Consider the following 114,396-nt stretch of genomic DNA (forward strand, 5'->3'; position numbering starts at 1 on the left):
GGGGCCATAGATGTCGGCATCGAGAATACCCACCCGGGCGCCTTCACGGGCCAGGGCCAGGGCCAGGTTGGCGGCAGTGGTGGACTTGCCGACTCCACCCTTGCCCGATGCCACGGCCACTACATTCTTGACGTTGGCCAGGCCGGGAATCTGCGCCTGAGCCTTGTGCGCCTGCACCACACAGTCGATCTGCACATGGGCGCGATCGACCCCTTCTATGTTTTCGATGGCCGTCTGCAGTACCTGGGCCCAGCCATTCTTGAACAGGCCGGCGGCGTACCCCAGTTGCAAGCGTACCTGCACCTGCGCGCCATCGATATCGATGGCTTGCACGCATCCGGCGCTGACCGGATCCTGGTTCATGTAGGGGTCGGTGTACTGGCGAAGGACGGCTTCCACCGCTGCACGATTCACGGTGCTCATGGCTACTCCCGATCAAAGACTGAGCAAAACAGGCGGCTATCCTAACGCGTCTGCCCGGACACCGGCAGATTGGATTTGCGCGCCCGCCAGGGCCGGTCTGAGGCTTCGGCGCGCCGCGCCCAGATTATTCAGCATACCTTTGGCCCTGCGCCCCCCAATCCGTTAGAATCAGCGCCTTTTCAAAAGCGGGAGACAGGCAGCATGGCGCAGCAGTATCAACCGGGGCAACGCTGGATCAGCGACAGCGAAGCGGAACTCGGCCTGGGCACCGTCCTGGCCCAGGACGGTCGCTTGCTCACCGTGCTCTACCCGGCCACCGGCGAAACCCGCCAGTACGCATTGCGCAATGCTCCGTTGACGCGCGTGCGCTTTTCTCCAGGCGATGTGATCACTCACTTCGAAGGTTGGAAACTGACCGTGCGCGAGGTCGACGATGCCGACGGCCTGCTGGTCTATCACGGCCTCAATGCACAGAACGAGCAACGCACGCTGCCTGAAACCCAGCTGTCCAACTTCATCCAGTTCCGTTTGGCCAGCGACCGCCTGTTCGCCGGCCAGATCGACCCGCTGCCGTGGTTTTCGCTGCGCTACAACACCCTGGAACACACCAGCAAGCAGTTGCAGTCCTCGCTGTGGGGCCTGGGCGGCGTGCGCGCGCAACCCATCGCGCACCAGCTGCACATCGCCCGCGAGGTCGCCGACCGCATCGCACCGCGCGTATTGCTGGCCGACGAAGTAGGCCTGGGCAAGACCATCGAAGCCGGCCTGGTGATTCATCGCCAACTGCTCTCGGGGCGAGCCAGCCGCGTGCTGATCCTGGTCCCGGAAAACCTGCAGCACCAGTGGCTGGTGGAAATGCGTCGGCGCTTCAACCTGCAGATGGCCCTGTTCGATGCCGAGCGCTTCATCGAAAGCGATGCCAGCAACCCCTTCGAGGACGCGCAACTGGCGCTGGTCTCGCTGGAATGGCTGACCGAAGATGAAAAGGCCCAGGATGCGTTGTTCGCCGCCGGCTGGGACCTGCTGGTGGTCGACGAGGCCCATCACCTGGTGTGGCACGAGGAGAAGGCCAGCCCGCAGTACTCGCTGGTCGAGCAACTGGCCGAAGTCATCCCCGGCGTTCTGCTGCTCACCGCTACCCCGGAGCAACTGGGCCAGGACAGCCACTTCGCACGCCTGCGCCTGCTCGATCCGAACCGCTTCCACGACCTGGCGGCCTTCCGCGCCGAAAGCGAAAACTATCGCCCGGTTGCCGAAGCCGTGCAGGAACTGCTCGACAAGGGCAGCTTGTCGAGCACCGCGCAACAGACTATCCACGGATTGCTCGGCACGCAGGGCGACGCGCTGGTCGCCGCAGTCAATGCAGGTGACGAAGAAGCCGGCCCACGCCTGATCCGCGAATTGCTCGATCGTCACGGCACCGGTCGCGTGCTGTTCCGCAACACCCGCGCCGCCGTGCAGGGCTTCCCCGAACGCAAGCTGCACCCCTACCCGCTGCCGTGTCCGGACGCCTACCTGGAGCTGCCGCTGGGCGAACACGCCGAGCTGTACCCGGAAGTCGGCTTCCAGGCCCACGCCGAGGACAGTGACGCCGAGCGCTGGTGGCGCTTCGACCCGCGGGTGGAATGGCTGATCGACACGCTCAAAATGCTCAAGCGCACCAAGGTGCTGGTCATCTGCGCCCACGCCGAAACCGCAATGGACCTGGAAGACGCCTTGCGCGTGCGCTCCGGCACGCTCGCCACGGTGTTCCACGAAGGCATGAGCATCCTGGAGCGAGACCGCGCAGCGGCCTATTTCGCCGATGAAGAATTCGGCGCGCAGGTACTGATCTGTTCGGAGATCGGCAGTGAGGGGCGCAACTTCCAGTTCGCTCACCATCTGGTGCTGTTCGACCTGCCCGCCCACCCCGACCTGCTCGAGCAGCGCATCGGCCGTCTCGATCGAATCGGGCAGAAGCACATCATCGAGCTACATGTACCGTACCTGGAAAACAGCCCGCAGGAGCGTCTGTTCCAGTGGTACCACAACGCGCTCAACGCCTTTCTCAACACCTGCCCTACCGGTAACGCGTTGCAGCACCAGTTCGGTCCGCGCCTGCTGCCGATGCTGGAAAACGCCGACGACGGCGAGTGGCAAGCGCTGATCGATGAGGCACGCAGCCGCCGCGAGTCACTGGAAAGCGAGCTGCATACCGGGCGTGACCGGCTGCTGGAGCTCAACTCCGGCGGCGACGGCGAAGGTCAGGCCCTGGTGGCTGCCATCGAAGAGCAGGACGATCAATTCGCCCTGCCGATCTACATGGAAACCCTCTTCGACGCCTTCGGCATCGACAGCGAAGACCATTCCGACAATGCGCTGATCCTGCGCCCCAGCGAAAAGATGCTCGATGCCAGCTTTCCGCTCGGCGACGACGAAGGCGTGACCATCACCTACGACCGCGAGCAGGCCTTGTCGCGCGAGGACATGCAGTTCATTACCTGGGAGCATCCCATGGTGCAGGGCGGCATGGATCTGGTCCTGGCGGGCTCGATGGGCAACACCGCCGTGGCGCTGATCAAGAACAAGGCGCTCAAGCCGGGCACCGTGCTGCTGGAGCTGCTCTACGTCAGCGAAGTGGTGGCGCCGCGTTCGCTGCAGCTGGGGCGTTACCTGCCGCCCGCCGCGCTGCGCTGCCTGCTCGACACCAACGGCAACGACCTGGCCTCGAGGGTGTCGTTCGAAACCCTCAACGACCAGCTCGAAAGCGTCCCCAAGGCCAGCGCCAACAAGTTCATCCAGGCTCAGCGCGATGTGCTTGCACCGCGCATCACCGCCGGCGAAAGCAAGATCGCGCCACGGCATGCCGAACGCGTTGCACAGGCACAACATCGCCTGGCGGCCGAAACGGAAGAAGAGTTGGCACGCTTGACGGCGCTGCAGGCGGTCAACCCGACCGTGCGCGACAGCGAACTGGTTGCTCTGCGCAAACAGCGTGAAGACGGTCTGGCCATGCTCGACAAGGCCGCACTGCGCCTGGAAGCCATTCGGGTACTGGTAGCCGGCTGACGGTTGCCTTCCCGCGCGTGCCAACGCTGCGCGGGAAGGCGTTACGGATTGACCCTGACTGTTACTGACCGTGTCGCCGACGCAAGCTCGAACACCGGTCTTTATCCTCGAAAGCCATCGGTGCCTGGGCGCCATTGCGCCTCACTGATCGATCTTGCACCACTGCAGTGCGCAAATCAGCTCGATGCCCGTTCCTGGATCACTACCCACGGCGACACCACCACTGCCCACAGCGTCGGATCGCGTTCGCACAAATCTAAGGCCCGCGGCGCAGACAGCTTCTCGACCTTTCCCTCGGCCAGCCATCGGGCTACCTCGGCGTGAGCGTCTTCGGCCAGTGCCTGCCCTACCGTGATCAAATCCAGCGCAGGATCGACCCACAACAGGGCACCCTTGGCGAAGAAGGGTTGCAACGACTGCCATTCGATAATCGCGGTCTCGCCAAGCAATTTGGCATAGAGGGTGCTAGCTTTTTCAGTCATGGGTTTCACCGTCAGGAAAAAATCGGCGCCATGATACCGGTCCGAGTTGCCTGGAAAAACCTGGTTGCAATATAAAGGGCAGCGTTTCGCCCCGGCAAACCGGCATTTCTCGTCTGGCCCGACACCGGCATGTACTTGAATCTATAACTTTATGTCGATTTAGCGACAACCGATTGCTTTCGCTGCAAACGCCAGCTTTCCAACGGGCAAACCGGCGCTCTACACTGTACCGGTACAGTTGTCGGGTGCAGATTCGGATGTCGTCTGCCATGGCTCGCCGAAGGGGTAAAGCGGTGAGTGTGGCCCAGATTCGGTCCGTCGCCTGTTCGGCCAGGACTATAAAAACTACAACGCAAAAATGGAGCACTAATGAATAAGCAGATTTCCAAACTGTTTGCCGCTCTGGTTCTGGCCGGCGTCGCCAGCCATTCGATGGCAGCCGACACCATCAAGATCGGCATTGCCGGCCCCAAGACCGGCCCGGTCGCCGAATACGGCGTCATGCAGTTCAACGGCGCGAAGATGGCCATCGAGCAGATCAACGCCAAGGGCGGCGTCGACGGCAAGCAGCTCGTAGCCGTCGAATACGACGACGCCTGCGATCCCAAGCAGGCCGTTGCGGTGGCCAACAAGGTGGTCAATGACGGCGTCAAGTTCGTCGTTGGTCACCTGTGCTCCAGTTCCGCTCAGCCGGCATCCGATGTCTACGAAGACGAAGGCATCATCATGGTGACCCCGGCGGCCACTAGCCCCGACATCACTGCCAAGGGCAAGAAGCTGGTATTCCGGACCATCGGCCTGGACAGCGCCCAGGGCCCTGCCGCCGGCAACTATATCGCCGATGTAGTCAAACCCAAGATCGTTGCCGTCGTCCACGACAAGCAGCAGTACGGCGAAGGCATTGCCACCGCGGTCAAGACCACGCTTGAAGGCAAGGGCGTGAAAGTCGCCGTGTTCGAAGGCATCAACGCCGGAGACAAGGATTTTTCATCGCTGATCGCCAAGCTCAAGCAGGCCAACGTCGACTTCGTCTACTACGGCGGCTACCACCCCGAGCTGGGTCAGATCCTGCGCCAGTCCAAGGAGAAAGGCCTGAACGCCAAGTTCATGGGCCCTGAGGGCGTGGGCAACGATTCCATCTCGCAGATCGCAGGCGAAGCTTCCGAAGGCCTGCTGGTCACCTTGCCCAAGTCTTTCGACAAGGATCCTGAAAACATCGCGCTGACCAAGGCATTCCAGGACAAGAAGCAAGACCCGAGCGGTCCGTTCGTCTACCCGTCGTACTCGGCTGTGCAAGTGATTGCCGACGGCATCACCGCCGCCAAGAGCGAAGACACCGACAAAGTGGCCGAGGCCATCCACGCCGGTACCTTCAAGACCCCAATGGGCGAACTGAGCTATGACGCCAAGGGCGACCTGAAGAACTTCCAGTTCGTGGTCTACGAGTGGCATTTCGGCAAACCCAAGACCGAAGCCGCCCAGTAAGCCTGGCAATACCCCCACAAAGCCCACTGCATTGCAGTGGGCTTTGTTTTACGAGTGACGGGTACGGCCGGTGCGAACCATCGGCTGGCCCCCTGAAAATCTTGAAACCGTGACCAGCGGTTCACCTGCCCTGCCCGGCAACACTGCGCCAAGGAGAGCGCTCGGGACATGGCCGGAGAAATGCGAACAGGTTTTTAGGAGCGCGGTAAATGCCTGAATTATTCCATTACATGCAGCAGTTGGTGAATGGCCTGACCATCGGCAGCACCTATGCATTGATAGCCATCGGCTACACCATGGTGTACGGCATCATCGGCATGATCAACTTCGCCCATGGCGAGGTGTACATGATCGGTTCGTATGTCACTTTCATCGTCCTGGCTGGCCTGGCCATGCTGGGCATCCACAGTCTTCCGGTACTGATGATCGCCGGCTTCGCCGCCGCCATCCTGGTCACCAGTGCCTATGGCTACAGCATCGAACGGGTCGCCTATCGACCGCTGCGCAACAGCAACCGGTTGATTCCGCTGATTTCGGCGATCGGCATGTCGATCTTCCTGCAGAATTCGGTGCAGCTGTCTCAGGGTTCCGGCAACTTCGCCATTCCCAATCTGCTCCCCGGCAGCCTGACCTTCGGCCCCGGTGGTGCCGAGGAAGTACAGATTTCCTACATGCAGATTCTGGTATTCCTGGTCACGCTGGGCGCGATGTACGGCCTGACCCTGTTCATTTCCCGCTCGCGCATGGGGCGTGCCTGCCGCGCCTGCGCCGAGGACATGAAAATGGCCAACCTGCTGGGTATCAACACCAACGCGATCATCGCCCTCACCTTCGTGATAGGCGCGGCGCTGGCCGCAGTCGCGGCCGTGCTGTTGAGCATGCAGTATGGCGTGATCAACCCCAGCGCCGGCTTCCTGGTCGGGCTCAAGGCCTTCACCGCAGCCGTATTGGGCGGTATCGGCAGCATTCCAGGGGCCATGCTGGGCGGCCTGGTACTGGGCGTGGCCGAAGCGTTCGGCGCGGATATCTTTGGTGATCAGTACAAGGACGTCGTTTCGTTCGGCCTGCTGGTCCTGGTTCTATTGTTCCGTCCGACCGGCATCCTGGGCCGTCCGGAGGTTGAGAAAGTATGAGCAAGTCTCTTAGATCCGCGCTGTTCAGCGCCGCATTGGTGTGGGCCGTGGCCTATCCGGTACTGGGCCTGAAACTGGCCTTCTCCGGCGTCACCCTGGTGGTGCAGAACGCCAGTACCGGTACCCTGCTGACCATCGCCGGCTGTTCGGTGCTGATGTTCCTGCGGGTGCTGTTCGCCGAACGCATAGGCGGCCTGCGCCGCGATTCGAGCCGCCCATTGATACCGGCCAAGGCCTCGAACTTCCTGACCCTGCCCAGCACTCAGCGCTGGTTCATCCTGGCCCTGGTAGTACTGGCGTTCATCTGGCCATTCTTCGGTTCGCGTGGCGCGGTGGACATCGCAACCCTGATCCTGATCTACGTGATGCTCGGCCTGGGGCTGAACATCGTGGTCGGCCTGGCGGGTCTGCTCGACCTGGGTTACGTGGGTTTCTATGCGGTCGGGGCCTACGGCTATGCCCTGCTCTCGCATTATTTCGGCCTGAGCTTCTGGGAATGCCTGCCACTGGCCGGTCTGCTGGCGGCCACGTTCGGTTTCCTCCTGGGTTTCCCGGTGTTGCGCCTGCGGGGTGATTACCTGGCCATCGTGACCTTGGGCTTCGGGGAAATCATCCGGATATTCCTGCGCAACCTTACCGACATCACCGGCGGCCCGAACGGCATCAGCAACATCGAGAAACCGACTTTTTTCGGCCTGTCGTTCGAGCGTCGCGCCGCCGAAGGCAGCCAGACCTTCTACCAATTCTTCGGCCTGGAATACAGCCCGATCGGCAAGGTCATCTTTCTCTACCTGATTGCCCTGCTGATGGCCCTGGCGGCGCTGTTCGTCATCAACCGCTTGCTGCGCATGCCCATCGGACGAGCCTGGGAGGCGTTGCGCGAAGACGAGATCGCCTGCCGCGCGCTGGGCCTCAACCCGACCGTGATCAAGCTCTCCGCGTTCACCCTGGGCGCGGCATTCGCAGGCTTCGCCGGCAGTTTCTTCGCAGCACGGCAAGGCCTGGTCACCCCGGAATCGTTCACCTTCATCGAGTCGGCGATCATTCTTGCCATCGTTGTACTGGGTGGCATGGGCTCGCAACTGGGGGTAATTCTCGCTGCCATCGTGATGATTCTGCTGCCTGAATTGATGCGTGAGTTCAGTGACTATCGCATGTTGATGTTCGGCGCCTTGATGGTGCTGATGATGATCTGGCGTCCGCAAGGCTTGCTTCCGATGCAGCGTCCCCACCTGGAGCTGCGCAAATGAGCCAGAACATTCTGCAAGTCACCGACCTGAGTATGCGCTTCGGCGGCCTGCTGGCGGTCAACGGCGTGGCCCTGAGCGTGAAGGAAAAGCAGGTGGTCGCCCTCATCGGCCCCAACGGCGCCGGCAAGACCACGGTGTTCAATTGCCTGACCGGCTTCTACAAGCCCAGCGGCGGTACCATCCTGCTCGACGGCCAGCCGATCCAGGGCCTACCCGGCCATCAGATCGCTCGCAAGGGCGTGGTGCGCACCTTCCAGAACGTGCGGCTGTTCAAGGAAATGACCGCACTGGAAAACCTGCTGATCGCCCAGCATCGGCACTTGAACACCAACTTTTTTGCCGGGTTGTTCAAGACGCCGAACTTCCGCAAAAGCGAAAGGGATGCCATGGAGTACGCCGAGTATTGGCTGGAAAAGGTCAACCTCAAGGAGTTCGCCAACCGTACTGCAGGGACGCTCGCCTACGGGCAGCAGCGCCGCCTGGAAATTGCCCGCTGCATGATGACCCGGCCGCGCATGCTGATGCTCGACGAGCCTGCGGCCGGTCTCAACCCGCGTGAAACCGACGACCTCAAGGCGCTGATCGGGATTCTGCGTGAAGAGCACAACGCAACCGTCCTGCTGATCGAACACGACATGAAACTGGTCATGAGCATTTCCGACCACATCGTCGTGATCAATCAGGGCACACCCTTGGCCGATGGCACGCCGGAACAGATCCGCGACAATCCTGACGTCATCAAAGCCTACCTGGGGGAAGCGTAAATGCTGCAGTTCGAAAACGTTTCTACCTTCTACGGCAAGATCCAGGCGCTGCACGGGGTCAATGTGGAGGTTCGCCAGGGCGAGATCGTCACCCTGATTGGTGCCAACGGCGCGGGCAAGTCAACCCTGCTGATGACCCTGTGCGGCGCGCCGCGGGCGCACTCGGGCAGCATTCGCTACATGGGCGAAGAGCTGGTGGGCAAGGAGTCGGCGGAAATCATGCGCAAGAGCATTGCCGTGGTGCCCGAAGGCCGCCGGGTGTTCGCGCGCCTGACTGTCGAGGAGAACCTGGCCATGGGTGGGTTCTTCACTGAAAAGGGCGATTTTCAAGAGCAGATGGACAAGGTCCTGGCCTTGTTTCCGCGGCTCAAGGAACGCTTCAGCCAGCGCGGGGGCACCATGTCGGGCGGTGAGCAGCAGATGCTCGCGATCGGCCGTGCGCTGATGAGCAAACCCAAGCTGCTGTTGCTCGATGAACCCTCCCTGGGGCTGGCACCAATCATCATCCAGCAGATCTTCGACATCATCGAGCAGTTGCGCCGTGATGGTGTGACCGTGTTCCTGGTCGAGCAGAACGCCAACCAGGCCCTGAAGATCGCCGACCGTGCCTATGTGCTGGAAAACGGCCGGGTGGTCATGCAAGGCAGCGGCGAAACCCTGCTCACCGACCCCAAGGTGCGCGAAGCCTACCTGGGCGGTTGAGCGGGCCGCCAGGCTTGTGCGCCCCGCTACCTGTAGGAGCGGTCCGCGGCCGCGAAGGCATCACCGCGGCTCGACTGACAGACCGCGGTAAGGCCTTCGCGGCCGCGGACCGCTCCTACGGCAGACCGAGAGGCGGAGCGGACGTCGTAGTCCCGTCATCCCCGTGAACACGTTTTTCACGCCCCTTGTGCTACCGTGCCTCCATCGTTCAGGAGACCCACGATGCACCTGCCCCGCTCCCTCGCCATGCTCGCCCTGCTGCCGCTGCTCGCCAGTTGCCAGTCCTTCTTCAACCGCGCTCCAGACGCCCCTTCCACCGCAGGCCTGACCCGCATGCAAGGCGCGCTGCAGGGCGACAACGGTCGGCTGTTCTTCCAACCCTGTGGTGACGCGCGCCGCTATGCGGTAACCGACAGCAATGGCACCGGCGTACTGCAGGAAGCCTCGCAACTGGCTGGCAATCGCCCTGTGGTGTATGCCGACCTGCGCGGACGTTTCGACGCCAGCACCAACGGCAGTACCGATGGCCAACTGCGCCTGCAGCAGCTGTATCGACTCGATCGCTCGCTGACCGCCTGCAAGGACCCGGACTTCAAACTGTCCAGCCTGAGCGCTGGTGGCGAGTCCCCGCGCTGGCAGGTCAGGGTCACCGGCCAGGGCATGATCGTGGATCGCGAAGGTCAGGCTCCCTTGGCCCTGCCCTATGTCGAGGAACAGGTCGGCGGTGGCCGCTTCAACCTGTCCACCGAGGCCAACGGCCAGCGCATCGAGCTGTGGGTGGCACCGCAGCGCTGCGTCGATACGCGCAACCAGGGCGTGCAGTTCCTCGCCGCCGAACTGCGCGTCAACGGCGAGGTGCAGCGCGGCTGCGCAACCTTCGGCGGCGCACGCAACCAGTAAGCTGCACCGTCCAGCGTTTTTTACCTGACGACGGGCAGCGCATCGCGTTTATAATGCCGGGTTCTGTTATGCCCCCGGGGCGCGCCCGGATTTTTGGACCTGTCATGCTACGAATCACCGAACTCAAGTTGCCCCTGGACCATTCCGACGACGCCCTGCGCCCTGCCATCGTGCAGCGCCTGGGCATCGCCGACGCCGACCTGCTCGACTTCACCCTGTTCAAGCGCAGCTACGATGCGCGCAAGAAGAACAGCGAACTGCAGTTCATCTATACCGTCGATCTGCAAGTTCGCGACGAAGCCGGCGTGCTCGAGCGTTTTGCCGATGACCACAACGTCAACGTCGCGCCGGATGTCAGCTACAAGGTGGTCGGGCACGCGCCAGGGGACTATGCCCAGCGGCCTCTGGTCGTCGGCTTCGGACCCTGCGGGATCTTCGCCGCCCTGCTGCTGGCGCAGATGGGCTTCAAGCCGATCGTGCTCGAGCGTGGCAAGGAGGTGCGCCAGCGCACCAAGGACACGTGGGGCCTGTGGCGCAAGAACGTGCTGAACGCCGAGTCCAATGTGCAATTCGGCGAGGGCGGCGCCGGCACCTTTTCCGATGGCAAGCTCTACAGCCAGATCAAGGACCCGCAGCATCACGGCCGCAAGGTCCTGCACGAGTTCGTCAAGGCTGGAGCGCCCGAGGAAATCCTCTACGTCAGCAAACCGCACATCGGCACGTTCCGGCTGACCGGCATGGTCGAGAACATGCGCCAGCAGATCATCGCGCTGGGCGGCGAGATCCGTTTCGAGCAGAAAGTCACCGACCTGCTGGTCGATGGCGAGCGCCTGCAGGGTGTGGTTCTGGAAAGCGGCGAGCAGTTGCTCTCCAACCATGTGGTCATGGCCTTGGGACACAGCGCCCGGGATACCTTTCGCATGCTGCACGCGCGCAATGTGTTCATGGAAGCCAAGCCTTTCTCCATCGGGTTCCGCGTGGAGCACCCGCAGGGCATCATCGACCGCGCCCGCTTGGGTAAATACGCCGGTCACCCGAAGCTGGGTGCGGCTGACTACAAACTGGTCCACCACGCCAAGAATGGCCGCTCGGTGTACAGCTTCTGCATGTGCCCAGGCGGTACCGTGGTGGCGGCCACGTCCGAGCCAGGTCGCGTGGTTACCAACGGCATGAGCCAGTACTCGCGCAACGAGCGCAATGCCAACTCCGGTATCGTCGTCGGCATCACCCCGGAACAGGATTATCCCGGCGGCCCGCTGGCTGGCATCGAACTGCAGGAACAGCTCGAGTCCACGGCCTACCTGCTGGGCGGCAGCAACTACCAGGCGCCGGCGCAATTGCTGGGCGATTTCGTTGCCGGCAAGCCCTCTACCGTGTTGGGCAGCGTCGAGCCTTCGTACAAACCGGGGGTCACCCTGGGCGACCTGGCGCTGTCGCTGCCGGCTTTTGCCATCGAAGCGATCCGCGAAGCCCTACCAGCATTCGAACGCCAGATTAAAGGCTTCTCGATGCATGACGCCGTGCTGACCGGCATCGAGACACGCACCTCCTCGCCCCTGCGCATTACTCGTGGCGCCGACTACCAGAGCCTGAACCTCAAGGGTCTGTTCCCGGCCGGTGAAGGCGCTGGCTATGCGGGCGGTATCCTTTCCGCCGGCGTGGACGGCGTACGCATCGCCGAAGCCGTGGCGCGGGATATTCTGGGGCTGCACTGACCCTTCGCCACTGCGTATTGGCATTGCCTGGAAAACGCATGTTGCTTACGCCCGAAGCGCGCGCAAAAAAACCGGCCTAGGCCGGTTTTTTCATCGACGAGTTCGCTTAGTGCGAAACGCGGCTGGTGCCGTCTACCGTCATGATGCGTACACGCTCGCCGACACGGAACACTTCGTTCTCCTGTACGGCCTGAACGTAGGCACGCATGCTGCCGTCGTCCTCGCGCACGGTGATTTCCACGCCTTGGGTGCGGGTAAACCCTTCCTCGGTTGCCGAGCCCAGCAAACCGCCAGCCACGGCGCCGATCACGGCCGCGACGATACTGCCGCGGCCGCCACCGACTGCACTGCCGGCAACACCACCCACCACGGCACCCGCGCCACCACCGATCGGCGTCTTGGTGCCTTCGATCTTGACCGGACGCAGCGACTCGATGGTGCCCATGCGCACGGTTTGCACACGGCGCGCCTCGTCGCGCGAGTAGGAGTCGCCCGACAGGTTGGAGGCACATCCGCCCAGCAGCAGGGACATTGTGGTGAAGCAGGCAACTAGCAGAACTGACTTGCGCATTTTGGCAGGACTCCATGGGACATGTGTACATTAGACGCCGCAGGCCAACGGCTGTCACGACACGGTCTATAAAAATTTACGTCAGAGGTGCGTCAAAGGATGCAGACGCGGGCCTGGATGCTCGACGAGCCACTGAACGTCTGGACAACGGCCAGTGGCAAAAGGTCAAGGCAGCTTCAGGGAGCCAGACGTTCGCGAGTCCACGAACTGGCATGCAGGCGATAGTTGAGGCGATCGTGCAGGCGACTGGGACGCCCCTGCCAGAACTCGATTCGATCAGCCACCAGGCGATAACCACCCCAGTGCGCGGGGCACTCGGGCTCGGCAGCGCTGAAGCGCTGCTCGGTTGCCTGCAGCAGCGCTTGCAGCTCGCTGCGATCGGCGATGACCTGGCTCTGCGGTGACGCCCAGGCACCCAGGCGACTGCCAAGGGGACGGACCCGATAGTAGGCGTCGGACTCGGCCGCGCTGACCTTGCTCACCCGCCCTTCTATTCGCACTTGTCGCTCGAGGGTAGGCCAGAAGAAGGTCATGGCCGCAAACGGCCGATCTGCCAGCTGCTGGCCCTTGGCGCTGTCGTAGTTGCTGAAGAAGGTGAAACCCTGATCATCCAGGCCCTTGAGCAGCAACACGCGACAATGTGGACGGCCTTCGGCGTCGACGGTAGCCAGCGTCATGGCATTGGCTTCCACCGGCGCCTGCTCGGTATCGACTGCCTCGCCGAACCACTGGCGAAACAGCGCGAAGGGCTCGGACGGTGCCTGCGCCTCGTCCAGCCCATCGCGGGTGTAGCTGCGGCGCATGTCGGCCAGCGCTTGCGTCATGGCAGCAATCCTTGCATCAGTGCGCCTTGGCCTGGTCGTTGCTCACGGCTTTCTTGGCGACGGCTTTCTTGGCCTCGGTTTTCTTGGCAGCCGGGGCGGCTTTCTTGGCCACGGCTGGCTTGGCTGCGGTTTTCTTCGCGGTTGCAGCCTTGGCCGGCGCCTTGGCGGCGGGCTTGGCCACTGGTGCAGGTACAGCCTTGACGTCCTGGGTGGCAAGCATTTCAGCGGCGGTGAAGGTCGGCTGGTTGTACTTGGCCAGCAGGGCGAGCATGGTGTTCTGCGGGGTCAGAAGAATCTCCACGCGACGATTGAGCGAGCGACCTTCGACACTGTCGTTGGCGGCACGCGGCATCACCGAACCCATGCCGCGCAGCATCAGGCGGTCACGCTGCAGACCGCTGAGGCGGAAGATCGAGGCGATCGACTGCGCACGCTCCTGGCTCAGTTTCTGGTTCAACGGCCCAGGGCCGCTGGTGTCGGCATGGCCCAGGACCAGCACGGCTGTCTTGTGATCGGCGTCGATGGCCTTGGCCACGCGGGTGATCGGGCCGAGGCTGATCGGCAGCAGCATCGACGGCCGATCAGGGTTGAACGAGGAGTCGACCGGCGCGGTGATCACCAGCAGGTCTTCGCGGCGCTCGAGCTCGAACTTGCTGTCCTTGATGGCTTCGCGCAGCTTCGGCTCGTAGGCGTCGAGCCAGGCCTGGGTGACCTTGGGGTCGACCTTCGGCACTTCGGCAACCTTGGCCTGAGCCGGCGTGCTGCTGGCACCGAACGGCCACCACCAGCGGCTTTCGCTGTCGGACTTGGAATCGGCTTTCGCCACCTTGTCGGTGATGGCCTGCTCGACTTCCTTGTCAGCCGCCTTGCTGGCGACTGCGTCACGGCCAAATGGCCACCAGGCATGCCCGCCCTGGGCCGAGGAATCCTGGGGAGTTTGAGCACAACCGGTAGCGGCCAGGCACAAGGCAAACGCGATGGATTTATTCGGTGACATGGTGCATTCCACAAGGTGTTGGTAAATACAAACCGGTTTAACAAACCGGCCTAAATTATTGATTGATAGAGTAGAGCAGTCATAGCCCAATGGGCGACCGCTGGTCGATTTGTGATCAATCGCTTTAGAGACAACCGCGCAGAACGCGCACCAGATGCTGTGCCCGCGGGTCCATCAGTATATAGGGGCCCAGTGTGTTCACGGCAAAACCAAAGGCAACATCATGTTCCGGATCGGCGAAACCTACCGACCCTCCTGCCCCAGGATGGCCGAAGGCACCGCCCCCCAGGCCGAAGGTGGCGTTCGCCACCTGCGGCTGGTCGAGCATGCAGCCCAGGCCGAATCGCGTAGGCGTCATCAGGGTCTTGTCCATGCCCAGGCTGTGCTCGCGAGTAAGCTCGGCGAGCATTTCGGATTCGAGCAGGCTGCCATCGAGCAGACCGGCGTAGAAACCAGCCAGGCTGCGGGCATTGCCATGCCCGTTCGCTGCAGGCTGCTGCATGCGTCGCCACTCCGGCTTGTTGGTACTGGTCAGCACCGACGGCGGATTGGTGAAGGCACGCGTGGCCATGGCCGCGGGTTCGCGCATGGTCACCTGCAACAGACGCTGGGCCGCTTCGTCGCCGACATTGCCCTTGCCGCGGGCAATATGCGCGACACGGTGGAATTCCTCATCCGCGAGCCCTACATGGAAATCCAGCCCCAGGGGTTTGGCCACCCGCGCCACGATGGATTCGCCCGGCCCGCGGTTGTCGGCCCGCCGCAGCAGTTCGCCGACCAGCCAGCCGTAGGTGATGGCCGCATAGCCATGCCCGGTACCCGGTTGCCACCATGGCGTTTCCGCCGCCAGCGCGGCAGTCATCCGTGGCCAATCGTAGAGCGCTTCGGGCGGCAGCATGTCGCGCAAGGCTGGCAGGCCGGCCTGATGGCAGAGCAGATGGCGCAAGGTGATCGACTGTTTGCCGGCGGCGGCGAATTCCGGCCAGTAGCGGGCCACCGGAACGTCCAGCGCCAGCTTGCCCTCGGCCACCAGTTGCAGGGCGGTCACGGCAGTGAAGGTCTTGGTGCAGGAGAACAGGTTGAGGATGGTGTCGCTGTGCCAGGCCTGGGCGCCATCCTTGTCGGCGGTACCGGCCCAGAGGTCGACCACCGTTTCACCACCGACCTGAATGCACAGCGCGGCGCCGCGCTCCTGGGGGTTGTCGAACAATGCCGCGAACGCTTCACGCACGGCCTCGAACTGCAATTCGAAGTGACCTTGTATCTGCACCCTGACTCCCAACGACCACGCCGCGAAAAATGAAGCGCATTGTTTCAGCGATTCGGCGCTTTGTGAACCGCCCTGCACCCGATAATCGTTGCAGCGGGTGCGTACAGGCCGTCAGGAAATCTCGCGACGGAATGGCGGCAACGCGTTGAGGATCGCCTTGCCGTAGCGCTGGGTAACCAGGCGCCGATCGAGCAGCGTGATGGTGCCGCGATCCTGCTCGGTCCGCAGCAACCGCCCGCAGGCCTGGATCAGGCGCAGCGAGGCATCGGGCACGGCGATCTCCATGAACGGGTTGCCGCCGCGCGCCTCGATCCATTCGGCCAGCGCCGCTTCGACCGGATCGTCAGGCACTGCAAAGGGGATCTTGGCAATGATCACATGCTCGCAATAGGCACCGGGCAGGTCGACGCCCTCGGCGAAACTGGCGAGACCGAACAGCACGCTGGAATCACCGCCATCGACGCGCGCCTTGTGCTTGTTCAAGGTTTCCTGCTTGGACAGGTTGCCCTGGATGAACACCTGCTTGCGCCAGTCGCGATCCAGGCCATCGAACACGTCCTGCATCTGTTTGCGCGAGGAAAAAAGCACCAGGGTGCCTCGATAGCCTTCCACCAGATCCGGCAGGTCGCGGATGATCGCGGCGGTATGCGCCGCTGCATCGCGGGGATCGGCTCGCAGGTCGGGAACGCGCAGCACCCCTGCCTGTTCATGGTGAAAGGGGCTGGGCACGATGGCGGTTACCGAGGCCTTGGGAATTCCGGCGCGCATGCGGAACCGGTCGAACTTGCCCAACGCGGTCAGGGTAGCCGAGGTCACCAAGGCACCGTAGGCGACGTTCCACAGATTGCGGCGCAGCATTTCCGCCGCCAGGATCGGGCTGGCATTGACCTCGATATCGTACAGCGCACCACCGTCGGACAGGGTCAGCCAGCGCGCCATGGGCGGACTGTCTTCTGGGTCTTCGGCGGTGAACGCCGTCCACAATTCCCAACTGCCCTGGGCGCGAGCCAGCAGACTGCCGAACAGCGGGTACCACTCCTCGGCCTGATGGCTGGCAATGCCCACGTTTTTCTCGCCGTCCATGCCTTCCTTGAGCAGCTCGCTCAAGCGGGTGAACAGGTCGGTCAGTTTGGAAAAGCCTTTCTTCAGCTCGATGCCCATTTCCCGCATATGCTCGGGCACCACGCCTCCGACGAAGCGATGGCGTGGGCGCTCGCGGCCCTCCATGTCTTCGCCCGGCTTGAAGTCCGCCAGTTGCTCGCAGGCGCTGAACATGAACTGCTGCTGGGTCTTGATCTCACGGGCCAGCTCCGGCACTTGCTCGATCAACCGGCCCAGGTCGCCGGGCAACGGGTGCTGGGCGAGCAGCTTGGTCAGGTTCTTGGCCGTGGTCTCCAGCCAGTCGGCTGTGGAACGCAGCCGGCTGTAGTGAGCGAAATGGCCGATCGCCTTGTCAGGCAGGTGATGGCCTTCATCGAATACATACAGCGTGTCGCGCGGATCGGGCAGAACGGCCCCGCCGCCCAACGCCAGGTCGGCCAGCACCATGTCATGGTTGGTGACGATCACATCGACCTTGCCCATGCCTTCGCGGGCCTTGTAGAAGGTGCACTGGGCAAAGTTCGGGCAGTGGCGGCTGGTGCACTGGCTGTGGTCGGTGGTCAGGCGCGACCATTGTTGATCTTCCAGGGCCACCGGCCAGCTGTCGCGGTCACCGTCCCATTTGTTGCCGGCCAGTTTCTCGATCATGCTGGTGAACAGTTTCTGGCTCGCCTCGTCGACCTCGATCTTGAAACCTTCCTCTTCGAACAACTGCGCAGTCGCGCTTTGCGCATGTCCTTCCTGCAGCAGCACGTCGAGCTTGGACAGGCACAGGTAGCGCCCGCGGCCTTTGGCCAGCGAGAAGGTGAAGTTCAGCCCGCTGTTGCGCATCAGGTCGGGGAGATCCTTGAACACGATCTGTTCCTGCAGCGCCACCGTGGCCGTGGCAATGACCAGGCGCTTGCCGGCCGCCTTGGCCACCGGAATCGCGGCCAGGCTGTAGGCAACCGTCTTGCCGGTACCCGTGCCCGCCTCCACGGCCACCACCGCCGGATCGCCCGTACGCCGGCCTTCTTCATCGCACGCGATGTCGCCCAGTACCTTGGCGATTTCGGCGATCATCAGGCGCTGGCCATAGCGCGGCTTGAGGCTCTTGGCTTCGAGAAAACGCGTGTAGGCGCCCTGGATCGTGGTTTTGAGTTCGTTACTGATCATCGACTGGTCATGGCGAAAGGCTGGATATATTTTCAGTGGTTCTCATCGGGTCGCTATCATACCCTGCTCGACTTCGATGTGCTGGCTGGAGATACCCATGAGCGCCGACAGCGTGTTTCAAACCTTGCACGGGCTCGCTGCGCTGATGTGGTTGGGCGGCATGCTCGCCAGCTGGAAGATCCTGCGCCGGGCCGGGCTGGCAACGCGTTCGCAGGCTCAGCGCCTGCAGCGTCTGGTGGATATTTTCCCACGGCTGTTCGGCTGGGTCTGGGCCGCTGTGCTGATTCTTCCGATCAGCGGCGTCGCCCTGCTGCGCCTGCGCTTCACGGGTTTCGAGACGGCGCCGCGTGACGTACAGGTGATGATGGGCCTGTACGTGGTCATGGTCGCGCTGTTCTTGCGTATGCAGGGTCTGCAGCTGCCGACGCTGCGCAAGGCCGTAGCAGCCCAGGCGTGGACGGACGGCGCGATTGCCGTGAAGCAGCTGCGTCGCCTGGCGGTGGGTGGCCTGCTGCTGGGCCTGGCGACCGTGGTGCTGGGTATGGCCAGACAGTTCTGAACCAACCTGGTCAGAAGCGCTGGATGCTCAACGTCCCTGCGGTGCCCGCCTCGCCTGCTCTTCCCGGCAAGCCCTCGCGGCCCGACTTGCCGCCTTCGGCGCGGTACACCACGCAGCCCTTGGATTTACCTCCGGCGCCCGGACGTCCGGGAGCACCGGCAGCGCCGCCCTGGCCGCCGTCGGTGCGCACCTTGATCGCTTCGCTGGCGAAGGTCGCCGGCAGACGCAGGCGTACGTTGGCGCCCGGCGCGCCAGGCAGGCCGTCGCCGCCATTGTCGCCGTTGCCACCGCGCCCAGCCGAGCCCCAGGTACAACCGGGCGCCTGACCATTGCCACCATCAAGGCCGGCATAGCCATCCGCACCTGCGCCGCCGCGCGCGTCGATGTTCACTTGCGCAGCGTCGAGCGACTGCAGCTGTACGTCAAGATTGCGCCCTGCGCGAGCCGCCTTCTGATGGGTACCGGGCGCGCCACGGGCGAGAATCTGGCTGCCGCTGCCAAGTTCTGCATGCTGCGCGCGCAGGCGCAACTCCTGCTCGCCCGGCACTATCGCAATGCGGGCCTCATGCCCCAGGCGCAATTGCTCGACACTGAGTTCGGTCAGGTTGGCGGGAATCAGCAAGGTGCCGTAATCCGCCACGTCCAGGCGCTGCAACTGCAGCACGCTGGAGCTGGCCGGCAGGCGCAACAGCGAATGGGGTTCGACACTGACCGACTCGGCCAATGCCAGCGGCGCAAACAGTACTGCCAACAAACCCAGCTTACGCATGGCTAGCCTCGGTATCGGACGGTGCGGGAATGGACTGGATGTGAAAGATCCCGGCCAGCAGGATCTGGACTCGGTCAAGCCACGGATGGCTGCGCCCGCGCAGGCGCTTGTTGAAGGCGATCGCTTCGATCAAGTGCAGGAACAGCAAGGTGCCGCCGGCCAGGTTGATCAATGCATGGAACGGTTTGACCATCGGCATGAACAGGTTGAGCAGCACCACCCACCAGAACAGCAAGGTCAGACATTTACCCAGAATCAGAAATCCTTTCATGTGCCCCCCACGGCATCGGCTAGGCGCACATTAACGGCTGGAAGGTAGCGATGACCAGAGGCCGGCAGGAAAAACCTGCCGGCCCGCACCCATCAATGGCTCAGATGGATTTCCACGCGACGGTTCTTGGCGCGTCCGGCATCGGTGTCGTTGCTGTCGACCGGCTCGCTTTCGCCACGGCCCTCGCTGCTCAGCTCGTCTGCCGCAACGCCTTGACCCAGCAGGAACGAGACGACACTGGCGGCACGTTGCTCGGACAGCTTCTGGTTGAAGCCATCGCTGCCGATGCTGTCGGTATGACCGACGATCTTGACCGTGGCCACTTGGGCCGTCTTCATCCGCGCTGCCAGGGACGTCAGCTCGGTACGGGCGCTTGAGGTCAGTTCGGCACTGCCGAATTCGAACGGTACATCGCCTGCATCGCTCAAGGTAACGACTTCGGGGATGTCGGCCACCGGCGGCTCAGGCGCCTTGGTCACGGCGGGATAGACCGGCAATGGGCAGCCGTTGTGCTTGACGGGTGTATTGGCCGGGGTATCGGGGCAACGATCGCGTCGATCGAATACGCCGTCCTCGTCCTTGTCGCCATCCTGGGCATAGCAGACCAGACCGCTCACCACCGCGCCGGCCAAGCCACCGCCAGCAGCCCACGCACCACTTTCGATGGCACCCAGCCCGCCACCGGCGAGGCCACCCAGCACGCTGCAGACAGGCCAGGTGCGCGAGTTGAGTGGGGATGTCCCTTCAGGGGAGGTGGTACAGCCGCTCAGCACACCGGCGACCAGCAGAGCGGGAAGTACGGTCCGCGATAGATCTTTCAGCTTCATTCAAGGCTCCTGAGTCGCCGGCGGACGCCGGCAACTGAGAAGTAAAGCGTGCCGCCGGTCGTTGTACAAGGGGACTGGCGGCTGACGCTAAAGGTTCAACGCTGGATGAGAATCTCGGTACGGCGGTTCATGGCGCGACCGTCCGCGGTGTTGTTGTCGGCGACCGGCTGGGCTTCGCCGACACCCTTGACAGAAACCACGCTGGCACGCGGTACGCCGCTGCTGACCAGGTAGTCAGTCACTGCCTTGGCGCGCTGCTCGGACAACCGTTGGTTGTAGGCGTCCTTGCCGACACTGTCGGTATGACCGCTGACGCTCAAGCGCGCCGTGGTCGCTTCGGTCTTCAGGCGGGTGGCGACGGTATCGAGCTGCGCCCGGTCGGCGGCAGTGAGGGTGGCCTTGTCGAATTCGAAATGCACGTTGCGGATGACGATCGTCTCCTCCTTGGGCATCGGTGCCGGCTCGGCAGCGACTGGCATCGGCGCCGGGGCAGGCGGCGGGCAACCATTGGCGTCCACCGGCGTGCCCTTGGGAGTGCCAGGGCACTTGTCGCGGCTGTCCGGTACGCCATCACCGTCTTCGTCGCCATCGCCATGCACCCAGCAATAGGCTGCGCCGACACCGGCTGCTGCCGCGCCCACACCGGCTGCCAGCGACCCGCTTTCGATGGCACCCAGCGCCGCACCGGTCACACCGCCCACGGCCGCGCACATCGGCCAGTCGGTTTTCTGCAAGCCTGCGCAACCCGTCAACACGCTGCTGACCAATATCAAGGGTAATGCCGTCCGAACTATGCTCATCTAGTTTCTCCTCAGGGAATCGGCAGCAGGGGCCGACGTTCTGGGAGTAAAGACCGTGGTTGGCATATGCGCCAGCAATAAGCCATAGGGCGCGCCATCCAATCAATGCTGGGCCATCGGGTCGGGGCCCTATAATGTGGTGGCCACGACCGAGGAGCTTCAATGACCGACGCAGTATCTTCCCGTACCCCGCAGCAGGCTCTGGCGGCCTTGCTCGAACGTCACGCGCCGCAGCGCCTGCTGCTGATCGGCGCGAGTGCATTCCCTGCCCTGGCGGCGTTCGAGGCTGCGCATCCCGAAACCCGTGTATCCAGAGCCGCGCCCGGCCCCCTGCCCGCGGACCTGGCCGGGCAGCGTTTCGACCTGGCGCTGGCGGTGGATTGCCTGGAGCATCTGAACAAGGTCGAAGGCACGCGTCTGCTGGCCGGCATCCGCAACCTCAATGCGAGCTGCATCGCCGTGCTGGCCGACCCGGTCGCCAGCGGCTGGAGCGACACCGACTTCTACGCCCTGGCCCTGCAGGCCAGCGAACGCTTCGCCCGCGACCAGCAGGTGCTCAAGCTGTACACCTATGATGTGCGCGAATACAAACAAGTCCCGGACTGGCTCAACGCCAAGTTCTGGGCCAACCCGGAAAACTTCGGCAAGTATTGGTGGTGATATGAGCGTTTCGATCTGTCCGTGCGCAAGTGGCAACCTGCTGCCGGCCTGTTGTGGTCGCTATCACGAAGGCCAGCCGGCGCCCGATGCGCAGAGCCTGATGCGTTCGCGCTACAGTGCCTACGTGCTGGGCCTGGTGGACTATCTGGTGAACACTACCCTGCACGCCCAGCAGGCCGGCCTGGACCGCCAGGCCATTGCCCAGTGGAGTTCGCAGAGCACCTGGCTGGGCCTGGAGGTGGTCGCGGCAGAAGTCTTCGGCGGCCAGCCGGAACACGCGTTCGTGACCTTCACTGCGCGCTGGCACGACAGCACCGGCGAGCACTGCCACCGCGAGCGGTCGGCGTTTGTGCAGCACGACGGCCGCTGGTATTTCATCGACCCCACCGTCCCGCTCAAGGCCAGCCGCAACGACAGCTGCCCCTGCGCCAGTGGGTTGAAGTTCAAGAAGTGTTGCTACAATTACCTACTATAAAGATTTAAGTACGCGGCGCCATGGGGAAGGTCTTCAGCTACATTCGCTTCAGCAGCGAACGCCAATCAGCAGGCGATAGTTACGCAAGGCAAGTGAAAGCTGCGAAGAAGTTTTGCGATGAGAACGACCTTGAGTTGGCCGATCCTCGTAAATACCTTTTCTTTGATGCAGGCCGTTCGGCATTTCAAGGGCGATTTCCAGCATGTGCAACCAAAAATCAATGTGGTGTTCGGCCCCATCGCACTCCATTACCCTTCGGGCCCGCTCTATCAGCTCCTGCTTGGTTACATCTGTCACACGCTGTTCATACGGTATTGCTAAGACCTTGCGAACCCAAGTGTCGTGGGTTTGCGCATCATAGACTTCCTGAAAGTCGATGAATTCAAACTCGGTCATGGCTTCTCGATTGAACGCGACCAACTGCTCCCGAGTTTGGTCGGGATGTCCACAATCAATTTGTTCAGAAAGGTTCGTCAGCCGAGCGACCAAAGATTCATCCAGCATCGGCGGCATTAAATCAGGGCGAAGCTCCATATGTACTCTCATAAGATTATTCTTTGAACCCCAGCAAGCCTTGAGCGGTACGCCATTCCTTCACAATCTGCATCACGTCCTTAGGGGAGCTATCCGCTCCTGGCTCTGGGTAGTAGATCAAGTCTGATCCTGCTGGATGCTCGCTTACCTTCTCGAAGTGCAACAAGAGCAAGTCTGTACGATCATCGTTTCGGCTTCTTCGTCTTCCTTGGCGAGTTCCTCCAGCAGCTTGATAAATTCGGCTTCGGTGTACTCCGATAAGCTGTTTTTCAGTAGCGTGTCCGTCATGTTCGGAAAATATCGCCCCTCGGTCACTCGTCTTTGAATCCCGGCAAGCCCTCAGCAGCACGCCATTCCTTCACCGTCTTGGTGACACCTTCGGCAGAGTTGTCCGCACCGGGTTCTGGGTGGAAAATCAAATCGTAGCCGTCGGGATGGCCTGCAAGCTGACTGAATTTCTCAAGCAACTCGCCAAGCTCTTCATCTGAGCCGCCTTTGTTGACGACACGTATGTTCTTGATGAAAGCGATGAATTCGGCTTCGGTGAAATCAGAAATGTTTTCCATGCTGTGCCTACTGTTTCTTGTGAAGGTCAATGTGGTTTCGAGGGGTATTCACCCTTAGGTTGCCCGCGTCGTACACCGCCCCCCCATCTTTAATTAGCTCGACGTGGTGTATTTCATAGGTGACCCGTTTGCCTACCGAGTCTCTGAATCGAACAGTAGGGGCGTTCCCAGTTAGCACACGCGCCTGATCGTCCTCATTCAGTTGGCTAAATAGCTCAGTATCGTTGCTTACTGCCTTCCAGAATGCCGCCCTGAAAGCATCGAAGCTCTTAAATTCTCGCCCCCGTAATACGTCCGCTATCCGGGTAGGGATTGGAGCGCCTAACCCTGTGCCAGCTCCGGCAAGCCAGATGCCGAACACATCTTCACCCCGTCCTGTTGCGATTCCCGGTGAATACCGGGCGCTGATAACGATGTACAACGGCTGCACACCAGAATCAGCCGGGAACACCAAAATAAAATCTTTGTAAGCGTCCGGGTAGATCGGGCTGACGATGATGTTATCAGCCTGTTCGGTGGGCGGATAAATCCAAACCTGTGGCGCCTGTGGTGCGCCTTCTAACGCTGGAATTCCTAACGTGCTGGACGGGTCAGCGGCTGGTGTCCATATCAGGGTTACGCCATCACCAAAGTCAGCCACTTGCTGGGAGCCTTGAGCAACGAACTGCACTACGGGAATCATTTCCCAGTCACGGCGCTTTTGGGTGTTGTACCCGTACCCCTTCAAGGTGCCATCGGCCTGCTGCTCAACGGTTAATCGGACACGTGTACGTCCTTCTTTAAGCGACTGGAGCTGTTCTCCTGTATAAAGGCTACTATCGCCCAAGCTGGATGGCCACAGCAACGCAACCACTCCCGTCAACGCGCCAGCAACAACACCAGACGTAACCCCAGAAGCCACAGCGCCAGCCGTACACAAACCACCACAAGACACACCGCCAGCGGTGGCAGTAGCAGCGCCGCCCAATAGAAGTGTTCCCAGTGACGAGGGTACGGAGCCGCTGATTTTCTTAAGGGGAATGTTTCCTTGTGCATCCGTTTCACGACCACCCAGCAAGGCAAACTCGCCATATTGGCTAATCAGTTCAGTAGGAATGTATCCACCAGAGTTGTGGTCGATCACACCGTCAGGGAGGTTACAGCTCTTGGCGAAAACGCTGCCGACTGGTCTGATTTCCTCCGGCTTCTTGATCGCCTTTCTACGTGCGTCAGCTTCCCGTTCGTTCCGAGCGTTCGCGGCCACAGTCCTGTCCCACGCTGCCTGTGCTGCCTCTGTCGCCTCGGCATGTCGCCTGTTACCGTCTATCCCATTACATCCCTTATAGCTCGGGAAAAGGTTTTCAACCGCCATGATGCCTCCTGTCATTGACTCGATCCTTGGGACCAGACATGCCCTGAAGTACAATCCTACATACTTGGCCGGATGGACAAGAATAATCGTTTCGCCTGAAGAGAGAGGGAATAGTGGCGATCAGCCGCGATACGACAGACGGGAACATTGCGAGGGCGTTCCCACACGCTAAGATAAATCCTAGAAGCTATGGCCCGACCGGAAAACGCACCAATGGTAGTTTTTTGTAGCAGAAAATGAAGAAGTGTTGCGCGGGCTACGTCAGCCAATGATTTTCAGATGGGAAATGTCCGGCACCTGAATGGATTGCTCGTGCCGCAACTGGCCCATGTCGCTGCCAGCAGGCGCCAGGCTGAACTGCGGCAGGTTCAGCTTCGCCGAGCGCTGTGCGGGACGTTCATCCTGCAGATCGGCGCCCACCTCGGCGATGGCGAAGTCCGGCGCATCCACAGCCACGAACGCTGCCATGTACGCATCACGCGGCACGACCTCGGCGCGGCGGGCCACGGCCATGGGTTTCTGGCCGAAGTCGCCTGCCGCCGCCGGCGCGGTCATGATGATTTCTTCGATGTCCTGAGCCATTTCGTCGATGCTGGCCACCGCCCCTGCGCGCGCCAGCGCGGCGCGGTATTTTTCCGCCGCCTGGGCGTCGAGATTGTTCTTGAGGACCAGCCGGCGTCCGGAAAACAGCAGCTCGATTCGCTGCGCGTCGGCCTGGAACAGTTTTGCCAGGTTGCTCTTGACCTGGTCCAGCGCCGCGCCGGGCACGCATTGGCCGCTGAAGACGATCTCGTAGAAACGCATGTCAACTCTCCTGGCATGGCACCGTTGCGGGCGATAGGCGTCCGCACAGATGCCGAAAAGCCAGCACCGTAACAGTGATTATGGACCACGATGTTTCGGCGCAACAAGCACACCCTTGTCATGCCCGTGCGCCTTGTTAGACTCAAGGCAAATCCGGAGGTCCCTGCCATGTCCGCTTGCACTCTCGTTCTGCGCAGCATCGGCTTGCTGTCACTGCTGGGACTCACGGGCTGCGCCACCTGGTTCACCGGCAACTACCAGGATCCTCAGGTGCATCTGGTCAAGGTCGAAGTGGTCAAGGCCAACATGCTGCAACAGCGCCTGATCCTGCGTTTCCGCATCGACAACCCCAACGGCCGCAGCCTGCCGGTGCGCGGCATGAGCTACAGCGTGCGCCTGGAAGACATGCTGCTGACCGAAGGCGACGTCAGCGACTGGTTCAGCGTGGCCGCCAACAGTGGCGAATACTACGAGCTGCCGGTGCGCACCAATCTCTGGCAACACGCGCGCGAGCTGTCACGCCTGCTCAAGCACCCCGAGCGAGCGATCCGCTACGAGTTGCGCGGCGAATTGCGCACCGGGGTGCTGTTCGGCCACGACGTGGTGCTCAACCACACCGGGGTAATCGACGCGCGCGGCTTGTCCGGTCGCTGAGACGTCGCAAAGATTTTTCCCGCAGCGCTGCTATTCCGAACCCAGGGTGAGATAATTCCGGCCAATTTCAACTGCGGAGTACTCTCGATGTCCCAGCAACCCCATGTGCACGGCCCTGACTGCAACCATGACCATGACCATGATCACCATCATGATCACCATCATGAGCACGACCACGGTCACGTGCATGGCCCGCACTGCAACCACGCCCCACAGGAACCGGTGCGCAATGCACTCAAAGATGTAGGCCGCAACGATCCCTGCCCCTGCGGCAGCGACAAGAAATTCAAGAAGTGCCACGGCGCCTGAGCCGCGGCGATGCCCGAGGGTGCTGCGTGCTGGCACCCCTCCCTTGACCCCAAACCCACCACTATGCGCTGTGCCCGCGAGCGGCCCGGGCAAGAAGAAAATATCCCCCGCCTGACGCTTGCGCGTCGCCCCCGCCCTCTCTAACGTAGCGCCTTTTACGCCAGCCCCCGCAGGAGCTTCGCCATGGCCTCGCCCGCCCGTTTCTTCTTCACGCCCACGTTCGGCTGCGCCGCCGTGGTCACCGGCATGCTCACCCTGACCGGCTGCCAACAATGGCTGGGCGGCTCCGCCGAGCAAAACCTGCCGCCAAGCGTGGGTGTACAGCCGCTCAAGGGCCTGGCGCAGAATGTCTCGGTCAGACGTAACGGGCTGGGCATGCCGCTTATCGAAAGCAATACCTTCCACGATGCCCTGTTTGCCCAAGGCTACGTGGCCGCCAGCGACCGCATCACCCAGATGGTCCGTCTGCGGCTGCTGGCCCAGGGACGCCTGGCCGAACTGGACGGCGTCGAAGCGCTGGACAGCGACCGCCTGCTGCGCAGGGTCAACCTGAAGAAAAGCGCCGACCAGTTGTATGCCGCCGCGTCACCTCGTCTGAAGCGTTTTTTCGATGTCTATGCACGGGGCGTCAACGCCTACCTGTTTCGCTACCGCGGCAAGCTCCCCGCGCAGTTGGCTGGCTACGCCCCCGAATACTGGAAGGCCGAAGACTCCGCGCTGATGTTTGCGCTGTGGTCGTTCAGCCAGTCGCTCAACCTGCAGGAAGAGCTGGGTTCGCTGGCACTGGCGCAGAAAGTGGGCACCGACAAACTGGCCTGGCTGCTGCCGGTCTATCCGGATGAAACCCTGCCTTTCAGCGAGGCCGACAAGCTCAAGGGCGTGTCGTTGGGCAACTCGATGGCCAGCCTGGCGGGCCTGACCACGATGAATCGCGAACTCGAGCGGCTTGGCGCGCCAAGCTCCAGCAACTGGGCCATCGCCCCGCAACGCACGCGGGCCGGAAAGAGCCTGTTCTCCAACGATATTCATGTGGCAACCAGCGTCCCGTCGGCGTGGAGCTTCGTGCAGCTGCGCGCGCCGCGCTTTCAGGCAGCAGGTGTCGCCCTGGCCGGTATGCCGGGCGTGGTGGCTGGCTTCAATGGTCAAGTCGCCTGGGGCATGGCGGCAGTGATGGGCGACAATCAGGATGTTTTTCTGGAGAAGGTCCGCAGCGAAGGCGGCCGCGTGCTGTATCAATCCAACGGCAAGTGGCAGCCGGCCCGCGTGCGTCAGGAGACCTACCTGGCCAAGGGGCAGCGTCCGCTGCGCGAAGCTGTCTACGAAACCGGCCACGGCCCGCTGCTCAACGACGTCAGCGGAATGCCGGCAAGCGGCGGCTACGGCCTGGCCCTGCAACTGCCGGATTTGACCGAAGACAAGAGCCTGGATGCGCTGTTCGATCTGTCGCGGGCCAGCAATGTCGAGAAGGCTTCGGATGCCAGCCGGCAGATACGCGCGGTGGCCACCAATCTGCTGTTCGCCGATGCCAGCAGCATTGGCTGGCAGGTCACCGGCCGCTTTCCCAACCGTCTCGAAGGCAAGGGCATGCTGCCCTCGCCCGGCTGGGATGGTAGACATGACTGGGACGGCTTCGCCGACCCCATGCTTCACCCCTACGACCAAGACCCGCCGCAGGGTTGGCTGGGTACCGCCAACCAGCGCATCGTCCCGCCCGGCTATGGCATCCAGCTGTCCAACGCCTGGTACTACCCCGAGCGCAGCGAGCGCCTGGCCGAACTGGCCGGCAGCGGCAAGCACGACACACGCAGCATGATTGCCATGCAGTCCGATCAGACCACGCCCTTCGCCGCCAAACTGAAAAAGATGTTTCTTGCGCCCGGCATGGCACAACCGCTGAAAAGCGCCATCGATGCGCTGCCGGAGGGCGAGCGAACCAAGGCCCGCGAAGCCTACACCCGCCTCATGGCCTTCGATGGCCGCCTCGCCGCGCAATCCGCCGATGCCGCGCTGTACGAGTTGTTCCTGCAGCAAAGCGCGCAGCGCACCTTCCTCGACGAGCTGGGCCCGCTCGACAGCGCCAGCTGGAAGGCCTTCGTAGCCCAGGGCATGTCTTCCTACTCGGCTCAGGCCGATCATCTGCTGGGTCGTGACGACAGCCCGTTCTGGGACGACCTGAGCACCGCGCAGAAGGAAGACAAGCCGGCCATCCTGGCGCGCAGCCTGGCCGCCGCGGTCAGCGCCGGCGAGGCGCAGATGGGCAGTGATCGAAGCACTTGGCAGTGGGGGCGTCTGCATCGCACCACCTGGACCGACACGGGCGGGCCCGATGCCGGCGCACCCGTGCTACGCGGCCCGGTTGCCACCGGCGGCGATCACACCACCTTGAACGCTGCGCCCTACCGCTGGGGCGACAGCTTCGACACCGCGTCGATACCGGCGCTGCGCATCGTGGTCGACTTCGCCCAGGCCGAGCCGATGATCGGCCTTGGCAGCAGCGGGCAGTCGGGTAATCCGGCCAGTGCCAACTACACCGACGGCATCGATGCGTGGCTCAAGGGTCAATACGTCAGCTTCCCGATGCAGCCGCAGCATTTCGACAAGGCCTACGGGACCAAGCGACTGACGTTGACGCCGCAGAAATAACCGTTTGAATCCACTGCCAAAAACGCAAGAAAGCCCCCGTTACTCGAAACGGGGGCCTGATTACTGCGCCGGATCCTGCCCTATCGGGAAGAACACCCCGCCACTCCACACCCCCAGCCAACCGTCACGCACCACGGCCAGCTCGACCAGCCGATAGAACACGTTGCGGTGAATGCGTGCTTCCAGATTGTTGCGCACCAACACGTAGGGTGACGGTTGCTGAGTGCACGGGTCGATGTCGACCCGCAGCGGGTGCTGTGCGTCGGCATCGACGCAGTCCTCGACATTGCTTGTGAAGCGCAGCGACTGCTGCTCGCCTTCCCCCGACACCTGCATGTCGATAGCCACGAACGGTGCGTCATCGACGACGATGCCGACTTTTTCCACGGGCGTCACCAATACGTACTCGTCGCCATCGCGGCGCAGGATCCCGGCGAACAACTTGACCATCGCCGATCGGCCAATCGGGGTGCCCTGATAGAACCAGGTACCGTCACGGGCAATGCGCATGTCGATGTGCCCGCAGAAATCGGGATTCCACAGGTGCACGGGCGGCAAGCCCTTCTTGGCGGTAGGAATGTGCGCCAGCAAATCGTCGGCCCTGCCCGTCATGCTCGTCTCCTCAGCGGCTTACGCCCAACAAGCTGCGAGCGTAGTCCTCAAGGGGTGGACCAAGCAAATCTTCCGGTTTGTTGTCGCGCATCGTCAACAGCCCGCCACGGCTGCGGATGGTCGCGGTGTCGATGAGATAGCGGGTGCTGGTTTCGATGAGCATAATCTGAATCACGCTGCTGTCGACCCCGAGCCGGTCCAGAGCCTCCTGGTCGGCCCATTCGTCAGCATTGCCGATACGGTCGTCGGCACGCGCGAAACGGGTGTAGAGCAGGTAATGCGCGCCGGCATTGCGCGCCTCGCCCAAGGCCTGTTCCAGGCCCAGCGGTGCCGGGGCGCGGCGTACCAGGGGAAAGTACTCGACGAACGCTTCGAACGCCTGTTCAGCCACCACGTTGGGCCGCGGGTAGGCGCCGCCGGGCGGCACGAACGCGCCTTGGCCAATATAGATGAACGAGTCAGGCTGCACGCGCAGGTTGTTGAACCGGCGAGTTTCACTGTGGTTCAACACACCCGCATCGCTCAAGTGATAGCGAGCGCCTTCGCCCAGATCACTGACCTTCATGCAACCGCTCAACGCCAACAGCGCCAGCAGCACGACCAGGTTACGCATGCATCCTCCAGAGCCGGCGACAAGATCCCGGCGATCAGCGACATGATGCAGCTTCTGCGCCAGTTTGCAGGGCTCGGGATGGCTTGGGAGGTCAGGCTTCTTTGGGTGCGGGTATTTCCGGATCGCGTTTGCGCTTGTTGCCCATGCGCACGCCGATGTCCATGAGGAACTGGAAAAAGCCTTCCTGATCTTCCAGTACGTTGCTCCAGAACGGCGAGTGATACAGCGCCACCGCGCCATGTACCAGCGCCCAGGCAGCGCAATAGTGGAAATACGGCGGAACGTCTTCCAGCTTGCCCTCGCTGATTCGCCCCTCGATGAGGAACGTCAACCGTTCGAAATTGGAGGCGCGGATCTTGTGCAGTTGCTCGACGAGCTCGGGCACCTGGTTGCCCTTGACCACCTTCTCTTCGAGCCGATCGAACAGCCGATAGCGCTGCGGATCGCGCATGCGGAACTCGAAGTAGGCGCGGGACAGGGCTTCCTTGTCTCGATCGATGTCGGCCGAATGCAGCAGCGAGTTCAGGTCGCGCTCGTAGTCGAGCATCAGACGCAGGTAGATCTCGGCCTTGGATTTGAAGTGTTTGTAGATGGTGCCTTTGCCGATACCCACGGTGTCGGCGATCAGCTCGACCGTAACGCTGTCTTCGCCTTGCTCGAGAAACAGCGCCAGCGCGGTGTCGAGGATTTCCTGCTCGCGGCGGCGAAATTCACGGACCTTACGAGGTTCTTTTTGCATAGGAAGGACTGGATCGAAAGCGGAGGCAGTCATTATGCCTGTATGAGGTCAAAATGCACGGATCATCCGAATTCTCTGGCTTTATGGCGCATATGCCACGCAACCCTGCAATCCGTGCTGAGCAGCGGCGCGTGTATTCCAAATACGTTTAAGAAACCCCCGGGCGGCACTGGCGCCCCGGACCCATTCGACAATACTTGACCTGTCGGCGCGACATACTCCCCCAAGTGAAGCGTCGGCGAGGCGTCGATGGACCACGCGCCTGTTGTGACTCCTAATGGTCTTGACCCGGGATTCTCCCCCCAGAGCCCGGGTTTTTTTTGCCCGCGCAGGCTCAGGCCTGGCGACGGACCCGCGCCAGGGGGAACAGCCGGCAGAAATTGTCGGTGGTGCGCTCGGCCAGGCTGTCGAACGTCTCGCCGCGGACCGTGGCGATACACTGCGCGACTTCGCGGACATACTGCGGCAGATTGGACTTGCCACGGTAGGGAATGGGCGCCAGGTAGGGCGAGTCGGTTTCGACCAGCAAGCGATCGGCAGGTACCTGCCGCGCAACTTCACGCAGGGCATCGGCATTGCGGAAGGTCACGATGCCCGACAGCGAAATGTAGAACCCCAGGTCGAGGGCAGCCTTGGCCATCGCCCAGTCTTCGGTGAAGCAATGCAGCACGCCGCCCTGGGGCAATTGCGCCTCGCGCAACAGCGCCAAGGTATCGGCGCGAGCGCCTCGGGTATGCACGATCACCGGTTTGCCGGTCAAATTGGCCGCCTGCAGGTGCAGTCGAAACGACTCCTGCTGCAGCTGCGCCGCCTCGGGTTCGTAGTGGTAGTCCAGGCCGGTTTCACCAATCGCCACCACGCATGGCGCGTCGAGCTCGGCCATCAGCCAATCCAGCGCGGGCGGCTTGCCGGGAGCAAGGTCGAGGGGATGAATGCCGACCGAGCAATCGACGTCGTCGTAGCGACCGGCCAGGGCCTTGACCGTGGCGGCGTTCTCGGCGCTGACGCCGATGCACAGGAAATGCCCGACACCGCAGGCACGCGCAGCGTCCAAGGCGGTATCCAGGCAGCCGTTGTGTTCGGCAAGGTCGAGGCGATCCAGGTGACAGTGGGAATCTACGAGCATGAGGGTATGGGAACTACATCGTGTGAGTGGGACGGTCGGACTTCAAGGCGCCGGCCAGATAGGTTTCGATCTTGTTGCGCGCAGTATTGTCGCCGTCGTTGAACTGTACGCCCACGCCCGCAGCGCGGTTACCCTGGGCGCCTTTGGGGGTGATCCAGGCGACGCGACCGGCCACGGGAATCTTTTCCGGTTCATCCATCAGGTTGAGCAGCATGAACAGCTCATCGCCCAGCTTGTAGCTCTTGCTGGTCGGAATGAACAAGCCGCCGTTCTTGATGAACGGCATGTAGGCAGCGTACAGGACGGCCTTGTCCTTGATGGTCAGGGACAGAATACCGTTGCGCGGTCCGGGACTGACGGGTTGATTCATTCGTGCTCCGTTACTGATAGTGAATTTTCGCAGCAGTCAAACCACGTCCGCCGCCGACGCGGCTTGCGCCGCTGCTACAAGCAGCGCATGCCGCATCCGGCGTCACCGCGTCGCACCGACCAAACCGCGTCTGCCGCCGGCGCGGCTTGCGCCGCTGCTACAACCGGCGCATGCCGCATCCGGCGTCACCGCGTCGCACCGACTAATCAGCGTCCGCCTCCGACGCGGCTTGCGCCGCTGCTACAACCGGCGCATTCCTGTAGCAGCGGCGCGAGCCGCGTCCGGTATCACCACGGTACATCAGACAAACCGCAGCCAACATCGGCAGCGTTCGATCACAATGCACCCATCACGTCTGCCCCGGCAAGGCCATCCAGGACACCAGCAGCGCCTCGATGAGCAATACCCGGTTCAGGTTGGCCTTGCCCAGCACCTTCTGGCGCTGCATCAACACCCAATCCTGAATGGCCAGCACCTTGCTCTGGGTACTCTTGTCAGCCAGATATTGCAGCACCTTGCGCATGTCACTCAAGCCCAGACCCTGCTCGTCCGTCGTCAGCCGATAGCGCAGCAACAGGTTCGACCACTCGCAGAACCAGTCGAACAGCAACAGCAACGGCACGGCGTTCCAGGCTTCCGCCAACTGGCTGGGCGTCTGCTGCCCCTTCAGCAGCTTCTTCACCCCTTCGACCACCAGCGCCCGCTGCTCGACGATCCCGGCGGCCTGCAACCTGACCGCCGCAAGGGGCGAGCCGGCGGCCAACGCGAGCAGATCGGTGCGCGCAGCCTCGTCGAGTTCAGGCAGCGCCATTGCCAGCCACTGCAGGCTGACGGCCTGGCTGGGCAACGGGCAGGCCTGCTGCACGCAACGACTCTTGACCGTGGGCAGTAGTCGACTGGGCTGATGGCTGACCAACAGCAAGACGGTATTGCCCGAAGGCTCCTCGAGGCTTTTCAGCAGCGCGTTGGCCGCATTGACGTTCATGGCTTCGGCAGGCTCGATGAGCACCACCTTGCGCCCACCCATTTGCGCGGTTTGCACCACGAACGCGACCAACTCGCGCACCTGGTCGACCTTGATCGCCTTGTCCGCTTCCTCGGGTTCGAGGATGAAATTGTCCGGGTGGCTGCCGGCCTGCAGCAACAGACACGACTTGCAGGAACCACAGGCGTGCTGCGCGGCCGGACGCTGGCACAGCAACAGTGCCATCAGGCGCTCAGCGAGGGCACGCTTGCCGATGCCTTGCGGGCCGTGCAGCAGATAGGCATGGGCATGCTGGGTGCGTCCGGCCAGCTTCTGCCACAGGTCGTCCTGCCAGGGGTAGGCATCAGCCACGCGGCAAACCTCGCAGCTCGGGCAGCAGCGCGTCCAGCGCCTGCTGGACCTGCGCCAGGCTCTGCCCGGCATCGACCACCCGGTAGCGCGAAGGCGCTGCAGCGGCGCGGGCAAGGTAGGCGCCGCGCACCGCCTCGAAGAACGCCCGGCCTTCCTGTTCGAAACGATCAAGACGACCCCGCGCGCTGGCACGCGCCAGACCGACTTCCACGGGCAGGTCGAACACCAGCGTCAGGTCCGGGCGCAACGTGCCCTGGACAAAGGTTTCCAGCTGGGCGATGCGTTCCTGGGATAACCCACGGCCGCCGCCCTGATAGGCGTAGGTGGCATCGGTGAACCGATCGCACAACACCACCGCGCCACGCGCCAGCGCCGGGCGAATCACCTGGGCCAGGTGTTGTGCCCGCGCGGCGAACATCAGCAGCAGTTCGGTATCCACGCACATGGTTTCATCGCTGGGTGCCAGCAGCAGTTCGCGGATACGTTCGGCCAGGGGCGTGCCGCCCGGCTCACGGGTCAGCACCACATCCAGGCCGTCGGCACGCAGACGCTCGGCCAGGTATTCGCGATTGGTGCTCTTGCCCGCGCCTTCCGGCCCTTCCAGAGTGATGAATAAACCGGTCACAGGGTGTCCTTGCAAAGTCATGGAGCAGGCGCCTCGGCGGCGTCCGGCTTCTCTTGTGGCTCGCGCGTGCCGGTCTCTATCGGCGCCGTGGCAGGCGCGGGGCTCGAGCGATAATCGGCGCGGCGTTTGAGTTGATACTCGCGCACGGCATTGTTGTGGGCTTCCAGATCGTCGGAAAAGACATGGCTGCCGTCGCCGCGCGCGACAAAATACAGGCTACTGCCGGCAACCGGGTTGAGTGCGGCATGAATCGCCTCGCGGCCTACCATGGCAATGGGCGTGGGCGGCATTCCGGCAATCACATAGGTGTTGTAGGCCGTCGGCTCACGCAGGTCGGCGCGGGTCAGCTTGCCGTTGTAGCGCTCGCCCATGCCGTAGATGACGGTCGGGTCGGTCTGCAACAACATGCCCGCCTTGAGGCGACGCACGAAGACCCCGGCGATCTCGCCGCGCTCCTGGGGCACCCCGGTTTCCTTTTCCACCAGCGAGGCCATGATCAACGCTTGATAAGGCTCGCTGTAGGGAGCGCTGGCCGCGCGCTCGGCCCATTCACTGGCCAGCACTTCTTCAAGACGGGCGTAGGCCTGTTGCAGTAGCTCGACATCGCTCATGCCACGCACGTACTTATAGGTATCGGGAAAAAACCGGCCTTCAGGAAATACCTTGGCGTGACCGAGGCGCGCCATCACGTCACTGTCGCTCAGCCCGCCCAAGGTCTGCTCGAGCTTTTCCTGACGCGCCAGCGCGGCGCGCACCTGGCGGAAATTCCAGCCTTCGACCAGGGTCAGGCTGTACTGCACAACCTCGCCGCGCTGCCAGACGTCGAACAGGTCGTTGACGGTCATGCCGGGCGTCATGCGGTATTCGCCGGTGTGCAGGGGCTGTCCGGCACGGTTGAAGCGCCAGTACAGGCGCAACCAGAATGCATCGCGCAAGGTACCTGCCGCCTGCATGCGCAGGATCGTGCCGCCGGGGGTTGCCCGGTTGGGCACGTCGAGCAGCTGTTCTTGAGCCACGGCCAGGGGCTGGTTCAAGGCACTGTCGACTTTCCAGGCCACCACGCCCGTCGCCAGTGCGGCAACAACGATGAGCGTTTCCAGCAACAGCAGAAATTTACGCTTCACAAATCAGGCATCCAATAGCGCGTGGGCAATGCCTTGCAGTTTACGGGTGAGCGGTCCCGCCGACCACCTCAGTGACGTGAAAGCGCGCACCGGCCACACGCCGTAGACACTGTTGCAGACGAATACTTCGTCGGCCCGAGCCAGGTCCGCAGGCCACAGGTCACCCACGGCCACCTGCAGCCCCAGCGTCGCGGCCTGCTCCAGCAGTTCGGCGCGCATCACGCCGGCCACGCCGCAGCGGTGCAGCGCGGGCGTGTGCAACGCCCCGTCGATCACCAGGAACAGATTGCTGTAGACGCCTTCGACGAGGCGCCCGGACACGTCCAGCATCAAGCCCTCGGCAAAAGCCGGATCGCTCCATTCGGCGCGGGCCAGTACCTGCTCCAGACGATTGAGGTGCTTGAGTCCGGCCAGCAGGGGTTGCTCGGCGAGCCGAGTGCTGCAAGGGTAGAGTTCCACACCCTGCGCGCGGTGCGCCGGCGGATAGGCAGCGATGGGAGAACCTTGCAGAATGCGCCGCGCGCCAGCCTGCGGATCAGCGGCATAACCGCGCGCGCTGTCACCGCGGGTCACTATCAGCTTGAGCACACCCTGCCCCAGCGCCGCCGCATAGCGCACGACCTCGTCGCGCACCACCGCCAGGTCGGCGACGATGGCCAGACGCTGGCAGCCTAGCGCAAGACGCGTCAGGTGACGGTCCAGCAGCACCGCCTGGCCATTGCGTACGGCAATGGTTTCGAACACCCCGTCACCGTAGGCCAGGCCCCGACTCTTCAGGCCCAGCGCATCGCCTGGCTGCCCGTCGAGCCAGGCTTGCATCACGCGGGGAAGCGCCGGAACACCAGGGAACCGTTGGTTCCACCGAAACCGAACGAGTTGCTCAGCACCACGTCGATCGGCATGCTGCGCGCGGTGTGCGGCACGAAGTCCAGATCGCAGCCTTCGTCCGGCTCGTCCAGGTTGATGGTCGGCGGCGCCATCTGGCTGTTGATGGCCAGCACACTGAAGATGGCTTCGACGGCACCGGCAGCACCCAGCAGGTGCCCGGTCATCGACTTGGTGGAGCTCACCGCCAGCTTGTAGGCATGGTCGCCGAACACCGTCTTGATGGCGCTGACTTCGGCCAGATCGCCGGCCGAGGTGGAGGTGCCATGGGCATTGATGTATTGCACCTGGTCGGGCGTGATGCCGGCATCGCGCAGGGCGTTGGTCATGCAGCGCGCCGCGCCGGCACCGTCTTCGGGCGGCGACGTCATGTGGAACGCATCGCCGCTGGTGCCGAAACCGATCAGCTCGGCATAGATGGTCGCACCACGCGCCTGGGCGTGCTCGAGTTCTTCGAGTACCAGCGCACCCGCACCGTCGGACAGCACGAAACCATCACGGCCCTTGTCCCAGGGACGGCTGGCACGGGTCGGCTCGTCGTTGCGCGTGGACAAGGCACGCGCCGCGCCGAAGCCGCCCATGCCCAGCCCGCAGGCGGCCATTTCCGCACCGCCGGCGATCATTACGTCAGCCTCGCCATAGACGATGTTGCGCGCGGCCATGCCAATGCAATGGGTGCCGGTGGTGCACGCGGTGGCGATCGCGTAGTTGGGCCCCTGCGCGCCGAGGTGAATCGACAGGAAACCGGAAATCATGTTGATGATGGAGCCAGGCACGAAGAACGGCGATATCCGCCGTGGCCCGCTGTCGTGCAGGATGCGGCAGGTTTCTTCGATATTGGTCAGGCCACCGATGCCCGAGCCCATGGCCACGCCGATGCGCTCGCGATTGGCGTCGGTGACTTCAAGCCCCGCGTTGCGTACCGCCTGGAAGCCGGCAGCCAGGCCGTACTGAATGAACAAGTCGAGCTTGCGTGCCTCCTTGACCGAGAGGTATTGCTCGACATCGAACCCCTTCACCGAGCCGCCGAAACGGGTCGAATAGGCCGACAGATCCGTATGTTCGATGGGACCTATGCCACTGCGGCCGGCCAGGATGCCCTGCCAGCTGCTCGGCACGTCAGTGCCCAGCGGTGACAGCATGCCCATACCTGTGACCACGACGCGTCTACGCGACACAGCACTCTCCTTATTCTGGAAACATCACCGCGCGGCCGTCTAAAGAAAAAACCGCACGCCAACGAAGGCAGTGCGGTTTTCCATGACAAGCAACGGCGATTACAAAACGTTACGCCTGGTGGGCGGTGACGTAATCGATGGCAGCTTGAACAGTGGTGATTTTCTCGGCTTCTTCGTCAGGAATCTCGGTTTCGAATTCCTCTTCCAGAGCCATCACCAGCTCAACGGTGTCCAGGGAATCGGCACCCAGATCTTCAACGAAGGAAGAAGTGTTGTTGACCTCCTCCGCTTTGACGCCCAGTTGCTCGGCGACGATCTTCTTGACGCGTTCTTCGATGGTGCTCATACCTTGTTTTCACTCCTAATGGACATATGTCAGGCGGCTGGCCGGTACGTAAGTTTATAGAAGAAGCTCGGCTTTTCAAACTGAAAGCGTCACTGCGACCCCACGTAAGCCCGCCACCTAGAATTCGGATGCAGCTTTATAACGGATTTTGGATGCCGGGTAAGACATTTTTTTGAAGCAATCCGTCACATTTTCATTTACATGTACATGCCGCCGTTCACCGGAATTGTAGCCCCTGTGACGTAGGCTGCACCGTCGGAGGCCAGAAAACCGACCACTTTGGCGATTTCGTCGGCCTGACCCAGACGGCCCAGTGGAATCTGGCCCTGCAGCGCTTCACGCTGTGCTTCGGGCAATTCGCGGGTCATGTCGGTGTCGATGAAACCGGGCGCCACCGAGTTCACGGTGATTGCGCGCGAGCCGACTTCACGAGCCAGGGCACGACTGAAACCTTCCAGACCGGCCTTGGCCGCGGCGTAGTTTACTTGGCCGACGTTGCCCATTGCACCTACAACCGAACCGATGCTGATGATCCGGCCCCAACGCGCCTTGGTCATGCCACGCAATACGGCCTTGGACAGGCGGAACAAGCTGTTGAGATTGGTATCGACGACATCGTGCCATTCGTCGTCTTTCATGCGCAGCATCAGGTTGTCGCGGGTGATACCGGCGTTATTGACCAGGATCGCCGGAGCGCCGAACTGCTCCTGGATCTTGGCCAGGGTGGCAGCCACCGACTCGTCGCTGCACACGTTGAGTTCCAGGCCGGTGCCTTCGATGCCGTGCTCCTTGAGCGTGGCGGCAATGCGCGCGGCACCGCTTTCGGAGGTGGCGGTACCGATGACGGTGGCGCCCATGCGCCCCAGTTCCAGGGCGATCGCCTGGCCAATGCCACGGCTTGCGCCAGTGACCAGTGCAACTTTACCTTGCAGGCTCATGCAAGTTCTCCTTGATCAGGCTTGCGCCGCGCGAGCGGCGGCGAAGGCTTCGGGGGTGTTCAGGTTGTCGGTGCTCACGCCATCGGCGCAGCGCTTGTTGAGGCCGGCGAGGACCTTGCTCGGTCCGCATTCCACGAGACGCGGTGCGCCCTGGGCGGCCAGGTACTGCACGGTTTCAACCCAGCGCACCGGCTTGTACAACTGCTCGAGCAGGTCGCGCTTGAGGGTTTCGAGATCGGCCGGCACAGCGGCGCTCACATTCTGCACGACCGGGATTTGCGGCGACTGCCAGTCGATGGCATTGACCGACTCGGCGAAACGCTCGGCAGCCGGTTGCATCAAGGCACAGTGCGACGGCACGCTGACCGGCAACGGCAGGGCGCGCTTGGCGCCCTTGTTCTTGCACAGTTCGATGGCACGCGCGACGGCTTGCGTTGTGCCGGCGATCACCACCTGGCCCGGCGAGTTGAAATTGACCGCGCTGACCACATCGCCCTGGGCCGCATCGGCGCAGGCTGCCAGCACATCGGCGTCTTCCAGGCCAAGAATCGCCGCCATGGCACCCTGCCCGGCGGGAACGGCTTCCTGCATCAATTGGCCGCGACGCTCCACCAGTTTCACCGCATCGGCCAGGGACAGGCAGCCGGCGGCCACCAGCGCACTGTATTCGCCCAGGCTATGGCCGGCGACATAGGCCGGATGCTCGCCGCCCTCGGCCAACCACAGGCGCCACAGCGCGATGGAAGCGGCGAGAATGGCGGGTTGCGTCTTGTCGGTCTGATTGAGGCTTTCGACCGGGCCCTGCTGAACCAGCGCCCAGAGGTCATAGCCCAAGGCGTCGGACGCCTCCTTGAAGGTGTCCATGACCAGAGGGTACTGCGCACCCAGTTCGGCCAGCATGCCGAGCGACTGGGAGCCTTGCCCCGGGAAAACGAATGCGAGGGATGCAGACATTGAACAAGCCCTTGTATGATCTTGTTGCCGGAAAATTCGACGCCGGAAGCGTGTCCGGCGCACTGAACTGACAGTTGGATAACGTACATCTGCCAGTGGTCACATTTAAGCACCTCTGGCCGCGCACGCCTAAAGCAGCATCTGCGCCAGCTGCCCATGCAGGCGCTGCGGCAGGTTTTCGCGAATCTCGTCCCGCGCCCGGTCTATCGCACACTGCAACCCTTCCACACCAGCGGCGCCATGGCTCTTGACCACGATGCCTTGCAGGCCGAGCAGGCTCGCGCCGTTGTAGCGCGCAGGCGCCAGGTCAGCCTGCAGGCGCTTGAGCAGCGGCATGGCCAGCACGCCCGCAGCGCGCGCCATCAGGCTGCTGCGAAACAACGCCTGCACGCGCTCGGCGAACATGCCGGCCAGTCCTTCGTTGGATTTGAGCAGGATATTGCCGACGAAGCCGTCGCACACCACCACATCGGCCTCGCCTCGAAACACGCCGTCGCCTTCGATGTAGCCGGTGTAGTTCAGGCCCTGCGCTTTGCGCAACAGGCTGGCTGCCAGCTTGACCTGCTGGTTGCCCTTGATGTCCTCGGTGCCCACGTTGAGCAGCGCGACTCGCGGCCGCTCGACACCCAGCGCCTGAGCCGCAACCGAGCCCATGACGGCGAACTGATACAAGTGCTCGGCACTGCAGTCGACATTGGCGCCCAGATCCAGCAGCTGGCAATAGCCTCCCCGTGTCGGGATGGCGGCCATCATGGCTGGGCGGTCGATGCCCGGCAGGGTCTTGAGCAGGTGCCTGGACAACGCCATCAAGGCCCCGGTATTGCCGGCGCTGACCACCGCCTGGACCTGTTCGTCGCGCAGCAGCTGGAGCGCCACACGCATCGACGAATCCGGCTTGCCGCGCAGCGCTTGCGACGGACGCTCGTCCATGCCGACCACTTCACCGGCGGCAGCGATGTGCAGGCGTGAGCGATCCACTGCCGGCTGGCTGGCAATCAGTTCTTCGAGAAGTTGAGGGTGACCGACGAGGGTCAGGTGCAGCGAGGGCGTAGCAGACAGGCAGGCAAGGCTGGCCTGAACAATGCTGCGGGGACCGAAGTCCCCGCCCATTGCATCAATCGCGATGGACTGAGCGGACAAGATTTACTCGTCAGCGCCCTTGTCGATCACTTTACGGCCACGGTATACGCCTTCTGGCGATACGTGGTGACGCAGGTGCACTTCACCGGTGGTCTTTTCGACCGACAGGGTGCTTGCCTCGAGTGCGTCGTGCGAACGGCGCATGTCACGGGCAGAGCGGGATTTTTTGTTCTGCTGAACAGCCATAATTGATTAACTCCTAAACGTTTGGGTCACGCTTTAACTGCGCCAATACACTGAACGGGTTGGACCGCGTTACCTCGTCCTCGCTCGGATCGGGATCATCTGCTCCCGCCGGCTGCTGGCATTCTTCCGGATGATGAGCAGGCACGATAGGCAAGGCGAGCAACAGCTCCTCCTCGACCAGCGCCTGCAGATCCAATGGATCTTCGCCCAGTTCCAGCACGTCATAACCTTTCGGTAACGACTGGGTGTTCGCACCCTCCTTCACCACGGCATAACTGCATTCGCTGTGGATCGGCAGGGGTACCAGCTCAAGACAACGCTGGCAAACCATCTTGACTTCGACGTCCAGGCAGCTGTGGATGACCACGGCCTTGCGTTCGTCTCGCTCGAAAATGAATTTGGCCTGCACCGTACCGACGTTGTCGGAAAGCGGGTCGCAGAGTCTCTCCAAATCGGCCAAGAGCAGCGAACCTTCTAGGGTTACGCCACGATCTGCCAATTTGCGCGGGTCAACGTGAGGTGGAATCGGGTCATTCAACATAGGCGCAGCATTCTAGGGACGACCCCCTCACCTGTCAAAGGAAATTCAGGCCCAAGTGCATGATAGAGTGGCCGTTCATCCACAGGAGCCTGCCATGCCTGCCCTGCTACTCGCTTCCAGCTCCCCCTACCGCCGTGAACTGCTGGCGCGGCTGCGCCTGCCGTTCACCTGCGCATCGCCCGACATCGACGAAAGTCACCTGCCGGACGAGCCGGCGTGCGCCCTGGTCAAACGCCTCGCCGAACAGAAAGCCCGGGCGCTGGCCGCGTTGCATCCCGGGCATTTGATCATTGGTTCGGACCAGGTGGCCGTGCTCGCAGATCGGATTCTGGGCAAGCCTGGCGACTTCGCCCAGGCACGCGAACAATTGCTGGCTGCCAGTGGCCGGTCCGTCACATTCCTGACCGGACTGGCGCTATTGAATGTCGCCAGCGGCGAGTGTCAGGTCGATGTGGTGCCGTTCACGGTGCACATGCGCCCGCTATCGGCCGCTGCCATCGAGCGCTACCTGCTGGCAGAGCAGCCTTATGACTGCGCCGGCAGCTTCAAGGCCGAAGGGCTGGGCGTGACCCTGTTCCAAAGCACCGAAGGTCCGGACGCCACCAGCCTGGTGGGCCTGCCGCTGATTCGTCTGGTGGACATGTTGCTTGCAGAGGGTGTGCAACTGCCTTGAGCCTTGCGGGGGTGATTACCGCCGCTTTCGCGGGCAGAGCCCGCTCCCACAAGCGCAGGAGCGGCCTTCTGCGGGAGCGGGCTCTGCCCGCGAAAAGGCCATCGACAGCGCTACAACGACTCAGCGCAGGCTCGGCCCCTGGAAGCCCATCCACATGGCGATCTGATCGGCGACGCTGGCACCGAACTTCTTCGAGAAGCGGTCGAGCGGTGATTCCTTCACGGTGAAGTCGACCATATCCTTGGCGCCGATCACGTCACGGGCCACCATGCTGCTGCTGCCCAGCGCGTCGACCAGACCCAGTTGCAGTGCCTGCTCGCCCGACCAGATCAGCCCGGAAAACAATTCGGGATGCTCTTTGTCTTTGAGTCGGTCGCCACGCCCGGCCTTTACGCTGTCGATGAACTGCCGATGAGTGGTTGCCAGCACGCCCTTCCAGAACTCGGTTTCATCGGCACGCTGCGGCTGGAACGGATCCAGGAATGCCTTGTGCTCGCCCGAGGTATAGGCACGGCGTTCGACGCCCAGCTTTTCCATGGTACCGACAAAGCCGTAGCCGGCCGCCGTCACGCCAATGGAACCGACCAGACTGGATTTGTCGGCGTAGATCTGATCCGCGGCGCTGGCGATGTAATAGGCGCCGGACGCGCCCAGGTCGGCGATGACCGCGTAGACCTTGATGTCCGGGTGCTCGCCGCGCAAGCGACGGATCTCGTCGAAGACGTAGCCAGACTGCACCGGACTGCCGCCAGGGCTGTTGATGCGCAAGATCACGCCCTTGACCTTGGTGTCTTCGAATGCGCTGCGCAGGCTGCCGACGATATTGTCCGCGCTGGCGGCTTCCTTGTCGGCAATCACACCGCGCACGTCGATCACCGCGGTGTATCCGGACGCACTGCCGCTCGTGGCCTTTTCCATGTCCAGCAGCGGCGAGAAGAGGAAGATCGCGCCGAACAGGTAGATAAAGGTCAGCAGCTTGAAGAAGATGCCCCAGCGGCGCGCCCGGCGCTGTTCCTGCACACTGGCCAGCAAGGTTTTTTCGAGCAATCGCCAGCTTTTTTCGTCGCCCACAGGGGCGCTGTCATCTTCACTGCGTGGAGCTTTCCATTGATCGGACATTCTCTACCCCTTGGTCAGGCTGATACGCGACGACTGTCGAGCCACGCGGGCAATTGATCGAACGATTCGATGCACATCTGCGGTTCGTATTGGCGCAGCACATGCAGCGGCAGTGCCCCGTAACCGACGGCCACGCTGTGCATGCCGGCATTGCGCGCCATCAATAGATCGAACGAGGCATCGCCAACCATCAGCGAGCGCTCGGCCCCCACTGCGCAGTGGCTCATGATCTGCTCGAGCATCAGAGGATGGGGCTTGCCGCGGGTTTCATCGGCAGCACGGGTGATGTCGAAAAAGTCTTCCCAGCCATGCGCCTTGAGCACGCGATCCAGCCCACGGCGCGCCTTGCCGGTTGCCACGGCAAGGCGGTAGCCCTGTTCGCGAAACCCGAGCAAGGCTTCGCGCACACCGGGAAACAGCGCAGACGGCGTGGCGTCCAGGGCCATGTAGGCATCGGCGTAATGCGCGCGCATGGTCAACACCTGGGCCTCGTCAAGCTGGGGATACAGCACGCCGATGGCTTCGGACAGGGCCAGACCGATGATGCCCTTGACCGCCTCGTCACTGCATGGCGGATAGCCCGACAGTGTCGCCGCGGCGTGCATGGCCTCGACGATCCGGCCAATGGAATCGCACAGGGTGCCGTCCCAATCGAAGATCAGCAGCGAGTAGTCAGCTTGCACTCAGGCGCTCCACGGTCCGGGCCCAGACCTCATCGACCGGCGCCTCGACCTTCAACTCGCCGCCATCGGGCAGCGGCACGGTCAGCGCGTAGGCGTGCAGGAACAGACGCTTGCCGCCCAGCTCGCGAATCTCTTTGGAGAAGTTTTCGTCACCGTACTTGGTGTCGCCGGCGATCTCGTGCCCGGCATGCAGGGCGTGCACGCGAATCTGATGGGTGCGCCCGGTGATCGGGCGTGCCTCGACGATGGTCGCGAAGTCGCCGAAGCGGCGCAGCACCTTGAACAGGGTCAGCGCTTCCTTGCCTTCTTCGTTGATCTCGACCATGCGCTCGCCCGAGCGCAGGTTGCTCTTGAGCAGGGGCGCATTGACCTGCTTCTTGGCGGTCGCCCAATGTCCACGCACCAGCGCCATGTAGCGCTTGTCGACACCGTCGCCACGCAGCGCCGCGTGCAGGTGGCGCAGCATGGAGCGTTTCTTGGCGATCATCAGCAGCCCGGACGTGTCGCGATCCAGCCGATGCACCAGCTCGAGCTCCTTGGTGTCAGGGCGCAACTGGCGAAAGGCTTCGATCACGCCGAAGCTCAGGCCGCTGCCGCCATGCACGGCAATACCCGCCGGCTTGTTCAGCACGATCAAGGCCTTGTCCTCGTAGACGATGGCGTCTTCGAGCCGTTGCAGCAGCCCCTGGGCAACCGGCACGGGCGCGTCGCGCTCGGGCAGGCGCACCGGCGGCACGCGCACGATGTCGCCGGCCTGCAGCTTGTATTCCGGCTTGATGCGCCCTTTGTTCACCCGCACTTCGCCCTTGCGCAGGATGCGATAGATCAAGGTTTTAGGCACGCCCTTGAGCGCCGTGATGAGAAAGTTGTCTATGCGTTGGCCGGCAAGTTCCGGCGCAACCTCGATCAGCTGAACGCCGGAGGTTGGGGGAGTAGTAGTCGTCATGGCCGCGATCATAACAATTTTTTATGGATTTGAAGCACTTAATGATTGCTGCTATAGTCGCGAACGCCGCCATAAGCGGCTGGGCAGCGGACAAGCGGTTATGAACCGGCCCTGACCAACGCAATTCTCGAGGACGCGAGGCCGTCCTACGGGGCTTTTGCCAGTTACGGAGTGTTTGAGGGCAACGCCGCGCAGGTGCGAGAAAACCGATGAAAGCCCAGGAACCCCGGCATACCGGACACCTTCCTGCCTTTCGTTCGACGCCACTTACGCTTTGCAGTCGTCCTTACCCAGTTCAGGTACAAGCTTCGGAAACCCAATGCCTTAGTCATACAGGGCGAACTTTACGAATTGAAGTTCGCGATATTGCCAACCCGTTGCGGATTCAGCGCGCGGCAGCACCCGAATTATCAGGGATACGTGTAGGGTGGAGATGCACAACCGTCGGACCGTGTAGCACCGCGTCACGGCAGGAAGCAGCCTCAGGCACTTCTGCCATGCCGGTCTTTAACAAGACGCTCAAGGGCGTCCACGCCAGACGATTGATTCCTCCTCCTGACTGAGTGCTTTTGACACCACAGCAAGCAGGACGCGTCGTCGCGGTTCCGCCCCTGTTGGGCAGAAATCGCTGGACACTGCAGTGGCCTAGGCCCTGTTGACGCACCTGACACCGACCGTGAGAAGTCGTGTGTGCCGAACGCCGTTTCCGGCAGCCCGGAAACCGACGGTACTACATGAAAAGAATGCTGATCAACGCGACTCAACCCGAAGAGTTGCGTGTTGCCCTTGTAGACGGCCAGCGCCTCTACGACCTGGACATCGAGTCGGGCGCCCGCGAGCAGAAGAAGGCCAACATCTATAAAGGCCGCATCACTCGCATCGAACCCAGCCTTGAAGCCGCCTTCGTCGACTTCGGCTCGGAACGCCACGGCTTCCTGCCCCTCAAGGAAATCTCCCGCGAGTACTTCAAGAAAAACCCCGAAGGCCGCGTCAACATCAAGGAAGTCCTGAGCGAAGGCCAGGAAGTCATCGTCCAGGTCGAAAAGGAAGAGCGCGGCAACAAGGGCGCCGCCCTGACCACGTTCATCAGCCTTGCCGGTCGTTATCTGGTACTGATGCCGAACAATCCGCGTGCTGGCGGCATTTCCCGTCGCATCGAGGGTGAAGAGCGCAACGAATTGCGCGAAGCACTCAATGGCCTGGTCGCCCCTGCCGACATGGGCCTGATCGTTCGCACCGCCGGCCTTGGCCGCAGCAGCGAAGAGATGCAGTGGGACCTGGACTACCTGCTGCAACTGTGGACCGCGATCAAGGAAGCCTCGCTGGACCGCTCCGCACCTTTCCTTATCTACCAGGAAAGCAACGTCATCATCCGTGCGATCCGCGACTACCTGCGCCAGGACATCGGCGAAGTGCTGATCGACAGCGTCGAAGCCCAGGATGAAGCCCTGACCTTCATCCGCCAGGTAATGCCGCAGTACGCCAGCAAGATCAAGCTGTACGAAGACAGCGTGCCACTGTTCAACCGCTTCCAGATCGAAAGCCAGATCGAAACCGCTTTCCAGCGCGTGGTCGAGTTGCCTTCCGGCGGTTCGATCGTCATCGATCCGACCGAGGCACTGGTGTCCATCGACATCAACTCGGCGCGCGCCACCAAAGGCAGCGACATCGAAGAAACCGCCCTGCAGACCAACCTCGAGGCCGCTGAAGAGATCGCGCGCCAGCTGCGTCTGCGCGACATCGGCGGCCTGATCGTCATCGACTTCATCGACATGACGCCGGCCAAGAACCAGCGCGCCGTGGAAGACAAGGTCCGTGAGTCGCTGGAAGCCGACCGCGCTCGCGTACAAGTGGGCCGCATCTCCCGTTTCGGTCTGCTGGAAATGTCCCGTCAGCGCCTGCGCCCCTCGCTGGGCGAAAGCAGCGGCATCGTCTGCCCGCGCTGCAGCGGCACCGGCATCATTCGCGACGTCGAATCGCTGTCGCTGGCCATCCTGCGCCTGATCGAAGAAGAAGCTCTGAAGGACCGCACCGCCGAGGTCCGCGCCCAGGTGCCGATTCCGGTCGCAGCGTTCCTGCTCAACGAAAAACGCAACTCCATCACCAAGATCGAACTGCGCACGCGTGCCCGCATCGTGATCCTGCCGAACGATCACCTGGAAACGCCGCATTTCGAAGTGCAGCGCCTGCGTGACGACAGCCCGGAAGCGCAGAACAGCCTATCCAGCTACGAAATCGCCGCTGCCGAAGTGGAAGAAGTGCTGCCGGTTGCCGCCACGCGCACCTTGGTTCGTCAGGAAGCCGCGGTGAAAACCGCGCCGACCCGCGCCGCCGCGCCGGTCGTAGCTGAAGAACCTGCCCCTGTGGCAGCGGCAGCGCCTGCCCCCACCCCTGCTCCACAGATCGCCGAACCCAGCCTGTTCAAGGGCCTGGTCAAGTCGCTGGTGAGCCTATTCGCCACCAAGGAAGCGCCTGCTGCACCTGTGGTCGTCGAGAAACCCGCTGCCACTGCCACCGAGCGCCCGGCGCGCGAAGAGCGTCGCAACGGCCGCCAGCAGAGCCGCAACCGCAGCAGCGGTCGCCGCGACGAAGAACGCAAGCCACGCGAGGATCGCGCACCGCGTGAAGATCGCGCTGCCCGCGAAGATGCACCTGCCGCCCGTGAAGAACGCCCTGCCCGCGCACCGCGCGAGGAGCGCCAACCGCGCGCGCCGCGTGAAGACCGTCGCCCACGCAATGGTGGCGATGACGCTCCACGGGTCCGTGAACTGCGTGAACCGCTGGACGCTCCAAGCGCACGCGAAGAGCGCCCGGCCCGCGAAGAGCGCGCCCCGCGTGAAGAACGTGTCGTTCGCGAAGAGCGTGCTCCTCGTGAAGAACGCGCCCCTCGCGAAGAGCGCCCTGCTCGCGAAGAACGTGCACCGCGCGAAGAGCGTCCGGCCCGTGAAGAGCGTCAGCCCCGTGCTGCACGCGAGGAACGTGTCGAGCATTCGGAAAACCCGGTCGAGACAGAAGTCGACAATGCCGAAGAAGTACTGACCAGCGAAGAACTGCTGCAGGACGACAGCCAGGACAGCAACGACGGCGATCGTCCGCGTCGCCGGTCCCGTGGTCAGCGTCGTCGCAGCAACCGTCGCGAACGTCAACGCGATGCCAACGGCGACGTAATCGAGGGCTCGGAAGAGTCGAACGAGTCGACTGCAGAAGGCGAGTCGAACGGTGCCGCCCTGGCTGCCGGCGTTGCCGTCACCGCAGCGGTAGCGGAAGGCGCCATCAGTGCCTCTGCCGAAGCCCAGGCCCATGAGCAGGCCGAACAGGCCAATCGCAGCGTGCAGCCTGCTACCGTCGAAGACACTGCCGCCGCCGAAAGCGAAAGCCTGGCCGCGCCGGAGATCGTCGCCACCGCGCCGACCGCAGAGGCGGCCGTTGAGGTGCCGGTAGATACGGCAGCAGTTGCTCCTGCCCAGACCCACAGCGAGCCTGAAGTCGAACGTCCCGCCACGGTCTCGGCGCCCGACACCTGGGCTGCTCCTGCCAACGAAAGCGCCGCACCGGTGGTCGAGCAACAGCCCGCCATCGAAGCAGCCAAGCCTGTCGAGGTCGCCGAACCTGTGCAAGAGCACGTCGCCGAGCCGGTGGAAGTGACGCCTCCGTTCGACGCCACACCAGCGCCGGTCAGCCAACCTGGCGCCGATGTCGAAGTGGACGCGCCGGTGGTGGTCGATCCTGCGCAGCTCAGCGAGCCGACGCCTCAGCCTCGCGCTGCCGAGCCTGCTGCAGACGCTCCGTGGTTGCCTGCCGAGCCTGCCTTGCACCACATCAGCGAACCGGCTGGCGCGGAACCTGTGGCAACCGAGCCTGTGGTAGTCGAACCGACTGCTTTCCTCCCCGTCGCCGAGCCCGTGCAGGCAAGCGAGCCCGCAGCGGTCGTGGAGCCAGAGCCTGTTCAGGAAGCCGAACCGGCGCCGGCGCTGCCAAGCAACGGTCGTGCACCCAACGACCCACGCGAAGTGCGTCGTCGCAAGCGCGAAGCCGAGGAAGCGGCGAAAGTCGCTGCCTCGAAGCCCGACACTGAGGTATCCAGCGCCGCTGTCGCGCAAGATACCCAGGACGAGCCCAAGCCGCTGGTGTAATCAGCCCGTGTGAATCAGCCCCCGCCGCGCAAGCGCCGGGGGCTTTTTCTTGCCATTGGTGCAGGTATCTCACCTGTTTCGAACCTTAATGCATTTTAAGCGTTGACAGCCTTTCAACTATCTGTAGAATGCGCCTCCACAGACGCGGGATGGAGCAGTCTGGTAGCTCGTCGGGCTCATAACCCGAAGGTCGTCGGTTCAAATCCGGCTCCCGCAACCAAACATCGGAAGGGCCACTCTATAAACGGGTGGCCTTTTTCGTATGCGCTCGAAAAAGCCCTCTGCCACGGCAACACGCCCTGCACACCTGCAATGTGAAAGTTGCTTTACAGTTGGCCACGCGTCGGTCACCGGTCGTGCGCAGGCGCTAGAATGGCGCGAATTATTTTTTCCACAGGGATTGGTACTTTGACGGGATCCCGGCATCCTGTTGCGCACAATCCAAGAGGTGATTGATGCGCTCTGACTTGCCCGATTCAACCGCTGTGGAACTCCCCCCCGCCGCTGCCGCTGCCGGCCCGATCAAGCCTGCGCGTGCACGCTGGCTCGATCTGCTGAGCCGTTATCGGCAACCGGTAGGGCTGGCCGTCACCCTGTTGCTGTTCGCCATCGCGCTATTGGCCTGTCGGCATCTGCTCAGCGAGCTGGACATCTACGCCTTGCACGACTCGGTCCTGGCTACCCCGCCTGCCGCTTTGGGCGGGGCGCTGCTGGCCATGGTCTGCGGATTCATCATCCTGCTGGGCTACGAATGGTCGGCCAGCCGCTATGCCAACGTCACCCTCCCGGCACGCACCCTGGCCTTGGGGGGGTTCACCTCGTTCGCCATCGGCAACGCGATTGGCCTGTCGATGCTGTCCGGCGGTTCGGTGCGTTATCGGTTGTACTCTCGACTGGGCGTAGGCGCAGGCGAAGTCGCGCGCATGACCCTGTTCGCCAGCCTTTCACTGGGTTGCGCCCTGCCGCCGCTCGCTGCGGTGGCCACGCTCAGCAGCCTGCCGGCCGCGTCGACGGCCCTCGGGCTGTCGCAAGGGCTGCTGGGGATGATTGCCGCGGTCGTGCTGGTACTGACCGCGTTGCTGGTACTGGGCGTCTATCGACGTCGCCTGGCCGAGCAGCCGCTGCCTGACAATCTGTTGGTGCAAGCCGGACGCCGCACGCTGCGACTGCCCAGCGCACGCCTGACATTGCTGCAACTGGTCATCACCGCGCTGGACGTGGTGGCCGCAGCCACCGTGCTGTATCTGTTGCTGCCCGAAGCGCCGCCGTTCGGCGCTTTCGTGCTGATCTACCTGCTGGCGCTCGCGGCAGGCGTACTCAGCCACGTACCCGGTGGGGTCGGCGTGTTCGAAGCGATCCTGCTGGCGGCGTTCGCCGATACCCTGGGCGCCGCGCCGCTGGCCGCTGCCCTGCTGCTGTATCGCCTGATCTATGTGGTGTTGCCGATGCTGGTGGCGTGCGTTGTGCTGCTGGCCAACGAAGCGCGCCGCCTGTTTTTCGCCCAGCAGGCGATACGCGTGGCTTCCGGGCTGGCTGCGCCGATATTGGCGGTGCTGGTATTCCTGTCCGGCGTGGTGCTGCTGTTTTCCGGTGCCACGCCTGAGATCGACACCCGCCTGCAGGACCTCGGCTTCCTCATTCCCCATCGCCTCATCGACGCCTCGCACTTGGGCGCGAGCCTGGTGGGCGTACTCTGCCTGCTGCTGGCGCAAGGTTTGCGACGCCGCCTGTCGGCTGCCTGGGTATTGACCATGGTGCTGCTGCTGGCGGGCGCCGTGCTGTCGCTGCTCAAGGGCTTCGACTGGGAAGAAGCGTCGCTGCTGTGCATGACCGCACTGCTGCTCGCGGTGTTCAAGCGCTCGTTCTACCGCCCCAGTCGCCTGCTGGAGCTGCCGTTTTCGCCGCTGTACCTGATCGCCAGCGTGTGCGTGGTGGGCGCATCGATCTGGTTGCTGTTCTTCGCCTACCAGGATGTGCCCTACAGCACCAAGCTGTGGTGGCAGTTCGCACTGGATGCCGATGCTCCCCGCGGCCTTCGCTCGGCCCTGGGCAGTGCGGTGCTGTTGATCGTGGTCGCGCTGACCTGGCTGCTGCGTACCGCACGCCCGGTGATTCACCTGCCCACGCCTGAAGAGCTGCAGCGCGCCGCGACCATCCTCAAGGCGTCGCACCAGCCCGATGGTGGCCTGGCCCTGACCGGCGACAAGGCGCTGCTGTTTCACCCCAAGGACGAAGCATTTCTGATGTACGCCCGCCGCGGGCGCAGCCTGGTCGCGTTGTACGACCCTATCGGCCCGACCCAGCCGCGTGCCGAAATGATCTGGCAGTTTCGCGACCTGTGCGACTTCCATCACGCCCGCCCGGTGTTCTATCAGGTCAGGGCGGAGAACCTGCCGTTCTACATGGACATCGGCCTGACCGCGATCAAGCTCGGCGAAGAGGCTCGGGTCGACTTGCACGCTTTCGATCTGGAAGCCAAGGGCAAGGAGATGAAGGACCTGCGCTACACCTGGAACCGCGGCGGCCGCGACGGCCTGTCGCTGGAGATCTACGAGCCCGGTCAGGCGCCGCTGGATGAGCTCAAGGTCATTTCCGACGCCTGGCTCAGTGGCAAGAACGTACGCGAGAAGGGTTTTTCGCTGGGCCGTTTCAGCCCGGAATACCTGAACCATTTCCGTATAGCCATCGTCCATTTCGAGGGCAAGCCGGTGGCGTTCGCCAACCTGCTGGAAACCGACAGCAGGGAGCTGGCCAGCCTGGACCTGATGCGTGCGCATCCCCAGGCGCCCAAATTGACCATGGAATTCATGATGGTAGGCTTGATCCAGCACTACAAGAAGCACGGCTACGCTCGCTTCAGCCTGGGCATGGTGCCGCTGTCGGGCCTGCAGCCGCGGCGCGGTGCACCCCTGACCCAGCGGCTGGGCTCGATGGTTTTCAACCGTGGCGAGCAGCTGTACAACTTCCAGGGCTTGCGTCGCTTCAAGGACAAGTTCCAGCCCACCTGGGAGCCTCGTTACATGGCCGTGCCGGCGGGCCTCGACCCGCTGGTGGCACTGGCTGATACCGCCGCCCTCATTGCAGGTGGCCTGACAGGATTGGTGAAACGCTGATGATTCGACGTAACTGGCGCAAGTTGTTCGCCTTGATTGTGGTACTGCTGCTGGCGATTGCGGGTTATTACTGGTGGGCCACGCGCCCTGTTCCTGCAGCGCAGCTCAGCGCCCAGCGCCTGAGCAACGGCAGCGAGGCCCGCGAAGCGGTCCCCGGCACCCGGACCAAGTCGCGGGTGGCGATTGCCCTACCTGCCGCCGAAGCCTTGACCGACAAGCAGTTGCTGGACCTGAGCCGGGATGCCTCGGCGCACATCGTCCAGGTGATCCTGCCGGAAACCGACTGCGGCCTGCAGCAGGCTGCCCTGGACGCTGCCATCAAGCGTCTCGACGGCGCACCGGACCTGGTGGCTGGCATAGGTCCGGGTGCGTCACTGGCCTGGCGCTGGTTGGCCACCCAGGACAATGACAAGGCTCAGGCAGTGTCCGTGGACCTGAGCGTGGAGAAACCGGACGGCTGTCTGCCGGAGCTACCGAAGAAGGCCGAGCATGGCCAGTGGATGGTTGCCTGGAATGACAACCCCGACGATGCCAGTGCGGCGTTCGTGCGTGACCAGCCCAATGCGCAGACTGTCATCAGCGACTACGACGTGAAGCTGCCGCAGGTGCTGAAGAACCAGATCACCGCAATCCTGGTCGGCACCGAAGGCACCCATCTGGCCATCCCGGTGGTCGAGGTGCCCGCCGCGCAGAGCAACGAGACCGTCAGCCTGTTCCTGTCGGGAGACGGCGGCTGGCGCGACCTCGACAAGGCGGTTGCCGGCGACATGGCAACGATGGGCTACCCGACCGTGGGTATCGATACCCTGCGCTACTACTGGGAGCATAAGACGCCGGAGCAGAGCGCCGACGACCTGGTCGAGCTGATGCATTTCTACCGGCAGAAATGGGGTGCGAAACGCTTCGTGCTGACCGGTTATTCGTTCGGGGCCGACGTGCTTCCGGCCATCTATAATCGCCTGCCCGCCGAGGCACAGGACAGTGTCAGCGCTATCATCCTGTTGGCGTTCGCCCGCAGTGGCAGCTTCGAGATCGAAGTCGAGGGGTGGCTCGGCAACGCGGGCAAGGAGGCCCCCACCGGACCGGAAATGGCCAAGCTGCCGGCTGCCAAGGTGGTGTGCGTGTATGGCGAAGAAGAGGCCGACGAAAGCGGCTGCACCGAGGCTACTGCAGTGGGCGAGAAGCTCAAGCTGCCGGGTGGCCACCATTTCGACGAGAATTACCCGGCGCTGGCCAAGCGCCTGGTGCTGCAGATCGACAAGCGTACCGGCTCGAACTGACCCTGCTGTAAAAGCAAAGCCCCGGACCTGCGCAGGTGCCGGGGCTTTTTTATGCGGCCTGCACCGAACCTACATCTCCACCTGCGTACCCAGCTCGATCACTCGGTTCACCGGCAGCTTGAAGAAACGCAGGTTGCCATTGGCATTCTTCAGCATGAAGGCGAACAACTGCTCGCGCCAACGCGCCATGCCGGCCAGCTTGGAGGCGATCACCGTCTCGCGGCTGAGGAAATAGGTGGTGCGCATCGGGCTGAAGTCCAGCTCCGGCAGATCGCACAGGGCCAGGGCGCCGGGCACGTCCGGTTCGTCCATGAAGCCGTAGTGCAGAATGACCCGGAAGAACCCTTCGCCATAGCTCTGCACCTCGAACCGCCGTGCCAACGGCACCCTCGGCGTGTCTTCGTTGACCACCGTCAACAGCACCACTTGCTCATGCAACACCTGGTTATGCAGCAGGTTGTGCAACAACGCGTGCGGCACGGCGTCGGAACGTGCGGTCAGAAACACTGCCGTACCCTGAACCCGATGTGGCGGCTGTACGCTGATGCTGCCGATGAAGATCGGCAGCGGCAACCCGCCCTCGTCGATCCGTTCGACCAGCAGCTGCTTGCCGCGCTTCCAGGTAGTCATGAGGATGAACAGCACGGTCCCTGCAAGCACCGGGAACGCACCGCCCTGAATGATCTTCGGCACGTTGGCGGCGAAGAACAGGCCATCGACCAGAAGGCAACCCAGCAGAACCGGCACGGCCAGCACCGGTGGCCACTTCCACAGCAGCAGCATCACGGCCGACACCAGGATGGTGGTCATCAACATGGTTCCGGTGACCGCCACGCCATAGGCCGACGCCAGCGCACCGGAGGATTCGAAACCGATCACCAGCAGCACCACGCCAACCATCAATGCCCAGTTCACCGCACCGATATAGATCTGCCCCTGCTCGCTGCTCGAGGTGTGCTGGATATGCATGCGCGGAATGTAGCCCAGCTGGATGGCTTGCTGGGTCAGGGAAAAGGCGCCGGAAATCACCGCCTGCGAAGCGATCACGGTGGCCAGGGTGGACAATGCCACCAACGGCACCAGGGCCCAGCCTGGCGCCAGCAGGAAGAACGGATTGCGCGCCGCCTCGGGGTTTTCCAGCAACAGGCCGCCCTGCCCGAAGTAGTTGAGCACCAGGGCAGGCAGGACCAGGATGAACCAGGCGCGGGCAATCGGCTTGCGGCCAAAATGCCCCATGTCGGCATACAGCGCCTCGGCGCCGGTCAGTGCCAGCACCACGGCACCGAGGATCGCCACGCCCATGCCGGGGTGAACGATGAAGAAGCGCACCGCCCATACCGGGTTGAACGCCTTGAGCACCTCGGGATGCTGGTACACCCCGTAGGCGCCCAGCAGCCCCAGCACCAGAAACCACACCACCATCACCGGCCCGAACAGCTTGCCGATGCGCTGCGTGCCATGCTTCTGGATCAGGAACAGCGCCACCAGTACCACCAGTGCCATCGGCACTACCCAGCGCTCCAGGCCATCGAACGCCAGCTCCATGCCTTCGATGGCCGAAAGCACCGACACCGCCGGGGTGATCATGCTGTCACCGTAGAACAGCGCGGCACCGGCCAGTCCGCACACCACCATCAAGGCCCGCAGCTTGGGCAGCGAGGCGGTGGCGCGCGTCGCCAACGCCGTCAGGGCCATGATGCCGCCTTCGCCCTGGTTGTCGGCGCGCAGCACGAACAGCATGTACTTGATCGAGACGACCCAGATCAGCGACCAGAAGATCAAGGACAGGATGCCCAGCACCCCGTCGTGGGAAATGGGCACGCCATAGCCCCCGGAAAAGACCTCCTTGAGCGTATACAACGGACTGGTGCCGATGTCGCCATAAACGACACCGACCGCTGCCACCAGCATGCCGATCGGTCGGGCCGCCGAATGTCCGCCATTGCCGTTACTGCTTGCCTGAACCATCGACCACTCCCGCACCCGTGATTTGTAACGCCATGTGGCGAGATGCGGCGAAGCATAGCGCAGCACTCGTCGCAATTCCTCGCATAATGCTGGTCAAGCGACCCCGCCATCGCTAGAATTGCGCACTTTTTGATCAGAGGCGTGCCCAGCGCCCACCCAAGTGGCCCACGAGGCCCTATCGATACCGAGGTTAGCCATGTCCACCACTCCTTCGTCGGCCGCTCCAAAGGTCGGCTTCGTCTCGCTGGGTTGCCCCAAGGCCCTGGTCGATTCCGAGCGAATCCTGACCCAGTTGCGCATGGAAGGTTACCAGGTGGTATCCACCTACGAAGACGCCGACGTGGTGGTCGTCAACACCTGTGGTTTCATCGACACCGCCAAGGCCGAGTCCCTGGAAGTGATTGGCGAAGCGCTCAAGGAGAATGGCAAGGTCATCGTTACCGGCTGCATGGGCGTGGAAGAGAATGCCATTCGCAAGGTGCACCCCAGCGTGCTGTCGGTCACCGGCCCACAGCAGTACGAGCAGGTGGTCAACGCGGTGCACCAGGTGGTGCCGCCTCGGCATGACCACAACCCGCTGATCGACCTGGTACCGCCACAGGGCATCAAGCTGACGCCGCGTCACTACGCCTACCTGAAGATTTCCGAAGGCTGCAACCACAGCTGCAGCTTCTGCATCATCCCCTCGATGCGCGGCAAGCTGGTCAGCCGTCCGGTGGGCGATGTGCTGAGCGAGGCCGAGCGCCTGGTCAAGGCCGGGGTCAAGGAAGTGCTGGTCATCTCCCAGGACACCAGCGCCTACGGGGTGGACGTCAAGTACAAGACCGACTTCTGGAACGGTCGCCCGGTCAAGACGCGCATGCTCGAATTGTGCGAAGCCCTGAGCACCCTGGGCGTCTGGGTGCGCCTGCACTATGTGTACCCCTACCCCAACGTCGATGACATCATCCCGCTGATGGCGGCCGGCAAGATCCTGCCGTACCTGGACATCCCCTTCCAGCACGCCAGCCCAAAAGTGCTCAAGGCCATGAAACGCCCGGCCTTCGAAGACAAGACCCTGGCGCGCATCAAGAAGTGGCGCGAGCAGTGCCCGGACCTGATCATCCGTTCGACCTTCATCGTCGGCTTCCCCGGCGAGACCGAAGAAGACTTCCAGTACTTGCTGGACTGGCTGAGCGAGGCGCAACTGGACCGCGTTGGCTGCTTCCAGTATTCGCCGGTCGAGGGCGCGCCTGCCAACCTGCTGGGCGCGGCCATCGTCCCCGACGACGTGAAGCAGGACCGTTGGGACCGCTTCATGGCGCACCAGCAGGCCATCAGTGCCGCGCGCCTGCAGATGCGCATCGGCAAGCGCGTGGAAGTGCTGATCGACGAGGTCGAAGAACAGGGTGCGGTGGGCCGTTGCTTCTTCGATGCCCCGGAAATCGACGGCAACGTGTTCATCGACGATGCCACCCATCTCAAGCCGGGCGACAAGGTCTGGTGCACCATCGTCGATGCCGACGAATACGATCTGTGGGCCGAACTGGCCTGATTCGAGCTGCCCTGGCTCGACATGCATGACGGCGGCGACCGGCCCGGTTCGCCGTCACACCTGCCACCGGCGCCAGACGCCGGGCAATCTGCGCGGGCTTAACCGCCTCCAGGCAGTTACACTAGCGCCCTTTCCTTGCTACGGCCGCAGTCATGTCTGAACCCACTCGTCTTTCCAAACGCCTCATCGAACTGGTCGGGTGTTCCCGCCGCGAGGCCGAACTCTTCATCGAAGGCGGCTGGGTGTCCGTTGACGGCGTGGTGGTCGACGAACCGCAGTTCAAAGTGGACGCACAGAAAGTCGAGCTCGATTCCCAGGCCAAGGCCGAAGCACCGGAGCCGGTGACCCTGTTGCTGCACCAGGCACCGGGACAGAGCGCCGAAGACGCGCTGGCCACGCTGAACGCTCAGACCTTGTCCAGCGAGCACGGCTTCGGCAAGCGCCCGCTCAAGGGCCACTTCCTGCGCCTGAGCTGCGCGGCCGAGCTGCCTGCCAATGCCAGCGGCCTGCAGATCTTCACCCAGGACTGGAAGATTCTGCGCAAGCTGACCGCCGATGCGGCCAAGATCGAACAGGAATACGTGGTGGAGATCACCGGTGAGATGAGCCCACACGGCCTCAACCGCCTCAATCATGGCGCGATGTACAAGGGCAAGGCACTGCCGGCGGTGAAAGCCAGCTGGCAGAACGAGACACGCCTGCGCTTCGCCATGAAGAACCCGGCACCCGGTGTGCTGCAGCAACTGTGCGCCAGTGTCGGCCTGACGATCGTCTCGATCCGCCGCATTCGCGTGGGTGGCGTGTCGATGGGCAAGCTGCCGCTGGGCCAGTGGCGCTACCTGACGGCCAAGGAAAAATTCTGAACCCTCTCTTTTTCCGGCGCTGCCTGGGCAGTGTCGTTCAACCAGGACTCACACCATGATTCACAACGATGTACTGCGCAGCGTGCGCTACATGCTCGACATCAGTGACGGCAAGGTTGCCGACATCACTGCCTTGGGCGGACTGGAAATCAGCAAGGCCGACGTCATCAGCTACACCAAGAAGGACGAAGAAGAAGGCTTCGTGCACTGTCCGGACGCCGTCCTGGCGCATTTTCTCGATGGCCTGGTGATCTACCGCCGCGGTCGCGACGAGAGTCGCCCCGCCCAGGCGGTCGAGCTGCCGGTCACCAACAACATCGTCTTGAAAAAACTGCGCGTGGCCTTCGAGCTCAAGGAAGACGACATGCACGCCGTGCTCAAGTCGGTCGACTTTCCGGTGTCCAAGCCGGAACTGAGCGCCTTGTTCCGCAAGTTCGGCCACAACAACTACCGTCCGTGTGGCGACCAGTTGCTGCGCAACTTCCTCAAGGGCCTGACCGTGCGAGTCCGTGGTTAAGCCCCATGGCCTACAGCGTCGAACCCATCGGTTTTGTCCGCTCCTGCTTCAAGGAAAAGTTCGCCATCCCGCGCCAGCCCCAACTGGCGCCGGCCGCGCGCGGCGTGCTGGAGCTGCTGCCACCGTTCGATCAGGGTGAGGCCGTGCAGGGCCTGGAACAGGTCAGCCATGTGTGGCTGCTGTTCCTGTTCCATGAGGCACTGGAAGACAAGCCGCGTCTGAAGGTCCGTCCGCCGCGTCTGGGCGGTAACAAGTCGATCGGCGTTTTTGCCACGCGGGCCACCCATCGGCCCAATGGCATCGGTCAATCGGTGGTCCGCCTGGACAAGGTCGAGGGCGCGCGCCTGCATCTTTCCGGCATCGATTTGCTCGACGGCACGCCAGTGCTGGACATCAAACCCTACGTGCCCTATGCGGACAACGTCCCTGCTGCCGTCAACGCGATCGCCAGCGCTGCGCCCAAGCCCATTGCCGTGCAGTGGCTGGACGCGGGGCTGGCGCAAGCCAGGGCGCACGCCATGCGCCTGGGCGAGCCCTTGGTGGAGTTGATCGAGCAATGCCTGGCACAGGATCCGCGTCCGGCTTATCAAAAGCCAGCACCTGAGCGCGAATACGGCGCCCGGTTCTGGGATGTGGACGTGCGCTGGCATTACCCGAGCCCCGACCGCATTTGCGTGCTGGAAGTGGTGCCCTCCTGAGCGTGCGCGTCGCCCACAAAAAAACCGCCCAAGGGCGGTTTTTTTCATGGTGCCGGCCAGCCGCTCACTTCTCGACGAAGGCGCGCTCGATCAGGTAGTCACCCGGCTCGCGCATGCGCGGCGAGACGGTCAGGCCGAAGCTGTTGAGCACTTCGCTGGTTTCGTCGAGCATGCTCGGGCTGCCGCACAGCATGGCACGGTCATCCTGCGGGTTGATCGGTGGCAGACCGATATCGCTGAACAGCTTGCCGCTGCGCATCAGATCAGTCAGGCGACCTTCGTTCTCGAACGGCTCGCGCGTCACGGTGGGGTAGTAGATCAGCTTGTCGCGCAGTGCCTCGCCGAAGAACTCGTTCTGCGGCAGGTGCTCGGTGATGAACTCGCGGTAGGCGACCTCGTTCACGTAGCGCACGCCATGGCAAAGAATGACCTTTTCGAAACGCTCGTAGGTTTCCGGGTCCTGGATGACGCTCATGAACGGCGCCAGGCCGGTGCCGGTGCTCAGCAGGTACAGGTGCTTGCCCGGCTTGAGGTCATCGAGAACCAGCGTGCCGGTGGGCTTCTTGCTGATGATGATCTCGTCGCCTTCCTTGAGGTGCTGCAACTGCGAGGTCAGCGGGCCATCGGGGACCTTGATGCTGAAGAACTCCAGATGCTCTTCCCAGTTAGGGCTGGCGATCGAATAGGCGCGCATAAGCGGGCGGCCAGTGGGCTGTTGCAGGCCGATCATCACGAACTGCCCGTTCTCGAAGCGCAGGCCCGGATCGCGGGTGCACTTGAAGCTGAACAGGGTGTCGTTCCAGTGATGAACACTGAGTACACGTTCGTGGTTCATGTTGCTCATGTACGGGGCTCCTAGAAAAAGCGTACGCCTGACAGGGGCGCGATTGCGCAGTAGTTTACGGGGCTCAACAATATCTGTTAAATGGATTATTGAGATATGGGTAATCGGTTATATAGATATGCGATTCACACTTCGCCAGTTGCAAGTCTTCGTCGCCGTGGCCCAGCAGGAAAGCGTGTCACGCGCCGCCAACCTGCTGTCGCTGTCGCAGTCGGCGACCAGTACCTCCATTACCGAGCTCGAGCGGCAATCGAGCTGTCAGTTGTTCGATCGTGCCGGCAAGCGCCTGAGCCTCAACGCCCTGGGTCATCAACTGCTGCCCCAGGCCGTGGCCCTGCTCGATCAGGCCAAGGAAATCGAAGACCTGCTCAACGGCAAGTCCGGATTCGGTTCACTCGCCGTGGGCGCGACATTGACCATTGGCAACTATCTGGCCACCTTGCTGATCGGCCGTTTCATGCAGGTGCACCCCGAAAGCCAGGTCAAGCTGCATGTCCAGAACACCGCGAACATCGTCCAGCAGGTGGCGCATTATGAAATCGACCTGGGGCTGATCGAGGGCGATTGCAGCCACCCTGACATCGAGGTGCAACCCTGGGTCGAAGACGAGTTGGTGGTGTTCTGTGCGCCACGGCATCCATTGGCTTCGGTGCCCAGTGCCAGTCTGGCGTTGCTGACCCAGGAGGCATGGATTCTGCGCGAACAGGGCTCGGGCACGCGCCTGACATTCGACCAAGCCATGCGTCATCATCGCCTAGCGCTAAATATCCGCCTCGAACTGGAACACACCGAAGCGATCAAGCGCGCCGTGGAGTCCGGGCTGGGCATTGGGTGCATCTCCCGGCTGGCACTGCGCGATGCCTTTCGGCGCGGCAGCCTGGTGCCGGTGCACACGCCCGAGCTGGATCTGGCGCGGCAGTTCTATTTCATTTGGCACAAACGCAAGTACCAGACCTCGGCCATGCGCGAGTTTCTCGACTTGTGCCGCGCCTTCACCGCCGGCGCGCAGCGCAGTGACGAGATCGTCCTGCCCGACATCGCCTGAGCCAGGCATCGGTCAAAGCAGAATCACCGCCCATACCAGCACGATCATGCTCAAGGCAACGAACTGAGCCGCGCTGCCCATGTCCTTGGCATTCTTCGACAAGGGGTGACGCTCCAGCGAGATGCGATCGATAGCCGCCTCGATCGCCGAGTTGAGCAATTCAACGATCAACGCCAGCAGGCACACCGCGATGAGCACGGCGCGCTCCACGCGGCTGACCTGCAACACAAAGCTCAGCGGCACCAGCACGACGTTGAGCAGCACCAACTGGCGAAACGCTGCTTCGCCCGTGAAGGCTGCACGCAGACCATCGAAGGAGTAACCCGTAGCATTGAGAATACGTTTGAGGCCGGTCTGGCCCTTGAAAGGTGACATGCGCGACGATCCAGGAAAGGAAGACGGCCGACGATGAAACGTTCGGCGTGAAAAAGGCGTGACGGTGAAGCTCAGTTGGCGGAGGTCGACTCCAGTTGTTGCAACAGCAGGGCAGCCTGGGTGCGGGTCCGCACGCCGAGCTTGCGGAAGATCGCTGTGACATGGGCCTTGATGGTGGCTTCCGACACGCTCAGCTCGTAGGCGATCTGCTTGTTCAACAAACCCTCGCACACCATGGTCAGTACCCTGAACTGTTGGGGCGTCAGGCTGGCCAGCCCCTCGCTGGCGGCCTTGGCTTCCGCCGAAACGCTGACCGCCTCGAATGCCTGCGGTGGCCACCAGACTTCTCCATCCAGCACATCGCGTACGGCCGCCTGAATGGTCTCGAGCGAACTGGACTTGGGAATGAAGCCACTGGCGCCGAATTCACGCGAGCGCACCATGACCCAGGCGTCTTCCTGCGCCGAGACCATCACCACGGGTATCTGCGGATACTGGCCGCGCAGCAATACCAAGCCTGAAAATCCGTAGGCGCCGGGCATATTCAGGTCCAGCAGCACCAGGTCCCAGTCGCCCTTTTCATCGAGGCGCACTTCGAGTTCGGCAATGCTCGCCACCTCGACCAGACGCACTTCTGCGCCCAGGCCCATGGTCAAGGCTTGACGCAGCGCGCTGCGAAACAGCGGATGGTCATCGGCGATCAGGATTTCGTAAGTGGCCATCGATCACAGGATTCCAGGAAATGAAGCCGCTCGGACAGTACCCGCCCGATTCGGCGCCAAGAATGCCGACCCCGGCCATGGTGGTCAAGCGACTCCATGGCCAGAGCCCGCGTCACCACCCTGATTATAGATAGTCGGCCAGAAACCGATGCGCCGCATCCGTCTCGTCCACTGGCTCCTGGAATTTCGCTGCCAAGTAATGCGCACTGAACACATCGAGGTAGGCATCCAGTACGCGCGCTGCCCGCTCGTCACCGGCCAGCTCCAGACACAGCGCCGCCACCTCGGCGGTGCAGAAGTGATCGTCACGCTTGGAGCGGCGCAAGGTATAGCGCGACAGTTGCTCGGGGGCCAGGCTCAACACCGGCAGCGAAGCCAGGTACGGACTCTTGCGGAACATCTTTCGCGCTTCGGTCCAGGTGGCGTCCAATAGTATGAACAAGGGACGTCGACCGGGCTGCGGCGCGACGCTGCTGGTCACCCGCTGCGGCTCGACGAACTCTCCGGGAAAGACCAGGTAGGGCTGCCACTGCGGATCCGCCAAGAGTGCCAGCAACCGCGGGTCGACGGCTACCCGCGACCACATGAAGGCGTGGGTGTCGGCGATCACGTCGGCAATCAGCCAGCCGGTGTTGCTCGGCTTCATGGGTTCCACATCATGCATCAGCAGGCACATGGCCGACCGTGCGTCGACGTTGGGACGCCATGCACACAGGCAGTATTGCGGAATGACTCGGCAACGCGGGCATCGAGTCGCGCGTGAACCGCGTGCGGTGAATGGCTGGGTACTGCGCGCCAGGCGGTCGGTGCGCAGAAGGGAAACGGCATGGCTCATTGCGGATCACGGTAGGGTCTGGGGGCGCGGATTCTAACAGAGCTGACCATTACAGCGATGTCGATGGTGAGCCGACGTGCCGCGCCGTATAATCGGCTACCCTCAGAGGTGGGTGAACGCCTGCGCCATCGGCGGGTCATACGCCCACTTGTCTTGCCCGGCTTTTTGCCCAGGAGTGTTTCATGCTGCGCTTTATCGCCCCGTCCCTCGCCTTGCTGCTCGCCTTGCCGCTGGTCGCTCACGCTGCATCGTTGAAGGAAATGGAGCTGTCGAAAAACCTGCAGAAAGTGGCTCAGCAAAGCAGCGTCGGTACACCGCGTGCAATCAACGAAGACATCCTCGATCAGGGTTTCACCGTCGAAGGCAACCAACTGGTCAACCACTTGAGCGTTCGCGAAAGCCAAGCCGAAGAAATGCGCCGCGATCCCAAAACCGTGTACATGCAACTGGGCGCAAGCGTGTGTCGCAACAAGGGTTTTCGTAATCTGATGGCACAGGGCGCCGTAATGCGCTATGACTTCACCGAATACAAGACCAATCGCGCCATCGGCAGTCAGTCCTACACTGCCAAGGACTGCGGCAAGTAATACTCCAGGAAATGTAGCGGTGCTACTCGACGAACACCGCTGCCTCACCGGCAGAGAGGATCAGTCCAGATCCTTGCCGTTGAGCAGACGAGAAATCAGCTCCATCGGGTAGCCCCGATAGGCCAGAAAACGCGTCTGCTGGGCGCGCTCCTTGAGTTCAACGGGAAGCCTGGCAGCGAACTTGCGCTCCCAGAGCTCGCGTAGCTGCACCCCCCAGTCGAATCCGCTTTGACGAAGTGCCTGCTCGACATCGGCGCGCTGCAAACCGCGCTGAGTCAGGTCTTCGCGTATTCGCGCAGGCCCGTAGCCGGAGTTGGCTCGATAGCGAATGAAGCTTTCCAGGTAGCGCGCTTCCGACAACAAGCCTTCGTCGGTCAGACGATCAAGCTCGGTATCGATCATTTCAGGAGAAGCGCCGCGCTGACGCAATTTGCGCGTCAGCTCGACTCGACCATGCTCGCGACGTGCGAGCAGGTCCATGGCAGACCGTCGCACGGCGACGGGTGTATCCAGTACGACAGGTGGCATGGGCTAATCAGAAGTCAGCTTCTGCTTCAGCCGTGTCGGCAGCGGGTGCAGTCGCGGCAGATGCCTTGTCTGCTGCCGCCTTATCGGTACCACCGGTCAGCAGTTTGTCGCGGATCTGCTTCTCGAGAGTGGCCTTGATTTCAGGGTTGTCTTGCAGGAACTTGGCCGAGTTGGCCTTGCCCTGACCGATCTTGCTGCCTTGGTAGCTGTACCAGGCGCCCGACTTCTCCAACAGGCCGTTGGCCACACCCAGGTCGACGATTTCGCCGTTGAGGTAAATGCCCTTGCCGTACAGGATCTGGAACTCAGCCTGACGGAATGGTGGTGCCACCTTGTTCTTGACGACCTTGACGCGAGTTTCGCTGCCCACTACTTCGTCGCCTTCCTTGACTGCGCCAGTGCGGCGGATGTCCAGGCGAACCGAGGCATAGAACTTCAGCGCGTTACCACCAGTGGTGGTTTCCGGGCTGCCGAACATTACGCCGATCTTCATGCGGATCTGGTTGATGAAGATGACCAGGCAGTTGGCATTCTTGATGTTACCGGTGATCTTGCGCAATGCCTGCGACATCAGGCGCGCCTGCAGACCCACGTGCATGTCGCCCATCTCGCCTTCGATCTCGGCCTTGGGTACCAGTGCAGCGACGGAGTCGACGATGATGACGTCAACCGCATTGGAGCGCACCAGCATGTCGGTGATTTCCAGCGCCTGCTCACCGGTGTCCGGCTGCGATACCAGCAGGTCATCGACATTGACGCCCAGCTTGCCGGCGTACTCAGGATCCAGCGCGTGCTCGGCGTCGACGAAGGCGCAGGTTGCACCGGCCTTCTGGGCCTGGGCGATGACCGACAGCGTCAACGTGGTTTTACCCGACGATTCCGGGCCATAGATCTCGACGATCCGGCCTTTTGGCAGACCACCGATACCCAGCGCGATATCCAGGCCGAGCGAACCGGTAGAGATGGCCGGGATCGCTTGGCGCTCGTGGTCACCCATGCGCATGACAGCGCCTTTACCGAATTGACGTTCGATCTGACCCAGGGCCGCAGCCAAGGCACGCTTCTTGTTGTCGTCCATTGAAGTCCTCACGTAATCAATAAGGCCTGACGGCCATAACACCTGTATAAGTAGCCAGTATTATTTCACACACCATGCCCCTCGCCTACCCCTGAAATGGTTTTTCTCCAGTGGCAAGGTGTAACAAACCCTGCAGGGCAGCCACGACGGTTTGCCGGCGCACGGCTTCGCGGTCGCCGGCAAACTGCTCGCGTCGACAAAACGTCTGCGCACCGTCGGCCCAGGCCAGCCATACCGTGCCGACCGGCTTTTCAGCCGAGCCGCCGCCGGGGCCGGCAACGCCACTGACCGCCACCGCAAAGCGCGCTTTGCTGTGGCGCTGAGCACCCTGCGCCATCGCTTCGACCACTTCGCGGCTGACCGCACCGACCTGTTCGAACAGCTCGCTCGGAACCTGCAACTGAGCGGTTTTCTGCGCGTTGGAATAAGTGACGTAGCCGGCCTCGAACCAGGCCGAACTGCCGGCGATGCGAGTGATGGCTTCGGCGATACCGCCGCCCGTGCAGGACTCCGCCGTGGTGACTTGGGCGCCCAGGGCAAGCAGGTGCTCGCCGAGGTCGGCAGAGAGTGAGGTCGAGGCGTCCATAACAGCTCCTTGATCAGGCGGCCGATGAGGCTACGCCCTCCCGCCATGCAGGTCAAAAGTCGCCATGGCGTGCCTGCGTATGACCGGCCTGCAGGACAATCGTGCGACCGCGTGACCGGTGCCAACGTCCTACATCGTGAAAAAAATCCCTGTACTATTGGCGCCTGCCTTACGTCCCCAAGACACCCGCGAGCTAAGTCCTTGAATGTCCGATTTTTCTAACCACACCCCGATGATGCAGCAGTACTGGAAGCTGAAGAACCAGCATCCCGACCAGTTGATGTTCTACCGCATGGGCGACTTCTACGAAATCTTCTACGAGGATGCGAAGAAGGCTGCCAAGTTGCTCGACATCACCTTGACCGCCCGTGGACAGTCGGCGGGGCAGTCGATCCCCATGTGCGGTATTCCCTACCATGCGGCCGAGGGCTACCTGGCCAAGCTGGTCAAGCTGGGCGAATCGGTGGTGATCTGCGAGCAGATCGGCGACCCGGCCACCAGCAAGGGGCCGGTCGATCGGCAGGTGGTACGGATCATCACGCCCGGCACGGTCAGCGACGAAGCGCTGCTCGACGAGCGCCGCGACAACCTGATCGCGGCCGTGCTGGGCGACGAGCGTTTGTTCGGCCTGGCGGTGCTGGACATCACCAGTGGCAGCTTCATGGTCATGGAGCTTTCGGGATGGGAAAACCTGCTGGCTGAGCTCGAGCGGATCAACCCGGTAGAACTGCTGATTCCCGATGACTGGCCGCAAGGGTTGCCGGCGGAAAAGCGCAAGGGCTCGCGCCGCCGTGCGCCTTGGGACTTCGAGCGGGACACTGCGCACAAGAGCCTGTGCCAGCAGTTCGCAACCCAGGACCTCAAGGGTTTCGGCTGCGAGAAGCTGACCCTGGCCATCGGCGCCGCCGGCTGCTTGCTCGGCTACGCTAAGGAAACCCAGCGCACCGCCCTGCCGCATCTGCGCAGCCTGCGTCACGAACGCCTGGACGATACGGTAGTGCTGGACGGCGCTACTCGCCGCAACCTGGAGCTGGACACCAACCTGGCCGGCGGACGCGACAACACCCTACAGTCGGTCATCGACCGCTGCCAGACCGCCATGGGCAGCCGCCTGCTGACCCGCTGGCTCAATCGACCCCTGCGTGACCTCAAGGTGTTGCAGGCGCGTCAGGGCTCCATCGGCTGCCTGCTCGAAGGCTACCGCTTCGAAAGCCTGCAACCGCAGCTCAAGGAAATTGGCGACATCGAGCGGATTCTCGCGCGAATCGGCCTGCGCAACGCCCGACCGCGGGACCTGGCGCGCCTGCGCGATGCGCTCGCCGCCCTGCCCGAACTGCAAGTAGCGATGGCCGAACTCGAAGCGCCGCACCTGGCGCAACTGGCGGCCATTACCGGGACCTACCCGGAACTGGCCGACCTGCTGGCCAAGGCCATCGTCGACAATCCGCCTGCGGTCATCCGCGACGGCGGCGTATTGAAAACCGGCTACGACAGCGAGCTGGACGAACTGCTGTCGCTGAGCGAGAACGCCGGCCAGTTCCTGATCGACCTGGAAGCCCGGGAAAAAGCCCGTACCGGCCTGTCCCACCTGAAAGTGGGTTACAACCGCGTCCACGGCTACTTCATCGAGCTGCCCAGCAAACAGGCCGAGCAAGCCCCGGCGGATTACATCCGCCGGCAAACGCTCAAAGGCGCCGAGCGCTTCATCACCCCTGAACTCAAGGCTTTCGAAGACAAGGCGCTGTCGGCCAAAAGCCGTGCCCTGGCCCGTGAAAAGTCATTGTACGAAGCGTTGCTGGAAAACCTCATCGGCCATCTGCCGCCACTGCAGGACACCGCCGCGGCGCTGGCTGAACTGGACGTGCTGAGCAACCTCGCCGAGCGAGCGCTGAACCTGGACCTGAACTGCCCCCGCTTCGTCGACGAGCCGTGCCTGCGTATCAACCAGGGTCGCCACCCGGTGGTGGAACAAGTGCTCACCACACCCTTCGTGGCCAACGACCTGAGCCTGGACGACAGCACCCGCATGCTGGTGATCACCGGCCCGAACATGGGCGGTAAATCCACTTACATGCGCCAGACTGCCTTGATCGTGTTGCTGGCACACATCGGCAGCTTCGTACCGGCGGCCGGTTGCGAGTTATCACTGGTGGACCGTATTTTCACCCGGATCGGCTCCAGTGACGACCTGGCTGGCGGCCGATCGACGTTCATGGTGGAGATGAGCGAAACCGCGAATATCCTGCACAATGCCACCGATCGAAGCCTGGTGCTGATGGATGAAGTGGGCCGCGGCACCAGCACGTTCGATGGCCTGTCGCTGGCCTGGGCGGCAGCCGAATGCCTGGCCGGACTGCGCGCCTACACGCTGTTCGCCACCCACTACTTCGAGCTGACTGTGCTCCCGGAAAGCCAGCCCCTGGTGGCCAACGTGCACCTAAGCGCCACTGAGCACAACGAGCGCATCGTTTTCCTGCACCATGTACTGGCCGGCCCCGCCAGCCAGAGCTACGGGTTGGCGGTCGCGCAATTGGCCGGGGTACCGGCCGCAGTCATCCTGCGCGCTAAGGAACACCTGAGCCGTCTGGAAACCACCAGCCTGCCCCACGAGACGCCCACACCAATGCCCGGCAAGACAGCGAAGCCCCATCAGGCCGACCTGTTTGCCAGCCTGCCGCACCCGGTGCTGGAACAGATTGCCAAGACCGACATCGATGGGCTGACCCCGCGACAAGCGATCGAATTGCTCTATGCACTGAAGAACCGGGTCTAACGCTTATTCCTACAAGCTGATAGAATCCCGCGCGGTTTGGGAATGCCAAAGGCTTCTAGCCTGGTCTGCGGCTGACCTGCCCAAACCAAGCGGCCCTGTGAAGGGCTTCGCTGCCGCCGCCTGAGGAGAGAAATAGAAATGACCTTCGTCGTCACCGACAACTGCATCAAGTGCAAATACACCGACTGCGTGGAAGTCTGTCCGGTGGACTGCTTCTACGAAGGCCCGAACTTCCTGGTGATTCACCCGGATGAGTGCATCGACTGCGCACTGTGCGAGCCTGAGTGCCCGGCCCAAGCCATTTTCTCCGAAGATGAAGTGCCCGAGGACATGCAGGAGTTCATCCAGCTGAACGTGGACTTGGCCGAAGTCTGGCCGAACATTACCGAGAAGAAGGATGCGTTGCCCGAAGCTGAAGCATTCGATGGGGTCAAAGGCAAGATCAAGGATCTGGAGCGCTGAGCCGCACCTGACCTGCCCCGAGACAACCCGGTTCGCTCGCGACGTCTGCCACTGAGGTGACGTCCGCTCGAAAGGCTGGTCGCTCGCTCTGCCCCTCAAAAAAAAGTCAAAAAAAAGGGGCGGTAATGAGCCGCCCACCTTTCCCTGTCCCTTTTATCCCTGTCATCGTCCTGATGAATCGCGTCACTGCGATATCCCTTTTAGGCGCTCGATCCTGAACACCTGTGTCGTCCCTGAACACGCCTTGATATTAACGCATCCTGCGCGCAGGACAACCGCGAATAATTCCCATAATAAACTGACTTGGATGTCAGCTTATTCGATAATGTGTTCAAGAACGTGCAGTTAGATACACGAGAGTTTCAACTTACAAAACTTTGACTCGATAAATAGCCAAAGGCTTACACATCATCACAGTGAATACTGACAACAGCGAACTGCAGCGAAGCCAATAACGAAAACGCCCCTTGCAAAAGGGGCGTTGATTCGCACGGACAAAGCGTCTACTGGAACAACGACTCGCTGGACAGCCCATTCTTCTCAAGTATTTCGCGCAGCCGCTTGAGGCCTTCCACTTGGATCTGCCGCACGCGCTCGCGGGTCAGGCCTATTTCCAGACCAACGTCTTCCAGGGTGCTGCTTTCGTGGCCACGCAGGCCGAAGCGGCGTACCACCACCTCGCGCTGCTTGTCTGTCAGCTCGGACAGCCACTGGTCGATGCTCTGCGAGAGGTCGTCGTCCTGCAGTAGCTGCAAGGGGTCGGTGGGTCGGTCATCGGTCAGGGTGTCGAGTAAGGTCTTGTCCGAATCCGGCCCGAGCGAGACATCCACCGAGGATACGCGCTCATTGAGCCCAAGCATGCGCTTGACCTCGCCCACGGGCTTCTCGAGCAGATTGGCGATTTCTTCTGGGGACGGTTCGTGATCGAGCTTTTGGGTCAGTTCGCGCGCGGCACGCAGGTAGACGTTGAGCTCCTTGACCACGTGAATCGGCAGGCGGATGGTCCGGGTCTGATTCATGATCGCCCGCTCGATGGTCTGCCGGATCCACCAAGTGGCATAGGTCGAGAACCGGAAACCGCGCTCGGGGTCGAATTTCTCGACCGCGCGAATCAGCCCCAGGTTGCCCTCCTCGATGAGATCGAGCAATGACAGGCCACGATTGACATACCGGCGGGCGATCTTGACCACCAGGCGCAGGTTGCTTTCGATCATGCGCTTGCGACCGGCCGGGCAGCCGCTCTGGGAAAGTCGTGCGAAGTGCACCTCTTCTTCGGGAGAAAGCAGAGGCGAAAAACCGATTTCATTCAAATACAGCTGGGTCGCATCGAGCGCCCGGGTGTAGTCGATGTATTTATGCTGTTTGAGCGATGTGGAATTGCGTGCCTTGGTGCGAACCGCAGGTGCAGCAGGTTCTTCGTTTGACATCACATCCAATACGACGCCGGGTTCCATAAGGAGCACCTCATCGTCGATGTCAAACTCCGGCGCTTCTTTGCTGAGAGCCATTGTTATAGTCCTTTGCTGAGTTCGACCTCAAGCTCCAGCGGCGCCAATCTCCATGGCAGCGCGTGAGCCCGTCCCCACTACGTGGAGGAACAGGCTGGTAGTGCAAATCAACGACGTGGCAGGAATTGCAGCGGATCTACGGGCTTGCCTTGGCGGCGAATCTCAAAATGCAGCTTCACCCGGTCCGTCCCCGTTGAACCCATTTCGGCAATTGTCTGACCGACCTTGACCTGCTGACCCTCCCGAACCAACAACCTGCGGTTATGACCGTAGGCACTGACGTAGGTATCGCTGTGTTTGATGATGACCAATTCGCCGTAGCCCCTCAAACCACTCCCGGCGTAGACCACCGCACCATCAGACGCAGCAAAAACAGGCTGTCCCAAATCACCGGCGATATCAATTCCTTTATTCAAACTGCCGTTTGAAGCGAATTTTCCGATCAAAACACCGTTTGCCGGCCACGCCCAGCCGCCCTGGGTGCGCTCGCCGGCAGGTACCGGAGTGGGCGAAGGCACGGGAATGGCAACGCTGCTGGTGGCAGCCGGGGTCGGCGTGAGCGGACGGCGGGTGACGGTAGTGCGGCTCGAAGAAGACGCCGAAGCGCCGCTCTGGGTAGTCACCACGGTGGTGGCTGGCGCGCCCGAGTTGCCGTCGAAGCGGATGACCTGGCCTGGGCGGATGGTATAGGGCACGGGAATGTTGTTGCGCGCAGCCAAGGCCTTGTAGTCCCAGCCGTAGCGAAAGGCGATGGAAAACAGCGTATCGCCTCGCCTGACTGCGTATTGGCCTGTGGTCACGGGCTGTCGCTGCGCCGCTTTGGCCGCGTTGTTGCGATCGACCACGCTGACCTGGCTGGAGGTGCTGGAACAGCCGGACAGAAAGGCTGCGACCGCAACCCCGAGCATCAGGAGCTTGACGCTCGAACTACCTGCACGCTGCCCAATGATTGTGAGGCTCACCCGCCGCTCCTTTGTTGTGGTGACAAGAAAATATCCAACTTCACTACTCGACTACAAGGCGCATGGGTGCAAGCTGTGGCCATACCTGCGCCATGACCCGCTGTCAGACAGACGGCGCCGCGCAGAATTCACTGCAGGAGCCCGTGCCGGTCACGCCAGCGGACCATTGAGCAACGGCACGAACCGCACGGCTTCCAGAACATGCCGGGAGAACCCGTGCTCTTCGCGCACGATCAACATCAGTTGCTGAACGTCGCCAGAGCCAACCGGGATCACCAGCCGGCCACCGGGCGCAAGCTGATCGAGCAGGGCCTGGGGCACATCGGTCGCCACTGCGGTAACGATGATGCCGTTGTACGGTGCCAGGGCCGGCCAGCCTTCCCAGCCATCGCCCCAGCGAAAGACCACGTTGCGTCGCTCGAGCGTCTGCAGGCGCTCCTTGGCGCGATCCTGCAGGACCTTGATCCGTTCGACCGAGAACACCCGCTCGACCAGTTGCGACAGCACGGCGGTCTGGTAGCCCGAGCCGGTGCCGATCTCCATGACCTTGTCCAATGGGCCCGCCGCCAGCAACAGCTCGCTCATGCGCGCGACCATGTAGGGTTGGGAAATGGTCTGGTTGTGGCCGATGGGCAGTGCGGTGTCTTCGTAGGCGCGGTGGGCCAGGGCTTCGTCGACGAACAGGTGGCGTGGCGTGCGACGCAGTACCTCGAGAACCTGGGTGTTGGCCAGGCCTTCGTCGCACAGGCGCTGGATCAGGCGTTCACGCGTGCGCTGCGAAGTCATGCCGATACCGTGGTGCTGATTGTCTCTGTGGCGCATCAGCCGAGTCCCTCCAGCCAGCCTTGAACGTGGCCGAAGGCCTCGTTGAAGGTGCGATCCAGTTGCAGTGGCGTCACCGACACGTAGCCCTGCATGACCGCATGGAAATCGGTGCCCGGGCCGCCATCCTCGGCGTCACCGGCCACCGCGATCCAGTAGCCCGGCTTGCCCCGTGGGTCGACCATGCGGATCGGCGCCGCGGCCCTGGCCCGATGGCCAAGGCGGGTCAGGACCATACCGCGGATCCGCTCGATCGGCAGGTTGGGAATGTTCACGTTGAGCACGGTGCGAGGCGGCAGGTTCAACTGGTCACGGGCCTCGATCAGCTTGCGTGCGTAGTACGCCGCCGTCGGCAGGTGTTCGGGCTGACGGGACAGCAACGAGAAAGCGAACGAGGTATGCCCCAGGAAACGCCCTTCGAGGGCAGCGGCTACCGTGCCCGAATACAGCACGTCGTCGCCCAGATTGGCCCCTAGATTGATACCCGAAACCACCAGGTCGGGCTCGAAGGGCAGCAGTCCGTTGAGGCCCAGGTGCACGCAGTCGGTGGGTGTGCCGTTGACGCTGATGAAGCCATTGGGCAAGGTCTGCGGATGCAGTGGCCGGTCCAGCGTGAGCGAACTGCTGGCGCCGCTACGGTCCTGGTCGGGGGCAATCACCGTGCACTGGGCGTAGTCATGCAACACGTCGTAAAGCGCGGCCAGGCCGGGGGCCGTGACCCCATCATCGTTCGAAATCAGAATACGCATGGACTTTCCGTCTGCCCTGTCGGCACCAGATCGACGAGTTCGCGCACCACGACAGTGGCGAAGCAACCGGCCGGCAGGACGAAGTGCAACTGCAGGATGTCAGGCTCGGGATAATGCCACGTCAGCTCGCCGATGGGCAGCCGCAGAATGCGTCGCTCCTGCGCCAGACCCGCTCTGGCGAGCCAGGCACACAGCGCCGGGTGCTGGCCGGCGATGGTGTTTTCCAGCTCGGCACAGTGGCCGTCGGCCGCCGAAGCGCCTTCACCCCACAGCGCACCGGTGGGATGCAGATCGAGGATGTCCAGTCGCGGGTCGCTGCATTCGGCTGCACCGGCCGGAAAGAAACTGCGGCTATCGGTGAACGCCAGCAGATCACCGACCTGCGCGCGATTCCAGGTACCGTCGGCGACGCGCGCGGCGAGTATCTGGTTGAACAGAAAACTGCGCGCCGTGGAGAGCAGTCGCGAACGCACGTTGCGCTGCTCGGGCAGCGCCTGGCGTTCGGCATACTGCTGGGCGTCGAACAGATTGCCGCCTTGGAAACCGAAGCGCTGGGTACCGAAATAATTTGGTACGCCGGTCTGCTTGATTGCTTCAAGGCGCGCATCGAGCGCGCTCCGATCGGCCTTGAGCGCGGTCAAACGCACGGTAAAGCCGTTGGCCGAGTGCGCACCGCGTTGCAGTTTTCGCGAGTGCCGAGCCTGTTTGAGGATGGCCAGGGTGTCGCTTTGCGCTGCGCTCAGGTCCGGGTCAGCCTTGCCTGGCAGATGCAGACTGAACCACTGCCGGGTAAGCGCCTGACGGTCCTTGAGGCCCGCGTAGCTGACCGTGCGCAGCGGCACGCCAGCGGCCTTGGCCAGGCGTCGGGCAGCTTCTTCGGTATTGAGGTTGCGTTTCTCGACCCAGAGCCAGAGGTGTTCGCCCTGGCCGGCCAAGGGGATGTCCAGCACTTCGTCGACCTGAAAGTCTTCGGCGCTGGCCTTGAGTACGGCGCTGCCCAGGCTGTCGCCCGTGGCCCGCGGACCCAGCAATTCGAATTCGGTCATGCGCGCAGCAACAAGGCGACCGCATGCACGGCGATACCTTCCTCGCGCCCGGCGAACCCGAGCTTTTCGGTGGTGGTGGCCTTGACGTTGACCTGATCGAGTTCCACGCCCAGATCGGCGGCGATCCGTTCCCGCATGGTTTCTATGTGGGGGGCCATTTTCGGCGCCTGAGCGACGATGGTGGCGTCGACGTTGCCGACTTTCCAGCCTTTGCCCGCCACTACCGCGAGCACGTGACGCAACAGTACGCGGCTGTCCGCGCCCTTGAACTGCGGATCGGTATCGGGAAAATGCTTGCCGATGTCGCCCAAGGCAGCCGCGCCGAGCAAGGCATCGCTCAAGGCATGCAGTACGACATCGCCGTCGGAATGGGCCAGCAGGCCGAACTTGTGTGGGATTCGCACGCCGCCCAGGGTAATGAAGTCACCCTCGGCAAAACGGTGCACGTCGTAGCCGTGGCCAATACGCATAGAAGAAAACGCCCCGATTGAGTCAGGGCGTGATTCTACCTGCTTTGGCGCAGGTTGGGCGGATCAAAACATCTGCAGTTGACTGTGCTGGCGCCTTCGCGGGCAGAGGGCGCCAGCGCGGTCACTTCAAGGCCTTTGCATGATGGCGCAAATGGTCATCGATGAAGCTGGCGATGAAGTAGTAGCTGTGGTCGTAGCCCGGCTGCATGCGCAGCGTCAGTGCATAGCCGGCCGACTTGGCTGCCTGGCTCAGAGCCTGGGGCTTGAGCTGACTCTCGAGGAAATCATCGCGATCGCCTTGATCCACCAGCAGCGGCAGATGTTCTGCCGCATCGGCGATCAGCACGCTGGCATCCCATTCGCGCCAACGCGAGCGCTCCTCGCCCAGGTAATGGGAAAACGCTTTCTGGCCCCAGGGGCAATCCATCGGATTGCTGATGGGCGAGAACGCCGAAATCGACCGATACCGTCCCGGATTGCGCAGCGCGCAGACCAGCGCTCCGTGGCCACCCATGGAATGGCCACTGATGGAACGCTTGTCCGAGGCAGGAAAATGCGCTTCCACGAGGGCGGGCAACTCATGCACCACATAGTCGTGCATGCGGTAATGCTGCGCCCACGGCTGCTCGGTAGCATTCAGATAGAAACCGGCACCCAGACCGAAATCCCATGCCTGGTCCGGATCATCCGGCACTCCCGCCCCGCGTGGGCTGGTGTCGGGTGCGACGATGATCAAGCCTAGTTCGGCGGCCAGCTCCAGGCCGCCGGCCTTCTGCATGAAATTCTCGTCGGTACAGGTCAGCCCCGACAGCCAGTACAGCACCGGCAACTTGCCGCCCTGCTCCGCTTGCGGCGGCAGGTACACGGCGAAGGTCATGTCGCAACCCAGCTCCTTGGAGCGGTGCTTGTAGCGTTTGTGCCAGCCGCCGAAGCTCTTCTGGCAGGACAGGTTTTCAAGGCTCATGGCAGACCTCAGAAGTGGATGACCGAGCGAATGCTCTTGCCTTCGTGCATCAGGTCGAACGCTTTGTTGATGTCTTCCAGGCCCATGGTGTGGGTGATGAAGGTGTCCAGCGGAATCTCCCCGCTCTCGGCCATTTCGACGTAGCTGGGCAACTCGGTGCGCCCGCGCACGCCACCGAATGCCGAACCGCGCCAGACCCGCCCAGTGACCAGCTGGAACGGACGCGTGGCGATTTCCTGGCCGGCACCGGCAACACCAATGATCACCGACTCACCCCAGCCCTTGTGGCAGCATTCGAGGGCTGCACGCATCAGTTGCACGTTGCCGATGCACTCGAAGGAAAAATCCACACCGCCGTCGGTGAGGTCGACGATGACCTCCTGGATCGGCCGGTCATATTCCTTGGGATTGATGCAGTCGGTTGCACCCAGCTGGCGGGCGATCTCGAATTTGCTCGGGTTGATGTCGACGGCGATGATGCGACCGGCCTTCGCCTTGACCGCACCGATGATGGCCGACAGACCGATACCGCCGAGGCCGAACACGGCCACCGTATCACCCGGTCTGACCTTGGCGGTGTTAAGCACGGCGCCGATGCCGGTGGTGACACCACAGCCCAACAGGCAGACCTTTTCCAGCGGCGCCTGCTTGTCGATCTTGGCTACCGAGATTTCCGGCAATACGGTGTACTCGGAAAACGTCGAGGTGCCCATGTAATGGAACAGCTCCTTGCCGTTGTACGAGAACCGTGTGGTGCCGTCCGGCATCAGGCCCTTGCCCTGGGTGGCGCGAATGGCCTGGCACAGGTTGGTCTTGCCCGACTTGCAGAACTTGCACTGGCGGCACTCGGGCGTGTACAGCGGAATGACGTGATCGCCCACCGCAACCGAAGTGACCCCCTCGCCCACCGCTTCGACGATAGCCCCGCCTTCGTGGCCCAGTACCGACGGGAAGATGCCTTCAGGATCCGCACCCGACAGGGTGTAGGCGTCGGTGTGGCAGACCCCCGACGCAACCACTCGCAGCAGGACTTCGCCTGCCTTGGGCATGGCCACGTCGATCTCGACGATTTCCAATGGTTTGTTGGCTTCGAATGCAACCGCGGCGCGGGACTTGATCATCAATGCTTGCTCCTGAAAAGAACGGGACTGCCAACAGTGTAATTCATGGACGGATACGGAATAATCGCCGCTTGCGCAAAACATTGATGCCATACAGGGATAATCGAGTGATTGATAACCGCTGGGAGGGTATCGACGAGTTCGTTGCGGTGGCCGAATGCGCGCACTTCACGGCCGCAGCGCAGCGGCTGGGTGTGTCGTCGTCGCACGTCAGCCGCCAGATCGCTCGCTTGGAAGAACGCCTGCAGACCCGCCTGCTTTATCGCAGCACGCGCCGGGTAGCGCTGACAGAGGCAGGGCAGACATTCCTCCAGCATTGCCAACGGCTGCAGGACGGCCGCGACGAAGCCTGGCGCGCCATGAGCGATCTCACCGGTGAACCCAAGGGGCTGCTGCGCCTGACCTGCGCTGTGGCCTATGGCGAGCGCTTCATTGTGCCGCTGGTCACGCGCTTCATGGGCCTGTACCCGCAACTGCGCGTGGAGATCGAGCTGAGCAACCGCACCCTCGATCTGCTTCATGAAGGCCTGGACCTGGCCATCCGCCTGGGGCGCCTGCAGGACTCGCGATTGGTGGCAACCAGATTGGCGCCACGGCGAATGTTCCTGTGCGCTTCACCGCACTACCTGGCGCGCTATGGACGGCCCCACAGCGTATCGGAATTGACGCGGCATAACTGCCTGGTAGGCAGTTCGGATATCTGGCCGCTGCAGGTCGATGGCAAGGAGCAGGCACAACGCGTGCAGGGTAACTGGCGCTGCAACAGTGGCCAGGCGGTGCTCGAAGCGGCGCTGCAGGGTGTGGGGCTGTGTCAGCTGCCTGATTACTATGTGCTCGAACATCTGCGCAGCGGTGCGCTGGTGTCGCTGCTCGAAGCGCATCAACCCCCCAACACGGCGGTGTGGGGGCTCTATCCGCAGCAGCGCCACCTGTCGCCGAAGATCAGGAAGCTGGTCGATTACCTGCGAGAAGGGTTGGCCGAGAGGCCAGAGTATCTGTAGGAGCGGTCATCGGCCGCGAACGACGCCACCGCCCCCCCTCAGCCACGCATCGCCCAACGCTGGCGCAGCCACTCCAGATCCTCGGGCCGGGTCACCTTGAGGTTGTCCGCCCGCCCCTCCACCAGCTTCGGCGCCAGGCCGGCCCACTCGATGGCCGAGGCCTCGTCGGTAATGGCCACTCCAGCCACCAGGCTATCGGCCAAGGCCCTGTGCAAGGTGCCCAGACGAAACATCTGCGGCGTGAACGCCTGCCAGATCGTACTGCGATCCACCGTGTGCTGAACCCGCCCGGCGGCATCGGCACGTTTGAGCGTGTCCCGCGCCGGCACGGCCAACAGACCGCCGACACTGTCATCGGCCAGCTCGGCAAGCAGTTTGTCGAGGTCGGTGCGGGAAAGATTGGGCCGCGCCGCATCGTGCACAAGCACCCAATCACTGCCGTCGGCGCCCTGGGCGTGCAAATGCAGCAAAGCGTTGAGCACCGAGTCGGCACGCTCGCGACCACCGGCCACGCGCTGGATCAGCTCGTTGCTGGCGCTGGGCAGGTCGGGCCAGAACGGGTCATCGGCGGCGATGCTGACGACCACGCCCTTGAGCCGTGGATGGCCGAGGAAACAGTCGATGCTGTGTTCCAGGATCGTGCGACCGCCCAAGGTCAGGTACTGCTTGGGGCGGTCCGCTGCCATGCGCGCACCCACGCCGGCGGCCGGAATCACTGCCCAGAAGGCTGGCAGCGAGGTATTCATTGGGCCAACTGGTAGAGGGTTTCACCCTCCTTGACCATGCCCAGTTCATGGCGAGCGCGTTCTTCGACGGTCTCCATGCCCTTTTTCAATTCGAGTACTTCGGCGTCCATCACGCGATTGCGTTCCAGCAGCCGTTCGTTCTCGGCATGCTGTTCGGCGATCTGCTGTTTCAGCTCGGCTACCTGCTTGAGACTTCCGTTTCCGACCCACAGGCGATACTGCAAACCACCCAGGAGCAGAAGCAAGACAAGAAACAACCAATAAGGACTGCGCATCACGTTACCCAGTGGTAAAAAACTTCAACTCTGCGACCAGATAGCACGAAGCCTGGCATCCGCCAGGCTCCGCATGTCGTCTTTCTACCATCTATTGCTTAGCCGCGAAACTCGTCGCGACCACGATAGACCGCCTTGGAACCCAACTGCTCTTCGATACGCAGCAGTTGGTTGTACTTGGAAACTCGGTCCGAACGGCACAACGAGCCGGTCTTGATCTGGCCGGCAGCGGTGCCCACGGCCAGGTCGGCAATGGTCGAATCTTCGGTTTCACCGGAACGGTGCGAGATCACCGCGGTGTAGCCGGCAGCCTTGGCCATCTGGATGGCTTCCAGGGTTTCGGTCAAGGTGCCGATCTGGTTGAACTTGATCAGGATCGAGTTGGCGATCTTCTTGTCGATGCCTTCCTTGAGGATCTTGGTGTTAGTCACGAACAGGTCGTCACCCACCAACTGGACCTTTTCGCCGATCTTGTCGGTGAGAATCTTCCAGCCGGCCCAGTCGGATTCGTCCAGACCGTCTTCGATCGAGATGATCGGATAGCGCTCGGTCAGGCCCTTGAGGTATTCGGCGAAACCTTCGGCGTCGAACTTGTGGCCTTCGCCGGCCAGGTCGTAGGTGCCGTTGTCGAAGAATTCGCTGGCGGCGCAGTCCAGCGCCAGGGTCACGTCGGTGCCCAGCTTGTAGCCGGCTTTCTCGACGGCTTCGGCAATGGCGCTCAAGGCGTCTTCATTGGACGCCAGGTCCGGCGCGAAACCACCTTCGTCACCGACGGCAGTGCTCAGGCCGCGAGCCTTCAATACCGCCTTGAGGTGGTGGAAGATCTCGGTGCCCATGCGCAGGGCATCGGAAAAGGTCTTGGCGCCAACCGGCTGGACCATGAATTCCTGGATGTCGACGTTGTTGTCGGCATGCTCGCCACCGTTGATGATGTTCATCATCGGCACGGGCATGGAGTAGACGCCCGGCGTGCCATTGAGGTTGGCGATGTGCGCGTACAGCGGCAGGTCCTGATCCTGCGCGGCGGCCTTGGCAGCGGCGAGGGACACGGCGAGGATGGCGTTGGCGCCCAGCGAAGCTTTGTTCTCGGTCCCGTCCAGGGCAATCATGGCGTGATCCAGACCCTTCTGGTCGACCGGATCCTTGCCCAGCAGCGCATCGCGAATCGGGCCATTGATGTTGGCCACAGCCTTCAGAACGCCCTTGCCCATGTAGCGGCTCTTGTCGCCGTCACGCAGCTCCAGCGCTTCGCGCGAACCGGTGGAAGCGCCCGACGGTGCGCAGGCGCTGCCGATGATGCCGTTTTCCAGAAGCACGTCGGCTTCCACGGTAGGGTTGCCACGGGAGTCGAGAACTTCACGACCTTTGATGTCGACGATTTTTGCCATTGTTATGAACACTCCAAAGTAGACGAGAACGACGCAGCGGGGGTCTCGGTGGCCCATTCACAGGCAGAGACCCGCTCCCACATGGAGCCGTGTGGGAGCGGGTTTCTGCCCGCGGAAGGGTCACCGCAACAAATCGGGCACTACTTTACCGCAATCAGGCCGTTTCGATCGCCGGGAAACCTTTGACCAGTTCATCCAGCGACTTGAGCTGGGCAAGAAACGGTTCCAGCTTGTCCAGGCGCAGCGCGCAGGGGCCGTCGCACTTGGCGTTGTCCGGGTCCGGATGGGCTTCCAGGAACAGACCGGCAAGACCCTGGCTCAGGCCAGCCTTGGCCAGGTCCGTGACCTGGGCGCGGCGGCCACCGGCGGAGTCGCTGCGACCGCCCGGCATCTGCAGGGCGTGGGTCACGTCGAAGAACACCGGGTACTCGAACGACTTCATGATGCCGAAGCCGAGCATGTCCACCACCAGGTTGTTGTAGCCGAAGCTCGAACCGCGCTCGCAGAGGATCAACTGGTCGTTACCGGCTTCCTCGCACTTGGTCAGGATGTGTTTCATTTCCTGCGGCGCGAGGAACTGGGCTTTCTTGATGTTGATGACCGCGCCGGTCTTGGCCATGGCCACCACCAGGTCGGTCTGGCGCGACAGGAAGGCGGGCAACTGGATGATGTCGCAGACTTCGGCGACCACGGCGGCCTGTTCAGGCTCGTGAACGTCGGTGATCAGCGGCACGTTGAAGGCCTTCTTGATCTCTTCGAAGATGCGCATGCCCTCCTCCAGGCCGGGGCCGCGGTAGGAGGTCACCGAAGAACGGTTGGCCTTGTCGAAGCTGGCCTTGAACACGTAGGGGATGCCGAGCTTGTCGGTCACCCGCACGTACTCTTCACAGACCTTGAGGGCCATGTCGCGTGATTCCAGCACGTTCATGCCACCGAACAACACGAACGGCTTGTCGTTGGCGATCTCGATGTCGCCAACGCGGATGATCTTCTGCGCCATGGTAATCAGGCCTTCTTCTGATGTTGAGCCAATGCTGCCTTGACGAAGCCGGTGAACAACGGATGACCGTCACGCGGCGTCGAGGTGAACTCGGGGTGGAACTGGCAGGCCACGAACCACGGATGGTCCTTGGACTCGACCACTTCGACCAGCGCGCCGTCGCCCGAGCGCCCGGAGACGACCAGCCCGGCTTCGACCAGTTGCGGCAGCAGGTTGTTGTTCACTTCGTAGCGATGACGATGACGCTCGACGATCACGTCGCGGGCGTAGCAATCGTGGACCTTGGAGCCGCCGACCAGTTGGCAGTCCTGCGCGCCCAGGCGCATGGTGCCGCCCAGGTCGGAGGCTTCAGTACGGGTTTCAACGGCGCCGGTGGCGTCTTCCCACTCGGTGATCAGGCCGACGACCGGATGGCCGCTGGCGCGGTCGAATTCGGTGGAGTTGGCGTCTTTCCAGCCCATGACGTTACGGGCGAACTCGATGACCGCCACCTGCATGCCCAGGCAGATACCCAGGTACGGCACCTTGTTCTCGCGAGCGTACTGCACGGCGGTAATCTTGCCTTCCACGCCACGCAGGCCAAAGCCGCCGGGCACCAGAATCGCGTCGACGCCTTCGAGCAGGGCCGTGCCCTGGTTCTCGATGTCTTCGGAATCGATATAGCGCAGGTTGACCTTGGTGCGATTGCTGATGCCGGCATGGCTCATCGCTTCGATCAGCGACTTGTAGGCATCGAGCAGTTCCATGTACTTGCCGACCATGGCGATGGTCACTTCGTGTTCGGGATTCAGCTTGGCATCGACCACCGCTTCCCATTCGGACAGGTCGGCGCCGCCGCACTGCAGGCCGAAGCGCTCGACGACGAAGTCATCCAGGCCCTGGGAGTGCAGGATGCCCGGAATCTTGTAGATGGTATCGGCGTCTTCAAGGGCAATCACCGCACGCTCTTCGACGTTGGTGAACTGAGCGATCTTGCGGCGCGACGACGTGTCGATCGGGTGATCGGAACGGCACACCAGCACATCAGGCTGCAAGCCGATGGAGCGCAGTTCCTTGACCGAATGCTGGGTCGGCTTGGTCTTGGTCTCGCCAGCGGTGGCGATGTAGGGGACCAGCGTCAGGTGCATCAGCATGGCGCGCTTGGCACCGACCTCGAAACGCAGCTGGCGGATCGCTTCCAGGAACGGCTGGGATTCGATGTCGCCAACGGTGCCGCCGATCTCGACCATGGCCACGTCGGCATCGCCGGCGCCCTTGATGATGCGCCGCTTGATCTCGTCGGTGATGTGCGGGATGACCTGGATGGTCGCGCCCAGGTAATCACCACGGCGCTCCTTGCGCAGCACGTGCTCGTACACCCGGCCGGTGGTGAAGTTGTTGTTCTGGGTCATGGTCGTGCGGATGAACCGCTCGTAGTGCCCCAGGTCCAGGTCGGTCTCGGCGCCGTCGTGGGTGACGAACACTTCACCGTGCTGGAACGGGCTCATGGTGCCCGGGTCGACGTTGATGTACGGGTCCAGCTTGAGCATGGTGACTTTGAGCCCCCGCGCCTCCAGGATGGCCGCCAATGAAGCCGAGGCAATGCCTTTCCCCAATGAAGAAACAACACCGCCCGTGACGAAGATGTAGCGCGTCATGAAAAACCCTAGAAGTCTGCGTTAAAGCGGCAGAAGCCGCCGGGGAAAGCGAAGGAAGGCCGAAGCCCCCGACGGCCAAAAACGGTTTGGCAATCGGCAACGTCCGTGAATCCGGTGGGCTCACAGAAGTTGTATCAAGAAGGGAGCGTAGTCTACCGGATTCCCCCTTTCATCTCAAACTCTGCTCGCCGGTTGTGGGCGACCAGAGCAGTCGACCTTCGATGGCGGACAGCGGCAGGTTGGCCACGGCGACCAAGCGGTCGTCGATGAACAGCAGCGGCAGACGATCGCGCACGAACCCCGGCAGCCGGTTTTCATTGAGCAAGCGCTTGAGGTCACGCTCGCCGCGGACCGGCAGGCGCAGGCGCTCGCCGCCCTGTCGATAGCGGATCTGCGCGTGCCCCGGCAACGGGCCGCCCTGCCAATGCACCGCGCCGTTGCCGATCAGCTGCAAGGCGTGTTCGGTGTTTGGCCAATCCTGACAGGAGGGCTGGGCCTGCGACCATTGGCCACTGACCCACCAGATCCGCCCGTGGGCCCTGTGCAGCTCGCCGTCGGCCAAGCGCCAGAGGGGCGTTGCTGCGGGATCCGCATCTCGCAAGGACGTCCAGCCTACCCAATGCTGGGTGTCGGGCAAGCGCGTAAGGGGTGCAAGCCAATACTGCAGGGCATTGCGCTGACGGCTTTCGGACAGGGTGCGAAGCGGCGCCAGGGCCAGGCTGGGCAATGCCAGCCAGGAAGGTTCGCCAGCTGTGTGCGCAGGCGCAAGGTCCGCGGCGGCCAGCTCATCCAGCAGCTGCGCCGCTTCGCTCAGGTGCGCGGCGGCCCTGACGATGCTGCTGGCAGCCTGGGGCCAGCGCGCCGTGATCACGGGCAGGACTTCGCCGCGCAGATAGTTGCGAGAAAAGCGGGTATCGGCGTTCGAGGGATCTTCGATCCACTGCAAATCATGGCTGCGCGCGTAGCCAAGCAATTCGGCGCGAGGCTCGTCAAGCAACGGCCTGACCAGTATCCCCTGCCCTTGCGGTCGCTGCCTGGGCATTGCCGCAAGCCCTCGCACGCCAGCGCCGCGCAGCAGACGAAACAGCACGGTTTCGGCCTGGTCGTCCTGATGCTGGGCGGCGAACAGCACATCAGCGGCGCCGAGCAGCGCATCGAAAGCGCGATAGCGCGCCTGGCGTGCGGCTTGCTCCAGGCTGGCACCGGTTTCGACATGAACCCTGATGATGCGCAATGGCACATCAAGCTGATCGCAAAGGGATTGGCAATGGGCAGGCCAGGTGTCGGCGACCGATTGCAGACCGTGATGGATATGAATGGCGGTCAACGCCGGACGGTTGGGCACGCTGACCAACAGGTGCAGCAGGACGGTGGAATCGAGGCCACCGGACAAGGCCAGGTGCCAGGCGGGTGCTTGCAGATAAGGCTGCAGCCTGTCGGTCAGGCGCTGGGCCAAGACGGAGGGTTCACGCATGGAGCGACCCCTTTTCGGTGCATGAATCGGGATCGGCAGTGTTGCCTTCGCGGGCAGAGGGCTCAGCCCTCTGCCCGCGAAGGGCGCGCCGCTGTCTCGGCCCTTACAACCCGTAGCTCATCAACCGGTCATAACGGCGGCCGAGCAAGGTCTCGGTGTCGAAACCCTTGAGCATGTCCAGCTGGCTGGTCAGCTCGGCGCGAATCAGGGCCGAGGCAGCGGCCGGATCGCGATGGGCGCCACCCAGAGGCTCGTCGATCACCTTGTCGACGATGCCCAGGTGATTCAGGCGCTCAGCGGTGATGCCCATGGCTTCTGCGGCGTCCGGCGCCTTTTCGGCCGTCTTCCACAGAATCGACGCGCAACCTTCGGGCGAAATCACCGCATAGGTCGAATACTGCAGCATGTTCAGCTGGTCACAGACGCCGATGGCCAGCGCACCTCCGGAGCCCCCTTCGCCAATGACCGTGGCGATGATCGGCGTCTTCAGCCGCGCCATCACCCGCAGGTTCCAGGCAATCGCTTCGCTCTGGTTGCGCTCTTCGGCATCGATACCTGGATAAGCGCCCGGTGTGTCGATGAAGGTAAGGATCGGCATCTTGAAGCGCTCGGCCATTTCCATCAGGCGGCAGGCCTTGCGATAGCCTTCAGGGCGCGGCATGCCAAAGTTGCGGCGAACCTTCTCGCGCACTTCACGGCCTTTCTGGTGGCCGATGATCATCACCGGCTGGTCGTCGAGGCGTGCGACACCACCGACGATGGCGGCGTCGTCGGAGAAATGCCGATCGCCGTGCAGCTCATCGAATTCGCTGAAGATGTGCTGGATGTAGTCCAGGGTGTACGGGCGGCGCGGGTGACGCGCCAGCCTGGCAATCTGCCAGCTGGTCAGGTTGCCGAAGATGCTTTCGGTCAGCGTGCGGCTTTTGTCTTGCAGGCGAGAGATCTCGTCGCCGATGTTCAACGAATTGTCGTTGCCTACCAGACGCAGCTCTTCGATCTTGGCTTGCAGGTCAGCGATCGGCTGTTCGAAATCAAGAAAATTCGGGTTCATAGGCATCCGTCTTGGGTCGACGGCCAAGCGGCCGGCCGGTTGATCCGTTTGGCGCCATACCTTAAAGGAAACGGCGCGTTCAGGTCGAGTTTATTAATTGTGGTCGAACCCGCCCCGCAGGGCCAGTTCAACGATATTGCAGAAAGACGTTCTCGCGGCCGAACTGGTCACGCAACGCTTGAATCAAGCTGTCGGCAGGGTCGATGCGCCAGCCCTCGCCGAACTGCAGCGTCGCCTTGGCATCGCTGCTGGTGTACTCCATGGTGATCGGGCAGGCGCCACGGTGCTGACGGCACAATTTGCCAAGCCAGCTGAGCCGATCACCCCCCAGCCCGTCGGCGTGCACCTTGAGCCGCAAGCTTTCGGCCAGGTTGGTGCGCGCATCCTCCATGCTCATCACGCGCTTGACGCGCAGGCGCAGCCCCCCGGAAAAATCGTCGTTGCTGACCTCCCCTTCCACCACCACCATGGCATCGGTCTGCAGCAGCGACTGAGCGGACATGAAGGCATCGGCGAACAGCGACGCCTCGATACGTGCCGAACGGTCATCGAGGGTGATGAAGCCCATCTTGTCGCCCTTCTTGTTCTTCATCACGCGCAGGGCGATGACCATGCCGGCCACCGTCTGGGTCTCGCGCGAAGGCTTGAGGTCGATGATGCGCTGGCGTGCGAAGCGGCGGATCTCGCCTTCGTATTCGTCGATCGGATGCCCGGTCAGATACAGCCCCAGGGTTTCCTTCTCGCCGCGCAGCCGCTCCTTGAGCGTGAGTTCCTTGGCCTTGCGATGGCTGGCATAGACATCGGCGTCGGCTTCGACGAACACCCCGCCAAACAGGTCGTCGTGGCCGCTGTCGTGGGTGCGTGCAGTCTGTTCCGCTGCCTTGATCGCCCCTTCCATGGCCGCCAGCAAGACCGCGCGGTTGCGATCGATGTTGGCTTGGTAGGCCTTGGTTTCATCGTGGAAATGCGGGCCCAGCCGGTCGATCGCGCCACTGCGGATGAGGCCGTCGAGTGTGCGCTTGTTGATGCGCTTGAGGTCGACGCGCTCGCAGAAGTCGAACAGGTCCTTGAACGGGCCGGCCTGACGCGCCTCGATGATCGCCTCCACCGGGCCTTCGCCGACACCCTTGATCGCGCCCAGCCCATAGACGATGCGGCCGTCGTCGTTGACCGTGAACTTGAACTCGGAATTGTTCACGTCCGGCGCGTCCAGGCGCAGCTTCATGGTGCGCACTTCTTCGATCAGGGTCACGACCTTGTCGGTGTTGTGCATGTCCGCCGAGAGCACCGCAGCCATGAACGGCGCCGGGTAGTGGGTCTTGAGCCAGGCGGTCTGGTAAGACACCAGGCCGTAGGCGGCAGAGTGGGACTTGTTGAAACCGTAGCCGGCGAATTTTTCCACCAGGTCGAAAATGTTGCCGGCCAGGTCCGGGTCGATATTGTTGTTTGCGCAGCCGTCAATGAAGCCACCGCGCTGCTTGGCCATCTCCTCGGGCTTCTTCTTGCCCATGGCGCGGCGCAGCATGTCGGCACCACCCAGGGTGTAGCCGGCCATCACCTGGGCGATCTGCATCACCTGCTCCTGATACAGGATGATGCCGTAGGTCGGCGCCAGCACCGGTTTCAAGCCTTCGTACTGGTAGTCCGAGTGCGGATAGGCCAGCTCGGCGCGGCCGTGCTTGCGGTTGATGAAGTCGTCCACCATGCCCGACTGCAGCGGCCCCGGTCGAAACAAGGCCACCAGGGCGATCAGGTCTTCCAGGCAGTCGGGCTTGAGCTTCTTGATCAGCTCCTTCATGCCGCGCGACTCGAGCTGGAACACCGCCGTGGTCTCGGCCTTCTGCAGCAGCTGATAGGTCGGTTTGTCGTCGAGCGGAATGAAAGCGATGTCCAGCGGCGCTTCGTCGACCTTGGCACGGTCGCGGTTGATGGTCTTCAACGCCCAGTCGATGATGGTCAGGGTGCGCAGGCCGAGGAAGTCGAACTTGACCAGGCCGGCGGCTTCCACGTCATCCTTGTCGAACTGGGTCACCAGGCCATCACCGGCTTCGTCGCAGTAGATCGGCGCGAAGTCGGTCAACTTGGTCGGCGCGATCACCACACCACCGGCGTGCTTGCCGACGTTACGCACCACGCCTTCGAGCTTGCGAGCCATGTCCCAGATTTCCGCAGCTTCTTCATCGACCTTGATGAAGTCGCGGAGAATCTCTTCCTGTTCGTAGGCTTTTTCCAGGGTCATGCCGACTTCGAACGGAATCATCTTGGACAGCCGGTCGGCCAGGCCATAGGACTTGCCCTGCACCCGCGCCACGTCGCGCACCACCGCCTTGGCCGCCATGGAACCGAAGGTGATGATCTGGCTCACGGCATTGCGGCCATACTTGTCGGCCACGTAGTCGATGACCCGGTCGCGGCCATCCATGCAGAAGTCGACGTCGAAGTCGGGCATGGAGACCCGCTCGGGGTTTAGAAAGCGCTCGAACAGCAAGTCGTATTCCAGCGGATCGAGGTCGGTGATCTTTTGGACGTAGGCCACCAGCGAGCCTGCGCCCGAACCTCGCCCGGGACCGACCGGCACGCCGTTGCTCTTGGCCCACTGGATGAAGTCCATCACGATCAGAAAGTAGCCGGGAAAGCCCATCTGGATAATGATGTCGAGCTCGAAATTCAGCCGGTCGACATAGACCTGGCGGCGCGCCTCGTAATTCTCGGTGGTGTCCCTGGGCAACAGCACGGCAAGCCGCTCTTCCAGGCCGTCGAACGAGACCTTGCGGAAATACTCGTCAATGGTCATGCCATCGGGAATCGGATAGTCGGGCAGGAAGTGCTTGCCCAGCTTGACGTCGATGTTGCAACGCCTGGCGATCTCGACAGTGTTTTCCAGCGCCTCGGGCAAGTCGCTGAACAGCTCGGCCATTTCCTCGGCGCTCTTGAGGTACTGCTGGTCGCTGTAGTTCTTGTTGCGGCGCGGGTCGTCCAGCGCCCGGCCTTCACCGATGCACACGCGGGTTTCGTGGGCTTCGAAGTCGTCCTGCTTGATGAAGCGGACGTCGTTGGTGGCGACCAGTGGCGCGCCCAGACGGTCGGCCAATGCTACGGCCGCGTGCAGGTACTCCTCGTCGTTGGTGCGATTGGTCCGCTGCACCTCGACATAAAAGCGCTCGGGAAAAATCGCCATCCATTCGCGCAACAGGTTGTCGGCATCGCCTGGGTAACCGCCCAGCAGCGCCATGCCGATCTCGCCTTCCTTGCCCGCCGACAGGCAGATCACCCCTTCACTGGCTTCGGCCACCCACTGCCGTTCGACGATCACCTGGCCGTTGCGCTGGCCCTCGATGAAGCCACGGGAAATCAGTTCGGTGATGTTGCGATAACCCACTGCGTTCATTGCCAGCAGGCTGATGCGGCTCAACTGGCCATCGGGGTCGCGGTTGGCCAGCCACAGGTCGGCGCCGCAGATCGGCTTGATGCCGGCGCCCATGGCGGCCTTGTAGAACTTCACCAGCGAACACATGTTGTTCTGGTCGGTTACCGCCACCGCCGGCATGTTCATGCCGGCCAGCGCCTTGACCAGCGGCTTGATCCGCACCAGGCCGTCGACCAGCGAGTATTCGGTGTGCAGGCGAAGATGAACGAAGGAAACCGACATGTTGATCCTATGGGTTGCGGTAGAACGACAAGGCCCGGATTGTACCGGGCCTTGATCAAAACATCAGCCTGCTAGACCCAGGCGGGCGCTTGATCGCTGCTTTCGCGCGCCTGCCATGCGGCGCGGACCGGTGCGAACGAACGCCGGTGAATGGGCGTCGGGCCCAGCCGGGCCAAGGCTTCCAAGTGCACCGGCGTGGGGTAGCCCTTGTGCCCGCCCATGCCGTAGCCAGGGTAGATCAATTCGAAAGCGGACATTTCCCGATCGCGACTGACCTTGGCCAGGATCGAAGCGGCGGCAATCGCCGGGACCTTGGCATCGCCCTGGATCACCGGGGCGCTGGGCACGTCCAGTTGCGGGCAGCGATTGCCGTCGATCAATGCAAGCCTTGGCGTGATGCTCAAACCCTGTACCGCTCGCTGCATGGCCAGCATGGTTGCGTGAAGAATGTTCAGGCGGTCGATCTCTTCGACTTCGGCGCGAGCGATGCACCAGGCCAGGGCTTTTTCGCAGATCTCTTCGTAAAGCAGTTCACGACGCGCTTCGGTAAGCTTTTTCGAATCGTTGAGCCCGAGGATCGGCCGCCGCGGATCGAGAATCACCGCTGCGGTCACCACCGCTCCGCACAGCGGCCCGCGGCCGACTTCGTCGACACCGGCAACCAGTTCCTCGACCAGATCGAAATCCAGGCCCATCTGCAGTTGCCTGCTCGTCTGTGGAGGCTTAGCCATCGTTCCTGCCTATCAGTTGCAACACGGCCTCGGCCGCCTGGTTGGACGCATCACGGCGCAGGGTGCGGTGAATCGCATCGAAGCCGCTGGTCTGTTCTTCGCCGCTCGCCAGCAGAGGCAGCAGGCGGTCGACCAAGGCCTGAGGCGTGGCGTCATCCTGCAGCAGCTCGGGAACCAGCATGCGCTGGGCCAGCAGGTTGGGCAACGACACGTAGGGGCTCTTGACCATGCGCTTGAGGATCCAGTATGTCAGTGGCGCCAGCCGGTAGGCGACCACCATCGGGCGCTTGTACAACAGGGCTTCGAGGGTGGCCGTGCCGGAGGCGATCAGTACCGCATCACAGGCTGCCAGCGCGGTGTGCGAGTCGCCATCGAGCAAGGTCACCGGCAGTGTGCGCCCCACGAGCATCTGCTCCAGCTGCGCACGGCGCTGCGGGTTGGCGCAGGGAATCACGAAGCGCATGTGCGGTTGCGACTGCAACAGCAACTGGGCGCTGTCGAGGAACAACCCGCCCAGGCGCCCGACTTCGCCGCCGCGACTGCCCGGCATCAGTGCCACGACCGGAAAATCACCCGCCAGGCCCAGCTGTGCCCGGGCCTGGCCACGGTCGGCGTGCAGCGCAATGGTGTCGGCCAGGGGATGGCCGACGAAACGGACCGGTACGCCCTGCTCTTCGTAGAACCTGGCTTCGAAGGGCAACAGCGTGAGCATCAGGTCGCAGCCCTGGCGAATCTTCAGGACGCGCTTCTGCCGCCACGCCCACACCGAAGGGCTTACGTAGTGCACGGTCTTGATCCCGGCCTGACGCAGCTTGAGCTCGATGTTGAGAGTAAAGTCGGGAGCGTCGATGCCAATGAACACGTCCGGCTTGCACGCGATCAGCTCGGCAATCAGCTGCTTGCGCCGTGCCAGCAGTTCGCGCAGACGACCCAGCACCTCGACCAGGCCCATGACCGACAGGCGCTCCATGGGGAAGCGGCTGACCAGCCCTTCGGCTTCCATCAGAGGACCACCGACGCCGATGAACCGAATGTGCGGATGGCGTGCCTTGAGCGCACGCATCAGACCCGAACCGAGGATATCGCCGCTGGCTTCGCCTGCCACCAATGCCACGGTCAGCGCTACGGGGTGTGACATCAGCGGGTAATGCCGCGGGTCGAAGACTGGATCGACTTGAGGAACACGTCGACTTCAGGGTGCAGACGCGCAGGCTCGGCCAGATCGAGCAACGCCTGCTCCACGGTCAAGCCACGACGATAGACCGTCTTGTAGGCACGGCGCAGAGCGTGGATGGCGTCGTCGCTGAAACCGCGGCGGCGCATGCCTTCGAAATTCATGCTGCGGGCTTCGGCCGGGTTGCCGAACACCGTGACATAGGCTGGCACGTCCTTGCCGATGGCCGTGCCCATGCCCGAAAAGCTGTGGGCACCGATATGGCAGTACTGGTGAACCAGGGTGAAACCGGAAAGGATCGCCCAGTCATGCACGTGCACGTGGCCGGCCAGGGCCGTGTTGTTGACCAGGATGCAGTGGTTGCCGATCACGCTGTCGTGCCCGATGTGGGCGTACGCCATGATCAGATTGTGATCGCCCAGCGTGGTTTCGGCGCGGTCCTGCACGGTGCCACGGTGAATGGTCACGCCTTCGCGGATGACGTTGTGGTCACCGATGACCAGGCGCGTTTCTTCGCCCTTGTACTTGAGGTCCGGCGTGTCTTCCCCGATGGAGGAAAACTGGTAGATGCGGTTGTGCCTGCCGATGCGGGTCGGCCCCTTGAGGATGACATGGGGACCGATCACGGTGCCCTCGCCGATTTCCACGCCCGCACCAACGATCGACCAAGGGCCGACTTCGACGCCATCTGCCAGAACGGCGGACGGGTCGATGATGGCGCGAGGGTCAATCAAACTCATAGCTTGCGTTCCGCACAGATGATCTCGGCCGAGCAGACCGGCTTGCCGTCGACCGAAGCCTTGCAGTCGAATTTCCAGATCTGCCGCTTGCAGCTGATGAACTTGGCTTCCAGGATCAGTTGGTCACCGGGCAGCACGGGCTGACGGAAACGCAGTTTGTCCGAACCCACGAAGTAGTAGAGCGTACCGTCGGCCGGTTTGACATCGAGCATCTTGAAACCAAGGATGCCGGCAGCCTGGGCCATGGCTTCGATGATCAACACGCCCGGCATGATCGGGTGCGCGGGAAAGTGACCATTGAAGAACGGCTCGTTGATGCTGACATTCTTGTAGGCGCGAATGCTCTGGCTTTCGACGTCCAGCTCCACTACGCGATCCACCAGCAGGAAGGGATAGCGGTGCGGCAGGTATTCGCGAATCTCGTTGATGTCCATCATTTCGGGGGGAAGCCTGTAGTAAAGATAGGGAGCGCGCGGCTGACGCGCGACACTCCTATTGCAAATCAAGGGGCAGTCTAGCGGCTGGGCACACTTGATATGGAAAGGGTATCAGCCATCAGATGACGCTTTACCGCCTTGGGTCACTGCCTCGACACGCTTTTCCACCTGCTTGAGGCGGCGCGCCATGTCGTCCAACTGCCGCAGTCGCGCGGCGCTCTTGCGCCACTCGGCCGCTGGCTGCATCGCCGTACCCGAGGAATAGGCACCGGGTTCGGTGATCGAATGGGTCACCATGGTCATGCCGGTGATGAATACCCCATCGCAGATCTCGATGTGCCCGACCAGGCCTACACCGCCTGCGAGCATGCAATTCTTGCCGATCTTGCTGCTTCCCGAGATGCCGACACAGGCGGCCATGGCGGTGTTGTCGCCAATCTGCACGTTGTGGGCAATCTGGATCTGGTTGTCGAGCTTCACGCCATTGCCGATCAAGGTATCGGCCAACGCGCCGCGGTCCACGGCGGTGTTCACACCAATCTCGCAGTCGTCACCGATGCTGACCCCGCCGATCTGGGCGATCTTCTGCCAGACGCCCTTCTCGTTGGCGAAACCAAAGCCCTCGCCACCGAGCACCGCACCGGACTGTATGACCACGCGCTTGCCGATGCGCACGTCGTGATAGAGGGTCACGCGCGGCGCCAACCAGCCACCTTCACCGATCTCGCAGCGCGCACCGATGAAGCAATGCGCGCCGACGGTCACCCCGGCAGCGATCCGGGCACCGCTTTCGATCACGGCGAACGGCCCGACACTGGCGGCAGCATCGACCTGAGCGTCGGCTGCAATGACAGCCGTGGGATGAACACCGGCACTGGCGCGAGGCTTGGGATCGAACAGGTGGGAAATGCGCGCATAGGCGAGGTAGGGATCGGGAACGATCAATGCATCGCCCTGAAAACCTTCGGCATCGGCCGCCTTGAGCAGTACGGCGCCGGCATGGCTGTCGGGGAGGAACTTGCGATACTGCGGGTTGGCCAGAAAGCTCAGCTGAGCTGGGCCGGCCTCCTGCAAGGTGGCCAGCCCAGTGATGATCTTCTCCGGGTCGCCACTGACCGTGGCCCCTAGGAACTCGGCCAACTGGCCGAGCTTCATGGTCGCTGTCATATCAGCGCGACTGATTCATGCGCTCGATGACCTGGCGCGTGATGTCGAACTGAGGCTTGACATCAATCACGGCACCGCGCTCCAGAACCAGGTCGAAGGCGCCCTTCTTGATGACTTCTTCGACGGCGCCGTCGAGCTTGGGCTTGAGCTGCTTGAGCATTTCGCGGTCGGCAACGGCCTTGGCTTCGTTCAGTTCCTTGGACTGGAACTGGAAGTCACGCGCTTTCTGCTTGAATTCGAGCTCGAGACGTTCGCGCTCGGGCTGGGCCATCTTGTCGCCACCGGCAACAAGACGGTCCTGAATGCTCTTGGCGCTGCTTTCCAGGGTTTTCAGCTTGCTCAGTTGCGGGCCGAATTTCTTCTCGGCATCGACCGCGTATTTCTTCGCGGCGTCGGACTCGAGCAAGGCCATCTGATAGTTCAGAACGGCGATTTTCATGTCGGCGAAGGCCGGAGCAGCACCCAACGAGGCGGCGAGCGTCGCTGCCAGAACAACCATTTGAGTCAACTTGCGCACGATAAACTCCTACAAAATCCGTTGTTGTTGCCAAGGAACAGACCTTAGAAGGTCTGGCCCAGAGAGAATTGGAAGACCTGGGTTTCGGCATTGTCAGGCTTCTTGACCGGCATCGCCAGGCTGAAGCTCAACGGGCCCAGGGCGGTGATCCAGGTCACGCCCAAGCCTGCGGAAACGGCCATGTTGGCGATGTCGATGTCGTTGCATTCGTTGAGCTTGGCACCATTCGGGTCACGTTTGACATTGCAATTGGTGTCGAACACGTTACCCACGTCGACGAACAGCGAGGTGCGCAGCGAGCGCTGATCCTTGACGAACGGCAGCGGGAAGAGGACTTCGGCACCACCGGTGATCTGTACGTTACCACCGAAGGCCAGTGGATCCTGATCCGGGTCCTCCAACGTGCCGCGTCCAGGGTTTGCCTGACTCGGCGTACTGCGCGGACCCAACGTGCTGTCCTTGAAGCCACGGACCGAGTTGAAGCCACCGGCATAGTAGTTCTCGTAGAACGGCAGGCCGTCGGTGGAACCGTAGCCATCGCCGTAACCCAGCTCGGTGTGGAAGCGCATGGTGTAGTTTTCGGTGATCGGCACGAACGCCTGGTTGCGATAGTCGATCTTGAAGAACGACAGGTCGCTGCCCGGGATGGTCACTTCACCGGTCAAGCTTTGCGAAGCACCGCGGGTTGGCAGGACGCCCTTGTTCAAGGTGGACGACGACCAGCCGGCCGATGCCTTGAAGTTGAGGAACTTGTCGCCTTCCTTCTCGGTGAAATCGAAAATCTCTTCGACGGTATAGGTACCTGTCTTGATCTCGTCCTGCTGCACGCTCAGGCCGAAGGTCAGGCGCGAGGTTTCGCTGATCGGGTAGCCGAAGTTCATGCCGGCGCCGAGGCTGTCCACGGCGTAGCTGGCCACGTCGACGTCGAGGTCGTCGTAGTCGGTGGTGCGGTAGAACGCGTTGTAGCCCAGGCTGACACCGTCCGGCGTGTAGTACGGATCGGTGTAGCTGAAGTTGTAACGGCTCTGGTATTCGCTGCGGGTCAGGCCGATGGACACACGGTTACCGGTACCCAGGAAGTTGTTCTGACTGATCGAACCACCCAGGATCAAACCGGCGCTCTGGGCGAAGCCGACGCTGGCGGTGATGGAACCGGAGGCTTGCTCTTCCACGGCGTAGTTGACGTCGACCTGGTCGTCGGTACCCGGCACGGCCGGCGTCTCGACGTTCACTTCCTTGAAGAAGCCAAGGCGTTCGAGGCGGGTCTTGGATTGGTCGATCAGGTAGGTCGACGCCCAGCCACCTTCCATCTGGCGCATTTCGCGACGCAGCACTTCGTCTTCCGACTTGGTGTTGCCACGGAAGTTTATGCGGTTGACGTAGGCACGCTTGCCCGGATCGACCACGAAGGTGATGTCGACGGTATGGTCATCGTCATGCGGCTGAGGCACGCCGTTGACGTTGGCAAAGGTGTAGCCGTCGTTACCCAGGCGGCGGGTGATCAGCTCGGAGGTCGAAGTCATGACCTTGCGCGAGAACACCTGGCCCTTCTTCACCAGCATCAGCTGCTGGACCTGGTCTTCGGGAACCTTGAGGTCGCCGCTGAGCTTGACGTCGCGAACGGTGTATTTTTCGCCTTCGTTGACGTTGACTGTGATGTAGACGTGCTTCTTGTCCGGGGTGATCGACACCTGGGTGGAAGCGATGTCCATGTTGATGTAGCCACGGTCCAGGTAGTAGGAACGCAAGCGCTCCAGGTCACCGGACAGTTTTTCACGTGCGTACTTGTCGTCGTTGCGGAAGAACGACAGCCAGTTCGACGTCTTGAGTTCGAACAGGTCGGTCAGGTCTTCTTCGGGGAAGACCGAGTTGCCCACCACGTTGATGTGCTGGATGGCCGCGACCGTGCCTTCGTTGATATTGATCTTCAGGGCCACACGGTTGCGTGGCTGAGTGACCACTTCGGTATCGACCGAGGCCGAGTAGCGACCCTGGGCGACGTACTGGCGCTGCAGCTCGTTGCGCACGCCTTCGAGAGTGGCGCGCTGGAAGATCTCGCCTTCGGCCAGACCGGACTGCTTGAGGCCCTTCATCAGGTCTTCGGTGGAGATGGCCTTGTTGCCTTCGATGTCGATACTGGCCACCGAAGGTCGTTCGACCACGGTGATCACCAGGACGTTACCGTCCCGGCCCAGCTGGATATCCTGGAAGAACCCGGTTTTAAAGAGTGCACGGGTCGATTCCACCAGGCGACCGTCGTCGGCCTGGTCACCTACGTTCAACGGCAACGCGCCAAACACGCTGCCGGCGGAAACCCGCTGCAGCCCGTTGACACGGATATCGGAGATGGTGAAGGACGCGGCGTGAACTTCAGCGATCATCAGTACGGCAAGAACCGCAGTTAGCAGCAGACGTTTCATGAAGTCCTTTCTTATTCCAACTGGCAATAAACAAACTGCCGCAGAAGCGGCAGGTTCGCAAACGAGCGAAGCGTTACAGTCGACCCAGATCGTTTATCAGGGCAAGCAGCATGACCCCAACCACCAGACTGATGCCGATCTGGATTCCCCAACCCTGTACCCGATCGGAGACTGGGCGACCACGCACCCACTCGATCAGGTAGAACAACAGATGCCCCCCATCCAGTACTGGAATGGGCAGCAAATTGAGAACTCCGAGGCTTATGCTCAGGTAGGCGAGGAAATTCAGGAAATCCCCAAAACCCGACTGGGCCGAAGCGCCCGCCACTTTAGCAATGGTTATCGGTCCACTCAAGTTTTTTACCGAGAGCTCGCCGAACAGCATTTTCTTCAGGGAATCAAGGGTCAGCACGCTCATGGTCCAGGTACGCCTGGCGCCCTCGACCACGGCATCGAGCGGTCCGTAGCTGACTTCGCGCAGCATCTGCGGTGGCCACTCGACCGGTTTCACCCCGGCGCCGAGGTACCCGGCGGCCTTGCCTTCACCCTTGGAAACCAGGTTGACCGGGACATCCAGTGGAGCGTTGTCACGCTCCACGCGCAGCACGATCCGACTGTCCGGACGTTCGCGGACCAGGTCCACGACCTGCTGCCAATCGCCCAGGGGCTGGCCGTCCAGCGCCAGCAGGCGGTCCCCGGTACGCAAACCGGCGGCCTGCGCCGGGCCGTTGGGATCCAGCTCGGCGAGTATCGGCGCCAGCGCCGGACGCCATGGACGGATGCCCAGCGAGCGGATCGGGTCGGGTTCGTCGGAGCCCTGCAGCCACTGGTTCAAGGCCAGCGAGCGAGTGGCTTCATTGCTGGAGCCAGGTTCGCGCACGGTCAACTGCAAGGCACCGGTTTCGCCCAAGCGCCTTACCATTTGCAGGTTCACCGCCGCCCAGCCGGAGGTGCTTTCGCCATCCACCGCGACGATTTCCTCACCTGCCATCAGACCGGCGGTTGCCGCGATGCTGCCCGGCTCGACCGAACCGACCACCGGCTTGAGCTGCTGAGTGCCCAGCATCGCCAGCAGCCAGAAGAACACCAGGGCGAGCAGAAAGTTGGCCGCAGGGCCGGCGGCGACGATGGCGATGCGCTGACGCACGCTCTTGCGATTGAACGACTGCTCGACCTGATCGGCCGGCACGTCGCCCTCGCGCTCGTCGAGCATCTTGACGTAGCCACCCAGCGGAATCGCCGCGACGACGAACTCCGTGCCCTGGCGGTCATGCCAGCGCAACAGCGGCGTGCCGAAGCCCACCGAAAAACGCAGCACTTTGACGCCACAACGCCGTGCGACCCAGAAATGGCCGAACTCGTGAAAGGTAACCAGCACACCCAATGCCACCAGGGTGCCGATAATCATGTAGAGCGCACTCATAACTCTCTCCGAACTACGGCCATGCAGGGGTCAGCCCCCGTGCTGGTTCAACCATTGCTGGGCCAGATCCCGCGCGCGAGCGTCCGCGGCGAAGACCGTGTCGAGCGTATCCAGCGCGACCACCGGTTCCCGATTGAGGACGTCCTCGATCATACGCGGGATCTGCGGGTAGCGTATGCGACGCTCGAGGAACGCCGCCACCGCGATTTCGTTCGCCGCGTTGAGCATGGCGGGGGCGCTGTCGCCCGCCTCCGCTGCCTGCCGAGCCAGGCGCAGGCAAGGAAAGCGCTGTTCATCGGGCGCTTCGAAATCGAGCCGCGCGATGGCGAACAGGTCCAGGGGTGCCACACCCGAATCGACACGTTGCGGCCAGGCCATGGCATGGGCAATCGGCGTGCGCATATCGGGGTTGCCCAACTGCGCCAGCACCGAGCCGTCGACATAGTCGACCAGGGAATGGATCACGCTCTGCGGGTGCACGACCACTTCGATCTGCGCGGGTCGCGCGTCGAACAGCCAGCATGCTTCGATCAGCTCCAGGCCCTTGTTCATCATGCTGGCCGAGTCGACGGAAATCTTGCGTCCCATCGACCAGTTGGGATGAGCGCACGCCTGCTGCGGCGTGACCTGTTCCAATTCTTCCAGCGGCGTCTGTCGAAACGGGCCACCCGACGCAGTCAGCAGTATCCGACGCACGCCGACATTACCCAGGCCACGCTCGAAATCACCGGGCATGCACTGGAAAATCGCGTTGTGTTCGCTGTCGATCGGCAGCACCACGGCACCGCTGTCGCGCACGGCCTGCATGAACAGCGCGCCCGACATCACCAGTGCTTCCTTGTTGGCCAGCAGTACTTTCTTGCCAGCATGGACCGCGGCCAAGGTCGGGCGCAGCCCGGCGGCACCGACAATGGCCGCCATCACGGCATCCACCTCCGGTGCAGCGGCCACCTGGCACAGCCCTTCTTCACCTACCAGCACTTCGGTGCGCGAGCCGGCCTGGCGCAATGCCTGCTGCAAGGCGCTGGCACGCTCCTGACTGGGCACCACGGCAAACACCGGACGATGCACGAGGCACAGTGCCAACAGCTCGTCCATGCGCGAGAAGCCGCTGAGGGCGAATGCGCTGTAACGGTCAGGATGCCGGGCGATCACGTCGAGCGTGCTCAGGCCGATGGAGCCGGTCGCGCCCAGCACGGTAACGCGCTGCACGCCGCTCACATCACGCCCCAGCCGGCAGCCCACAGCAGCACGGCGAACACCGGTACCGCCGCGGTCAGACTGTCGATGCGATCAAGCACACCGCCATGGCCGGGCAGCAGGTTGCTGCTGTCCTTGATGCCGGAGCGACGCTTGAACATGCTTTCGGTCAGATCACCGACGACCGAGATGGCCACCACGATCGCCGCGCCGATCAGGCCCGCGAGCATCTGGCCGATTCCCCAGTCGCGCACCAGGCCGATGGCCAGGGTGATCAGCAGGCTGGTCACCAGCCCGCCATGGAAACCTTCCCAGCTCTTGCCGGGGCTGACCTGGGGCGCCAGCTTGCGCTTGCCCAGGGCCTTGCCGGTGAAATAGGCGCCGATGTCGGCACCCCACACCAGCACCATGACGGTCATGATCAGCCAGTTGCCCAGCGGCCAGCCCTTGAGCAGCACCAGCCCTTGCCAGGCCGGCAGCAGGATCAGCAGGCCGATGAGCAGCTTGCAGGCAAGGCTGGCCCAATGCTCACTGGTGCGGGGGTAGGTCAGCACCAGGAACGTGGCCAGGCACCACCACAGCACCGCCGCGCCGAGCACGAACGGCGCCAGGCCCGGCGTCAGGTAGAGGAAGAACAACAGACCCGCTACCACGGCGGCGAAGGCAATGCGCGCCGACTGTTTTTCGAACCCGGCCAGCCGCGCCCACTCCCACGCGCCCAAGGTAACCACCAGGCCGATGAACAGGGCGAACCCTGCGCCTTCGAGCAGGAAGAAACCGCACAGGGCAATGGGCAGGAGAATCAGCGCAGTGATGATGCGTTGTTTAAGCATTAAGCACGGGCTCCGGCTTCGACCTGCTCGCTCGTTTTACCGAACCGGCGCTGGCGCGAAGCGAAATCGGCCAGCGCCGTGCGCATGGCCTCGTGTTTGAAATCCGGCCAGAACAGGTCGGAAAAATACAGCTCGGCGTAGGCCAGTTGCCACAGCAGGAAGTTGCTGATGCGATGCTCGCCGCCGGTTCGGATGCACAGATCCGGCAAGGGCAGGTCACCGGTGGCCAGACAGGTCTGCAGCAGGTCGGGGGTAATCTCTTCCGGCTTCAGGTGACCGGCCTGCACTTCGCGGGCAAGACGCTGCGCGGCCTGGGCAATGTCCCACTGGCCGCCGTAGTTGGCGGCGATCTGCAGGACAAAGCGGTCGTTGCCGGCCGTGGCCGCTTCGGCCTCGCGCATGGCGGCCTGCAGGTCGGGATGGAACCGCGAACGGTCGCCGATGATCCGCAAGCTGATGCGGTTGTCGTTCAGCCGCCGCGCCTCGCGGCGCAGTGCACTGAAGAACAGCTCCATCAACGCCCCGACCTCGTCGGCCGGGCGCTGCCAGTTCTCGCTGGAAAAGGCGAACAAGGTCAGTACCTCGACCTTGGCCTCGGCACACACCTCGATGACCGCGCGCACAGCATCCACACCGGCCTTGTGCCCAGCGACACCGGGCAGCAAACGTTTCTTGGCCCAGCGATTGTTGCCATCCATGATGATCGCAACATGCCGCGGTACCGTGGAAGGTACAGCCAACTTGGTCTTTTCCATGAGACGGACTAATTCCTTAAACGGCCATCAGGTCCGCTTCTTTCTGCTTCACGGCCGTTTCGATGTCCGCGACGAACTTGTCGGTCAGCTTCTGGATGTCATCGGCGGCGCGACGTTCTTCGTCTTCGCTGATTTCCTTTTCCTTGACCAGATCCTTGTACTGACTCAGTGCGTCACGGCGAATGTTGCGCACGGCCACGCGGGCGTCTTCGGCAGCGTCACGCGCCTGCTTGGTGAAGCCCTTGCGGGTTTCTTCGGTCAGCGCAGGCATGGAGATCAGCAGCAACTCGCCCAGGTTGGTCGGGTTGAGGTTGAGGCCGGCGGCACCGATGGCCTTGTCGACCGCGCCGAGCATATTGCGCTCGAACGCGACAACCTGCAGGGTGCGCGAATCTTTCACGCTGATGCTGGCGACCTGGTTGATAGGGGTATCGGCACCGTAGTAAGGGACCTGAACGCCTTCCAGAATGCTGGGGTGCGCCTTGCCGGTACGGATACGACCGAACGCGTGCTGCAGCGACTCCAGGGATTTCTGCATGCGCGCCTGCGCGTCTTTCTTGATTTCGTTGATCATACTTCGCCTTCCTCGATCAGAGTTCCTTCGGCGCCGCCCACTACGATGTTCAGCAGAGCGCCAGGCTTGTTCATGTTGAATACCCGCAACGGCATCTTGTGATCGCGGCACAGGCAGATGGCGGTCAGGTCCATCACGCCCAGCTTGCGATCCAGTACTTCATCGTACGTCAGGCGGTCGAATTTCTCAGCATGCGGATCCTTGAACGGATCGGCCGTGTAGACACCGTCGACCTTGGTCGCCTTGAGCACCACGTCGGCATCGATCTCGATGGCGCGCAGGCAGGCTGCGGAGTCGGTGGTGAAGAACGGGTTGCCGGTGCCGGCGGCGAAAATTACCACATCGCCGGAATTGAGGTGACGAATACCCTTGCGGCGATCGTAATGGTCGGTCACGCCGACCATCGAGATGGCCGACATGACGATCGCGGCGATGTTGGAGCGTTCCAGCGCATCGCGCATGGCCAGGGCGTTCATCACGGTCGCCAGCATGCCCATGTGGTCGCCGGTGACACGGTCCATGCCGGCTGCGCTCAGGGCGGCACCGCGGAACAGGTTGCCACCGCCGATGACCAGGCCCACCTGCACGCCGATACCTACCAACTGGCCCACTTCGAGGGCCATGCGGTCCAGCACTTTCGGGTCGATCCCGAAATCTTCGGACCCCATCAGGGCCTCGCCGCTAAGTTTGAGCAAAATGCGTTTATAGCGAGGTTGACGACCACTCACCTGCTGAGCCATTGCGTGTCTCTCCTGCGGCGTTTAATAAATTCTGGACGGGCCGGTGTACGGCACGCCTAACTCTAGCTTGCGGCACTGCGACAGTACCACCGGACCTGCGCCTTGTAAGCGGCTAAATCCGGGCACCAACTTTGAAAAAGAGGCTGCGCGCGTAAGCGGGCAGCCTCTTTGGGGCAACAGGACGAATCCGTCTTATTGCTTGCTGGCAGCGGCCACTTGTGCGGCAACTTCGTCAGCGAAGTTGTCGACAGGCTTCTCGATGCCTTCGCCTACCTTGAAGTAGGTGAACGAAACGATTTCAGCACCGGCTTTCTTGGCCAGGTCACCGACCTTGACTTCAGGATTCTTGACGAACGCCTGCTCGACCAGGCTGGCTTCGGCAAGGAACTTGCTGATACGACCGGCAACCATTTTCTCGACGATCTCGGCTGGCTTGCCTTTGATCTTGTCTTCGTTGAGGCTCATGAAGACGCCCTTCTCGCGCTCGATGGCCTCGGCCGAAACCTGCGATGGCAGCAGGAATTCCGGGTTGCTGGCGGCAACGTGCATGGCGATGTCGCGAGCCAGTTCGGCGTTGCCGCCGTTCAGGGCAACGATGACACCGATCTTGTTGCCGTGCAGGTAGGCATCGACAACGTCGCCTTCCACGCGCACCAGACGGCGGATGTTGACGTTCTCGCCAACCTTGCCGACCAGGGCTTCACGCGCTGGCTCTTGAGCGGCGATCAGCGGAGCAGCGTCGGTCAGCTGGTCGGCGAAAGCCTTTTCCACGCTGGCGGCGACGAAGTTCTTGAAGTCGTCCTGCAGAGCCAGGAAGTCGGTCTGCGAGTTGACTTCCAGGATGACTGCGGATTTGTTGTCGGCAGCAACCTTGACGGCGATGGCGCCTTCGGCAGCAACGTTGCCTGCTTTCTTGGCGGCCTTGATGGCGCCGGAAGCACGCATGTCGTCGATGGCTTTTTCGATGTCGCCGCCGGCCTTGGTCAAGGCCTTTTTGCAATCCATCATGCCTTCGCCGGTACGCTCGCGCAGTTCTTTGACCAACGCTGCAGTAATCTCTGCCATTTCAAATTCCTCTTGGATAGGTGTCTAACCATTCCACCCGTTAACGGGCGCTCAATTCTTGACCTTGCCAGCGGCTCTTTACAATTGGAGCGGTGACGATGCCGGCAATGGTTCTCGAGGTGGCAAAAAGGGGGCCTAGCCCCCTTTTTGCGTACCGAGTAAACGCTGGGCGTCTAGACTCAGCCTTCTACCGCTGCGGCAGGTGCGTCCTGAACGTATTCTTCAGTACCGCCAGCAACGTGGTTGCGACCACGGATGACCGCGTCGGCCATCGAACCCATGTACAGCTGGATGGCGCGAATGGCGTCATCGTTGCCTGGGATGATGTAGTCGACGCCTTCAGGGCTGCTGTTGGTGTCGACGACGCCGATGACCGGGATACCCAGCTTGTTGGCTTCGGTGATCGCGATGCGCTCGTGGTCGACGTCGATGACGAACAGTGCGTCAGGCAGGCCGCCCATGTCCTTGATACCACCCAGGCTGCGATCCAGTTTTTCCAGATCACGGGTGCGCATCAGCGCTTCTTTCTTGGTCAGCTTGGTGAAAGTGCCATCTTCGGCCTGGGTTTCCAGGTCGCGCAGACGCTTGATCGAAGCACGGATGGTCTTGAAGTTGGTCAGCATGCCGCCCAACCAGCGATGGTCGACGTACGGCGAGCCGCAACGTGCTGCTTCCTCGGCCACGATCTTGCCGGCGGAACGCTTGGTGCCGACGAACAGGATCTTGTTCTTGCCCTGGGCCAGGCGCTCTACGAAGGTCAGTGCTTCGTTGAACATCGGCAGGGTTTTTTCGAGGTTGATGATGTGGATCTTGTTACGCGCGCCGAAAATGTACTTACCCATTTTCGGATTCCAGTAACGGGTTTGGTGACCGAAGTGCACACCGGCCTTCAGCATATCGCGCATGTTGACTTGGGACATGATAGTTCCTTGATAAGTCGGGTTAAGCCTCCACGTATCCCAATGACCAACCGGCGGCATAACCTCCGGCACCCAGGTCATCGTGTCGACACGTGTGTGGGTTTGGTTGCTTCCAGGGCATCCCCGGAAAGCGGCGCATTTTATACCATAGCCGCCCCGATATAGAAACCTGAAATAGCGTCGATGCACAACGGCTTTTGCGCCGCTGCCTGATTCGCGCGACAATGCGCGCCATCACCTCTTATATAGAGGCGCCGCCAGCGCCGCGCGGCAGTCCGCAGCGGCTCTGGTAGAATCGCCTCGATTTCAGCCTGCGAACGCGCGCAAGCGCTCAGAGAGCCCCGAATGACCGTTACCATCAAGACCCCCGAAGACATCGAGAAGATGCGAATTGCCGGCCGCCTGGCGGCCGATGTGCTGGAGATGATCGCGCCTCACGTCAAGCCCGGTGTCACTACCGAAGAACTCGACCGCCTGTGCCACGACTACATCGTCAACGAGCAGCAGGCCATCCCTGCCCCGCTCAACTACAAGGGCTACCCCAAGTCGATCTGCACCTCGATCAACCATGTGGTCTGCCACGGCATTCCCAATGACAAGCCGCTGAAGAATGGCGACGTGCTGAACATCGACGTCACCGTGATCAAGGACGGCTACCACGGCGACACCAGCCGCATGTTCCACGTCGGCAGCGTGCCGGTGTGGGCCGAGCGCCTGTCGCAGGTGACCCAGGAATGCCTGTACAAGGCCATCGAGTTGGTCAAGCCAGGATGCCGCCTGGGCGACATCGGCGAAGTCATCCAGAAGCACGCCGAGAAGAACGGTTTTTCCGTGGTCCGCGAATTCTGCGGCCACGGCATCGGCAAGGTGTTTCACGAAGAACCGCAGGTGCTGCACTACGGGCGTGCCGGTACCGGCATGGAGCTCAAGGAAGGCATGACCTTTACCATCGAGCCGATGATCAACCAGGGCAAGGCCGACACCAAGGTGCTGGGCGATGGCTGGACGGCCATTACCAAGGATCGCAAGCTGTCCGCGCAGTGGGAGCACACCCTGGTGGTGACCGCCAGCGGCTACGAAATCTTCACCTTGCGCAGCGACGACACCATCCCCCGCGTCTCGGCGTGATGCCACGCGTGCGGGCAACCCGTTCAGGCCACTAATCTCTTCAGGAATACGACATGCCGCAGGTGGATCCGGAGTTGTTCGATCGCGGCCAGTTTCAGGCCGAACTGGCGCTCAAGGCCAGCCCTATCGCAGCCTTCAAGAAGGCGATTCGCCAGGCTCACGATGTGCTCGACGAGCGTTTTCGCAACGGCCGTGACATTCGCCGGCTGATCGAAGACCGTGCCTGGTTCGTCGACAACATCCTGGAGCGGGCGTGGAGCCAGTTCGACTGGGACGAGGATGCCGACATCGCCCTGGTCGCCGTGGGCGGCTACGGCCGCGGCGAGCTGCACCCCTACTCCGACATCGACCTGATGATTCTGCTCGAGAGCGCCGACTACGAGATCTTCCGCGATTCGATCGAGCGTTTTCTCACACTGCTGTGGGACATCGGCCTGGAAGTGGGCCAGAGCGTGCGCTCCATAGATGAATGCGCCGAGCAGGCGCGCGCCGACATCACGGTCATCACCAACCTGATGGAAAGCCGCACCATCGCCGGCCCGGAACGGCTGCGCAAGCGCATGCTCGAGGTCACCAGCACCGAGCGGATGTGGCCCAGCCGCGAGTTCTTCCTGGCCAAGCGCGCCGAGCAGAACGCTCGCCACCACAAGTACAACGACACCGAGTACAACCTGGAACCCAACGTCAAGGGCTCCCCCGGTGGCCTGCGCGACATCCAGACCCTGCTGTGGGTGGCGCGCCGCCAGTTCGGCACGCTGAACCTGCACGCGCTGGCCGGGGAAGGCTTCCTGGTGGAGAGTGAAAACAACCTGCTGGCTTCTTCCCAGGAATTTCTCTGGAAGGTGCGCTACGCCCTGCACATGCTTGCCGGGCGCGCGGAAGATCGCCTGCTGTTCGATCACCAACGCTCCATCGCCGGCTTGCTGGGCTACAAGGACAGCGATGCGAAACTGGCCATCGAGCGGTTCATGCAGAAGTACTACCGCGTGGTGATGAGCATCGCCGAGCTCAGCGACCTGATCATCCAGCATTTCGAGGAAGTGATTCTCGGCGACCCCGAAGCCGGCTCAACGGTGCCGATCAATTCGCGCTTCCAGCTGCACGATGGCTACATCGAGGCCACTCACACCCAGGTGTTCAAGCGCACCCCGTTCGCCATGCTGGAAATCTTCGTGCTGATGGCGCAGAACCCGGAGATCAAGGGCGTGCGCGCGGACACCATCCGCCTGCTGCGCGAGCATCGCCACCTGATCGACGACACCTTCCGCAACGATATCCGCAACACCAGCCTGTTCATCGAGCTGTTCAAGTGCGAGGTCGGCATTCACCGCAACCTGCGCCGCATGAATCGCTACGGCATCCTGGGCCGCTACCTGCCCGAGTTCGGCGATATCATCGGCCAGATGCAACACGACCTGTTCCACATCTATACGGTCGATGCGCACACGCTCAACCTGATCAAGCACCTGCGCAAGCTGCAGTACACCCAGGTTTCGGAGAAATTTCCGCTGGCCAGCAAGGTCATGGAGCGCCTGCCCAAGCCGGAGCTCATCTACCTCGCCGGGCTTTATCATGACATCGGCAAAGGCCGCAACGGCGACCATTCCGAGCTCGGCGCCGTGGATGCCGCGCAGTTCTGCCAGCGCCACCAGTTGCCTGCCTGGGACAGCCGCCTGATCGTCTGGCTGGTGCAGAACCATCTGGTGATGTCGACCACCGCGCAGCGCAAGGACCTGTCCGACCCGCAGGTCATCCATGACTTCGCCCAGCAGGTAGGCGACGAGGTGCACCTGGACTACCTCTACGTGCTTACCGTGGCCGACATCAACGCGACCAATCCCAGCCTGTGGAACTCCTGGCGTGCGAGTCTGCTGCGCCAGCTGTATACCGAGACCAAGCGCGCACTGCGTCGTGGCCTGGAGAACCCGCTGGATCGCGAAGAACAGATTCGTCGCACGCAAAGCGCGGCGCTGGAGATACTGGTACGCGGCGGCACCGATCAGGACGACATCGAACAGCTCTGGTCCCAGCTGGGCGACGACTATTTCCTGCGACACAATGCCGGTGACGTGGCCTGGCATACCGATGCCATCCTGCAGCAGCCCGCCAATGGCGACCCGTTGGTGCTGATCAAGGAGACCACCCAGCGCGAATTCGAAGGCGGCACGCAGATCTTCATCTATGCGCCCGACCAGCATGATTTCTTCGCGGTGACGGTGGCGGCCATGGACCAGCTCAACCTGAACATCCATGACGCCCGCATCATTACCTCCAGCAGCCAGTTCACGCTCGATACCTACATCGTTCTGGACAACGACGGCGGCTCGATCGGCAACGACCCGCGCCGTATCGCGCAGATTCGCCAGGGCCTCAGCGATGCGCTGCGCAACCCCGATGACTACCCCAACATCATTCATCGCCGCGTGCCGCGTCAGCTCAAGCACTTCGCGTTCCCCCCGCAGGTCACCATCCAGAACGATGCCCAGCGTCCGGTGACCATTCTGGAGCTGAGCGCGCCCGACAGGCCCGGCCTGCTGGCACGCATCGGCAAGATCTTCCTGGAATTCGACCTGTCGTTGCAGAACGCCAAGGTTTCCACGCTGGGCGAACGCGTGGAAGACGTGTTCTTCATTACCGATGCGAACAATCTGCCCCTGTCCGACCCGCAACTGTGCAGTCGGCTGCAGGCCACCATCATCGACCAACTCAGTGTCAGCCAGGCGCCCGGCGTCGAGCTGTCCCGTTTGAGCATTTGATATGAACCACGCGTTGAACCAGCTGCAGCCCTACCCTTTCGAGAAACTGCGCGCCTTGCTGGCTGGCGTCACGGCCGCTGCGGACAAACGTCCGATCGCCCTGTCCATCGGCGAACCCAAGCACGCCTCGCCGGCGTTCGTGAAGCAAGCCCTGGCCGACAATCTCGACCAGATGGCGGTGTACCCGACCACCCAAGGCATTGCGGCACTGCGCGAAGCCATCGCCGCGTGGTGCGAACGACGCTTCCAGGTCCCGGCGGGCTGGCTCGATCCGGCGCGCCACGTATTGCCGGTCAACGGCACCCGCGAGGCGCTGTTTGCCTTCACTCAAACCGTTGCACAGCGTGACGTCGACGGGCTGGTGGTCAGCCCCAATCCGTTCTACCAGATCTACGAAGGCGCCGCCCTGCTCGCCGGTACCACCCCGCATTACCTGCCTTGCCTGGACCAGAACGGCTTCAACCCGGATTTCGACGCGGTACCGGCCCAGGTCTGGCAGCGCTGCCAGATCCTGTTCCTGTGCTCGCCCGGCAACCCGACCGGTGCCCTGGTACCGATGCCGATCTTGAAGAAACTCATCGCCCTGGCGGACGAGCATGACTTCGTGATCGCTGCCGACGAGTGCTACAGCGAGCTGTACTTCGACGAAGACGCGCCACCGCCCGGCCTGCTGACCGCCTGTGCCGAGCTGGGGCGCAGCGATTTCAAGCGTTGCGTGGTGTTCCACAGCCTGTCCAAGCGCTCCAACCTGCCGGGCTTGCGCTCGGGCTTCGTGGCGGGCGACGCCGACATCCTCAAGGCCTTCCTGCTGTACCGCACCTATCATGGCTGTGCGATGCCCGTGCAGACCCAGCTGGCCAGCATCGCCGCCTGGAAAGACGAGGCCCACGTACTGGCAAACCGTGACCTGTACCGGGAAAAATTCGATGCCGTGCTGGATATCCTCGCGCCGGTGATGGACGTCAAGCGTCCCGACGGCAGCTTCTACCTGTGGGCCAAGGTGCCCATGGACGACGCGCAGTTCTGCCGCGAGCTGTTCGAGCAGGAACACGTCACGGTCGTACCGGGCTCCTATCTGTCGCGCGACGTCGATGGGCTCAACCCAGGCGCCGGACGCGTGCGCATGGCGCTGGTTGCGCCGCTGAGCGAGTGTGTCGAAGCCGCCCAGCGCATCCGGGGCTTTCTCGAGCGTCGATAACACATAGCTACGCTATTGCACGGCGTTTGAACGACATCATCGATGGCTCTTTTCAAGGAGTCATCGATGATGTGCAATCCCCTGTTCTGCAAGACCCTGCCTGTACTGGACTTCGAGGCATCACGCCGCGTAGCCCTGGCCGAACGCCCGACCAATGCGCTGAGCGTCTCGGCGAACGGACGCTCCAGGCGCGCCCTGGGTCAGTTCTCGAAATTCTGGGCACCCGGCCGCACACTGACCATCGGCTTTTTCAATGACACCCCCACCGAGCACAAGGCAGCCATCGAGAACGTGGCGCGACAGTGGCTGCGCTCGGCCAACCTGAAATTCGATTTCGTCGACGGCATGTTTGCCGACGTCCGCATCTATACCGACGGCGACGACAACTACAGTCAGGTCGGCACCGATGCGCTGCTGGCCAGTCCGATGGATGCAACCATGGCCTTGGGGGTCAAACCGGACGATCCGCTGTTCGGGCGTACCGTGTTGCATGAGTTCGGCCACGTGCTTGGGTTGCTGCACGAGCATCAGCACCCCAAGGCAAACATCCCTTGGGACATCCCCAAGCTGTATGCGTACTTTGCCACCAAGGGTGTCGATCAAGAGACCGTGGACATCAACCTACTGGACAAGACCGACAAGGCACTGGTCAAGGGTACTGCCTATGACCGCGCGTCGATCATGCATTACTCGGTGCTGCAGGAGCAGACGGTGGGCGACTGGGAAGTGGGCATCAATCATACCTTGAGCCGCTGCGACCGAAGGTTTGCCCGGCGCACCTACCCCAAGGCCATGGCCTAGCGGGCATGACCAAGGCTGGCTTCGTTGACGTCGAACTCGGCCAGCGCTTCATTCATGGCCTCGCTGCGCATGAGCCGATGTCGACGCACCACCGGGCGCACCGTATAACGCGGTAGATGCGCGAACTCCTCTTGCGCCCATGCCTGCTGGTTGCGGGTCCGCTGGAAATCGGGCCACTCGCCGATCACGAGAAACACGACCTGCGGTACGAGCGCGATAGCCAGCAGGGTATTGAGGTCAACCAGGCCCAGCCCGCCCAGCGCCGAGCCAACGACCACGGGTACAGCGCTACCAACGGCAGTCCACAGTTTGGATAATCGGCGCATGGAACGTGACCTCACATGAGTTACTGTATACATATACAGTACACAGAACCGGCCGCGTGTTCAATCCCTGAAAGCGCATCGATAACCTGTCCAACGGCTGCCTCAGATCAGGCGAACGCCCCAAACATGTCCGCCACCGCCTGCTCGCCCAGGGCCGGTCCGACGCTCATGCCCACCCCGCTGTGCATCAGCGTCGCACTCAAGCCTGGCGCGATGTTCAAGCGGGAAAACGGCTGGGGCCCCTTGGCACCATAGACACCTTGCCAGCGCTCCATTACCTGAATGTTGCAGCCCAGGGTGTCCTGTGCCAGCTCCAGCATCCATTCATCGACCTGCTCGGTATTGAACGGCGAGGCGTCCGCACCGTATTCATGGGAATCGCCGATGATCAGGTCACCGTAGGGCGTCGGACTGATCAGCAAGTGAATGCCGTGTGCTTCGAGGTGCGGACTGTCGCGCTCGATTTCGTGGCGGATGGCAGCCGCTTCGGGCAGATCGGTGAAAGCCCCGTAGTGAACGCAACTCAGACCGGTCAGTACCGAGTGCTGCAGGTTCAGGTTCGACGCGGGCCGAGCGCGGAGCATCTGTAGACGGCATACCTGGGGCTTGAGCGCAGCCATGGGTTCGGCGAGCAGGGTCAGGTAGTCGTGGCCGGAGCACACCACCACCTGTTGGCCGCGAAAGGGGCCAGCGGTGCTCTGTAGCTTGCCGGGTTCGACGCCGTTGACCAATGTCGAGAAGTGAAACTCGACGCCCAGTTCGCGCTGCAGATAGTCAATCAGCCTGGGTATGGCTTCGCGCGAATAGAGCTGCTGGTCGTCAATGCCGTGCAAGGCCGCGCGATGATGGCTGAATTGCCCGCCGTACAAATCGTCCAGCGGCTTGCCGCGCAACAGCTCGACCCGGTAGTCATGCTGCTTGGCACGTTCGGTACTGAATGCTTCCAGCAGGTTTTCCTCCGCTTCGGTTCGGGCGAACAACAGCGAGCCGTTGCGCTTGAGCTCGAAGCCCGACTGGGCGCTCCAGTTGGCCCAGATACCGCGGCTGGCTTTGGCCAGGTCGAGCATGATGCCGGGTGGCTGACCGGTCACCAGGGCTTGACCGAAGTTGCGTACCGACGCGCCGATCGGGCTCGCCGAACGCTCGAAAACCCGCACTTTCAGGCCACGCCTGGCCGCCGCATAGGCGTGGGAAAGCCCGAGAATACCCGCACCCACCACCAGCAAATCACTTTCAAACCGATTCATTCGACACACTCCCTACGGCTTGGCCGATTTGCCGTCATAGCGTTTGCGCCATTCGGCCAGAATGTTGTCGCGCTCTTTCGAGGCCCAGGCGAAGTCATTCTTGATCAGGCGCTGCTCGTAGTCGGCAGGCAGCTCGGTGGGAGGCTTGGCCAGGCCTTCCTGGGCCAGCACCGCGAAGTTCTGCTTGTACAGTTCCATGCCGGCCGCGCTGGCGGAGAAATCAGCCAGGCGCTTGGCGGACTCGGGATGAGCGGTGCCCTTGATCACGGCAGTCGCTTCGATCTCCCAGCCAAGGCCTTCCTTAGGCAGGATGATGTCCAGTGGCGCACCCTGACGTTTGAGCTGTACCGCCGGGTATTCGAATGAAATGCCGATGGGAAACTCACCCGCTGCGGCCATCTTGCAGGGCTTCGAACCGGAGTGGACGTACTGCCCGATGTTCTGGTGCAGCGCGTCCATGTAGGTCCAGCCCTGTGCCTCGCCAAAGGTTTGCAGCCAGGCGCTGACGTCCAGAAAGCCCGTACCGGACGAGGCCGGGTTGGGCATCACGATCTTGCCGCGATAGACCGGGTTGGTCAGATCTTGCCAGCTCACTGGGCGCGGCAGGTTCTGCTTCTCGGCTTCGATGGTGTTGAAACAGATGGTGGCGGCCCAGACATCCATGCCAACCCAGGCCGGCGGATTGGCCGGGTCGCGGTACTTGGCGCCGATCTTGGGCAGATCCTTGGGGGCATAGGCTTCGAGCATCTCTTGCTGATCGAGTATTGCCAGGCTCGAGGCAGCCAGACCCCACACTGCGTCGGCTTGCGGGCGAGCTTTTTCGGCCAGCAGTTTGGCCGTGATGATGCCGGTCGAATCCCTCACCCATTTGATGTCGATATCCGGGTTGGCTTTCTCGAACGCTTTTTCATAGGTCTGCAGCTGCTCGGCTTCCAGTGCGGTGTACACGGTGAGCTCGGTAGCGGCACTGGCGTGAAGGCTGAAGCCTGCGAACACTGCAGTGAAGGCAAGGGGCTTGAACATGGTTTGATCCTGAGTGAAGTGGACAAGGCGGTATCGGTTGGCCGAACAGGTTCTATCAATGGCTGCCGGGCGTTTCGCCACGAGCCATGCGTGCGTTGATCCGATCGATGATCGCTGGCAGATCGGCGATGGTGTCGGCCAGGTAATCGGGGCGTACCGGGGCGAACAGGGCATCGATGCGCAGCCTCTGCCGATCGAGCTCGGAGGGTGTGAGCGCCTGGAAGGCCGAGTGGTCCAGGCCGAGAAAATTGCCGGAAAAGCGCAGCCCGACCGTCCACATCCCTGCGCTGCGGCCTTCGAGAATACCCGGCAAGGTGTCGTCGACCTTCACGCAGGCGGCGACGTCACCGATGCCCAGCGCGATGACATTGGCCAACGCCTGGGCGGGGCCGGGGCGGCCGGTGGGCAGGTCATCGGCGGCCACCACATGATCGGGCTGATAGCCGGCCACTGCGGCGAGTGCCACGACGTGGTCCATGACCTGTCGAGGGTATCCGGAGGTGGTGCCGATCTTGAGTCCGGCCTGACGCATGTGCTCGATGGCCGACAGCGCACCGGGGATGAGCGCGCTGTGTTTGCCTACATTGGCAATCTGCAGCGGCATGAAGCGTTCGTAGATGGCCGTTACGTCCGCGTCGCTCGGTTGCCTGGCAAAACGTTGCTCGAAGCGCGCCGCGATCTGCGGCTGGTCGCACAGGCTGCGAATGTGGTCCCACTTGCCCATGCCCATGGGGCCACGAGCTTCATCCAGGCTCAGTTCGATATCGAACGTGGCGAAGGCTTCCACAAAGATTCGGGTGGGTGCGAAAGAGCCGAAATCGACGACGGTGCCGGCCCAGTCGAGAATGGCCGCTTGCAGTCTGGCAGGGGCTTGATAGTGCATGGTGTTCTCCGAAAATCAGCAGGTAGGCGTGCTCTGGCGCCAGGCTTGTGAACGTCGCAGCAAGCCGCGCGAGACCCAGGCGAGCAGAAGGGAAACGGCAGCCGAAGTGAACAGGATCAGCGTCGACATGGCGGCGGCCCCGCCGACATTGCCTGCGTCGTCCATGTTCAGTACGGCCACCGCCGCGAGAATGCTGTCTGGCGAGTAGAGAAAGATGGCCGCGGAAACGGTGGTCATTGCCGAGACGAACAAGTAGCGAATGATGTCCAGCAGCGCGGGCAGGCAAATCGGCAGTGTGACGCGCAGGTAGTGCCGATACAGGGGAGCCTTGAGGGACCGTGCGGCCGCCTCGAATTCACTGTCCAGTTGGCGCAGAGCGGTCGTTGCCGTCATGTGCGCGGTCGTCAGGTAATGAGCGATGGTGCAGATCACCAGCAGCGCCATGCTTCCATAGAGGCTGTGCAACGGGTTGTCCGGCAGGTTGAAGAAGAAGACATAGCCCAGGCCCAGTACCAGGCCCGGCACGGCCATGGGGATGAAGGTGAGTATGCGCAGGGCCAGGTTGAAGGCGGGTTGCCCATGGGTTTTCTCCATCAGATAGGCACCGGTGAAGATCAGCGCGCTCCCCACCACCGCGCTGCAGCTCGCCAGTACCAGGCTGTTGCGATAGGCCAGCCATCCCCCGCCTGCGGTCTCACTGAACAGGTAGTGCTTGAGCGACAACGAAAGGTTGTAGGGCCAGAACTTCACCAGGGAAGAAAACACCGCCATGCCCAGCACCGCCAGCAGGCAGCCGCAGATAAGCACCACGATCAACAGGTAGCAGCCGTCCCGCCCTCGCGAGGGCTGGGGCGTGAGTACCTGCGCCCGGCCACTCATGGAGGAACGTTGGCGGCGGCGCAACCAGGCATCCATTGAAAAGCTGATCAGCGCCGGCACCAGTAGCACCATGCCGATCAGCGCCCCACGGCCGAACTGTTGCTGACCCACCACCGCCTTGTAGGCTTCGATGGCCAGGACCTGATAGTCCCCGCCGACGATCACGGGCACACCGAAATCAGTGATGGTCAGGGTGAACACCAGGCAGAACGCGGCGAACACTGCTTGCCGCGTCGCGGACCAGGTGATGCTGTGGAATGACCGCCAGGGACTGGCACCCATGCTCGAGGCCGCGTCGAACAGGCGTGCGTCGCTCATCGAGAGCGCTGAGACCAGGATCATCAGGGCGTGCGGAAACGTGTAGATCACCTCGCCGATGACGATGCCCCAGAACCCGTAGATGTTGTCGGTGAACAGGCCGCGCAGCAGCCCCTGGTTACCGAACAGGTAGATCAGCGCGATGGCGGGCAGCATCGAAG

Annotated in this window: 109 protein-coding genes, 1 tRNA gene and 1 pseudogene (2 of these 111 running past the window's edge); 32 read left to right on the forward strand and 79 right to left on the reverse strand. The window is 62.5% G+C overall.

The features are described 5' to 3' along the window. A protein-coding gene (gene apbC / locus IFT57_RS21785; protein ID WP_192152641.1) for an iron-sulfur cluster carrier protein ApbC crosses the window boundary here: on the reverse strand, positions 1-423 show its start. The gene continues 672 nt to the left of window position 1, outside the view; only the first 423 of its 1,095 coding nucleotides appear in the window; it begins with the start codon at positions 421-423; its stop codon lies beyond the left edge, outside the window. A 201-nt stretch (positions 424-624) separates the two neighbouring features. Here apbC and rapA point away from each other — a divergent pair, with 201 nt between their 5' ends. Next, entirely contained in the window at positions 625-3,471 is a 2,847-nt protein-coding gene (rapA, locus tag IFT57_RS21790) for an RNA polymerase-associated protein RapA (RefSeq protein ID WP_192152642.1), read from the forward strand. 176 nt (positions 3,472-3,647) lie between these two features. Here the strand turns inward: rapA and IFT57_RS21795 are convergent, their stop codons facing one another. Continuing rightward, positions 3,648-3,953, reverse strand: coding sequence for a DUF2288 domain-containing protein (locus IFT57_RS21795; RefSeq protein WP_192152643.1), 306 nt, complete (start codon positions 3,951-3,953; stop codon positions 3,648-3,650). 369 nt (positions 3,954-4,322) lie between these two features. Between IFT57_RS21795 and IFT57_RS21800 the strand changes: the two genes are divergently transcribed. The 7 genes from IFT57_RS21800 to IFT57_RS21830 all read left to right on the forward strand — a co-directional run bounded on the left by IFT57_RS21800 (position 4,323) and on the right by IFT57_RS21830 (position 11,902). Then, positions 4,323-5,438, forward strand: coding sequence for a branched-chain amino acid ABC transporter substrate-binding protein (locus tag IFT57_RS21800; RefSeq protein WP_122795051.1), 1,116 nt, complete (start codon positions 4,323-4,325; stop codon positions 5,436-5,438). 209 nt (positions 5,439-5,647) lie between these two features. Then, entirely contained in the window at positions 5,648-6,571 is a 924-nt protein-coding gene (gene livH / locus IFT57_RS21805; RefSeq protein ID WP_122476443.1) for a high-affinity branched-chain amino acid ABC transporter permease LivH, read from the forward strand. Continuing rightward, on the forward strand, positions 6,568-7,821 hold the full coding sequence (locus IFT57_RS21810; protein WP_192152644.1) for a high-affinity branched-chain amino acid ABC transporter permease LivM: 1,254 nt from the start codon (positions 6,568-6,570) through the stop codon (positions 7,819-7,821). Before livH ends, IFT57_RS21810 begins: the two co-directional genes overlap by 4 nt. After that, a complete protein-coding gene (gene livG, locus IFT57_RS21815; protein WP_122795053.1) occupies positions 7,818-8,585 on the forward strand; it encodes a high-affinity branched-chain amino acid ABC transporter ATP-binding protein LivG in 768 nt (255 codons plus the stop codon). Before IFT57_RS21810 ends, livG begins: the two co-directional genes overlap by 4 nt. Further along, positions 8,586-9,287 (forward strand): ABC transporter ATP-binding protein, encoded by a 702-nt coding sequence (locus IFT57_RS21820; protein WP_122795054.1) that lies wholly within the window; start codon positions 8,586-8,588, stop codon positions 9,285-9,287. A 222-nt stretch (positions 9,288-9,509) separates the two neighbouring features. Further along, positions 9,510-10,187, forward strand: coding sequence for a hypothetical protein (locus tag IFT57_RS21825; RefSeq protein WP_192152645.1), 678 nt, complete (start codon positions 9,510-9,512; stop codon positions 10,185-10,187). A 104-nt stretch (positions 10,188-10,291) separates the two neighbouring features. After that, positions 10,292-11,902, forward strand: coding sequence for an NAD(P)/FAD-dependent oxidoreductase (locus tag IFT57_RS21830; RefSeq protein WP_192152646.1), 1,611 nt, complete (start codon positions 10,292-10,294; stop codon positions 11,900-11,902). A 106-nt stretch (positions 11,903-12,008) separates the two neighbouring features. Here IFT57_RS21830 and IFT57_RS21835 read toward each other — a convergent pair whose 3' ends face one another. The 5 genes from IFT57_RS21835 to dinG form a co-directional block, all read right to left on the reverse strand. Further along, the gene (locus IFT57_RS21835) at positions 12,009-12,473 is read right to left on the reverse strand and encodes a glycine zipper 2TM domain-containing protein (protein WP_043185261.1); all 465 of its coding nucleotides are present in this window, start codon (positions 12,471-12,473) and stop codon (positions 12,009-12,011) included. Positions 12,474-12,649: 176 nt separating this feature from the next. Beyond that, on the reverse strand, positions 12,650-13,297 hold the full coding sequence (pdxH, locus tag IFT57_RS21840; RefSeq protein ID WP_192152647.1) for a pyridoxamine 5'-phosphate oxidase: 648 nt from the start codon (positions 13,295-13,297) through the stop codon (positions 12,650-12,652). Between the two features lie 16 nt (positions 13,298-13,313). Continuing rightward, the gene (locus IFT57_RS21845; protein ID WP_122795057.1) at positions 13,314-14,294 is read right to left on the reverse strand and encodes an OmpA family protein; all 981 of its coding nucleotides are present in this window, start codon (positions 14,292-14,294) and stop codon (positions 13,314-13,316) included. Positions 14,295-14,418: 124 nt separating this feature from the next. Then, positions 14,419-15,564 carry a serine hydrolase gene (locus IFT57_RS21850; protein ID WP_192152648.1) on the reverse strand — a complete coding sequence of 382 codons (1,146 nt, stop codon included), beginning with the start codon at positions 15,562-15,564 and terminating at the stop codon, positions 14,419-14,421. Between the two features lie 111 nt (positions 15,565-15,675). Continuing rightward, a complete protein-coding gene (gene dinG, locus IFT57_RS21855) occupies positions 15,676-17,820 on the reverse strand; it encodes an ATP-dependent DNA helicase DinG (RefSeq protein ID WP_122795058.1) in 2,145 nt (714 codons plus the stop codon). A gap of 97 nt (positions 17,821-17,917) precedes the next feature. Here dinG and IFT57_RS21860 point away from each other — a divergent pair, with 97 nt between their 5' ends. Next, on the forward strand, positions 17,918-18,379 hold the full coding sequence (locus IFT57_RS21860; protein ID WP_192152649.1) for a DUF2269 family protein: 462 nt from the start codon (positions 17,918-17,920) through the stop codon (positions 18,377-18,379). 10 nt (positions 18,380-18,389) lie between these two features. Here IFT57_RS21860 and IFT57_RS21865 read toward each other — a convergent pair whose 3' ends face one another. The 4 genes from IFT57_RS21865 to IFT57_RS21880 form a co-directional block, all read right to left on the reverse strand. Continuing rightward, the gene (locus IFT57_RS21865) at positions 18,390-19,148 is read right to left on the reverse strand and encodes a collagen-like protein (RefSeq protein ID WP_192152650.1); all 759 of its coding nucleotides are present in this window, start codon (positions 19,146-19,148) and stop codon (positions 18,390-18,392) included. Beyond that, positions 19,141-19,419, reverse strand: a complete 279-nt coding sequence (locus IFT57_RS21870; RefSeq protein ID WP_122476462.1) for a DUF1145 domain-containing protein — start codon at positions 19,417-19,419, stop codon at positions 19,141-19,143. Before IFT57_RS21870 ends, IFT57_RS21865 begins: the two co-directional genes overlap by 8 nt. A 92-nt stretch (positions 19,420-19,511) precedes the next feature. Further along, entirely contained in the window at positions 19,512-20,240 is a 729-nt protein-coding gene (locus IFT57_RS21875; RefSeq protein WP_192152717.1) for an OmpA family protein, read from the reverse strand. Positions 20,241-20,341: 101 nt separating this feature from the next. Beyond that, a complete protein-coding gene (locus tag IFT57_RS21880) occupies positions 20,342-21,046 on the reverse strand; it encodes an OmpA family protein (protein ID WP_185794298.1) in 705 nt (234 codons plus the stop codon). Between the two features lie 162 nt (positions 21,047-21,208). Here IFT57_RS21880 and IFT57_RS21885 point away from each other — a divergent pair, with 162 nt between their 5' ends. Then, complete coding sequence (locus IFT57_RS21885; protein WP_192152651.1) at positions 21,209-21,706, forward strand: DUF6231 family protein; 498 nt, start codon at positions 21,209-21,211, stop codon at positions 21,704-21,706. A 1-nt stretch (position 21,707) separates the two neighbouring features. Next, complete coding sequence (locus IFT57_RS21890; RefSeq protein WP_192152652.1) at positions 21,708-22,181, forward strand: YchJ family protein; 474 nt, start codon at positions 21,708-21,710, stop codon at positions 22,179-22,181. A 48-nt stretch (positions 22,182-22,229) separates the two neighbouring features. On the opposite strand, the gene IFT57_RS21895 is transcribed toward IFT57_RS21890, so the two are convergent. The 5 genes and pseudogenes from IFT57_RS21895 to IFT57_RS21915 form a co-directional block, all read right to left on the reverse strand. Beyond that, positions 22,230-22,715 carry a hypothetical protein gene (locus IFT57_RS21895; protein ID WP_244657396.1) on the reverse strand — a complete coding sequence of 162 codons (486 nt, stop codon included), beginning with the start codon at positions 22,713-22,715 and terminating at the stop codon, positions 22,230-22,232. Between the two features lie 16 nt (positions 22,716-22,731). After that, positions 22,732-23,003: pseudogene (locus IFT57_RS21900) on the reverse strand (bacteriocin immunity protein). 23 nt (positions 23,004-23,026) lie between these two features. Continuing rightward, positions 23,027-23,281: a bacteriocin immunity protein gene (locus tag IFT57_RS21905; RefSeq protein ID WP_192152653.1), complete on the reverse strand. Its 255-nt coding sequence runs from the start codon at positions 23,279-23,281 to the stop codon at positions 23,027-23,029. Positions 23,282-23,288: 7 nt separating this feature from the next. Beyond that, positions 23,289-24,632 (reverse strand): S-type pyocin domain-containing protein, encoded by a 1,344-nt coding sequence (locus tag IFT57_RS27050; protein ID WP_244657397.1) that lies wholly within the window; start codon positions 24,630-24,632, stop codon positions 23,289-23,291. 261 nt (positions 24,633-24,893) lie between these two features. Then, positions 24,894-25,436 (reverse strand): hypothetical protein, encoded by a 543-nt coding sequence (locus tag IFT57_RS21915; RefSeq protein ID WP_192152654.1) that lies wholly within the window; start codon positions 25,434-25,436, stop codon positions 24,894-24,896. Between the two features lie 168 nt (positions 25,437-25,604). Here IFT57_RS21915 and IFT57_RS21920 point away from each other — a divergent pair, with 168 nt between their 5' ends. From IFT57_RS21920 to IFT57_RS21930, 3 genes are all read left to right on the forward strand, one after another. Beyond that, positions 25,605-26,090 (forward strand): LEA type 2 family protein, encoded by a 486-nt coding sequence (locus tag IFT57_RS21920; RefSeq protein ID WP_192152655.1) that lies wholly within the window; start codon positions 25,605-25,607, stop codon positions 26,088-26,090. Between the two features lie 87 nt (positions 26,091-26,177). Further along, positions 26,178-26,399, forward strand: coding sequence for an SEC-C metal-binding domain-containing protein (locus IFT57_RS21925; RefSeq protein ID WP_192152656.1), 222 nt, complete (start codon positions 26,178-26,180; stop codon positions 26,397-26,399). 183 nt (positions 26,400-26,582) lie between these two features. Then, entirely contained in the window at positions 26,583-29,042 is a 2,460-nt protein-coding gene (locus tag IFT57_RS21930; RefSeq protein WP_192152657.1) for a penicillin acylase family protein, read from the forward strand. Positions 29,043-29,102: 60 nt separating this feature from the next. Here IFT57_RS21930 and IFT57_RS21935 read toward each other — a convergent pair whose 3' ends face one another. The 16 genes from IFT57_RS21935 to IFT57_RS22010 all read right to left on the reverse strand — a co-directional run bounded on the left by IFT57_RS21935 (position 29,103) and on the right by IFT57_RS22010 (position 41,755). Then, entirely contained in the window at positions 29,103-29,654 is a 552-nt protein-coding gene (locus tag IFT57_RS21935; protein WP_192152658.1) for a DUF1285 domain-containing protein, read from the reverse strand. Positions 29,655-29,664: 10 nt separating this feature from the next. After that, complete coding sequence (locus IFT57_RS21940; protein WP_122713990.1) at positions 29,665-30,267, reverse strand: DUF4823 domain-containing protein; 603 nt, start codon at positions 30,265-30,267, stop codon at positions 29,665-29,667. Between the two features lie 91 nt (positions 30,268-30,358). Beyond that, positions 30,359-31,006: a TetR/AcrR family transcriptional regulator gene (locus tag IFT57_RS21945; RefSeq protein WP_122795070.1), complete on the reverse strand. Its 648-nt coding sequence runs from the start codon at positions 31,004-31,006 to the stop codon at positions 30,359-30,361. Positions 31,007-31,340: 334 nt separating this feature from the next. Next, the gene (locus tag IFT57_RS21950; RefSeq protein ID WP_192152659.1) at positions 31,341-32,132 is read right to left on the reverse strand and encodes a TatD family hydrolase; all 792 of its coding nucleotides are present in this window, start codon (positions 32,130-32,132) and stop codon (positions 31,341-31,343) included. 13 nt (positions 32,133-32,145) lie between these two features. Continuing rightward, a complete protein-coding gene (locus tag IFT57_RS21955; protein WP_043185228.1) occupies positions 32,146-32,502 on the reverse strand; it encodes a PilZ domain-containing protein in 357 nt (118 codons plus the stop codon). 349 nt (positions 32,503-32,851) lie between these two features. Continuing rightward, entirely contained in the window at positions 32,852-33,838 is a 987-nt protein-coding gene (locus IFT57_RS21960) for a DNA polymerase III subunit delta' (RefSeq protein WP_192152660.1), read from the reverse strand. Further along, positions 33,831-34,463 (reverse strand): dTMP kinase, encoded by a 633-nt coding sequence (tmk, locus tag IFT57_RS21965; RefSeq protein ID WP_122713994.1) that lies wholly within the window; start codon positions 34,461-34,463, stop codon positions 33,831-33,833. Before tmk ends, IFT57_RS21960 begins: the two co-directional genes overlap by 8 nt. A 17-nt stretch (positions 34,464-34,480) precedes the next feature. Next, complete coding sequence (gene mltG / locus IFT57_RS21970) at positions 34,481-35,587, reverse strand: endolytic transglycosylase MltG (RefSeq protein ID WP_192152661.1); 1,107 nt, start codon at positions 35,585-35,587, stop codon at positions 34,481-34,483. Between the two features lie 3 nt (positions 35,588-35,590). Continuing rightward, positions 35,591-36,406: an aminodeoxychorismate lyase gene (gene pabC, locus IFT57_RS21975; protein ID WP_192152719.1), complete on the reverse strand. Its 816-nt coding sequence runs from the start codon at positions 36,404-36,406 to the stop codon at positions 35,591-35,593. Continuing rightward, entirely contained in the window at positions 36,406-37,650 is a 1,245-nt protein-coding gene (gene fabF, locus IFT57_RS21980; RefSeq protein ID WP_192152662.1) for a beta-ketoacyl-ACP synthase II, read from the reverse strand. The genes pabC and fabF overlap by 1 nt, the downstream gene beginning before the upstream one ends. 109 nt (positions 37,651-37,759) lie before the next feature. Further along, on the reverse strand, positions 37,760-37,996 hold the full coding sequence (acpP, locus tag IFT57_RS21985) for an acyl carrier protein (protein WP_043185221.1): 237 nt from the start codon (positions 37,994-37,996) through the stop codon (positions 37,760-37,762). Between the two features lie 197 nt (positions 37,997-38,193). Beyond that, positions 38,194-38,934: a 3-oxoacyl-ACP reductase FabG gene (gene fabG / locus IFT57_RS21990; protein WP_122476491.1), complete on the reverse strand. Its 741-nt coding sequence runs from the start codon at positions 38,932-38,934 to the stop codon at positions 38,194-38,196. A gap of 15 nt (positions 38,935-38,949) precedes the next feature. Further along, positions 38,950-39,888, reverse strand: a complete 939-nt coding sequence (gene fabD, locus IFT57_RS21995) for an ACP S-malonyltransferase (protein ID WP_192152663.1) — start codon at positions 39,886-39,888, stop codon at positions 38,950-38,952. A gap of 129 nt (positions 39,889-40,017) precedes the next feature. Next, positions 40,018-41,028: a phosphate acyltransferase PlsX gene (gene plsX / locus IFT57_RS22000; protein WP_192152664.1), complete on the reverse strand. Its 1,011-nt coding sequence runs from the start codon at positions 41,026-41,028 to the stop codon at positions 40,018-40,020. 3 nt (positions 41,029-41,031) lie between these two features. Next, positions 41,032-41,214 (reverse strand): 50S ribosomal protein L32, encoded by a 183-nt coding sequence (rpmF, locus tag IFT57_RS22005; protein ID WP_003179396.1) that lies wholly within the window; start codon positions 41,212-41,214, stop codon positions 41,032-41,034. A gap of 13 nt (positions 41,215-41,227) precedes the next feature. After that, entirely contained in the window at positions 41,228-41,755 is a 528-nt protein-coding gene (locus tag IFT57_RS22010) for a YceD family protein (protein WP_192152665.1), read from the reverse strand. A 94-nt stretch (positions 41,756-41,849) separates the two neighbouring features. Between IFT57_RS22010 and IFT57_RS22015 the strand changes: the two genes are divergently transcribed. Beyond that, a complete protein-coding gene (locus IFT57_RS22015) occupies positions 41,850-42,428 on the forward strand; it encodes a Maf family protein (RefSeq protein ID WP_122714001.1) in 579 nt (192 codons plus the stop codon). Positions 42,429-42,548: 120 nt separating this feature from the next. On the opposite strand, the gene IFT57_RS22020 is transcribed toward IFT57_RS22015, so the two are convergent. From IFT57_RS22020 to rluC, 3 genes are read right to left on the reverse strand one after another with little or no spacing between them, the layout of a single operon-like run. Further along, positions 42,549-43,547, reverse strand: a complete 999-nt coding sequence (locus tag IFT57_RS22020; RefSeq protein ID WP_122714002.1) for a S49 family peptidase — start codon at positions 43,545-43,547, stop codon at positions 42,549-42,551. 14 nt (positions 43,548-43,561) lie between these two features. Next, positions 43,562-44,230 carry an HAD-IIIA family hydrolase gene (locus tag IFT57_RS22025; RefSeq protein WP_192152666.1) on the reverse strand — a complete coding sequence of 223 codons (669 nt, stop codon included), beginning with the start codon at positions 44,228-44,230 and terminating at the stop codon, positions 43,562-43,564. Next, on the reverse strand, positions 44,220-45,176 hold the full coding sequence (rluC, locus tag IFT57_RS22030) for a 23S rRNA pseudouridine(955/2504/2580) synthase RluC (RefSeq protein WP_122476782.1): 957 nt from the start codon (positions 45,174-45,176) through the stop codon (positions 44,220-44,222). Before rluC ends, IFT57_RS22025 begins: the two co-directional genes overlap by 11 nt. A 743-nt stretch (positions 45,177-45,919) precedes the next feature. Here rluC and rne point away from each other — a divergent pair. The 4 genes from rne (at position 45,920) to IFT57_RS22050 (ending at position 53,702) form a co-directional block, all read left to right on the forward strand. Then, entirely contained in the window at positions 45,920-49,309 is a 3,390-nt protein-coding gene (gene rne, locus IFT57_RS22035; protein WP_192152720.1) for a ribonuclease E, read from the forward strand. Positions 49,310-49,452: 143 nt separating this feature from the next. Beyond that, positions 49,453-49,529 (forward strand) — tRNA-Met (locus IFT57_RS22040). Positions 49,530-49,764: 235 nt separating this feature from the next. Next, on the forward strand, positions 49,765-52,422 hold the full coding sequence (gene mprF, locus IFT57_RS22045; protein ID WP_192152667.1) for a bifunctional lysylphosphatidylglycerol flippase/synthetase MprF: 2,658 nt from the start codon (positions 49,765-49,767) through the stop codon (positions 52,420-52,422). Next, positions 52,422-53,702, forward strand: a complete 1,281-nt coding sequence (locus IFT57_RS22050; RefSeq protein ID WP_192152668.1) for a virulence factor family protein — start codon at positions 52,422-52,424, stop codon at positions 53,700-53,702. The genes mprF and IFT57_RS22050 overlap by 1 nt, the downstream gene beginning before the upstream one ends. 69 nt (positions 53,703-53,771) lie before the next feature. Here the strand turns inward: IFT57_RS22050 and IFT57_RS22055 are convergent, their stop codons facing one another. After that, complete coding sequence (locus IFT57_RS22055; RefSeq protein ID WP_122714007.1) at positions 53,772-55,670, reverse strand: potassium transporter Kup; 1,899 nt, start codon at positions 55,668-55,670, stop codon at positions 53,772-53,774. Positions 55,671-55,866: 196 nt separating this feature from the next. Between IFT57_RS22055 and rimO the strand changes: the two genes are divergently transcribed. The 4 genes from rimO (at position 55,867) to tsaA (ending at position 59,282) form a co-directional block, all read left to right on the forward strand. Further along, positions 55,867-57,204: a 30S ribosomal protein S12 methylthiotransferase RimO gene (gene rimO, locus IFT57_RS22060; RefSeq protein ID WP_192152669.1), complete on the forward strand. Its 1,338-nt coding sequence runs from the start codon at positions 55,867-55,869 to the stop codon at positions 57,202-57,204. A 152-nt stretch (positions 57,205-57,356) separates the two neighbouring features. Beyond that, complete coding sequence (locus IFT57_RS22065) at positions 57,357-58,067, forward strand: rRNA pseudouridine synthase (RefSeq protein ID WP_192152670.1); 711 nt, start codon at positions 57,357-57,359, stop codon at positions 58,065-58,067. A 55-nt stretch (positions 58,068-58,122) separates the two neighbouring features. Beyond that, positions 58,123-58,584, forward strand: coding sequence for a DUF1456 family protein (locus tag IFT57_RS22070; RefSeq protein ID WP_122795084.1), 462 nt, complete (start codon positions 58,123-58,125; stop codon positions 58,582-58,584). Between the two features lie 5 nt (positions 58,585-58,589). Further along, positions 58,590-59,282 carry a tRNA (N6-threonylcarbamoyladenosine(37)-N6)-methyltransferase TrmO gene (gene tsaA / locus IFT57_RS22075; RefSeq protein WP_192152671.1) on the forward strand — a complete coding sequence of 231 codons (693 nt, stop codon included), beginning with the start codon at positions 58,590-58,592 and terminating at the stop codon, positions 59,280-59,282. A gap of 64 nt (positions 59,283-59,346) precedes the next feature. Here tsaA and fpr read toward each other — a convergent pair whose 3' ends face one another. Then, positions 59,347-60,126, reverse strand: coding sequence for a ferredoxin-NADP reductase (fpr, locus tag IFT57_RS22080; protein WP_122476516.1), 780 nt, complete (start codon positions 60,124-60,126; stop codon positions 59,347-59,349). Positions 60,127-60,244: 118 nt separating this feature from the next. On the opposite strand from fpr, the gene IFT57_RS22085 reads away from it, so the two are divergent. Continuing rightward, entirely contained in the window at positions 60,245-61,171 is a 927-nt protein-coding gene (locus tag IFT57_RS22085) for a LysR family transcriptional regulator (protein ID WP_122476517.1), read from the forward strand. 12 nt (positions 61,172-61,183) lie between these two features. On the opposite strand, the gene IFT57_RS22090 is transcribed toward IFT57_RS22085, so the two are convergent. The 3 genes from IFT57_RS22090 to IFT57_RS22100 form a co-directional block, all read right to left on the reverse strand. After that, complete coding sequence (locus IFT57_RS22090; protein WP_122714011.1) at positions 61,184-61,546, reverse strand: diacylglycerol kinase; 363 nt, start codon at positions 61,544-61,546, stop codon at positions 61,184-61,186. Between the two features lie 71 nt (positions 61,547-61,617). After that, a complete protein-coding gene (gene erdR, locus IFT57_RS22095) occupies positions 61,618-62,268 on the reverse strand; it encodes a response regulator transcription factor ErdR (protein WP_192152672.1) in 651 nt (216 codons plus the stop codon). Positions 62,269-62,392: 124 nt separating this feature from the next. Further along, positions 62,393-63,103, reverse strand: a complete 711-nt coding sequence (locus IFT57_RS22100; protein ID WP_192152673.1) for a tRNA-uridine aminocarboxypropyltransferase — start codon at positions 63,101-63,103, stop codon at positions 62,393-62,395. 182 nt (positions 63,104-63,285) lie between these two features. Here IFT57_RS22100 and IFT57_RS22105 point away from each other — a divergent pair, with 182 nt between their 5' ends. After that, positions 63,286-63,690: a PA3611 family quorum-sensing-regulated virulence factor gene (locus IFT57_RS22105; RefSeq protein ID WP_122714014.1), complete on the forward strand. Its 405-nt coding sequence runs from the start codon at positions 63,286-63,288 to the stop codon at positions 63,688-63,690. Positions 63,691-63,750: 60 nt separating this feature from the next. On the opposite strand, the gene recX is transcribed toward IFT57_RS22105, so the two are convergent. From recX to IFT57_RS22120, 3 genes are all read right to left on the reverse strand, one after another. Beyond that, positions 63,751-64,218: a recombination regulator RecX gene (gene recX / locus IFT57_RS22110; RefSeq protein WP_192152674.1), complete on the reverse strand. Its 468-nt coding sequence runs from the start codon at positions 64,216-64,218 to the stop codon at positions 63,751-63,753. A 7-nt stretch (positions 64,219-64,225) separates the two neighbouring features. Then, on the reverse strand, positions 64,226-65,296 hold the full coding sequence (gene recA / locus IFT57_RS22115) for a recombinase RecA (protein WP_122714016.1): 1,071 nt from the start codon (positions 65,294-65,296) through the stop codon (positions 64,226-64,228). A gap of 85 nt (positions 65,297-65,381) precedes the next feature. After that, positions 65,382-65,882 carry a CinA family protein gene (locus IFT57_RS22120; RefSeq protein WP_192152675.1) on the reverse strand — a complete coding sequence of 167 codons (501 nt, stop codon included), beginning with the start codon at positions 65,880-65,882 and terminating at the stop codon, positions 65,382-65,384. Between the two features lie 205 nt (positions 65,883-66,087). On the opposite strand from IFT57_RS22120, the gene mutS reads away from it, so the two are divergent. Together mutS and fdxA are read left to right on the forward strand one after the other, a co-directional pair. After that, positions 66,088-68,655: a DNA mismatch repair protein MutS gene (gene mutS / locus IFT57_RS22125; protein WP_192152676.1), complete on the forward strand. Its 2,568-nt coding sequence runs from the start codon at positions 66,088-66,090 to the stop codon at positions 68,653-68,655. A 138-nt stretch (positions 68,656-68,793) separates the two neighbouring features. After that, positions 68,794-69,117, forward strand: coding sequence for a ferredoxin FdxA (fdxA, locus tag IFT57_RS22130; RefSeq protein WP_122476533.1), 324 nt, complete (start codon positions 68,794-68,796; stop codon positions 69,115-69,117). 503 nt (positions 69,118-69,620) lie between these two features. On the opposite strand, the gene rpoS is transcribed toward fdxA, so the two are convergent. The 8 genes from rpoS to IFT57_RS22170 form a co-directional block, all read right to left on the reverse strand. Then, positions 69,621-70,625, reverse strand: a complete 1,005-nt coding sequence (gene rpoS, locus IFT57_RS22135) for an RNA polymerase sigma factor RpoS (protein ID WP_122476535.1) — start codon at positions 70,623-70,625, stop codon at positions 69,621-69,623. Between the two features lie 107 nt (positions 70,626-70,732). Then, positions 70,733-71,587, reverse strand: a complete 855-nt coding sequence (locus IFT57_RS22140; protein ID WP_192051149.1) for a peptidoglycan DD-metalloendopeptidase family protein — start codon at positions 71,585-71,587, stop codon at positions 70,733-70,735. Between the two features lie 150 nt (positions 71,588-71,737). After that, positions 71,738-72,373, reverse strand: coding sequence for a protein-L-isoaspartate(D-aspartate) O-methyltransferase (locus tag IFT57_RS22145; RefSeq protein WP_185794556.1), 636 nt, complete (start codon positions 72,371-72,373; stop codon positions 71,738-71,740). Between the two features lie 35 nt (positions 72,374-72,408). Continuing rightward, on the reverse strand, positions 72,409-73,158 hold the full coding sequence (gene surE, locus IFT57_RS22150) for a 5'/3'-nucleotidase SurE (RefSeq protein ID WP_122795094.1): 750 nt from the start codon (positions 73,156-73,158) through the stop codon (positions 72,409-72,411). Continuing rightward, a complete protein-coding gene (gene truD / locus IFT57_RS22155; protein WP_192152677.1) occupies positions 73,146-74,204 on the reverse strand; it encodes a tRNA pseudouridine(13) synthase TruD in 1,059 nt (352 codons plus the stop codon). The genes surE and truD overlap by 13 nt, the downstream gene beginning before the upstream one ends. Next, positions 74,201-74,674 carry a 2-C-methyl-D-erythritol 2,4-cyclodiphosphate synthase gene (ispF, locus tag IFT57_RS22160; protein ID WP_122795096.1) on the reverse strand — a complete coding sequence of 158 codons (474 nt, stop codon included), beginning with the start codon at positions 74,672-74,674 and terminating at the stop codon, positions 74,201-74,203. The genes truD and ispF overlap by 4 nt, the downstream gene beginning before the upstream one ends. A 121-nt stretch (positions 74,675-74,795) precedes the next feature. Next, complete coding sequence (gene fghA / locus IFT57_RS22165) at positions 74,796-75,638, reverse strand: S-formylglutathione hydrolase (RefSeq protein WP_122795097.1); 843 nt, start codon at positions 75,636-75,638, stop codon at positions 74,796-74,798. An 8-nt stretch (positions 75,639-75,646) separates the two neighbouring features. Then, positions 75,647-76,759 carry an S-(hydroxymethyl)glutathione dehydrogenase/class III alcohol dehydrogenase gene (locus IFT57_RS22170; protein ID WP_192152678.1) on the reverse strand — a complete coding sequence of 371 codons (1,113 nt, stop codon included), beginning with the start codon at positions 76,757-76,759 and terminating at the stop codon, positions 75,647-75,649. A 107-nt stretch (positions 76,760-76,866) separates the two neighbouring features. Here IFT57_RS22170 and IFT57_RS22175 point away from each other — a divergent pair, with 107 nt between their 5' ends. After that, positions 76,867-77,760, forward strand: coding sequence for a LysR family transcriptional regulator (locus IFT57_RS22175; protein WP_342030372.1), 894 nt, complete (start codon positions 76,867-76,869; stop codon positions 77,758-77,760). Positions 77,761-77,798: 38 nt separating this feature from the next. Here the strand turns inward: IFT57_RS22175 and ispD are convergent, their stop codons facing one another. From ispD to rpsB, 23 genes are all read right to left on the reverse strand, one after another. Then, complete coding sequence (ispD, locus tag IFT57_RS22180; protein WP_122795100.1) at positions 77,799-78,506, reverse strand: 2-C-methyl-D-erythritol 4-phosphate cytidylyltransferase; 708 nt, start codon at positions 78,504-78,506, stop codon at positions 77,799-77,801. Next, a complete protein-coding gene (gene ftsB / locus IFT57_RS22185) occupies positions 78,503-78,781 on the reverse strand; it encodes a cell division protein FtsB (RefSeq protein ID WP_043185120.1) in 279 nt (92 codons plus the stop codon). The genes ispD and ftsB overlap by 4 nt, the downstream gene beginning before the upstream one ends. A 98-nt stretch (positions 78,782-78,879) precedes the next feature. Beyond that, a complete protein-coding gene (gene eno / locus IFT57_RS22190) occupies positions 78,880-80,169 on the reverse strand; it encodes a phosphopyruvate hydratase (protein WP_122714029.1) in 1,290 nt (429 codons plus the stop codon). A 154-nt stretch (positions 80,170-80,323) separates the two neighbouring features. Beyond that, positions 80,324-81,169 carry a 3-deoxy-8-phosphooctulonate synthase gene (gene kdsA / locus IFT57_RS22195; protein ID WP_192152680.1) on the reverse strand — a complete coding sequence of 282 codons (846 nt, stop codon included), beginning with the start codon at positions 81,167-81,169 and terminating at the stop codon, positions 80,324-80,326. Between the two features lie 5 nt (positions 81,170-81,174). Beyond that, positions 81,175-82,806, reverse strand: a complete 1,632-nt coding sequence (locus IFT57_RS22200; RefSeq protein WP_122476552.1) for a CTP synthase — start codon at positions 82,804-82,806, stop codon at positions 81,175-81,177. A gap of 169 nt (positions 82,807-82,975) precedes the next feature. After that, entirely contained in the window at positions 82,976-84,280 is a 1,305-nt protein-coding gene (gene tilS / locus IFT57_RS22205; protein WP_192152681.1) for a tRNA lysidine(34) synthetase TilS, read from the reverse strand. A 103-nt stretch (positions 84,281-84,383) separates the two neighbouring features. Further along, positions 84,384-85,331 (reverse strand): acetyl-CoA carboxylase carboxyltransferase subunit alpha, encoded by a 948-nt coding sequence (locus IFT57_RS22210; protein WP_185794267.1) that lies wholly within the window; start codon positions 85,329-85,331, stop codon positions 84,384-84,386. Positions 85,332-85,458: 127 nt separating this feature from the next. After that, positions 85,459-88,980 carry a DNA polymerase III subunit alpha gene (gene dnaE, locus IFT57_RS22215; protein WP_192152682.1) on the reverse strand — a complete coding sequence of 1,174 codons (3,522 nt, stop codon included), beginning with the start codon at positions 88,978-88,980 and terminating at the stop codon, positions 85,459-85,461. Positions 88,981-89,051: 71 nt separating this feature from the next. After that, positions 89,052-89,681, reverse strand: a complete 630-nt coding sequence (gene rnhB, locus IFT57_RS22220) for a ribonuclease HII (RefSeq protein WP_163007437.1) — start codon at positions 89,679-89,681, stop codon at positions 89,052-89,054. 22 nt (positions 89,682-89,703) lie between these two features. Further along, a complete protein-coding gene (gene lpxB / locus IFT57_RS22225; RefSeq protein WP_192152683.1) occupies positions 89,704-90,849 on the reverse strand; it encodes a lipid-A-disaccharide synthase in 1,146 nt (381 codons plus the stop codon). Next, a complete protein-coding gene (gene lpxA, locus IFT57_RS22230; RefSeq protein ID WP_122714035.1) occupies positions 90,849-91,625 on the reverse strand; it encodes an acyl-ACP--UDP-N-acetylglucosamine O-acyltransferase in 777 nt (258 codons plus the stop codon). The genes lpxB and lpxA overlap by 1 nt, the downstream gene beginning before the upstream one ends. Further along, positions 91,622-92,062, reverse strand: a complete 441-nt coding sequence (fabZ, locus tag IFT57_RS22235) for a 3-hydroxyacyl-ACP dehydratase FabZ (protein WP_043185101.1) — start codon at positions 92,060-92,062, stop codon at positions 91,622-91,624. Before fabZ ends, lpxA begins: the two co-directional genes overlap by 4 nt. A 111-nt stretch (positions 92,063-92,173) precedes the next feature. Beyond that, a complete protein-coding gene (gene lpxD, locus IFT57_RS22240; RefSeq protein ID WP_122795107.1) occupies positions 92,174-93,229 on the reverse strand; it encodes a UDP-3-O-(3-hydroxymyristoyl)glucosamine N-acyltransferase in 1,056 nt (351 codons plus the stop codon). A gap of 1 nt (position 93,230) precedes the next feature. Beyond that, on the reverse strand, positions 93,231-93,746 hold the full coding sequence (locus IFT57_RS22245) for an OmpH family outer membrane protein (RefSeq protein WP_043185097.1): 516 nt from the start codon (positions 93,744-93,746) through the stop codon (positions 93,231-93,233). Between the two features lie 44 nt (positions 93,747-93,790). Beyond that, positions 93,791-96,166, reverse strand: a complete 2,376-nt coding sequence (gene bamA / locus IFT57_RS22250; protein ID WP_192152684.1) for an outer membrane protein assembly factor BamA — start codon at positions 96,164-96,166, stop codon at positions 93,791-93,793. 73 nt (positions 96,167-96,239) lie between these two features. Continuing rightward, entirely contained in the window at positions 96,240-97,589 is a 1,350-nt protein-coding gene (gene rseP / locus IFT57_RS22255; protein ID WP_122795109.1) for a sigma E protease regulator RseP, read from the reverse strand. 30 nt (positions 97,590-97,619) lie between these two features. Next, the gene (ispC, locus tag IFT57_RS22260) at positions 97,620-98,810 is read right to left on the reverse strand and encodes a 1-deoxy-D-xylulose-5-phosphate reductoisomerase (protein WP_192152685.1); all 1,191 of its coding nucleotides are present in this window, start codon (positions 98,808-98,810) and stop codon (positions 97,620-97,622) included. Next, positions 98,807-99,622, reverse strand: coding sequence for a phosphatidate cytidylyltransferase (locus IFT57_RS22265; protein ID WP_192152686.1), 816 nt, complete (start codon positions 99,620-99,622; stop codon positions 98,807-98,809). The genes ispC and IFT57_RS22265 overlap by 4 nt, the downstream gene beginning before the upstream one ends. After that, positions 99,622-100,377: a polyprenyl diphosphate synthase gene (gene uppS, locus IFT57_RS22270; RefSeq protein WP_122476571.1), complete on the reverse strand. Its 756-nt coding sequence runs from the start codon at positions 100,375-100,377 to the stop codon at positions 99,622-99,624. Before uppS ends, IFT57_RS22265 begins: the two co-directional genes overlap by 1 nt. A gap of 16 nt (positions 100,378-100,393) precedes the next feature. Beyond that, on the reverse strand, positions 100,394-100,951 hold the full coding sequence (gene frr / locus IFT57_RS22275; RefSeq protein ID WP_122476572.1) for a ribosome recycling factor: 558 nt from the start codon (positions 100,949-100,951) through the stop codon (positions 100,394-100,396). Then, complete coding sequence (gene pyrH / locus IFT57_RS22280) at positions 100,948-101,691, reverse strand: UMP kinase (RefSeq protein ID WP_049862287.1); 744 nt, start codon at positions 101,689-101,691, stop codon at positions 100,948-100,950. The genes frr and pyrH overlap by 4 nt, the downstream gene beginning before the upstream one ends. Positions 101,692-101,883: 192 nt before the next feature. Then, the gene (tsf, locus tag IFT57_RS22285) at positions 101,884-102,756 is read right to left on the reverse strand and encodes a translation elongation factor Ts (RefSeq protein WP_122476588.1); all 873 of its coding nucleotides are present in this window, start codon (positions 102,754-102,756) and stop codon (positions 101,884-101,886) included. Between the two features lie 179 nt (positions 102,757-102,935). After that, positions 102,936-103,676, reverse strand: coding sequence for a 30S ribosomal protein S2 (gene rpsB, locus IFT57_RS22290; RefSeq protein ID WP_049862289.1), 741 nt, complete (start codon positions 103,674-103,676; stop codon positions 102,936-102,938). 345 nt (positions 103,677-104,021) lie between these two features. Between rpsB and map the strand changes: the two genes are divergently transcribed. From map to IFT57_RS22310, 4 genes are all read left to right on the forward strand, one after another. Further along, a complete protein-coding gene (gene map, locus IFT57_RS22295) occupies positions 104,022-104,804 on the forward strand; it encodes a type I methionyl aminopeptidase (RefSeq protein WP_122476589.1) in 783 nt (260 codons plus the stop codon). A gap of 53 nt (positions 104,805-104,857) precedes the next feature. After that, positions 104,858-107,560, forward strand: a complete 2,703-nt coding sequence (locus tag IFT57_RS22300) for a [protein-PII] uridylyltransferase (RefSeq protein WP_192152687.1) — start codon at positions 104,858-104,860, stop codon at positions 107,558-107,560. 1 nt (position 107,561) lies between these two features. Continuing rightward, the gene (gene dapC / locus IFT57_RS22305; RefSeq protein WP_122795113.1) at positions 107,562-108,758 is read left to right on the forward strand and encodes a succinyldiaminopimelate transaminase; all 1,197 of its coding nucleotides are present in this window, start codon (positions 107,562-107,564) and stop codon (positions 108,756-108,758) included. A gap of 66 nt (positions 108,759-108,824) precedes the next feature. After that, positions 108,825-109,559 carry a M12 family metallopeptidase gene (locus IFT57_RS22310; RefSeq protein WP_192152688.1) on the forward strand — a complete coding sequence of 245 codons (735 nt, stop codon included), beginning with the start codon at positions 108,825-108,827 and terminating at the stop codon, positions 109,557-109,559. On the opposite strand, the gene IFT57_RS22315 is transcribed toward IFT57_RS22310, so the two are convergent. The 5 genes from IFT57_RS22315 to IFT57_RS22335 form a co-directional block, all read right to left on the reverse strand. Next, positions 109,556-109,885 carry a hypothetical protein gene (locus IFT57_RS22315; protein ID WP_192152689.1) on the reverse strand — a complete coding sequence of 110 codons (330 nt, stop codon included), beginning with the start codon at positions 109,883-109,885 and terminating at the stop codon, positions 109,556-109,558. The genes IFT57_RS22310 and IFT57_RS22315 overlap by 4 nt on opposite strands. A 107-nt stretch (positions 109,886-109,992) precedes the next feature. Further along, positions 109,993-111,132, reverse strand: coding sequence for a TIGR03364 family FAD-dependent oxidoreductase (locus IFT57_RS22320; RefSeq protein WP_192152690.1), 1,140 nt, complete (start codon positions 111,130-111,132; stop codon positions 109,993-109,995). A gap of 12 nt (positions 111,133-111,144) precedes the next feature. Further along, on the reverse strand, positions 111,145-112,155 hold the full coding sequence (locus IFT57_RS22325) for a putative 2-aminoethylphosphonate ABC transporter substrate-binding protein (protein ID WP_192152691.1): 1,011 nt from the start codon (positions 112,153-112,155) through the stop codon (positions 111,145-111,147). A 55-nt stretch (positions 112,156-112,210) separates the two neighbouring features. Beyond that, positions 112,211-113,038 carry a phosphonoacetaldehyde hydrolase gene (gene phnX, locus IFT57_RS22330; protein ID WP_192152692.1) on the reverse strand — a complete coding sequence of 276 codons (828 nt, stop codon included), beginning with the start codon at positions 113,036-113,038 and terminating at the stop codon, positions 112,211-112,213. Positions 113,039-113,053: 15 nt separating this feature from the next. Continuing rightward, positions 113,054-114,396, reverse strand: the 3' portion of a protein-coding gene (locus tag IFT57_RS22335) for a putative 2-aminoethylphosphonate ABC transporter permease subunit (protein ID WP_192152693.1). 382 nt of this gene lie beyond the right edge of the window; only the last 1,343 of its 1,725 coding nucleotides appear in the window; the start codon falls outside the window, past its right edge; its stop codon occupies positions 113,054-113,056.

The organism is Pseudomonas sp. CFBP 13719, from assembly GCF_014842095.1.
Classification (GTDB): domain Bacteria; phylum Pseudomonadota; class Gammaproteobacteria; order Pseudomonadales; family Pseudomonadaceae; genus Aquipseudomonas.

Bases quoted from the DNA above. Each gene is read 5' to 3' on its own strand.
- IFT57_RS21955 (WP_043185228.1), bottom strand. From the start codon at position 32,502: ATGAATCAACCCGTCAGTCCCGGACCGCGCAACGGTATTCTGTCCCTG.
- IFT57_RS22300 (WP_192152687.1), top strand. From the start codon at position 104,858: ATGCCGCAGGTGGATCCGGAGTTGTTCGATCGCGGCCAGTTTCAGGCC.
- lpxB (WP_192152683.1), bottom strand. From the start codon at position 90,849: ATGTCACACCCCGTAGCGCTGACCGTGGCATTGGTGGCAGGCGAAGCC.
- rimO (WP_192152669.1), top strand. From the start codon at position 55,867: ATGTCCACCACTCCTTCGTCGGCCGCTCCAAAGGTCGGCTTCGTCTCG.
- livH (WP_122476443.1), top strand. From the start codon at position 5,648: ATGCCTGAATTATTCCATTACATGCAGCAGTTGGTGAATGGCCTGACC.
- IFT57_RS21880 (WP_185794298.1), bottom strand. From the start codon at position 21,046: ATGAGCATAGTTCGGACGGCATTACCCTTGATATTGGTCAGCAGCGTG.
- rpoS (WP_122476535.1), bottom strand. From the start codon at position 70,625: ATGGCTCTCAGCAAAGAAGCGCCGGAGTTTGACATCGACGATGAGGTG.
- IFT57_RS22070 (WP_122795084.1), top strand. From the start codon at position 58,123: ATGATTCACAACGATGTACTGCGCAGCGTGCGCTACATGCTCGACATC.
- IFT57_RS22315 (WP_192152689.1), bottom strand. From the start codon at position 109,885: ATGCGCCGATTATCCAAACTGTGGACTGCCGTTGGTAGCGCTGTACCC.
- IFT57_RS22170 (WP_192152678.1), bottom strand. From the start codon at position 76,759: ATGATCAAGTCCCGCGCCGCGGTTGCATTCGAAGCCAACAAACCATTG.
- dapC (WP_122795113.1), top strand. From the start codon at position 107,562: ATGAACCACGCGTTGAACCAGCTGCAGCCCTACCCTTTCGAGAAACTG.
- fpr (WP_122476516.1), bottom strand. From the start codon at position 60,126: ATGAGCAACATGAACCACGAACGTGTACTCAGTGTTCATCACTGGAAC.
- IFT57_RS22085 (WP_122476517.1), top strand. From the start codon at position 60,245: ATGCGATTCACACTTCGCCAGTTGCAAGTCTTCGTCGCCGTGGCCCAG.
- IFT57_RS21830 (WP_192152646.1), top strand. From the start codon at position 10,292: ATGCTACGAATCACCGAACTCAAGTTGCCCCTGGACCATTCCGACGAC.
- recX (WP_192152674.1), bottom strand. From the start codon at position 64,218: ATGCCACCTGTCGTACTGGATACACCCGTCGCCGTGCGACGGTCTGCC.
- IFT57_RS21835 (WP_043185261.1), bottom strand. From the start codon at position 12,473: ATGCGCAAGTCAGTTCTGCTAGTTGCCTGCTTCACCACAATGTCCCTG.
- IFT57_RS22020 (WP_122714002.1), bottom strand. From the start codon at position 43,547: ATGTCCGATCAATGGAAAGCTCCACGCAGTGAAGATGACAGCGCCCCT.
- IFT57_RS22210 (WP_185794267.1), bottom strand. From the start codon at position 85,331: ATGAACCCGAATTTTCTTGATTTCGAACAGCCGATCGCTGACCTGCAA.
- bamA (WP_192152684.1), bottom strand. From the start codon at position 96,166: ATGAAACGTCTGCTGCTAACTGCGGTTCTTGCCGTACTGATGATCGCT.
- mutS (WP_192152676.1), top strand. From the start codon at position 66,088: ATGTCCGATTTTTCTAACCACACCCCGATGATGCAGCAGTACTGGAAG.
- IFT57_RS22310 (WP_192152688.1), top strand. From the start codon at position 108,825: ATGATGTGCAATCCCCTGTTCTGCAAGACCCTGCCTGTACTGGACTTC.
- rapA (WP_192152642.1), top strand. From the start codon at position 625: ATGGCGCAGCAGTATCAACCGGGGCAACGCTGGATCAGCGACAGCGAA.
- truD (WP_192152677.1), bottom strand. From the start codon at position 74,204: ATGACCGAATTCGAATTGCTGGGTCCGCGGGCCACGGGCGACAGCCTG.
- IFT57_RS22015 (WP_122714001.1), top strand. From the start codon at position 41,850: ATGCCTGCCCTGCTACTCGCTTCCAGCTCCCCCTACCGCCGTGAACTG.
- fghA (WP_122795097.1), bottom strand. From the start codon at position 75,638: ATGAGCCTTGAAAACCTGTCCTGCCAGAAGAGCTTCGGCGGCTGGCAC.
- rpmF (WP_003179396.1), bottom strand. From the start codon at position 41,214: ATGGCTGTTCAGCAGAACAAAAAATCCCGCTCTGCCCGTGACATGCGC.
- IFT57_RS21820 (WP_122795054.1), top strand. From the start codon at position 8,586: ATGCTGCAGTTCGAAAACGTTTCTACCTTCTACGGCAAGATCCAGGCG.
- erdR (WP_192152672.1), bottom strand. From the start codon at position 62,268: ATGGCCACTTACGAAATCCTGATCGCCGATGACCATCCGCTGTTTCGC.
- IFT57_RS21870 (WP_122476462.1), bottom strand. From the start codon at position 19,419: ATGAAAGGATTTCTGATTCTGGGTAAATGTCTGACCTTGCTGTTCTGG.
- frr (WP_122476572.1), bottom strand. From the start codon at position 100,951: ATGATCAACGAAATCAAGAAAGACGCGCAGGCGCGCATGCAGAAATCC.
- tsaA (WP_192152671.1), top strand. From the start codon at position 58,590: ATGGCCTACAGCGTCGAACCCATCGGTTTTGTCCGCTCCTGCTTCAAG.
- rseP (WP_122795109.1), bottom strand. From the start codon at position 97,589: ATGAGTGCGCTCTACATGATTATCGGCACCCTGGTGGCATTGGGTGTG.
- tsf (WP_122476588.1), bottom strand. From the start codon at position 102,756: ATGGCAGAGATTACTGCAGCGTTGGTCAAAGAACTGCGCGAGCGTACC.
- IFT57_RS21915 (WP_192152654.1), bottom strand. From the start codon at position 25,436: ATGCGTTTCTACGAGATCGTCTTCAGCGGCCAATGCGTGCCCGGCGCG.
- IFT57_RS22200 (WP_122476552.1), bottom strand. From the start codon at position 82,806: ATGACGCGCTACATCTTCGTCACGGGCGGTGTTGTTTCTTCATTGGGG.
- acpP (WP_043185221.1), bottom strand. From the start codon at position 37,996: ATGAGCACCATCGAAGAACGCGTCAAGAAGATCGTCGCCGAGCAACTG.
- recA (WP_122714016.1), bottom strand. From the start codon at position 65,296: ATGGACGACAACAAGAAGCGTGCCTTGGCTGCGGCCCTGGGTCAGATC.
- mprF (WP_192152667.1), top strand. From the start codon at position 49,765: ATGCGCTCTGACTTGCCCGATTCAACCGCTGTGGAACTCCCCCCCGCC.
- IFT57_RS21925 (WP_192152656.1), top strand. From the start codon at position 26,178: ATGTCCCAGCAACCCCATGTGCACGGCCCTGACTGCAACCATGACCAT.
- IFT57_RS22055 (WP_122714007.1), bottom strand. From the start codon at position 55,670: ATGGTTCAGGCAAGCAGTAACGGCAATGGCGGACATTCGGCGGCCCGA.
- IFT57_RS22145 (WP_185794556.1), bottom strand. From the start codon at position 72,373: ATGACTTCGCAGCGCACGCGTGAACGCCTGATCCAGCGCCTGTGCGAC.
- ftsB (WP_043185120.1), bottom strand. From the start codon at position 78,781: ATGCGCAGTCCTTATTGGTTGTTTCTTGTCTTGCTTCTGCTCCTGGGT.
- IFT57_RS21945 (WP_122795070.1), bottom strand. From the start codon at position 31,006: ATGCAAAAAGAACCTCGTAAGGTCCGTGAATTTCGCCGCCGCGAGCAG.
- lpxA (WP_122714035.1), bottom strand. From the start codon at position 91,625: ATGAGTTTGATTGACCCTCGCGCCATCATCGACCCGTCCGCCGTTCTG.
- IFT57_RS21905 (WP_192152653.1), bottom strand. From the start codon at position 23,281: ATGGAAAACATTTCTGATTTCACCGAAGCCGAATTCATCGCTTTCATC.
- uppS (WP_122476571.1), bottom strand. From the start codon at position 100,377: ATGGAAAAGACCAAGTTGGCTGTACCTTCCACGGTACCGCGGCATGTT.
- IFT57_RS21940 (WP_122713990.1), bottom strand. From the start codon at position 30,267: ATGCGTAACCTGGTCGTGCTGCTGGCGCTGTTGGCGTTGAGCGGTTGC.
- rpsB (WP_049862289.1), bottom strand. From the start codon at position 103,676: ATGTCCCAAGTCAACATGCGCGATATGCTGAAGGCCGGTGTGCACTTC.
- IFT57_RS21795 (WP_192152643.1), bottom strand. From the start codon at position 3,953: ATGACTGAAAAAGCTAGCACCCTCTATGCCAAATTGCTTGGCGAGACC.
- IFT57_RS21865 (WP_192152650.1), bottom strand. From the start codon at position 19,148: ATGCGTAAGCTGGGTTTGTTGGCAGTACTGTTTGCGCCGCTGGCATTG.
- fabD (WP_192152663.1), bottom strand. From the start codon at position 39,888: ATGTCTGCATCCCTCGCATTCGTTTTCCCGGGGCAAGGCTCCCAGTCG.
- surE (WP_122795094.1), bottom strand. From the start codon at position 73,158: ATGCGTATTCTGATTTCGAACGATGATGGGGTCACGGCCCCCGGCCTG.
- lpxD (WP_122795107.1), bottom strand. From the start codon at position 93,229: ATGACAGCGACCATGAAGCTCGGCCAGTTGGCCGAGTTCCTAGGGGCC.
- fabZ (WP_043185101.1), bottom strand. From the start codon at position 92,062: ATGATGGACATCAACGAGATTCGCGAATACCTGCCGCACCGCTATCCC.
- IFT57_RS22100 (WP_192152673.1), bottom strand. From the start codon at position 63,103: ATGAGCCATGCCGTTTCCCTTCTGCGCACCGACCGCCTGGCGCGCAGT.
- IFT57_RS21810 (WP_192152644.1), top strand. From the start codon at position 6,568: ATGAGCAAGTCTCTTAGATCCGCGCTGTTCAGCGCCGCATTGGTGTGG.
- IFT57_RS21860 (WP_192152649.1), top strand. From the start codon at position 17,918: ATGAGCGCCGACAGCGTGTTTCAAACCTTGCACGGGCTCGCTGCGCTG.
- IFT57_RS21930 (WP_192152657.1), top strand. From the start codon at position 26,583: ATGGCCTCGCCCGCCCGTTTCTTCTTCACGCCCACGTTCGGCTGCGCC.
- IFT57_RS21895 (WP_244657396.1), bottom strand. From the start codon at position 22,715: ATGGAGCTTCGCCCTGATTTAATGCCGCCGATGCTGGATGAATCTTTG.
- phnX (WP_192152692.1), bottom strand. From the start codon at position 113,038: ATGCACTATCAAGCCCCTGCCAGACTGCAAGCGGCCATTCTCGACTGG.
- IFT57_RS21800 (WP_122795051.1), top strand. From the start codon at position 4,323: ATGAATAAGCAGATTTCCAAACTGTTTGCCGCTCTGGTTCTGGCCGGC.
- pyrH (WP_049862287.1), bottom strand. From the start codon at position 101,691: ATGGCTCAGCAGGTGAGTGGTCGTCAACCTCGCTATAAACGCATTTTG.
- IFT57_RS22325 (WP_192152691.1), bottom strand. From the start codon at position 112,155: ATGTTCAAGCCCCTTGCCTTCACTGCAGTGTTCGCAGGCTTCAGCCTT.
- IFT57_RS22050 (WP_192152668.1), top strand. From the start codon at position 52,422: ATGATTCGACGTAACTGGCGCAAGTTGTTCGCCTTGATTGTGGTACTG.
- IFT57_RS22010 (WP_192152665.1), bottom strand. From the start codon at position 41,755: ATGTTGAATGACCCGATTCCACCTCACGTTGACCCGCGCAAATTGGCA.
- IFT57_RS22320 (WP_192152690.1), bottom strand. From the start codon at position 111,132: ATGAATCGGTTTGAAAGTGATTTGCTGGTGGTGGGTGCGGGTATTCTC.
- kdsA (WP_192152680.1), bottom strand. From the start codon at position 81,169: ATGGCGCAGAAGATCATCCGCGTTGGCGACATCGAGATCGCCAACGAC.
- IFT57_RS21845 (WP_122795057.1), bottom strand. From the start codon at position 14,294: ATGTCACCGAATAAATCCATCGCGTTTGCCTTGTGCCTGGCCGCTACC.
- IFT57_RS21885 (WP_192152651.1), top strand. From the start codon at position 21,209: ATGACCGACGCAGTATCTTCCCGTACCCCGCAGCAGGCTCTGGCGGCC.
- IFT57_RS21920 (WP_192152655.1), top strand. From the start codon at position 25,605: ATGTCCGCTTGCACTCTCGTTCTGCGCAGCATCGGCTTGCTGTCACTG.
- dinG (WP_122795058.1), bottom strand. From the start codon at position 17,820: ATGATCAGTAACGAACTCAAAACCACGATCCAGGGCGCCTACACGCGT.
- IFT57_RS22105 (WP_122714014.1), top strand. From the start codon at position 63,286: ATGCTGCGCTTTATCGCCCCGTCCCTCGCCTTGCTGCTCGCCTTGCCG.
- IFT57_RS27050 (WP_244657397.1), bottom strand. From the start codon at position 24,632: ATGGCGGTTGAAAACCTTTTCCCGAGCTATAAGGGATGTAATGGGATA.
- IFT57_RS22090 (WP_122714011.1), bottom strand. From the start codon at position 61,546: ATGTCACCTTTCAAGGGCCAGACCGGCCTCAAACGTATTCTCAATGCT.
- IFT57_RS22120 (WP_192152675.1), bottom strand. From the start codon at position 65,882: ATGGACGCCTCGACCTCACTCTCTGCCGACCTCGGCGAGCACCTGCTT.
- IFT57_RS22065 (WP_192152670.1), top strand. From the start codon at position 57,357: ATGTCTGAACCCACTCGTCTTTCCAAACGCCTCATCGAACTGGTCGGG.
- IFT57_RS21825 (WP_192152645.1), top strand. From the start codon at position 9,510: ATGCACCTGCCCCGCTCCCTCGCCATGCTCGCCCTGCTGCCGCTGCTC.
- dnaE (WP_192152682.1), bottom strand. From the start codon at position 88,980: ATGTCGGTTTCCTTCGTTCATCTTCGCCTGCACACCGAATACTCGCTG.
- ispD (WP_122795100.1), bottom strand. From the start codon at position 78,506: ATGAATACCTCGCTGCCAGCCTTCTGGGCAGTGATTCCGGCCGCCGGC.
- pdxH (WP_192152647.1), bottom strand. From the start codon at position 13,297: ATGACGCAAGCGCTGGCCGACATGCGCCGCAGCTACACCCGCGATGGG.
- ispF (WP_122795096.1), bottom strand. From the start codon at position 74,674: ATGCGTATTGGCCACGGCTACGACGTGCACCGTTTTGCCGAGGGTGAC.
- fabG (WP_122476491.1), bottom strand. From the start codon at position 38,934: ATGAGCCTGCAAGGTAAAGTTGCACTGGTCACTGGCGCAAGCCGTGGC.
- eno (WP_122714029.1), bottom strand. From the start codon at position 80,169: ATGGCAAAAATCGTCGACATCAAAGGTCGTGAAGTTCTCGACTCCCGT.
- IFT57_RS21950 (WP_192152659.1), bottom strand. From the start codon at position 32,132: ATGCTCGTAGATTCCCACTGTCACCTGGATCGCCTCGACCTTGCCGAA.
- tilS (WP_192152681.1), bottom strand. From the start codon at position 84,280: ATGCGTGAACCCTCCGTCTTGGCCCAGCGCCTGACCGACAGGCTGCAG.
- IFT57_RS21890 (WP_192152652.1), top strand. From the start codon at position 21,708: ATGAGCGTTTCGATCTGTCCGTGCGCAAGTGGCAACCTGCTGCCGGCC.
- rluC (WP_122476782.1), bottom strand. From the start codon at position 45,176: ATGACGACTACTACTCCCCCAACCTCCGGCGTTCAGCTGATCGAGGTT.
- pabC (WP_192152719.1), bottom strand. From the start codon at position 36,406: ATGCAAGCCTGGCTCGACGGGCAGCCAGGCGATGCGCTGGGCCTGAAG.
- IFT57_RS22265 (WP_192152686.1), bottom strand. From the start codon at position 99,622: ATGCTTAAACAACGCATCATCACTGCGCTGATTCTCCTGCCCATTGCC.
- rne (WP_192152720.1), top strand. From the start codon at position 45,920: ATGCTGATCAACGCGACTCAACCCGAAGAGTTGCGTGTTGCCCTTGTA.
- livG (WP_122795053.1), top strand. From the start codon at position 7,818: ATGAGCCAGAACATTCTGCAAGTCACCGACCTGAGTATGCGCTTCGGC.
- IFT57_RS21935 (WP_192152658.1), bottom strand. From the start codon at position 29,654: ATGACGGGCAGGGCCGACGATTTGCTGGCGCACATTCCTACCGCCAAG.
- fdxA (WP_122476533.1), top strand. From the start codon at position 68,794: ATGACCTTCGTCGTCACCGACAACTGCATCAAGTGCAAATACACCGAC.
- map (WP_122476589.1), top strand. From the start codon at position 104,022: ATGACCGTTACCATCAAGACCCCCGAAGACATCGAGAAGATGCGAATT.